This window comes from Subsaxibacter sp. CAU 1640 (assembly GCF_023156585.1).
GTDB lineage: Bacteria > Bacteroidota > Bacteroidia > Flavobacteriales > Flavobacteriaceae > JBPOFM01.
This window is the reverse complement of record NZ_JALNMI010000001.1, coordinates 1-115,343: the sequence shown is the minus strand read 5'-3', so window position 1 is coordinate 115,343 and position 115,343 is coordinate 1. Positions and strand designations below refer to the sequence as shown.

At 37.3% G+C, this 115,343-nt stretch carries 93 protein-coding genes and 1 tRNA gene (1 of these 94 running past the window's edge); 45 read left to right on the top strand and 49 right to left on the bottom strand.

Annotated elements, in window-relative coordinates; genetic code table 11:
* Positions 1–1,395, top strand: the end of a protein-coding gene (locus tag M0G43_RS00475; RefSeq protein ID WP_248022531.1) for a metallophosphoesterase. It extends 2,313 nt beyond the left edge of the window; the window shows 1,395 of its 3,708 coding nt (coding positions 2,314–3,708); its start codon lies off the left edge, out of view; the stop codon is at positions 1,393–1,395.
* A 3-nt stretch (positions 1,396–1,398) separates the two neighbouring features.
* Here M0G43_RS00475 and M0G43_RS00470 read toward each other — a convergent pair whose 3' ends face one another.
* On the bottom strand, positions 1,399–2,202 hold the full coding sequence (locus M0G43_RS00470) for a hypothetical protein (RefSeq protein ID WP_248022530.1): 804 nt from the start codon (positions 2,200–2,202) through the stop codon (positions 1,399–1,401).
* Between the two features lie 120 nt (positions 2,203–2,322).
* On the opposite strand from M0G43_RS00470, the gene M0G43_RS00465 reads away from it, so the two are divergent.
* The 13 genes from M0G43_RS00465 to M0G43_RS00405 all read left to right on the top strand — a co-directional run bounded on the left by M0G43_RS00465 (position 2,323) and on the right by M0G43_RS00405 (position 14,474).
* A complete protein-coding gene (locus tag M0G43_RS00465) occupies positions 2,323–3,183 on the top strand; it encodes an acyl-CoA thioesterase (protein WP_248022529.1) in 861 nt (286 codons plus the stop codon).
* Positions 3,184–3,585: 402 nt separating this feature from the next.
* Positions 3,586–4,263 carry a glycerophosphodiester phosphodiesterase gene (locus M0G43_RS00460; protein ID WP_248022528.1) on the top strand — a complete coding sequence of 226 codons (678 nt, stop codon included), beginning with the start codon at positions 3,586–3,588 and terminating at the stop codon, positions 4,261–4,263.
* Positions 4,260–5,471 carry an NAD(P)/FAD-dependent oxidoreductase gene (locus M0G43_RS00455; RefSeq protein ID WP_248022527.1) on the top strand — a complete coding sequence of 404 codons (1,212 nt, stop codon included), beginning with the start codon at positions 4,260–4,262 and terminating at the stop codon, positions 5,469–5,471. Before M0G43_RS00460 ends, M0G43_RS00455 begins: the two co-directional genes overlap by 4 nt.
* A complete protein-coding gene (locus M0G43_RS00450) occupies positions 5,464–5,997 on the top strand; it encodes a DUF1697 domain-containing protein (protein WP_248022526.1) in 534 nt (177 codons plus the stop codon). The genes M0G43_RS00455 and M0G43_RS00450 overlap by 8 nt, the downstream gene beginning before the upstream one ends.
* Before the next feature lie 4 nt (positions 5,998–6,001).
* Positions 6,002–7,084, top strand: a complete 1,083-nt coding sequence (gene mvaD, locus M0G43_RS00445) for a diphosphomevalonate decarboxylase (protein ID WP_248022525.1) — start codon at positions 6,002–6,004, stop codon at positions 7,082–7,084.
* Positions 7,085–7,121: 37 nt separating this feature from the next.
* Entirely contained in the window at positions 7,122–8,051 is a 930-nt protein-coding gene (locus tag M0G43_RS00440; protein WP_248022524.1) for a mevalonate kinase, read from the top strand.
* Positions 8,052–8,061: 10 nt separating this feature from the next.
* Entirely contained in the window at positions 8,062–8,964 is a 903-nt protein-coding gene (locus M0G43_RS00435; protein ID WP_248022523.1) for a geranylgeranylglycerol-phosphate geranylgeranyltransferase, read from the top strand.
* Between the two features lie 66 nt (positions 8,965–9,030).
* Complete coding sequence (locus M0G43_RS00430; protein WP_248022522.1) at positions 9,031–9,939, top strand: pseudouridine synthase; 909 nt, start codon at positions 9,031–9,033, stop codon at positions 9,937–9,939.
* 310 nt (positions 9,940–10,249) lie between these two features.
* On the top strand, positions 10,250–11,647 hold the full coding sequence (locus tag M0G43_RS00425) for an arginine decarboxylase (RefSeq protein ID WP_248022521.1): 1,398 nt from the start codon (positions 10,250–10,252) through the stop codon (positions 11,645–11,647).
* Complete coding sequence (gene speB / locus M0G43_RS00420) at positions 11,640–12,581, top strand: agmatinase (protein WP_248022520.1); 942 nt, start codon at positions 11,640–11,642, stop codon at positions 12,579–12,581. Before M0G43_RS00425 ends, speB begins: the two co-directional genes overlap by 8 nt.
* The gene (locus tag M0G43_RS00415) at positions 12,568–13,545 is read left to right on the top strand and encodes a deoxyhypusine synthase family protein (RefSeq protein ID WP_248022519.1); all 978 of its coding nucleotides are present in this window, start codon (positions 12,568–12,570) and stop codon (positions 13,543–13,545) included. The genes speB and M0G43_RS00415 overlap by 14 nt, the downstream gene beginning before the upstream one ends.
* 2 nt (positions 13,546–13,547) lie before the next feature.
* A complete protein-coding gene (locus M0G43_RS00410; protein WP_248022518.1) occupies positions 13,548–13,886 on the top strand; it encodes a hypothetical protein in 339 nt (112 codons plus the stop codon).
* Positions 13,887–14,060: 174 nt separating this feature from the next.
* On the top strand, positions 14,061–14,474 hold the full coding sequence (locus M0G43_RS00405; protein WP_248022517.1) for a VOC family protein: 414 nt from the start codon (positions 14,061–14,063) through the stop codon (positions 14,472–14,474).
* Here M0G43_RS00405 and M0G43_RS00400 read toward each other — a convergent pair.
* The 5 genes from M0G43_RS00400 to M0G43_RS00380 all read right to left on the bottom strand — a co-directional run bounded on the left by M0G43_RS00400 (position 14,443) and on the right by M0G43_RS00380 (position 21,092).
* Complete coding sequence (locus M0G43_RS00400; RefSeq protein WP_248022516.1) at positions 14,443–15,828, bottom strand: mannosyltransferase; 1,386 nt, start codon at positions 15,826–15,828, stop codon at positions 14,443–14,445. The two genes, M0G43_RS00405 and M0G43_RS00400, sit on opposite strands and share 32 nt — an antisense overlap.
* 116 nt (positions 15,829–15,944) lie before the next feature.
* Complete coding sequence (locus M0G43_RS00395; RefSeq protein ID WP_248022515.1) at positions 15,945–17,435, bottom strand: cellulose synthase family protein; 1,491 nt, start codon at positions 17,433–17,435, stop codon at positions 15,945–15,947.
* The gene (locus tag M0G43_RS00390; protein WP_248022514.1) at positions 17,432–18,124 is read right to left on the bottom strand and encodes a glycosyltransferase family 2 protein; all 693 of its coding nucleotides are present in this window, start codon (positions 18,122–18,124) and stop codon (positions 17,432–17,434) included. The genes M0G43_RS00395 and M0G43_RS00390 overlap by 4 nt, the downstream gene beginning before the upstream one ends.
* A gap of 68 nt (positions 18,125–18,192) precedes the next feature.
* Positions 18,193–19,791 (bottom strand): 4Fe-4S binding protein, encoded by a 1,599-nt coding sequence (locus M0G43_RS00385; RefSeq protein WP_248022513.1) that lies wholly within the window; start codon positions 19,789–19,791, stop codon positions 18,193–18,195.
* Complete coding sequence (locus M0G43_RS00380) at positions 19,788–21,092, bottom strand: NAD(P)/FAD-dependent oxidoreductase (RefSeq protein ID WP_248022512.1); 1,305 nt, start codon at positions 21,090–21,092, stop codon at positions 19,788–19,790. Before M0G43_RS00380 ends, M0G43_RS00385 begins: the two co-directional genes overlap by 4 nt.
* 95 nt (positions 21,093–21,187) lie before the next feature.
* Between M0G43_RS00380 and M0G43_RS00375 the strand changes: the two genes are divergently transcribed.
* Genes M0G43_RS00375 through M0G43_RS00365 form a run of 3 tightly spaced genes read left to right on the top strand, consistent with a single transcriptional unit; the run spans position 21,188 to position 23,494 of the window.
* Positions 21,188–22,198 carry a glycoside hydrolase family 113 gene (locus M0G43_RS00375; RefSeq protein ID WP_248022511.1) on the top strand — a complete coding sequence of 337 codons (1,011 nt, stop codon included), beginning with the start codon at positions 21,188–21,190 and terminating at the stop codon, positions 22,196–22,198.
* Between the two features lies 1 nt (position 22,199).
* Positions 22,200–22,733 (top strand): O-acetyl-ADP-ribose deacetylase, encoded by a 534-nt coding sequence (locus M0G43_RS00370; RefSeq protein ID WP_248022510.1) that lies wholly within the window; start codon positions 22,200–22,202, stop codon positions 22,731–22,733.
* Entirely contained in the window at positions 22,733–23,494 is a 762-nt protein-coding gene (locus M0G43_RS00365) for a metallophosphoesterase (protein ID WP_248022509.1), read from the top strand. Before M0G43_RS00370 ends, M0G43_RS00365 begins: the two co-directional genes overlap by 1 nt.
* Here the strand turns inward: M0G43_RS00365 and M0G43_RS00360 are convergent.
* From M0G43_RS00360 to M0G43_RS00305, 12 genes are all read right to left on the bottom strand, one after another.
* Positions 23,491–24,177, bottom strand: coding sequence for a TIGR04283 family arsenosugar biosynthesis glycosyltransferase (locus tag M0G43_RS00360; protein ID WP_248022508.1), 687 nt, complete (start codon positions 24,175–24,177; stop codon positions 23,491–23,493). The two genes, M0G43_RS00365 and M0G43_RS00360, sit on opposite strands and share 4 nt — an antisense overlap.
* Positions 24,178–24,181: 4 nt before the next feature.
* A complete protein-coding gene (locus M0G43_RS00355) occupies positions 24,182–24,979 on the bottom strand; it encodes a DUF547 domain-containing protein (protein ID WP_248022507.1) in 798 nt (265 codons plus the stop codon).
* A gap of 42 nt (positions 24,980–25,021) precedes the next feature.
* The gene (locus M0G43_RS00350) at positions 25,022–25,909 is read right to left on the bottom strand and encodes a sterol desaturase family protein (RefSeq protein WP_248022506.1); all 888 of its coding nucleotides are present in this window, start codon (positions 25,907–25,909) and stop codon (positions 25,022–25,024) included.
* 45 nt (positions 25,910–25,954) lie between these two features.
* Positions 25,955–26,923, bottom strand: coding sequence for an arsenosugar biosynthesis arsenite methyltransferase ArsM (arsM, locus tag M0G43_RS00345; protein WP_248022505.1), 969 nt, complete (start codon positions 26,921–26,923; stop codon positions 25,955–25,957).
* Between the two features lie 4 nt (positions 26,924–26,927).
* Complete coding sequence (locus M0G43_RS00340; protein WP_248022504.1) at positions 26,928–27,740, bottom strand: purine-nucleoside phosphorylase; 813 nt, start codon at positions 27,738–27,740, stop codon at positions 26,928–26,930.
* Positions 27,733–28,413 carry a TIGR04282 family arsenosugar biosynthesis glycosyltransferase gene (locus tag M0G43_RS00335; RefSeq protein ID WP_248022503.1) on the bottom strand — a complete coding sequence of 227 codons (681 nt, stop codon included), beginning with the start codon at positions 28,411–28,413 and terminating at the stop codon, positions 27,733–27,735. Before M0G43_RS00335 ends, M0G43_RS00340 begins: the two co-directional genes overlap by 8 nt.
* Before the next feature lie 4 nt (positions 28,414–28,417).
* Positions 28,418–28,912, bottom strand: coding sequence for a rhodanese-like domain-containing protein (locus M0G43_RS00330; protein WP_248022502.1), 495 nt, complete (start codon positions 28,910–28,912; stop codon positions 28,418–28,420).
* Positions 28,913–28,927: 15 nt separating this feature from the next.
* Positions 28,928–29,980 carry an arsenosugar biosynthesis radical SAM (seleno)protein ArsS gene (gene arsS / locus M0G43_RS00325; protein ID WP_248022501.1) on the bottom strand — a complete coding sequence of 351 codons (1,053 nt, stop codon included), beginning with the start codon at positions 29,978–29,980 and terminating at the stop codon, positions 28,928–28,930.
* A 72-nt stretch (positions 29,981–30,052) separates the two neighbouring features.
* Positions 30,053–30,388: an arsenosugar biosynthesis-associated peroxidase-like protein gene (locus M0G43_RS00320; protein ID WP_248022500.1), complete on the bottom strand. Its 336-nt coding sequence runs from the start codon at positions 30,386–30,388 to the stop codon at positions 30,053–30,055.
* 92 nt (positions 30,389–30,480) lie between these two features.
* Positions 30,481–30,951 carry a nucleoside deaminase gene (locus tag M0G43_RS00315; protein WP_248022499.1) on the bottom strand — a complete coding sequence of 157 codons (471 nt, stop codon included), beginning with the start codon at positions 30,949–30,951 and terminating at the stop codon, positions 30,481–30,483.
* Between the two features lie 27 nt (positions 30,952–30,978).
* Positions 30,979–33,234, bottom strand: a complete 2,256-nt coding sequence (locus M0G43_RS00310; protein WP_248023777.1) for a BamA/TamA family outer membrane protein — start codon at positions 33,232–33,234, stop codon at positions 30,979–30,981.
* Positions 33,235–33,277: 43 nt separating this feature from the next.
* Positions 33,278–38,254: a translocation/assembly module TamB domain-containing protein gene (locus M0G43_RS00305; RefSeq protein WP_317231402.1), complete on the bottom strand. Its 4,977-nt coding sequence runs from the start codon at positions 38,252–38,254 to the stop codon at positions 33,278–33,280.
* Positions 38,255–38,569: 315 nt separating this feature from the next.
* Between M0G43_RS00305 and M0G43_RS00300 the strand changes: the two genes are divergently transcribed.
* Positions 38,570–39,220 (top strand): fasciclin domain-containing protein, encoded by a 651-nt coding sequence (locus M0G43_RS00300; protein WP_248022498.1) that lies wholly within the window; start codon positions 38,570–38,572, stop codon positions 39,218–39,220.
* A gap of 102 nt (positions 39,221–39,322) precedes the next feature.
* On the opposite strand, the gene M0G43_RS00295 is transcribed toward M0G43_RS00300, so the two are convergent.
* Positions 39,323–39,395 (bottom strand) — tRNA-Phe (locus M0G43_RS00295).
* A 102-nt stretch (positions 39,396–39,497) separates the two neighbouring features.
* On the opposite strand from M0G43_RS00295, the gene M0G43_RS00290 reads away from it, so the two are divergent.
* The 7 genes from M0G43_RS00290 to M0G43_RS00255 all read left to right on the top strand — a co-directional run bounded on the left by M0G43_RS00290 (position 39,498) and on the right by M0G43_RS00255 (position 47,872).
* Complete coding sequence (locus tag M0G43_RS00290; protein ID WP_248022497.1) at positions 39,498–40,226, top strand: type III pantothenate kinase; 729 nt, start codon at positions 39,498–39,500, stop codon at positions 40,224–40,226.
* Positions 40,226–41,533 carry a hypothetical protein gene (locus M0G43_RS00285; RefSeq protein WP_248022496.1) on the top strand — a complete coding sequence of 436 codons (1,308 nt, stop codon included), beginning with the start codon at positions 40,226–40,228 and terminating at the stop codon, positions 41,531–41,533. Before M0G43_RS00290 ends, M0G43_RS00285 begins: the two co-directional genes overlap by 1 nt.
* A 19-nt stretch (positions 41,534–41,552) precedes the next feature.
* A complete protein-coding gene (locus M0G43_RS00280) occupies positions 41,553–42,935 on the top strand; it encodes a tetratricopeptide repeat protein (RefSeq protein ID WP_248022495.1) in 1,383 nt (460 codons plus the stop codon).
* A complete protein-coding gene (gene lptC, locus M0G43_RS00275) occupies positions 42,936–43,487 on the top strand; it encodes an LPS export ABC transporter periplasmic protein LptC (RefSeq protein ID WP_262917126.1) in 552 nt (183 codons plus the stop codon).
* Between the two features lie 228 nt (positions 43,488–43,715).
* On the top strand, positions 43,716–45,005 hold the full coding sequence (locus M0G43_RS00265; RefSeq protein ID WP_248022492.1) for a hemolysin family protein: 1,290 nt from the start codon (positions 43,716–43,718) through the stop codon (positions 45,003–45,005).
* A gap of 154 nt (positions 45,006–45,159) precedes the next feature.
* Positions 45,160–47,307: a SurA N-terminal domain-containing protein gene (locus M0G43_RS00260; protein WP_248022491.1), complete on the top strand. Its 2,148-nt coding sequence runs from the start codon at positions 45,160–45,162 to the stop codon at positions 47,305–47,307.
* Between the two features lie 190 nt (positions 47,308–47,497).
* Positions 47,498–47,872: a hypothetical protein gene (locus tag M0G43_RS00255; protein ID WP_248022490.1), complete on the top strand. Its 375-nt coding sequence runs from the start codon at positions 47,498–47,500 to the stop codon at positions 47,870–47,872.
* A 60-nt stretch (positions 47,873–47,932) separates the two neighbouring features.
* On the opposite strand, the gene M0G43_RS00250 is transcribed toward M0G43_RS00255, so the two are convergent.
* From M0G43_RS00250 to M0G43_RS00240, 3 genes are all read right to left on the bottom strand, one after another.
* Positions 47,933–48,460 carry a DUF4136 domain-containing protein gene (locus M0G43_RS00250; RefSeq protein WP_411039844.1) on the bottom strand — a complete coding sequence of 176 codons (528 nt, stop codon included), beginning with the start codon at positions 48,458–48,460 and terminating at the stop codon, positions 47,933–47,935.
* An 84-nt stretch (positions 48,461–48,544) separates the two neighbouring features.
* Positions 48,545–50,554 (bottom strand): urocanate hydratase, encoded by a 2,010-nt coding sequence (locus tag M0G43_RS00245; RefSeq protein WP_248022489.1) that lies wholly within the window; start codon positions 50,552–50,554, stop codon positions 48,545–48,547.
* Positions 50,554–50,715, bottom strand: coding sequence for a DUF5522 domain-containing protein (locus M0G43_RS00240; protein WP_248022488.1), 162 nt, complete (start codon positions 50,713–50,715; stop codon positions 50,554–50,556). The genes M0G43_RS00245 and M0G43_RS00240 overlap by 1 nt, the downstream gene beginning before the upstream one ends.
* A 50-nt stretch (positions 50,716–50,765) precedes the next feature.
* Between M0G43_RS00240 and M0G43_RS00235 the strand changes: the two genes are divergently transcribed.
* Complete coding sequence (locus M0G43_RS00235) at positions 50,766–51,089, top strand: hypothetical protein (protein WP_248022487.1); 324 nt, start codon at positions 50,766–50,768, stop codon at positions 51,087–51,089.
* A 190-nt stretch (positions 51,090–51,279) separates the two neighbouring features.
* On the opposite strand, the gene M0G43_RS00230 is transcribed toward M0G43_RS00235, so the two are convergent.
* The 3 genes from M0G43_RS00230 to M0G43_RS00220 form a co-directional block, all read right to left on the bottom strand.
* Positions 51,280–56,589: a GEVED domain-containing protein gene (locus M0G43_RS00230; RefSeq protein ID WP_248022486.1), complete on the bottom strand. Its 5,310-nt coding sequence runs from the start codon at positions 56,587–56,589 to the stop codon at positions 51,280–51,282.
* A gap of 235 nt (positions 56,590–56,824) precedes the next feature.
* The gene (locus M0G43_RS00225; RefSeq protein ID WP_248022485.1) at positions 56,825–61,144 is read right to left on the bottom strand and encodes a hypothetical protein; all 4,320 of its coding nucleotides are present in this window, start codon (positions 61,142–61,144) and stop codon (positions 56,825–56,827) included.
* Between the two features lie 443 nt (positions 61,145–61,587).
* The gene (locus M0G43_RS00220; RefSeq protein ID WP_248022484.1) at positions 61,588–66,894 is read right to left on the bottom strand and encodes a GEVED domain-containing protein; all 5,307 of its coding nucleotides are present in this window, start codon (positions 66,892–66,894) and stop codon (positions 61,588–61,590) included.
* A 197-nt stretch (positions 66,895–67,091) separates the two neighbouring features.
* Between M0G43_RS00220 and M0G43_RS00215 the strand changes: the two genes are divergently transcribed.
* Genes M0G43_RS00215 through hemL form a run of 3 tightly spaced genes read left to right on the top strand, consistent with a single transcriptional unit; the run spans position 67,092 to position 70,142 of the window.
* Positions 67,092–68,009 carry a 1-aminocyclopropane-1-carboxylate deaminase/D-cysteine desulfhydrase gene (locus M0G43_RS00215; RefSeq protein WP_248022483.1) on the top strand — a complete coding sequence of 306 codons (918 nt, stop codon included), beginning with the start codon at positions 67,092–67,094 and terminating at the stop codon, positions 68,007–68,009.
* Between the two features lie 6 nt (positions 68,010–68,015).
* Entirely contained in the window at positions 68,016–68,852 is an 837-nt protein-coding gene (locus M0G43_RS00210) for a glucosaminidase domain-containing protein (protein WP_248022482.1), read from the top strand.
* A gap of 3 nt (positions 68,853–68,855) precedes the next feature.
* Positions 68,856–70,142: a glutamate-1-semialdehyde 2,1-aminomutase gene (hemL, locus tag M0G43_RS00205; RefSeq protein ID WP_248022481.1), complete on the top strand. Its 1,287-nt coding sequence runs from the start codon at positions 68,856–68,858 to the stop codon at positions 70,140–70,142.
* A gap of 69 nt (positions 70,143–70,211) precedes the next feature.
* Here hemL and M0G43_RS00200 read toward each other — a convergent pair whose 3' ends face one another.
* The 3 genes from M0G43_RS00200 to M0G43_RS00190 all read right to left on the bottom strand — a co-directional run bounded on the left by M0G43_RS00200 (position 70,212) and on the right by M0G43_RS00190 (position 72,730).
* The gene (locus tag M0G43_RS00200) at positions 70,212–70,556 is read right to left on the bottom strand and encodes a hypothetical protein (RefSeq protein ID WP_248022480.1); all 345 of its coding nucleotides are present in this window, start codon (positions 70,554–70,556) and stop codon (positions 70,212–70,214) included.
* 129 nt (positions 70,557–70,685) lie between these two features.
* On the bottom strand, positions 70,686–71,144 hold the full coding sequence (locus M0G43_RS00195) for a hypothetical protein (RefSeq protein ID WP_248022479.1): 459 nt from the start codon (positions 71,142–71,144) through the stop codon (positions 70,686–70,688).
* 77 nt (positions 71,145–71,221) lie between these two features.
* Complete coding sequence (locus M0G43_RS00190; RefSeq protein WP_248022478.1) at positions 71,222–72,730, bottom strand: hypothetical protein; 1,509 nt, start codon at positions 72,728–72,730, stop codon at positions 71,222–71,224.
* A 151-nt stretch (positions 72,731–72,881) separates the two neighbouring features.
* On the opposite strand from M0G43_RS00190, the gene M0G43_RS00185 reads away from it, so the two are divergent.
* From M0G43_RS00185 to M0G43_RS00160, 6 genes are all read left to right on the top strand, one after another.
* Positions 72,882–73,028, top strand: a complete 147-nt coding sequence (locus tag M0G43_RS00185; RefSeq protein ID WP_248022477.1) for a hypothetical protein — start codon at positions 72,882–72,884, stop codon at positions 73,026–73,028.
* Between the two features lie 6 nt (positions 73,029–73,034).
* Positions 73,035–73,502: a hypothetical protein gene (locus tag M0G43_RS00180; protein ID WP_248022476.1), complete on the top strand. Its 468-nt coding sequence runs from the start codon at positions 73,035–73,037 to the stop codon at positions 73,500–73,502.
* Between the two features lie 36 nt (positions 73,503–73,538).
* On the top strand, positions 73,539–74,021 hold the full coding sequence (locus M0G43_RS00175; protein ID WP_248022475.1) for a hypothetical protein: 483 nt from the start codon (positions 73,539–73,541) through the stop codon (positions 74,019–74,021).
* Positions 74,022–74,121: 100 nt separating this feature from the next.
* A complete protein-coding gene (locus tag M0G43_RS00170; protein ID WP_248022474.1) occupies positions 74,122–75,414 on the top strand; it encodes a DUF2157 domain-containing protein in 1,293 nt (430 codons plus the stop codon).
* Complete coding sequence (locus M0G43_RS00165) at positions 75,411–75,962, top strand: GDYXXLXY domain-containing protein (RefSeq protein ID WP_248022473.1); 552 nt, start codon at positions 75,411–75,413, stop codon at positions 75,960–75,962. The genes M0G43_RS00170 and M0G43_RS00165 overlap by 4 nt, the downstream gene beginning before the upstream one ends.
* Positions 75,963–76,008: 46 nt before the next feature.
* On the top strand, positions 76,009–77,649 hold the full coding sequence (locus M0G43_RS00160; RefSeq protein ID WP_248022472.1) for a dipeptidyl-peptidase 3 family protein: 1,641 nt from the start codon (positions 76,009–76,011) through the stop codon (positions 77,647–77,649).
* Between the two features lie 71 nt (positions 77,650–77,720).
* Here the strand turns inward: M0G43_RS00160 and M0G43_RS00155 are convergent, their stop codons facing one another.
* The 10 genes from M0G43_RS00155 to M0G43_RS00110 form a co-directional block, all read right to left on the bottom strand.
* Complete coding sequence (locus tag M0G43_RS00155; RefSeq protein WP_248023774.1) at positions 77,721–80,174, bottom strand: zinc-dependent metalloprotease; 2,454 nt, start codon at positions 80,172–80,174, stop codon at positions 77,721–77,723.
* A 201-nt stretch (positions 80,175–80,375) separates the two neighbouring features.
* Positions 80,376–81,638, bottom strand: a complete 1,263-nt coding sequence (locus M0G43_RS00150) for a hypothetical protein (RefSeq protein WP_248022471.1) — start codon at positions 81,636–81,638, stop codon at positions 80,376–80,378.
* Positions 81,639–81,739: 101 nt separating this feature from the next.
* Positions 81,740–82,222, bottom strand: a complete 483-nt coding sequence (locus M0G43_RS00145) for a hypothetical protein (protein WP_248022470.1) — start codon at positions 82,220–82,222, stop codon at positions 81,740–81,742.
* Between the two features lie 115 nt (positions 82,223–82,337).
* Positions 82,338–82,784, bottom strand: a complete 447-nt coding sequence (locus M0G43_RS00140; RefSeq protein ID WP_248022469.1) for a hypothetical protein — start codon at positions 82,782–82,784, stop codon at positions 82,338–82,340.
* 312 nt (positions 82,785–83,096) lie between these two features.
* Positions 83,097–83,999, bottom strand: a complete 903-nt coding sequence (locus M0G43_RS00135; RefSeq protein WP_248022468.1) for an endonuclease/exonuclease/phosphatase family protein — start codon at positions 83,997–83,999, stop codon at positions 83,097–83,099.
* A 12-nt stretch (positions 84,000–84,011) separates the two neighbouring features.
* The gene (locus M0G43_RS00130; protein ID WP_248022467.1) at positions 84,012–84,872 is read right to left on the bottom strand and encodes a hypothetical protein; all 861 of its coding nucleotides are present in this window, start codon (positions 84,870–84,872) and stop codon (positions 84,012–84,014) included.
* Positions 84,869–85,249 (bottom strand): hypothetical protein, encoded by a 381-nt coding sequence (locus M0G43_RS00125; protein ID WP_248022466.1) that lies wholly within the window; start codon positions 85,247–85,249, stop codon positions 84,869–84,871. The genes M0G43_RS00130 and M0G43_RS00125 overlap by 4 nt, the downstream gene beginning before the upstream one ends.
* A gap of 119 nt (positions 85,250–85,368) precedes the next feature.
* Positions 85,369–87,057: a lysine--tRNA ligase gene (gene lysS / locus M0G43_RS00120; protein ID WP_248022465.1), complete on the bottom strand. Its 1,689-nt coding sequence runs from the start codon at positions 87,055–87,057 to the stop codon at positions 85,369–85,371.
* A gap of 119 nt (positions 87,058–87,176) precedes the next feature.
* A complete protein-coding gene (locus tag M0G43_RS00115) occupies positions 87,177–87,611 on the bottom strand; it encodes a DUF1573 domain-containing protein (protein ID WP_248022464.1) in 435 nt (144 codons plus the stop codon).
* Between the two features lie 107 nt (positions 87,612–87,718).
* Positions 87,719–88,774: a helix-turn-helix domain-containing protein gene (locus tag M0G43_RS00110; protein ID WP_248022463.1), complete on the bottom strand. Its 1,056-nt coding sequence runs from the start codon at positions 88,772–88,774 to the stop codon at positions 87,719–87,721.
* Positions 88,775–88,892: 118 nt separating this feature from the next.
* On the opposite strand from M0G43_RS00110, the gene M0G43_RS00105 reads away from it, so the two are divergent.
* The 3 genes from M0G43_RS00105 to lipB all read left to right on the top strand — a co-directional run bounded on the left by M0G43_RS00105 (position 88,893) and on the right by lipB (position 90,788).
* Positions 88,893–89,051 (top strand): YqaE/Pmp3 family membrane protein, encoded by a 159-nt coding sequence (locus M0G43_RS00105; RefSeq protein WP_248023773.1) that lies wholly within the window; start codon positions 88,893–88,895, stop codon positions 89,049–89,051.
* 108 nt (positions 89,052–89,159) lie between these two features.
* Entirely contained in the window at positions 89,160–90,077 is a 918-nt protein-coding gene (locus M0G43_RS00100) for a hypothetical protein (protein WP_248022462.1), read from the top strand.
* On the top strand, positions 90,078–90,788 hold the full coding sequence (gene lipB / locus M0G43_RS00095; protein ID WP_248022461.1) for a lipoyl(octanoyl) transferase LipB: 711 nt from the start codon (positions 90,078–90,080) through the stop codon (positions 90,786–90,788).
* Between the two features lie 8 nt (positions 90,789–90,796).
* Here the strand turns inward: lipB and M0G43_RS00090 are convergent, their stop codons facing one another.
* Positions 90,797–91,291 (bottom strand): VOC family protein, encoded by a 495-nt coding sequence (locus M0G43_RS00090; protein ID WP_248022460.1) that lies wholly within the window; start codon positions 91,289–91,291, stop codon positions 90,797–90,799.
* Between the two features lie 181 nt (positions 91,292–91,472).
* Here M0G43_RS00090 and M0G43_RS00085 point away from each other — a divergent pair, with 181 nt between their 5' ends.
* Together M0G43_RS00085 and M0G43_RS00080 are read left to right on the top strand one after the other, a co-directional pair.
* A complete protein-coding gene (locus M0G43_RS00085) occupies positions 91,473–92,009 on the top strand; it encodes a DUF2975 domain-containing protein (RefSeq protein WP_248022459.1) in 537 nt (178 codons plus the stop codon).
* A gap of 3 nt (positions 92,010–92,012) precedes the next feature.
* Positions 92,013–92,222 (top strand): helix-turn-helix domain-containing protein, encoded by a 210-nt coding sequence (locus M0G43_RS00080; protein WP_248022458.1) that lies wholly within the window; start codon positions 92,013–92,015, stop codon positions 92,220–92,222.
* Between the two features lie 394 nt (positions 92,223–92,616).
* Here M0G43_RS00080 and M0G43_RS00075 read toward each other — a convergent pair whose 3' ends face one another.
* The 10 genes from M0G43_RS00075 to M0G43_RS00030 all read right to left on the bottom strand — a co-directional run bounded on the left by M0G43_RS00075 (position 92,617) and on the right by M0G43_RS00030 (position 106,848).
* Complete coding sequence (locus tag M0G43_RS00075; protein WP_248022457.1) at positions 92,617–94,371, bottom strand: SLC13 family permease; 1,755 nt, start codon at positions 94,369–94,371, stop codon at positions 92,617–92,619.
* Between the two features lie 193 nt (positions 94,372–94,564).
* Positions 94,565–95,269: a hypothetical protein gene (locus M0G43_RS00070; protein WP_248022456.1), complete on the bottom strand. Its 705-nt coding sequence runs from the start codon at positions 95,267–95,269 to the stop codon at positions 94,565–94,567.
* A 22-nt stretch (positions 95,270–95,291) separates the two neighbouring features.
* Complete coding sequence (locus tag M0G43_RS00065) at positions 95,292–96,341, bottom strand: nucleoid-associated protein (protein ID WP_248022455.1); 1,050 nt, start codon at positions 96,339–96,341, stop codon at positions 95,292–95,294.
* A 127-nt stretch (positions 96,342–96,468) separates the two neighbouring features.
* A complete protein-coding gene (locus tag M0G43_RS00060) occupies positions 96,469–97,230 on the bottom strand; it encodes a hypothetical protein (RefSeq protein WP_248022454.1) in 762 nt (253 codons plus the stop codon).
* 25 nt (positions 97,231–97,255) lie between these two features.
* Positions 97,256–98,479 carry a hypothetical protein gene (locus M0G43_RS00055; protein WP_248022453.1) on the bottom strand — a complete coding sequence of 408 codons (1,224 nt, stop codon included), beginning with the start codon at positions 98,477–98,479 and terminating at the stop codon, positions 97,256–97,258.
* 11 nt (positions 98,480–98,490) lie between these two features.
* On the bottom strand, positions 98,491–99,246 hold the full coding sequence (locus M0G43_RS00050; RefSeq protein ID WP_248022452.1) for a hypothetical protein: 756 nt from the start codon (positions 99,244–99,246) through the stop codon (positions 98,491–98,493).
* Between the two features lie 19 nt (positions 99,247–99,265).
* Positions 99,266–100,558, bottom strand: coding sequence for an OmpA family protein (locus tag M0G43_RS00045; RefSeq protein WP_248022451.1), 1,293 nt, complete (start codon positions 100,556–100,558; stop codon positions 99,266–99,268).
* 283 nt (positions 100,559–100,841) lie between these two features.
* Positions 100,842–103,547, bottom strand: coding sequence for a response regulator (locus M0G43_RS00040; RefSeq protein ID WP_248022450.1), 2,706 nt, complete (start codon positions 103,545–103,547; stop codon positions 100,842–100,844).
* 237 nt (positions 103,548–103,784) lie between these two features.
* On the bottom strand, positions 103,785–106,214 hold the full coding sequence (locus tag M0G43_RS00035) for a ribonuclease HII (RefSeq protein WP_248022449.1): 2,430 nt from the start codon (positions 106,212–106,214) through the stop codon (positions 103,785–103,787).
* 28 nt (positions 106,215–106,242) lie between these two features.
* On the bottom strand, positions 106,243–106,848 hold the full coding sequence (locus M0G43_RS00030; protein ID WP_248023771.1) for a ribonuclease HII: 606 nt from the start codon (positions 106,846–106,848) through the stop codon (positions 106,243–106,245).
* Positions 106,849–107,047: 199 nt separating this feature from the next.
* On the opposite strand from M0G43_RS00030, the gene M0G43_RS00025 reads away from it, so the two are divergent.
* The 5 genes from M0G43_RS00025 (at position 107,048) to M0G43_RS00005 (ending at position 115,123) form a co-directional block, all read left to right on the top strand.
* On the top strand, positions 107,048–109,984 hold the full coding sequence (locus tag M0G43_RS00025) for a SusC/RagA family TonB-linked outer membrane protein (RefSeq protein WP_248022448.1): 2,937 nt from the start codon (positions 107,048–107,050) through the stop codon (positions 109,982–109,984).
* Positions 109,985–109,994: 10 nt separating this feature from the next.
* Entirely contained in the window at positions 109,995–111,398 is a 1,404-nt protein-coding gene (locus M0G43_RS00020; RefSeq protein WP_248022447.1) for a RagB/SusD family nutrient uptake outer membrane protein, read from the top strand.
* 10 nt (positions 111,399–111,408) lie between these two features.
* Positions 111,409–112,227 (top strand): hypothetical protein, encoded by an 819-nt coding sequence (locus tag M0G43_RS00015; RefSeq protein ID WP_248022446.1) that lies wholly within the window; start codon positions 111,409–111,411, stop codon positions 112,225–112,227.
* Positions 112,228–112,234: 7 nt separating this feature from the next.
* The gene (locus M0G43_RS00010; RefSeq protein ID WP_248022445.1) at positions 112,235–113,026 is read left to right on the top strand and encodes a hypothetical protein; all 792 of its coding nucleotides are present in this window, start codon (positions 112,235–112,237) and stop codon (positions 113,024–113,026) included.
* 135 nt (positions 113,027–113,161) lie between these two features.
* The gene (locus M0G43_RS00005; protein WP_248022444.1) at positions 113,162–115,123 is read left to right on the top strand and encodes a putative porin; all 1,962 of its coding nucleotides are present in this window, start codon (positions 113,162–113,164) and stop codon (positions 115,121–115,123) included.
* The last annotated feature ends 220 nt before the right edge of the window (positions 115,124–115,343 follow it).

Here is a 115,343-nt window from a genome sequence, read left to right as displayed (position 1 = left end):
AGAAGCGGCGATAAAGAGACACATGTTAAAATTTCAAGAATAAAGGATGGTGAGAAGGGAGAGGTCATTTTAGACAAGGTTTACAATAGAGATATTGTTAAGGAAATGTGGGTTTATGGATTGGATGATAAAGATGTTTTTGAAGTTAAAGGAAAGGCCAACAATCCAATCTTTATTAGGATTATTGGAGGTCAAGAAAATGATACATATATCATTGAAAACGGCAGAAGAGTTAAAGTATACGATCATAAAACTAAAAACAATACTATCGAGAAGAATAAAGGTGCTCGAATCAAATTTTCAGACAACTATAACCTAAATTTATTCGATTTTCAAAAGAACATCACTTCATCTTCCACTATTACTCCAAGTTTTGGATATAATCCTGATAATGGTTTTCTATTGGGAATTTCATATGTGTCAACCAAAAAAGGATTTCAAAGAAACCCGTTTTCTCAACAACATCATTTTAGGGGAGGCTATTTTTTTGCAACTAATGGTTTCGATATTAACTATGATGGTGAGTTTGCAAATATCTCCGATGATTGGAATTTACACATAGGTGGTAGATTTACAAGCGAAAATTTTGCAAACAACTTCTTTGGCTATGGTAATGAAACAGTCAATAATGATGATGATTTGGGTCTTGATTACAATAGGGTCAGGACTAGTATCTATGCGGCCAAATTGGGAGTTGTGAAAAAAGGTAGCTTTGGTGGTGACTATGGCTTTAGAGCTGTATTAGAGGGTGTTGAATTGGGGAATAATGACGGACGCTTTATAACCGATTTAGTATCGCCAGACAATCATCCTTTTTATGATAGACGATTTTTTGGGGCATTGGAGGCAGAGTATCAATACGAAAGTTTTGACAATAGACTCAATCCTGCTAAAGGAATGACTTTCTCTTTATTGGTTGGTGGCAAAACCGAATTTAAAGAAACCAAAAATACTTTTGGTTATATAAATTCTGATCTTGGCTTTTACAACGCATTATCCAAAGACAGAAAATTTGTCTTAAAAACTGATTTGCGAACACAGATAAGAATTGGGGAAGATCTCATATTTTATCAAGCTTCAAATTTGGGAGGTGCTAATGGTTTAAGAGGTTATAGAAATGAACGTTTTACAGGTAGAAACTCGCTAGTTGGTAGTGCTGATGTTAGGTATGGGTTTCCATCATTTAAAACGAGAATACTTCCGCTTCAGTTTGGAATATTTGTTGGAGGTGACATTGGACGTGTTTGGTTGAAAAATGATTTTTCAGATAAATGGCACAACGATTATGGTGGAGGTTTTTGGCTCACGGCTGCCGAGACTGTCTCAGGAACATTCAACCTGTTTAATGGTGAAGACGGCTTGAGGATGTCATTTGGCTTCGGACTAAATTTTTAAAAACTAATCAATATCAAAAAGATAAAGGTTGCCTCCATCACCACCATTTCTTTCATCTGTGAGATAAACGGTTGTCGAGTTTTTAAAGCAGACACCTTCTTTTTGAGAATTATGTTCAAAGCTTAAAGCCTCAACATCACCTTTAAAAAATTGATCGCCTTCAAAATTGTTCAAAACCCAAAGTTTGTCGTGGTTAAGTAGCACAACTGTTTTTCCGTCAGCACTAATATCGGCAGAAGTAATTCTATTGTGTTTTCCATCAAGTTCAAATGTGGTCAATACTACCGCAATATGACTGCCCTCTTGGTTTGGAACCTTTATCAAAATTCCTTCTTTGTTTTCCTTACTGAAAATATAAAAGTTGTCATCCTTCACAAAAAAAGCCTCAAAATCCCTATCCTTTGTGCCTTTTGGAAGTTTAAAGTCGATATGTTCTGCAGTCACTTTGTCGTCGGCTTTTTCAGGGTTAGTAATCTTAAAAATGCTATAGTTGTGACGCTTTCTTGAGTTGTTTCCAAAATCACCTATATAAATATTCCCGTTATCATCCGCAGTCAAATCTTCCCAATCCTCATTTTCGCCATTAAGGATTGTCAAATCTTTCGCAACCTTGCCATTTTTGTCCAATGCATACAAATGATTGTCGTTCCCAGCGTCCTCAATGACCCAAATCAAATTAGAATTTGGTGCAACTTCAGCAGCAGAAACCTCTTTTAAATGGTTGGGAATATCTGCAACCAAGGTAAGCTTCCCAGTGTCGCAAGACCAAAACAATAATGCCGTAATGAATAGTTGATATACTGTCATAGGTTAAAATTACAGGGATATGACACCAATCAAAAACTTATTGTCTTAAACTATTTATAAAATTTCTAGCAATACAAACCACATTTTAATAGTTTTGATGGTATCAAATGTGTTTTTAAAATGAATTCAGTTAAGGACCTTCTCAATCTTCTAGATTTAAAACAAATCAACGACACAGAGTTTAGCGGAATCAGCAAAACAGTAGGTAGTCCCAACGTTTTCGGAGGCCAAGTATTGGCGCAGGCCATCAACGCGGCTTCAAGAACCATTCATAACGGTCGAGTGCTTCACAGTATGCACTCGTATTTTCTGGAGCCTGGCAATTTGGAGCTTCCTATAACTTACAATGTAAGCATCGTTAGAGATGGAGGAAGCTTTTCAGTGCGAAGAGTGACAGCTCATCAAAAAGAAACTACTATTTTCATTCTATCCGCATCGTTTCATAAAAAGGAAGAAGGCTATAACCATCAAATCACAATACCTTCTGGTATCAAACAGCCAGACGAACTTTTAAGCTGGACAGATATGCTTCACAAATTTGGCGAAGCCATTCCACCACGCACCAAAGGTTTTATGGAAATTCCACGTCCAGTGGAATTTAAACCTGTTGAGATTGCAAATCCTTTAAATAAACAAGATTTACCGCCTGTTACAAATGTGTGGTTCAAGCTTAAGGGCGACGTGCCAGCGCTCACACTTTCCGAAAAGCAACAAATCCTCACCTATATTTCAGATTATAATATCTTGGCAGCTGCTATGAATCGTCACGCCAGCAAAGCACATTGGGGAAACACACAAACAGCCAGCCTAGACCATTCTATGTGGTATTTCCGTGATGTCGATTTTACCGATTGGCTACTCTACGCCATCGAGTCGCCCAATACGTCTAACGCACGTGGTTTCGCAAAAGGAAATATCTTTTCAAGAGATGGCAAACTCATCGCTTCGGTAGCGCAAGAAGGATTGATGCGTCCTATGTAGTTTGATGAGGTATATAAATTTGATAGTGAAATAAGTAATGATGATATTTTTTGAATGGAGTTTGATTTTTAACAGAATAATGATGTAAATTCAATTCTAGATATGAAAGATATCCTATTCCATACATATAGTCTCAAGTCTGAACGCGATACTTTTTATGTTGAATGGAGGGCAAACAATGTTGAATGAAGAGCAAACAATGTTGAATGAGGAGCAAACAATGTTGAATAGACACCTGCACATATTGAAAACGTACCTGCAAATGTTGAATGGACACCTACACATCTTGAAAACTTACCTGCAAATGTTGAATAGACAGTTTTACATCTTGAACAAGCTACTTACAATGCTAAACATCATAAAACAACAACAAATAACCTTAAACCAAACCACAAACCCACTATGTTAAAAATTGGTCATAGAGGTGCAGCAGGCTATGTAGCCGAAAACACCCTCGAATCCATCGATAAGGCGCTCGAATTGGGCGTAGATGGTGTCGAAATAGACGTTCATCTCTGCGCATCGGGAGAACTCGTTGTGCACCACGACCTCACACTCGACAGAATGACTAACGGCTCTGGCGAAATCGCAACTTGGACACTTAAAGAGCTTAAATATTTGCTTGTTGGTGATAGATACCGCATCCCAACACTCGTTGAGGTGTTAGACCATCTCAATGCAAGATGCTTATTGAACATCGAATTAAAAGGTGAGGACACCGCAAAGCCTACAGTGGAGCTTTTACAGCAGTACATTAAAGATGAAAAGTACCAATACGAAAATATTTTGCTCTCAAGCTTTCATTTCAAAGAATTGGAAATCGTTTCAGACCTCGATCCGAACTTTCAGTTGGCTGTTCTTACTATAAAAAGCATCGATGAGGCCATTCTCATTGCCGAAAAGGTCAATGCAAAATATTTACACCCGCATACGTCCGTCACATCTAAAGTTGGTGTTAAGGCAGCACACTATTACGGTTACAAAGTCAACGCTTGGACTGCAAATATGAAAGATACAATCAAAAAGATGAAGCTCTACCGCGTAGATGGCCTCATTTCAGACAAACCAGACCGTTTATGAATTACGTAGATGTCCTTATTGTTGGCGGAGGCGCTGCTGGCTTTTTCGCAGCTATCAATATTGCGGACAAACGCCCCGATCTTAAGGTCGCAATCATCGAACGCAACAAAGAAGGGCTGCAAAAGGTAAAGATATCTGGCGGTGGAAGATGCAACGTCACGCACGCCGAGTTTATTCCTTCTGAATTAATAGAAAATTATCCTCGTGGCAAAAAGGAATTGCTTGGTCCGTTTCATCAATTTATGACGTTTGATACCATAGAATGGTTTGAAAAACGTGGAATTCCTCTAAAGACTGAAGAAGATGGTAGAATGTTTCCCATAACAGACGCATCACAAACCATCATTGACTGTTTTCTTAACGAAGCCAAGCGTCTTAACATTCAAGTTTTTTATAATCATACGCTAAAATCCATTTCAAAGGAAAAACATTGGATTGCCACAACCTCACAAACTACCTTTTCTGCGAAACATTTAGTGTTGACAACAGGAAGCAGCAAAAAGATGTGGGAAATGCTGCAATCTTTTGGGCATACCATCGTGTCGCCTGTTCCATCGCTCTTCACATTTAATATAAAAGACGATCGCATTGCTGATATTCCTGGTGTGGTGGCGCAAAATGTCGAGATAAAAGTTCTAGAAACCGATTTGTATAGTGAAGGACCGCTTCTCATAACGCACGTAGGGATGAGCGCGCCCGCAATCCTTAAACTATCGGCATATGGAGCCATTGAGTTGGCCGAAAAGGATTATAATTTTTCAATTGAAATCAATTTCATTCGCAAATCAATAGATGATGCGTTCGATGATTTAAAAGAATTGAAACAACAGCTCGCCAAAAAAACGGTAATGAAGTTTCCACAATACGAATTGCCCAAACGATTGTGGCAAAAGCTCGTCTATGCGGCAAATATGGATAGTGAAATTCGCTGGGCCGACCTTACAAAACAGCAATTGGAAGATTTGGCGTCGCAATTAACGCAAGCAGTTTTCAAAGTGAATGGTAAAAGTACGTTTAAGGAAGAATTTGTCACCGCAGGAGGCATCGATTTAAAAGAAATCAATTTTAAGACTTTTGAAAGCAAGCTTCATAAAAAAATGTATTTTGCTGGTGAAATCATAAATGTCGATGCCGTCACCGGAGGCTTCAATTTTCAGAACGCGTGGACAGGTGCATACATCATAGCAAACGCCATCACAAATGAATAACTACATTGCATTATTGAAAGGCATCAATGTCGGTGGACATAAGAAAGTCCCAATGGCAGACCTTCGAGCCTTGCTTACAAAAAGTGGGTTTGAAAACGTTCAAACCTACATCCAGAGTGGCAATGTCATCCTTCAATCTTTTGAAAATAAATCGAAAATTCAAAAGCAATTGGAAGAAAGTATCAAAGACCATTTCGGTTTTGAAGTTTCCGTAATTGTCAAGACGAATAAGCACCTTCAAAAAGTATTGGATGATTGTCCGTTTGAAAAAGGAGCGAAGGAAAAAAGTTATTTTGTTATGTTCAACAAAAAACCTTCGGATGAATTGGTAAAGGAAGCAAAATCCATTTCGTATGATGAAGGTGAAGAAATCATCATCAAGAACGATTGTCTTTATTTTTACAGTGCCAATGGGTATGGCCAGTCAAAATTCAATATGAATACATTCGAAAGAAAATTGAAGGTCATCGGCACATCAAGAAACTACAATACAATGCTAAAACTCCTATCTTTGTCGGCAGAGTAACACTATGACAGAACAACTATTCATTCCAGAACCGTATGCGTTCAATCTAGAAAACGGAAAAGTCACTTGGGAATCTCCAAGTAACATCGCACTTATAAAATATTGGGGAAAGAAGAAACATCAAATCCCTAAAAATCCCTCAATAAGTTTTACGTTGGATAAATGCAAGACCATCACTTCGGTAACCTTCACAAAGAAAGAAGAAACCGATGATTTTTCGTTTGAAGTGTTCTTGGATGGAGAAAAAAAGGACGATTTCAAACCGAAAATAAACACCTTTTTCACCAGAATAGAAGCCTACGTTCCCTTTTTGAAGCACTATCATTTCAAAATTGAGACAAAAAATACCTTTCCGCACAGTTCAGGTATTGCATCATCAGCCTCCGGAATGAGTGCCTTGGCCTTATGTTTGATATCCATCGAAAAACAAATGCAACCGTCACTGTCAGATGATCAATTCAACCGTAAGGCATCATTTTTGGCACGTCTCGGTTCAGGATCAGCCTGTCGCAGTATCGAAGGAGATCTTATCGTTTGGGGACAAACCGATGAAATAGAACAAAGTTCAGACCTCTTCGGAATAAAATATCCATACAAAGTTCACGACAACTTCAAGAATTTTCAAGACACCATTTTATTGGTCGATGAAGGCGAGAAGCAAGTCAGTAGTACCGTTGGGCATAATCTAATGAACAATCATCCCTTTGCAGAAGAGCGTTTTCAACAAGCACATCATAACATCAAACTTCTAAAACCCATTCTGGAGTCTGGAGACATCAATTCGTTTATCAAACTCATCGAAAGCGAAGCGCTAACACTTCACGCTATGATGATGACAAGTATGCCATATTTTATATTGATGAAGCCAAATACGCTACAAATCATCAATAAAATCTGGGAGTTTAGAAACAACACAGAATTGCATCTTGGATTTACATTAGATGCTGGTGCCAATGTTCATTTGCTCTATCCGCAAAATGAATCCGATAAAATACTGGAATTTATTAAAAGTGAGTTAGTTGGATATTGTCAAAATGGACATTATATTTGCGACCAAATAGGCCTAGGCGCCAACCGAATTGAATAAAATTACGTATATTTGATAAGGAAATTGCTCTAAATAAATGAAAGGACCGCTTTTTTACTCAAAAATCTTACTCTTCGGAGAATACGGAATCATTAAGGATTCCAAAGGATTGTCAATCCCCTACAATTTTTACAATGGAGCATTAAAAACGGATGGTCTTCAATCTGAAGTAGCCTTAAAGTCTAACGCCAACCTCAAAAAGTTTGTAGAATATTTGAAGTCTATTGACGCAGAGTTGGTGACTTTCGATATGGAATCCCTTGAAAAAGATGTTGAAGCAGGAATGTACTTTGATTCCTCTATTCCACAAGGTTATGGTGTAGGTAGTAGTGGTGCACTTGTAGCAGCAATTTATGATAAGTATGCTCAAAATAAAATCACCGTTTTAGAGAATTTGACACGTGAGAAATTATTGACCTTAAAGTCTATTTTCTCCCAAATGGAATCGTTCTTTCACGGCAAATCATCTGGTTTGGACCCTTTGAATAGTTATTTGAGTATTCCAATCTTGATTAATTCCAAAGACAATATCGAAGCAACAGGCATTCCTTCGCAAAAAACGGATGGGAAAGGTGCTGTATTTTTATTGGATAGCGGCATCATTGGTGAAACTGCTCCAATGGTGAGCATTTTTATGGAAAATATGAAACAAGAAGGTTTCCGTAAAATGCTGAAAAACCAATTCATCAAACATACAGATGCCTGCGTTGACGATTTCTTGAAAGGTGACGTAAAATCTTTGTTCAGCAACACCAAAAAACTTTCAAAAGTTGTATTGAATCATTTCAAACCGATGATTCCTCAAGAATTCCACGAACTTTGGAAGCGAGGTATCGAAACCAATGATTACTATTTGAAGCTTTGTGGCTCTGGTGGTGGTGGTTACATTCTTGGTTTCACGGAAGATATAGATAAAGCTAAAGCCTCATTGGCAAATTACAAGTTAGAAGTGGTTTACAACTTCTAAACTTCTTAATATGTTATCCAGAAGACAAAAACATTTACTACTAAAGTTTTTTAGTATGTTTTCTGTGGTTAGAGGTTATAACATTCTCATAATTGTCATTGCACAATATTTAACGTCTATTTACATCTTGGCTCACGACAAGCCATTGCGACAAGTAGTTTTGGACTTAAACTTGTTTATGCTTGTATTGGCTTCTGCATCAACGATTGCAGCTGGTTACATCATCAATAATTTTTATGATTCAGAGAAAGATTTGATCAATCGACCCAACAAGTCGATGCTCGATAGATTGGTCAGTCAGAACACAAAATTGTCATTCTATTTTGTGTTGAATTTTTTGGCTGTAATATTTTCCAGTTATGTATCTTTCAATGCCGTCATATTCTTTTCGGCTTACATATTTGGTATTTGGTTTTACTCCCATAAGCTTAAAAAGATGCCATTTATTGGGAATCTTACTTCAGCAATATTGACGATAACACCATTTTTCGCCATTTTTATATATTATCAGAATTTTGAACGTGTGATTTTTGTGCACGCAATGTTTCTATTTTTGATAGTTTCAATGAGAGAACTGACGAAAGATTTGGAAAACATCAAAGGCGATTTGGTCCAGAACTATCATACGATACCTATTTTATATGGTGAAAAAGTTTCCAAACAGATGTTGACTATTTTGGTTGTTTTGACCTTGATTCCAACGGTGTTATTGGTGAGCTATTTTAATGTAGGCTACATGAATTATTTTTTCTATTTAAGTGCATTTCTTTTGTTTATATTTCTTTTGTTTCTATGGAAATCGAGAACGAAGATTCATTATCTTATTTTGCACAATATTCTTAAATTTATCATTGTAGCAGGTGTTTTCAGCATTGTTCTGATTGACGTCAATGTTGTTCTCAATCGTATTTGAAAATCATTATCCTAAAAATCTTAAATAGTAATTTAAAAAGTATCTTTGCAACTTAAAGCAAGCATTATGAGCAGACATCAAGGAAGTAGCGGGAAAGGGAAATCTTCGGGAAGAGGACAATTGGCAAAAGGTAATAAATCTTTTAGTCGAAGTGGTGATGGCTCAAAAGGAAGCTACGCAAGAGGCAATGCGCCAATGAAAAAGAGGCAATCTTCTCCAGAGAAGCCTCAAACGGATAACAAATCTTCAGAAAAGAAATCAAATCCAGATGAAATCCGATTGAACAAATACATCGCCAATTCTGGTCTATGTTCACGTCGCGATGCAGATATGCATATTGCAACTGGTAGCGTTACTGTCAACGGAAAAATAATTACAGAAATGGGTTATAAGGTCAAATTGACTGATGAGGTTAAATTTGATGGTGCCAAAATAGCTCCCGAAAAAAAGGCATATGTATTGCTAAATAAACCCAAAGGATTTGCCACAACCACAAGTGAAGGTAAGGGTAGAACTGTGATGGATTTAGTTGCGAATGCTACTACTGCTCGTATAAAACCTATCGGTCGACTGGGAAGAAACTCTTTGGGTTTGATATTGTTTACTAACGACGATGATTTGGTTAAAAAGTTCACCAATTCAAAAAATGGTGTACCAAGACTTTTTCAAATTGAATTGGACAAAAACCTGAAGCTTGAAGATTTCAAACAAATCCAAGCTGGTTTGAATATTGAAGGTAAGACCGTGAGCGTGGTTGAAATCAGTTATATTGATGGCGAACCAAAAAATAAGATAGGCTTAAAAATCAAAAACACTGGTAATACAGTTATTAGATCTATATTCGACCATTTGAAATATGAGATTGTAAAATTGGATTGTGTCTCAATTGCTGGACTTACCAAAAAGGACATTCCAAGAGGTCATTGGAAACACTTAACACAGCAAGAGGTCAATACCTTGAAAATGCTTCCTTAATTTTTACCTAAAAAAAATTAAAAACCTCATTGATTTTAAAATTTTTATACTTCTTTTGTAATTCATAAAGTTGAATAATTTAATGATATTTTCACAACTTGGCTCGTGGACGTGATGACAATATGTTCTAGAGCAATTTACACGACTAGTAAGCGATTCTCAAAGCTAAAATCTGATTTGAAATTGTATTCAATCAGACACTTACAGCTTGTGTTTTATCCAAAATATAAGCAAATCCAAATATGATTTTTTCGCCATTTATTGCGCCAATTAATTTTTTTTTCAGAATTTTAAATTTCAATAAAAAATAATGAATACAAAATATATTGATCTTATAAATCAAACCTTTTATTTTCCTCAAGAAGAATTCAAGCTTGAAGATAGACACCTGCAATTTCATGATATCGATTTGATGCAATTGGTTGAAGACTATGGGACGCCTTTAAAATTTACATATTTACCTCAAATATCAAATAACATCAATCGTGCTAAAGATTGGTTTGCCAAAGCGAGAAAAAAACACAAATATAAAGGTAAGTATCATTATTGTTATTGCACCAAAAGCTCACATTTCAAGCATGTTCTGAACGAAGCATTGAAAAATGATATTCATATAGAAACATCTTCTGCCTTTGATATAGATATTGTAGAAAAGCTAAAGAAGGAAGGTAAAATTTCAGATAAAACTTATGTGTTGTGCAATGGGTTTAAGCGAGAACAGTATGTTGCCAATATTGCAAGACTTGTAAATAACGGGCATAAAAACTGCATTCCAATTATAGACAATTATGAAGAAATCGATTTATTGTCACAAGAAATAAATGGCAAATTCAATATTGGTGTAAGAATAGCTTCTGAAGAAGAACCCAAATTTGAATTCTATACTTCACGTTTAGGAATTGGTTATAAAAACATTCTTCCGTTTTATAGAAGTCAGATAAGGGAAAATAAGAAGGTAAAACTAAAAATGCTACACTTTTTTATAAACACAGGTATTCGTGACAATGCTTATTATTGGAACGAGTTGTCTAAATGTTTGAAAGTTTATACAAGTTTAAAACATATTTGTCCTTCGTTAGACAGTTTGAACATTGGAGGTGGATTTCCTATTAAAAATTCGTTGGCATTTGATTATGACTATGAATATATGGTTGATGAAATTATCAATCAGGTAAAAATGTTCTGTGAGCAAGAGGAAGTAGATGTCCCAAATATCTTCACCGAATTCGGAAGTTTTACTGTAGGTGAAAGTGGCGGAGCCATTTATGAAGTTTTGTATCAGAAACAACAAAATGATAGAGAAAAGTGGAATATGATCAACTCATCATTTATAACCACATTACCAGATACTTGGGCCATCAACAAGCGATTCATTATGCTGCCTATCAATCGTTGGTATGACAGTTATGAAAGAGTACTTTTAGGAGGATTAACATGTGATAGTGATGATTACTATAACAGTGAACAGCATATGAATGCTATTTACCTGCCAAAGTACAATAAAGAAAAACCTTTGTATCTTGGGTTTTTCAATACAGGAGCTTATCAAGAAACCATTGGCGGATTTGGAGGATTGCAACATTGTTTGATACCTTCGCCAAAGCATATTTTAATCGATAGAGATGAAAATGGTCAAATAACGACCGAATTATTTAGTGAACAACAAAAAAGTGAAGACTTACTTAAAATTTTAGGTTACAATGAGTAATATAACGTATGCAGGAATAGACGAAGAATATTCCAAACTTGAAACGGCTAAAATCGTTTTGATTCCAGTGCCATATGATGGTACAAGTACTTGGCAAAAAGGTGCGGACAAAGGGCCAAAAGCATTCTTGGATGCTTCAGAAAACATGGAGCTTTATGATATAGAGACAGGCACTGAAGTATATAAGCAAGGTGTGTATCTTGCTGATGCCGTTACCGAGAATTCTTCACCAGAAAAAATGGTGGATGAAGTACATCAAACAGTCAAAAAATACATCAAGCGCAACAAATTTGTCACCATCTTTGGCGGCGAACATTCTATTTCTATTGGAACCATCAGGGCTTTTAACGAATGCTTTGACAATCTTACCGTATTGCAGATAGATGCGCATGCCGATTTGAGAAAGGAATACCAAGGTAGCAAGTGCAATCATGCATGTGCAGTTTACGAGGCTAGTCAAACGACTAATCTAATTCAGGTTGGTATTCGTAGTATGGACGTTATTGAAACGACTGTTATGGATGAGGAAAAAACGTATTTCGCTCATGATATGGTTAATGACGAGTTCTGGATGGACAATGCTATTGACCAAATGACAGATAATGTGTTTATTACTATCGATTTGGATGCTTTTGATCCATCTATTATGCCATCAACAGGAACTCCAGAGCCAGGAGGATTGTTGTGGTATGAGACCTTGGATTTTTTAAGAAGGATATTTGAAGAGAAAAACGTCGTTGGTTTTGACATTGTTGAATTGTGCCCAGATCCAAGTGAAAAATCTTCCGATTTCTTGGCTGCCAAATTGTACTACAAAATGTTAAGCTATAAATTTTTGGATGACAATGTAGAGGACGGTTACGAAAGTAACTTTAAGGAATCTGGTTCATCCACCAGTAAATTTTCAAAATTTGATAATGATGACGAAGACTAAAGGACCGATTACTAATTTTATTGAAAACTATTACCTTCATTTCAATGCAGCAGCTTTAGTAGATGCTGCAAAGGGTTATGAAGCACAACTTGAAAAAGGCTCAAAAATGCTAGTTTCTTTGGCTGGAGCAATGAGTACTGCCGAGTTGGGAAAAATATTTGCAGAAGTCATCCGACAAGATAAAGTTCAAATTATATCGTGTACAGGTGCCAATCTTGAGGAAGATATTATGAATTTGGTGGCACATTCCCATTACAAAAGAGTTCCAAATTATAGAGATTTGACACCTCAAGAAGAATGGGATTTGCTGGAGCAAGGTCTGAATCGTGTGACCGACACTTGTATTCCCGAAGAAGAAGCTTTTAGACGTTTACAAAAACATATTTTTAAGATTTGGAAAGATGCTGAACTCAATGGTGAGCGTTATTTCCCACACGAATTTATGTATAAGATGTTGTTGAGCGGAGTGCTTGAAGAATACTATGAAATCGACATAAAAAATTCTTGGATGTATGCTGCGGCAGAGAAAAATTTACCTATAATTGTACCAGGTTGGGAAGATAGTACCATGGGTAATATTTTCGCCAGCTACGTTCTTAAAGGAGAATTGAAGGCAAGTACTATGAAGTCAGGAATCGAATATATGACGTTTCTAGCAGATTGGTATACAGATAATTCAGAAAACGGTATTGGGTTTTTCCAAATAGGAGGTGGTATCGCAGGTGATTTTCCTATCTGCGTCGTTCCTATGTTGTATCAAGATATGGAACGCACCGACACACCGTTCTGGAGTTATTTCTGCCAAATCAGTGACTCCACCACAAGTTATGGATCTTATTCTGGAGCAGTTCCAAATGAAAAAATTACTTGGGGAAAATTAGATATTGACACACCAAAATTTATAATAGAAAGTGATGCCACTATTGTTGCACCACTTATTTTTGCCTACCTATTAGATATGTAATTATGAGTAACAAAAGAGATAATCTTAAACGCGTTATTGTTGACTTTAAAAAGCTGACACCAGAAATTTTAGCTTTGTTGGTTGAAAAATATCCTGACGGTTATGATGATGAGAATATCATTACGTTTAGGAATGCCAACAACGAAATTATTGAGGCAGTAGAAGTGACTACTGATGATACCAAATATTTGGTAAAAGTAAGCACCAAGCTTCAGGTGACTATGGAAAATTATGACGAAGACGATTATGAAGATTTTGATTCAGACGATCCAGAAGCAGTTCAAGATCCGGAAATGGGCGAAGATGACCCAGAGATGGACGATGAAGGAGATGTGGACTAATTTTTGAATCAAGTCTATAAATTTAAATAAAAACTTCATATTTTGAAGACTGCAAAAGTCGCCTCGTTTTGGCGACTTTTTTATTTTGGTAATACTAACATTTAAGAATAAGTATTTTAGATATTTAATGATTTTGAGTGGAAAAAATTAGTAACTTTATGAAAACTAACTTCTATGACAACTCAATTTCATCTTGCTTTACCGTGCGTCAATGTCAATAAAACTCGTGAGTTTTATTCGGATATTCTAGGAGCTAAAATAGGTCGTTCAGCTGTAAAATGGGCTGATGTCAATTTGTATGGCAATCAAATAACATTCACTGAATGTGGACCTTTTAAGTTTGAATGCAAAAGCTATAATTTTAATGGAGATATACTTCCTTCTTTCCATTTTGGGATCATCTTGAACAAATCAGATTGGCAAGAAGTGTTGGATCGATTGAAATCCAAAAAGTATGACATTGTTTCAGAAGTAAAATTCCTTGAAAACAAGGTTGGTGAACACCATTCATTCTTCGTAAAAGACCCAAATGACTATACAGTAGAATTTAAGTGCTTTACGAATTCACAAGAAATTTTTGAGAGTTAGGTTTTTTAAAAAATACTTCCCAAACAAAAACTGCATACACCAAAAGGTATTCGAGACCAATAACCCACAGATTTTCGGAATAATTACTATTGGCATAGGTGAAATAGCTTAAGACGATTACAAACGACCAAATCAAAGGGAATTTATAATTTGTAAAGATAGATAGTGCCAAAATTGTTGTTAAATACCAAGGATGGATGGTCGTGGATACGAAATAGTACACCGCTATCAACAAGACCATTGAGCAAATTAAATTGGGCATTGTACGGCTATTTCTAATAAATGTGAATGCTATCGAAAACAGAATAACGATCACGGGAATAAATTTACCTATGACCGCAATTTGATTGTAACCTGTAAGCACGTATCCAATTTCCCTAGCCACATAGTAGATACTGGCATTAAACTCAAAATCAGTGAACCATAAACCTACGGTTTTTGAGTAATTGCTGATGAATTCCGAGGAGAAAAATGGTGCAAATAAAAGAATGATGACAATAGCTACAATACTGTAGTAACTTATCAGTTTATAGAATCCCAATGGTTTAAAATCATTAGATTGTCTTTTTGTGAACCATTGAAAAAATAAGGGCAATAGTAGCAAAGGAATCAATTTGGTTGAAACGGAAAGCCCAAAAATGGCTGCTGCCAACTTCCATTTACCAACATACAACAGATATAAGCTCCAAACAAGAAAGAACACCATAACACCTTCAAAATGTAGACTGCCCGTGAGCTCAATAATTATAAACGGATTGAGTATGTACCAAAAGATTTTGTTGACGGGAATATTGAGTTTCTCAAGTAATTTTTTTCCGAAGTAAAGCGTTCCAAAATCTGCAGTAATAATAAACACGCGAAAAACTATAGCAGAACCTATGATGCTTTTTCCGCTGATGAATGCTGCAACTGTAAAAATACATTGTTTAATAGGTGGATAATTGGTAAAATGGCTTCCATTCAAAGTTCCCATTCCCTGATAAAGTTCTTGGGCTTGAGCTATCGGAAATTGATTATTTTGAATGAATGATTCTGGTTTGTAAAGATAAGGGTTGAGGCCTTCTATCAATAGTCGTCCATCCCAGATAAAGCGATAAAAATCCTGTGATAGATTAGGAATCGCAAAAAGAAACATTATTCGAAAGATTGCAGCAAAAATCAAGAGTAGATTAAAATTGACCTTGTGATTTTGCATCAACTTATAAAATAGAAGAAACAAGCCAGAATAGAGCAGAAGAAGCTTGCTAAAATCTGTTCTGACAAGATCATATGCAAAAATCCAGTATAGCAAGATGCTCAAAAGTGCATAAAGAACGGGTGTCTTATAAATTTTGAAATTCGCAGTGTTGAGCATCTGGTTGAAAATTGAAGACCTCGCAAGTTAAGAAAACTAGCGAGGTCCATTTAGTCTTTTTATTTGAGAAGACCTTTCAATATGTATAAAAGAATAGGTCTTATAACTTCAATTAATTAAGCTTTTGAGGTCAATGATTTGAAAAATACATAACCAAAACCAATGCAAAGCATTAAGTGAAATGGAAACAATCCAAAGTCACCTCCTTGGTCACCTACAATAAAGGCACTGTACAATCCGAATGCAAAATAGAGCATCAATGCACCTTCGATGATCACATTCATTGAGATGTTCTTGGCCAAATATTTGTTGCCCTTCCAACTATCCTTCAAACTGCTGATGTTGAATTTCGGTGTTCTTACGAATTCACTTCTTTTGCCAATATGACCTTCCAAAACTGCAATAGAATTATGTAATGAAAAGCCCATTGCTATAGAGAAAAACGTAAAGAATGTTCGAACATAAGTGAAAAAGTTCTTAAACCCATTCCCATAAATACTTTTGTACATCATCCAATAACATACAAAGAAAATCATTGTACTCATCACGAAGAAACTCATAAAATAGAAGTAATAACGCAAGTGAGCATATTCGTTTTTGATATACAACATTGGAATACTCAAAATTGCAACAATAAACACATTTAGGAACATTGTGCTATTCAACAAATGTAGTATACCGTGGAATTTGGTTTTTGGTGAAATATTCTTCGACTTTAAAACTCTCCACATCATCTTACGGAAGTTTTCGGCTCCACCTTTGTTCCAACGGAATTGTTGTGAACGTGCGGCACTGATAACTACAGGCAATTCGGCAGGTGTTTCAACATCTTCCAAATACTTGAATTTCCAATTTTTCAATTGGGCTCTGTAACTCAAGTCCAAATCTTCTGTCAATGTATCACCTTCCCAGTTCCCAGCATCTAAAATGCAGGTTTTACGCCATATGCCAGCGGTTCCATTGAAGTTGATAAAGTGTCCTTTGCTGTTGCGTCCTACTTGTTCCAATGTAAAATGAGCATCTAGGGCAAAGGCTTGGATTTTTGTCAACAGCGAATAGTTTCTGTTGATGTGTCCCCAACGTGTTTGCACCACGCCAATTTGCTCATCCTTAAAATAAGGTATGGTCTTTTTCAGCCAGTTTGGTTCTGGTAAGAAATCCGCATCAAAAATAGCAACAAATTCACCCTTTGCAATTTTCAAACCTTCTTTTAAGGCACCAGCTTTGAATCCACTTCTGTCTGTTCGACAAATATGTGTAATATCAAGACCAGTTTGTCTTAATTTTTCAACGTGCTCAAAAGTTGATTTTACTGTTTCGTCAGTAGAATCGTCCAACACTTGGATTTCCAATTTGTCTTTTGGGTAGTCGATAAGTGCAATGTTGTCTAAAAGACGATCCATAACATACATTTCGTTGAAGACCGGTAATTGGATGGTCACGAAAGGTACTTCGTCAGGATTTGAGAGATCAAAAATATCTGAATTATCTTCAGTATTTTTAGAGGTCAGGTAATTGAACAATAAGTTCAATTGGGCTAGTGCATACATAAAAATCAGCACGATAGCCACAGTGTAAATTACAATAATAAGTGATTCAATAATCATTTTTTAAAGCTATATTTAAAAATCCAACTTAAGATTTTTGCGCCTGCAAATATAGTACCTTTTATGGTTCCTGATACTTTTGACACACCAATTCTTTTTTTGTAGTGTACAGGCACCTCAATATACGATAAACACTGGCGTTTGGACTTCAATTGCATCTCCACAGTCCACCCATAAGTAGGGTCTTGCATCTTCAAATCGAGCAACTTTTGATATTTTATAGCGCGAAAAGGACCCAAATCGGTAAATTTTGCACCAAAAAATAAACGCATTAAACTAGTCGCTAGCCAATTGCCAAAAATTTGTTGCGGCATCATGGAGCCATCTTCCCTAAACGCTTTCACTCTAGCACCAATGACCAAATCGATATCATCCTCAATAATTGGCTGCACAATTTTGGTCAATTCTTCTGGATAATCGCTATAGTCGCCATCCAAAAATACAATAATTTCTGGTTTTACCTCTTGATTAGCAATATATTCCAGTCCTTTTAGACAGGCATTACCATAACCCATAATATGCTGTTTCAGAACAGTTGCACCTGCTTCTTGCGCCACTTCGAAAGTTTTGTCCGACGAATTATTATCTACAACAATGATTTCATTAACGATGGATGGAATTTCTTTAATGACCAGTCCAATGGATTGCTCTTCGTTATAGGCAGGAATAATTACTTTAATGTTGGTCATTTGGTTTTGAAAGTAGTTGCAAAAGTAGCATAGTTTTTCAATCCGAAAACTGCGAGTATGACTGAAAACTATTTCTGATTGACCAAGTCCATTAAATCGACATCGTTACCCAATAGAATATCATTAGAGTTGATGCGACCTTTCATCGTGTCATTTTCAAGTTTCAAAACTCCTCTAGGGCAAACTGCTGAACAAATGCCGCAACCGACACAACTGCTGCGAACAATGTTTTCACCTTTTTGGGCATAGGCTCTCACATCAATTCCCATTTCGCAATAAGTAGAACAATTACCGCAGGATATACATTGGCCCCCATTGGTTGTGATTCTAAATCTTGAGAACAATCGTTGTTGAAACCCTAATATGGCAGCCATTGGGCATCCAAATCGACACCAAACACGACTTCCAAAAATAGGGTAGAAACCTACGCCAATAACACCAGAGAATACAGCACCAATCAAAAATCCATAGGTTTTTTTCAATGAGGTTGCATCAAACCAAAATACGTGTTTCGTATCACTGAAAAAATGCATTCCAATCAATGTGATGATAATGACGAAATAGCCTATGGCGCCAAGTTTTGCGTCTTTTGCCAATTGTTCTCTTTTAAAAATAATCGCCCATAAAAAAACCACAGTCAATAAGATGGTAACTCCAATTAAAAACACATCTTTCGTCAGCCAGTATTTGCTGGAATCAGTTCCTAAATAGGAATAAATAACCGCTGTGGTCATCAATGTTACGAACACTACAACGCTGTGCACGACCCAACGCTCGACACGCCAAGCAAACATACTTTTATCACTTAAATGTCTAAATGGGTCTCCAGCGGTTTCTGCCAAGCCACCACAACCACAAACCCAAGAGCAGTACCAGCGTTTCCCGTATTTGTAAGTAAGTATAGGTGTAATGACAAATATGGAAAGAACTCCAAATAGCAACAGCGCAATCCCAATATCTCCAGCGCTGATAAACTCATCAACACGATATTTTTCAAAATTGTAATAATTAAGAGGCCAAATATTTTTCAAATCATAGTATGGCAACTTAAAACTATCCGAATTTAATCTTGCCATAAATTCAGGAATCAAAAAGGCAAAAGCCAATTGAAAGAACATCACCGAAAAGGTTCGAAGACGTTCGTACTTATTATGGCGATATTTCAGAATAAACTTGTATCCAAAAATCAGAATCGCAACGGTGTATAAGGTTCCGTAAACAAACCATTGACTTGCTGGACCACCATTCAGTAAATAGCTCAATGGGTCAAAAAGTGCGACGAGTCCAGTGTTGGCCTTGCCATCTTCACCAAGCCCAAACCAAGCCGCCTTAAAATACAAAACGATGTAAAACAAGGTCAAGGCAATACCTGTAACCCAAGCCCAAAGTCCTCGCGATGTAATGGATTTAAACCAAACTCCATCATTCTTGATGCCTTCGTGTTTGGTCAAATAAGCATCGTTTGCGAACAAGACAGTTCCGATGGTCATTAAAACTAATGATGCTGTCAAGAATAGGGCTCTATTTGGAAAATCTATGTTGAAATATGCCAAAATCAAAATGAATAACCCAAGCATTCCAACGCCAACTGAAATTTTTTGTTTGGTGCTCAAGCTTTTGGAATCTGGACTTGCCAAAGACATACTATTGTTTGTTTTATAGCTCATACAGATAGTTTTTTAAATTGTTTAGAGTATTCAATAGTGATGTCTCTTTCAAATGACTTATAAAATTCTGGGTCAAAATTGGCTTCTTTCAAATGTTCAATGACATAATCCATCGATTTTTCTTCTGTGAGCCATCGGTCGAAGACCTCGTGTTTCATCCGAATTCCGAAAGTGTTAACTCCTAAAAATCGATTGGTAGCGACTTCAAATTCTATTGTGATACATTTTGTTCCATCTTCGTGTTTCCAATGAAAATGTGCATTCCCTTCTTTCGGTTTTGAAAATACCCAACCATAAGTTTGATATTCGATGTCAAAAAACTTGGCAGAATTGAACCAATGTCCAGGCTTGTAGGCCATCTTATTTCCACAAATGGTCTGCGCCACCACTTCGCCCATCATTCGTCCGGTGTACCAAACAGCTTCAACAGGTTTTCTATTCCCAATGGCTTCTCGTTGCTGTGCGCAATCTCCAATGGCATAAACATTTTGAACATTTGTTTCAAGATAACGATTGACCAAAATACCTTTGTCGGTTTCAATATTCGATTGTTTTACGATGTCAATATTTGGAGACACTCCAGGAGTCAAACCAACAACATTGCAAGGGATTTCTTCACCAGTTTCTTCGATTATAACTGATTTGACGTTTCCATTTTCATCTGAAACAATTTCCTTCAGATTGCGAGATAAGCGTAAATCGATATGATGATTTTTCAAATGGTTATTGATGAGTTGAGCGTCGCCATTTGGCAATACATTTCCCCAAAAATTGGATTCGCGAACCAAGAGTGTTACGGGAATATTTCTTGTATGAAGCATTTCGGCCAATTCCACACCTATCAATCCTCCGCCAACAATTACTGCACGTTTGCAAACTTCTTTGTTCGGAGCCAAACGTTCCAATAAATCCAAATCCTGTTTACTGTACAAGCCCAAAACACCATTCAAATCTTCACCTGGCCATCCAAATTTATTCGACTTGCTTCCTGTGGCCAAAATGAGTTTGTCATACAGCATTTCACTTCCATCATAAAACTTCAGAACTTGTGCTTCTGTATCAATCGAATTCACAAAACCGAATTTTAAATCAATGCGATTTTTCTTCCAAAACCAATCTTCATAAGGTTTCGTGTGCTCATACTTCATATGTCCCATATAAATGTACATCAAGGCCGTACGCGAAAAAAAATGCTCTGTTTCAGCAGAAATGATGGTGATTTTTTTGTCAGATAATTTCCGAATGTGTCTGGCAGCAGTGACGCCCGAAATGCCGTTGCCGATGATGGCGATGTGTTCCATTTGATTGTGTTAAGTTGAAAGTTTTGTCGAACGTTTGTACAAAACCTTAATCCGTTTCAAAGCGATTGTTTAAATTTAAGGAATATATGTTTGTTATGAAGCAAATTTTGATTTTTACGCTTTTGATTATTACGTGTTCCTGCGCGATGAAATCGTCGAAGCCTGAAAAGGTGAATGGCGTGAGTTTCGTGGCTTCCAGAGATACCATTGGTGAACAACATATCAAGCCAATTGTAAGTTTGAATGCTAATTACGCTTCGTTGATGCCCTTCGGATTTATTCGAGAATTATCGCATCCTGAAATTCGATTCAATACCGAAAGACAATGGTTTGGCGAACGCGAAGATGGTATCAAACAGTATGCGAAAGAGTTGAAGAAAAATGGCATTAACATAATGCTGAAACCACAAATTTGGGTTTGGAATGGCGAGTTTACCGGATTCATAAAAATGGCGCACGAAGAAGATTGGATAGCACTTGAAAATTCATATTCTAAATTTATTTTAAAGTTTGCGCAGGTTGCTGAAGAGGCTGATATTGACGTGTTTTGTATTGGAACAGAACTTGAGGGTTTTGTGGATGAGCGTCCAGACTTTTGGCATCAATTAGTAAAGGATGTTCGCAACATATACAAAGGGAAACTCACCTATGCTGCCAACTGGAATGAATACGAGCGCACGCCTTTTTGGAGCGAATTGGATTATATAGGAGTGGATGCTTACTTCCCTGTCAGCGACGAACAAACGCCCACGCTGGAAGTTTGCAAGAAAGGTTGGCAGGCACATAAAAATCTATTGAAATCACATTTTGAAACTCATCAAAAACCAATTTTGTTTACAGAATATGGTTACAGAAGTATTGATTATGCTGGCAAACAGCCGTGGCGAGTCGATATGGAAGAAGGTCAGGTGAATATGGAGGCGCAAGCAATCTTAACCCAAGCGTTGTTTGATGAATTTTGGAATGAAGATTGGTTTGCAGGCGGTTTTGTATGGAAATGGTTCCATCAACATTCGGAAGTAGGAGCATCTGAAAACAATCGGTTTACACCACAGAACAAGCCTGCGGAAGAGGTGATAAGAGAACATTACTCAAAATACAAGTAGAATGAATAATGTAAAAATTAATTTGATAAAAGGTGACATCACTAAAGTTGACGCAGATGCAATTGTAAACGCAGCTAATTCGTCCCTATTAGGTGGAGGAGGTGTCGATGGAGCTATTCACAGAGCTGGTGGACCCGAAATTCTTGAAGATTGTCAAAAAATACGTAATCGACAAGGTAAATGTAAAACAGGAGAGGCCGTCATAACTACTGCTGGAAATTTACCGGCAAAAAAAGTAATTCATACTGTTGGACCAGTTTATAATGGAGGTAGTAAACTTGAAAATGAAAAGGAGCAATTAACCAATTGCTACATCAATAGCCTTCTATTAGCTGAAAAGAACAATTTGAAGAGCATTGCTTTTCCTAATATTAGTACAGGTATTTATCGATTTCCGAAACAATTGGCCGCTGAAGTTGCCGTGGGCGCAGTAAAGAACTACTATTTCAATATTATTTCCGAAGTGCTTTTCGTGTGTTTTGATGATGAAAATTATGCGATATATGAGAAGCTATTAAATCCAAATAAAATTTAATGAAAACATTCGCAATAGGTGACATTCACGGTGGTTTAAGAGGTTTGGAGGAGCTGATTAAACTTTTAAAACTTGGAGATAACGATAGGTTGATTTTTCTCGGTGATTATGTTGACGGCTGGAGTGAATCGGCGCAAGTGATTGATTATCTGATGCAACTGTCAAAGAGGTATGATTGCATTTTTATCAAAGGAAATCACGATGCTTGGTGTGAAGATTGGCTGCGAACGGCTAGAGCAGAACCAGTTTGGTTGAATCACGGAGGAAAAAGAACGATTGAAAGTTATTCTGGCTTTTCAGAAGATGAAAAAAAGGAACATCTTGAATTTTTTGAGCGAATGAAAATGTATCATTTGGATAATGAAAATAGATTGTTTCTCCACGCTGGATTTACATCAATGCACGGAATAACTCAAGAAGTCTCCAAAAGCACATTTTATTACGACCGAACGCTTTGGGAGATGGCGCTGACGATGGACAAACGCATCGAAAAAAACTCCGAATTGTATCCAAAACGGCTAATGCATTATGACGAGATTTTTATTGGTCACACACCAACATTAAATTTTAATTCGACAGAGCCAATGAACGCCATCAATGTTTGGAATGTTGATACTGGAGCTGCATTCTTTGGGAAATTGTCAGGTATCAATATTGATTCAAAAGAAGTGTTTCAAACGCAAACTTTGATGGAATTGTATCCTAATGAACGTGGTAGAAATCAATTGTCGCTAAAGGAGATTTTAGCTGAAAAACCTTAACACAAATGTTTTTTGTAATAGGCAAATAACTCATCAGAATTTGCACCTTGCCACCTTTTAAAATATATCATTCCGAAATGATATTGCAACTTCCAAACGCCGTGTTTTTTGTATAGTCTTGCAGAGGTTTGAATGGTTTCTGGAATGACCACAAATTGCTTCCGATTGTACAATTCATTGATGAGAATATTGTCTTCATAAATCACATAATTCTCATCATAGCCACCAATCTCCTCAAACAATTCCTTGGTAATAAATTGGCTTTGGTCACCGCCTCTGCAAGCGCGCCAATTGAAACGCGTCAGCCAACCCACACTGCACAACCACCAATGTTTACTGTCAAATTTCATCTTAAAACAGCCAGCATTGTTACCTTTATTCACTTCATTGATGATTAAGGCATCAAAATTTTTAGGAGGAAAAGAATCAGCGTGCAAAAAATAAAGAATTGTTCCAGTGGAATGTTTTGCACCAAGGTTCATCTGCTTGGCACGACCTTTTTCCGAGATCAAAAGTTTGACATTTTCAAAACTTTCTACAATTTCTTTGGAATTATCCGTACTTCCGCCGTCCACCACAATAATTTCTGAAATGTTTTTTCTAGAAGAATTATCCGTTAAATGCGTTAGCAATTTTGCAATGCCTTCAGATTCATTCAATATGGGTACGATAATGCTTATCATTACATTATTGCTCGTTCAAACTCCAATCGTACTCGAGGAAAGTGTATTTGGTATTCGGATTGATTTTGGTATTACTATATTTATTGATATAAGCTATCAAATTCTTTTTTCCATTCACCTTAAAATCACCAGTATAAAAATCAAAAATCTTTGACAGTTTTGGATTGTTTTCTGAAATCTCATTCTTATCACTATTGATAAATTCTTTTGCGGCAACATCTAGTTGTTCATTGATTTTTGCTGCCGTGTAGGCATCCCTTCTCAACTTCGGACAGGAAAAAGAAGCGCAGTTGATGGCAAAATGAATTCTCGGTTCGTCCATTTTCCTCAAAACACCATTTTCAATACCTCCAAGTGATAACTTTCGGTCACCAACTTTCACAAACGATTTGGTCCAAGGAGATTTAATGTCTTTGATACTTTTTGTGGGATACTTTTCAATAATCAATTGGATGGTCGCCGCGTTGTAAAGATTGATGTAATAAGCAAGCAATTCTTGAACGCTCCAATCATCATTTGGTTCGTTTTTGGACAACATAGTCAAATAATCTTTCAGTTTTGCTTCATCGGTTTTGAAACCTTCATAGTCCACAAAACCTTTGTCGTTGACATATTTCTTTAGAAGGTTGTCCCAAGCAGAATGGTCAATATTTACAGCACTGTTTGCGGTGGTTGAGGTCAATTTGCCATCAACTTCCTTTGTCGGCTGTCCTTGGCTTGTGATGCCTGCGGCTGTAAACAAGGTGCAACTTGTAAAAGCAAAAAGGAGCAAAATGCCGTAAAATTTTATGAATGATTTCATAAGTGTGTGTTTTATAGAGTTCAAAACTATGTACGAGAAAAATCAGCGTTCAGTTTTGATTGGATAAATCGTCTGTCCGATGAAATTTTTAGGGAATTTGTCATCATTCTCAAAGCCCAATTCAATATCTCGTCCATCGTGAGGAATGTAATTCGTCTTAAAAATATAATCCCAAATGCTCAATGTCAATCCATAATTGACGCCGTATTTTGCGTGTTTGGGCAAATTTTTGGCGTGATGCCAAATGTGCATTTTTGGATTGTTCAACACATACTTCAACGGTCCATAATTCCAGCCTAAATTCGCGTGATTCAAATGACCGATAGCGATGGCGAAAAAATAAATAATGGCAACATCTTTGGCATCAAAACCACCAATAATGGCAATTGGAATGTACAGTAAGGAGTTGTAAACAACTGGTTCCATCCAATTATAACGCAAATGTGCAGCAAACCCCATTTCCTTTACAGAATGATGTACTTTATGAAAGTTCCAAAGAAATGGCACGCGATGCAATAATCTATGTGTGTTCCATTGCACAAAATCACGAAGAACAAAGAATATAAAAAGTCCGAGTGCTTTTGGCATATCGTCTACATCAAATAATTGCAAATCTGAAAGTTGCAACCCGACAACCGAAAGCACATCATTAAACACCTCGGCAGCAGTATTGGAAAGCGCAATCAAGACAATTAAGTTCAACAAAAAGAAATTGAAGAACATATAAAACGTGTCGAGCCAAAAATCCTTTCTGAAAATCGATTGGTTTTTTCGCCAAGGAAAAAGAATTTCCAACACCCAAACCACTATAGAAATGATAATCAACCCATAAAAAAAGTTGTCCCAATTATTGACCTCGAAAATTTGGTGTTTCAAGTAGTTCCAATAATTGTGATACGATTTTGATATAACCTCAATATATTTTTCCATATTTTTTTGCGCGAAAGCGGAAATCTAGTCAATTTATTGTGATTCTTAACAACAGCCTCCACCATCATAATGAAAGGTAGATTGACTGATAAAAATGTCTTTTCGATTTAAAGCGGCCAATGCATTTGCTGTTTTGTCACAAACAGCCAAAGGCTGGTTTTGCAACAAAATGTGACCCTTTTTGTCATCAAAATAATCATCGGAGCCGAAGTAAATAGCAGCCTTTCCTGTAAAAATACACGGACCATCTTCTGGCATTGGGTCTTTGATGGCTGCCACTTCGATAGATTCTATATAGATTAATTCATCAGTTGGATAATGCATAGGGTCTAAAATACGATATGGTTTTCTCGCGCGAATTTCAATCGTCCCAAAACCAGCATCTGTAAGCATTTTGACGTAATCTTCAATTGGCAAACTTCCACTCAAACATAAAGCGCGCAGTCTTTCATCATTTTGCAACGCATCATTCATCGGTTGCTCGCAGGTTGGGTCGCTCATCACCAATCGTCCGTGAGGTTTCAATACACGATACATTTCGGCAATGGCCTTTTTTAAATCATCAGCCTTGAAAATATTGAAAAGACAATTTTGTGCAGCAACATCAATGCTATTATCAGCAACAGGAAGATTCAAGGCATCGCCTTTTTTCAAATCGACAAATTCACTTTTGAACCAAGAATTTTGCTCCTCGGCAAGGTTAAAATTGTTTCTTGAAGCCTCGAGCATTTCATCCACCACATCCACACCGATAACACCAGCTTTTTGGCGACTGAAATAAGCAAACTGCAAAAGTTCCATTCCTCCACCTACACCAACATACAGAATTTTAGGATTATTGGTCAAATCCCTGGCGTGCACAGTGCTGCCACAACCATAATTCATTTCCTGCATGATGCGCGGAATTTTAAGTCCTGGCAACTCCCAAATAGGATTTGTGGTGCAGCATAAACCAACATCTGGCGTCAGAGCTGCTTGTTTGTATACATCGTGAGTGGTTTCTAAATATCCCATTTTTTTAAAGTGTTTTAATTAATTCCCTAAAAAGCGTTACCATATTTGGTTCTGCTTTTGCAGCCATCGCTAAAATTTCAGCGATGTCTACAGGCTTTAGATTATCTGGGTCGCATTCATCTGTCAAAACTGACACAGCTGAAACTTTTAAATTGAGATGATTGGCAACAATAATTTCAGGAACCGTACTCATCCCAACAGCATCTGCACCTATTATTTGTAACATTCTGTATTCTGCACGTGTTTCTAATTGAGGTCCAACCATTGATGCATACACACCTTTGTGAAGCTTAATATTTTTTTCTCTTGCGATATCTTCAAATTTTGAATTGATTTCTGCATCGTAAGGTTGACTCATATCTGCAAAACGCTCGCCAAGGTGCTCCACGCCTTTGAAAGCCAACGGGGAACCTCCTTGAAGATTGATGTGGTCATCAATCAGCATCAATTCGCCTTTTTTGAAGTTCAGATTGACAGCTCCGGAGGCATTCGATACCAAAAGTGTATGGATGCCCAGTTTTTCCATAATACGTACAGGGTAGGTGACATCTTGTGGCGTGTAACCTTCATAAATGTGAAAACGGCCTTGCATCACGATGACTTTTTTGCCTTCGAGAATGCCATAAATCAATTTGCCTTTGTGGAATTCAACGGTTGCCGTTGGAAAATTTGGAATGTGATTATAACTGACTTCGTGAAGTATCTCAACATCGTTAATCAACTGGCCCAATCCTGTGCCAAGAATGATGCCTATTTCTGGATTTTCAAAGCCTTTTGCCTGTAAATATTCGGTGGTTTCGTTTATAAATTTAATCATTGTCAGGAATATAAAATTGTTTTAATTGTGGATAGTGTTGCATATCCTCAAAGGTATCGATATCATTTAATTCTTTCAATAAATGTACATCGTAATTCTGAAGGTCTTGCAAAGTTTCGGAAAGCACGGAATCAGTTCCCCATTTTTTATCGATGAAAACTTTTGGAAGCAATTCATCCATTGCAAACAGATAATAACCACCATCTTTTGCTAGGCCTATCACAGCATCATTGTTTTCAAGTTGGTCAAAGGCTTCGTTGATAAGGCCGCTTTGGAGGTCGAGCAAATCACTGCCGATGATGCATACTTTTTTATAGCCCATTCCGAACAGTGTTTCAAACGCATTGTTCATACGTTCGCCCAAATCAGTACCTTTCTGCAACTTTTTGTGGAAATATTCGGCATCCCAAATATCATTTTTCAGGATGTTTTCAGAATAAAAAACGAATCGGTCGCACTGTGTTTTTTTTGAAATTTCACAGGTATGATTCAATAGGAATTTATAAACTTTCAATGCAGCTTCGTCACCAATAGTTGCTGCCAAACGAGTCTTACATTTTCCCAATTCAGGATTTCTGGTGAAAATTATTAGTGCTTTATCTGATGTAGGAAGATGAAAATCAAAATCAGCGTCATCGTCGCTAGCGGAATCTTTTTTGCTTAACAAACCCATTTATTCAATTGTAAATTTTTATCCCACGATGAAGCCATTGTGCCCAATGTTTGGAAAATGCATGGATGCTGTCGGTTTCTTTCGATTGATTGTCAAAAACTGGAAAATTACTGTTTTTCCATTCAAAAATGCCGCCGTAGAGATTATAAACATTTTTGTAGCCAGCTTTTTTAAGCTTATCAGCTACGGTTTCTGAACGAATTCCCAAGGAACAATACACCACAATTTTTTCCTTCTTGTTGGGAATTTTGGAGAAAATTGCTTCTAAATTAAAATCATTATAGCCAACAAAAATAGCATCCTTCAAATGACTGACGTCATATTCATTTTGTTCCCTTGCATCCAAAATGATGGCTTTTGTTTTCGGCATTGCCAATTCTTGAACTGAAATGTAAGGAACCTCATTGGAATTGTGTACTTTCAGTAATTCCTCCAATGATTTTTGTGCACTCATTTGAAGTGAGAAAAATGATGTTACTATGAATAGGGAAAGCTTCACTCAATAAAAAATCATTTAGGCCACACTTCCTTGGCAACTGCTTCCAGCGCCAGCGGTACAACCGTAACAATGTTGTGAAATCATAATTTTTCGACCTTCCAATAACTCTTCGTTAAATTCTGAAATATGCTTCGATTTGCTGTTCACGGGAAGATTCAACATCTGGTTAAAATCACAATCATAAAGGTAACCATCCCAACTTACTGATATGGTATTGGTACACATCACATTCCTCACAGCAGCAGGATTGAAGGCTTCAACAAGATTGTACATATAATCTTCGTAGTTTTCAGAAGCTATCAAATAATCCAAAAAGCGACTGATAGGAAGATTGGTCAAGGCAAACAAATTATGAAATTGAATGCCGAAATCGTCCATCAAAGCCTTTTTAAAATCCTTTTCAAGACTGGCTTGGTTTCCAGGCAAGAATGCGCCTGAAGGATTATACACCAAATCCAATCGCAAATCACTGTCAGGGATTCCGTAACCAATCGCATTCAAATCCTTTAGGGCTTGAATGGATTTGTCAAATACACCATCACCTCGTTGTTTGTCCGTTTTTCCTTTGGTCCAATGCGGCATGGAAGACACCACGTGAACATTATGAGATTTGAAAAACTTCGGTAAGTCGTGATACTTTTTATTGGCTCTAATAATGGTCAAATTAGAACGCACGATAAAGTCTTTTATTCCTGCTTTTGACGCCTCATCGACAAACCAGCGAAAATCTGGATTCATTTCTGGAGCGCCACCTGTCAAATCCAAGGTATGAGCTCCTGTATTACGAATCACTTCAAGACACTGCTTCATCGTTTCGCGAGTCATAATTTCCTTGCGGTCTGGACCTGCATCCACGTGGCAATGCTCACAAACTTGGTTGCACATGTAGCCAACATTGATTTGAAGTATTTCGAGTTTTCTCGCCTTCAGGGGAAATTGGTCACTTTCAGAAATCTTTTCCTTGAATGTTGGCAGTTCTCCTTGTTGGAAAATGCCATTTGAAAGGATTTCGAGTTGACGTTTGCTATCGGCAAGTTCGCTTTCGCGTTTATGTAGGGACTTTATCATTTATTATTTTTATGTGTCACCTCGAGCGGAGTCGAGAGGTCATTTAGGTCCCGACTCCGCTCGACCTGACATTTACATTTCAAGTTTATTGACCTTATTCATCATCTGTACACCGTGTACCAATGATGCGCCACCACGAATGGCAGCTGCGACGTGTAATGCTTCCATCATTTCTTCCTTGGTAATGCCACGCTGTAAACCATCACCTGTATAAGCATCGATACAATAAGGACACTGAATGGTGTGTGCGACGGCCAAGGCAATCAATGATTTTTCTCGTTCGGAAAGTGCACCTTCTTCAAAGACTTTTCCGTAATATTCAAAGAATTTGCCTCCAAGTTCTTCGTTCCATTCAGAGATTTTACCAAATTTCTTAAGGTCTGCTGGGTCGTAATAAGTTTTTTGCATAGTTGTGTAGTTTAAAATATCTACGGAATCTATCCGTATGTGGTTTTAAGTCGTTTTAAAGTTGATTAATTACAGAAAAAAATGGGTTTCTGTCAATAAAGGGTTTTGTCTTCCTTATCGCTCCATTTTTGAAAGGGTTCCAACGCAATCTCTCGTGCTAATTGTTCAAAAGGAATACTTCGTTTTTCGTAAGGTAACGGAATCTCTTTATAGATGAATTCATCATCAAAACCAATGGCTGCAGCATCTTGTTGATTACTGCCATAATAGACCTTATCTGGTCGAGCCCAATAGATAGCTCCAAGACACATAGGGCAAGGTTCGCAAGAGGTGTAGATTTCGCAGCCGTCCAATTGAAAAGAACCAAGGTTGTTACAGGCATCACGAATGGCAGTCACTTCAGCGTGAGCTGTTGGGTCGTTTGTGGAAGTCACTCTGTTATTACCACGTCCCACAATCTTTCCATCCTTGACAATAACACAGCCAAAAGGTCCACCTTCATTATTGTCCATACCTTTTAGGGCAGCACTGACTGCCTCTTGCATAAATTTTTCTTTTTCCATAAAATGTGATAGTTAGATAGTGATTATTTAAAAAGGATACCCTATTGCAAAATTAAGAATCGGTTTTGCAACATCAAATTTAAAGCGTTCGCCTTCGCGTTTTGAAGGGTCGTGAAATGGTGCGGCCAAATCAAAACGAATGACAAAGCTTTGGATGTCTACGCGAAGTCCAAAGCCTGCTCCCATTCCCAATTCATTGATAAAATTTGAGGTGAACTTATCTTTCCCATCAAAGGTTGGATTCTCTTCGGAATTCCAAATATTTCCAGCATCAGCAAAAATGGCACCTTTCAAATAGGAAACAATCGGGAAACGATATTCAATATTTGCTTCCAACCGAATGTTTCCGGTTTTGTCAAAGAAATTTCCAGTATTGTCTTCATCTTCATCAGCATTATAGGTTCCAGGGCCCAAAGACCGAATCCTAAAAGCCCGAACACTGTATGGACCACCAGCAAAATATTGCTTCACGAAAGGAACGACATCCGAATTTCCATAAGGCAATCCATAACCAGCAAATAGTCTTGCGGCAATGGTTTGCTTGTTTCGGCGGCGTCCAAAATTAAAATGATAATGAATATCAACATCAGCCTTGGCATATTGCGCATATTCCAATCCTAAAAAGGTTTTTGGCGCACCAGGTGTTTCTTCTTTATCCATCAAGCTTATGGTGTTCCCTGCGACATCAAGTGTGAAATTCAAATACTTTTGATGCGCGCGGTCAGCATCGACCATTCCATTATATGTGAAACCATAAGTCAAACCAGAAATGAATTGTTGCTCAAAACTTCTCCTTAAAAACGGATTGTCATTCAAAATTTGCTCAAATTCAGGGGTTGTATTTGTGAGTTCGGTATAGTTGATGGACAACGGATTGATTTCGTGAGTCACATATCTATTGGCATCCCAAACATATCCGAATAGTGCTGTGCCAGAAAGCAAGGTATAGAGTTTGGTGCGATTCAGGTAATCAAGACTGATGGATGTTTTTGTTTTAGGTATAGAATATTCGAAAAACTCGTTTTCAATTTTAATAGGAAACAAAACACGTGGGAAAATCAATTCATTTTTTACACCAATTTCCAGGCTTGTTTTACCAGCATTTTGTCCGCCTCCAAGTTGTGCTTCATAACCTAATTTGGTCGTAATGTTATAGGTTTCACCACCACCGAAAACATTCCTGTTGCTATACGTAAGGGCCAAACCTGGACCTGAAAAGTTGTTCGATTTGGTCACCACCTGCAACTCTGCACGAAAGGCACGTTTTGTCAATGGCGACAAATAAATATTGGCTTCCAAAAGTCCTAAACTGTCAGTAGCCAAGGTGTCGATTTCCTTATATTGAATGTTTACATATTTGTAGGCACCAATAGTTGAAAGCCGTCTGGCGGTGTTTCTGGAATTGTCAGGACTGTAAAACTCACCTTCTTCAATTTTGATAAATGGGTCTAAATATTTTGGTTTAAAATAAACCTCTTTTTGAATGTAATTCTTTTCATTGTAGCGTTCTGAAGTGGTTTGGATGGAATCAGCAACCTCATAACTCGGATAAATGTTGATTTTTGAAATCTTATAAGGAATGAAACTCTTTTTTGGGACACCGTTTTTCAATTTCAGATAGAGGTCAAAACGTTTATTGTCATATCGATTGGTGTCGGCTTCAAAAATGAGAAAACTGTCATCAAAATTGTAATATCCTTTATTTTTTAAGTTGAAATCGATGCGCTCGCGTTCACGTTCCATAAAACTCAAATCGAATCGGATACCTTTTCTAAAGCGCGATTTATCAACCAATGCTTTAATGTCGTCGTGAATGGGTGCAGGCATCGAATCCATTTGATAGGTTTCCATACGATAAGGTGTTGGAACCTTCAATGTGTAATTGATGGATGCTTTTTGTTCTGACTCTTCAAAGTCTGACGTGGCCGAACTGTAGAAAAACCCTCTGTTTTCAAGGCGATTCAGAAGTAAATCCTTGATTTGATTGGCTTCAACGTCGGATTGATAAACAGGCTCTTCTCCAAATTTGTCATTGAGCCAACGATTGATGAATCCAGGTTTTTCCTTTTGATTTTTATAATGATAGTAGAGCCCAAGATACATTCCCAAAAATTTGCTATTAGGTTCCGGACTTACAACACCTTGTAATTCTTCCTTGAGATATTCTTCGCCTCTAATCACCGAATCTGATTGTATTTCGATGGTAGCTCCTGTGTACAATCGTTCATTCTCTGGAATGTATTTTCGGATGCTGCACGAGTAAAATGCAACACCGAGTAACATCCCTATTATAATATGTTTAAAATACGTTTTCAATCGTTGTGTTTTAATCTTTTTTCTCTTCCATACTTTGCTCTGTGGCTTCTTCTTTTGCTTTTTGCGCCTCTTCAGCAGCTTTCAATTTAGCCTCTTCTTCTTCCTCTTTTTTGGTTTGCGAACGGAACATTGCATCCCAAAGTTCATTGAATTTATTGAACTCTTGTGTAAAAATCAAGGCGATACCACTCACAATGGTTTGGCCATCGATGACGTTTTCAAATTCATTTCGCCTAAAACCTCTGATGCGATAACGTCCATTTTCCGTTAGAATATATTCAATACTGACATTGCCAATGACTGGTGTTTGCTCACCTGGAGCATTTGTTCCCTGTACATTCACTTCGCTACCAACACTCACAATCAAACGGTCGTTAAACAATTTTTTCTGTGCAGCAATATCCAATTGGGTACGTTCTTGCGGCGCAGCACCTTGATAATCTGTATAACTATCCAAACCAAAATTGAGGTCAAAACCAGTATTTCCCAAAAGTTTATCAGAGAACACATTGAGTTGGTCAGAAACGGCGTCATTTAAATTATCTCTTGCTATAGATGCCACACCACCAGTACTGCCATCACTTCCTGGGTCGGGATAAAAACGATTCAACACCAATAGAGAAAACACCTGACGGTTCAATTCATCTTCTTGCTGATTAAGTTGCTGTACACGACCGTAAACTTGTCCGCCAATGGCACCTTGTTCGTCTTCAGGCATATCGAGACTGAAATTTATTTTTGGTTCCATCAGCTGTCCATCAATATTCAAATACACATAAAATGGCAATACCTGACGGAATCTTCCTCGCACAGAAGGGTCGTCACTTGAAAACACTGGAGCCATCAGTGAAGAGGCGGATGTTTCAACCTCATACATTGCTTTAACATCCAACTTCGCATCAAAAGGGTCGCCTGACCAAACAACGCGACTTCCGGAAACGATACTGAATTTTCGATTGACCAATCCGTAGAGATTCAATTCATAATGACCACTATCCACTTCATAAACACCAGCCAAATTCATATTTCCGTTTGGATTCATTTTGAAATTCAAATCGCCTTCGCCTGCCACAAAAAAATTGTCTCCCGTTTGTTTGTCAATCACGATGGTAACTTTCGCTTGCTTGCCTATTTTCAAAAGTGCAGACACATCGAAACCTTTGATGGTAGATGTTTTTTCAGCGGTTCTTGTCAAAATAGCATCAGGATTATCTCTGTTTACAAAAATAACCACACCATCGCGTTCTTCGATATTTGCAGTTGCGGTTGGCATCACATAGGTGACATCGGTATCCGAACCAACTGTCATATTCATATCGATTTTTGGAATCGCCAAATCGCCAGTAATCTTGGCTTCACCAGCAAAACTTGCTTTTCCGTAGAGGAAATCATTATCATCCTTGCTGGCATTCAGCACCTGAAAATTATTTGCTTTGACATTTAAATCGAATGTAGGATTGATGAAGGATTCTGTACCGATAGTTCCCGAAGCCACAAAACTGTTTTGATTTTCATCAAGAATCGTGAAATTGTTCATCGAAAGCCCTTCATTATCGACACTCAAAGTTTCATTTTTTAATGCAAAACCAGCATTGAACATTGCCACTTTAAACTTTGCATCGTTAAAGGTGAGATTGCCTTCATATCTTGGGTCTGTTGTCGTGCCATTTACGTTAAAGCTACCCGAAAAACTACCATTCGCCTCTGTGATTTGACCTTGCGTAAACCCGTTTAAGGCAGTCATATTGAAACGGTTGAGATTTAGGTTAAGGTCGAGGTTAGCACCAGAAGTATTGGCCACATAATCACCTTTTAAATCAAAATCAACTTCGCCGCCTTTCATTGCAGCATTGAAATCATAACTGTTGCCACCCAGAGATTTGGCATCCAATGATAAGGTTCCCAAATCGACTTGCATAATGTTCAACTTTGTGATGTCCAAATCGGCAACGAGACCAGTACTCGTAAAAGGTTCTTCAACAATAAATTGACCATTGAGATTGCCCGTGGCAAATTGCTCGTCAGGATTTAGATAACTCAAGAATTCACTCAATTTGAAATCATTGAAATCGATGGCGATATGGTCTTTTGAAATGGTCGAAAGTTTATCAGTAATTTCAATGGATTGATTGTCTCTGGTGAATCGGAAATCGTTGAATGCCAATTTATTTTCGGAAATCAGAATTTCGTTTGTGGCTGGAGTGTTCCAAGGCGATTTGTTCAAAATCAAATCGGTTGGCAATACGTGAAATCGCAGTAGTTCACGATTTCCGGTGATTTTGCTTGCAATTTGAATTAACTTTTCTTCATCGTCATAAGCGAGAAAGTTCAATGACAATTCGTTGTTGGCTTGATTCCCTTCAATTTTAGTTTTCTTGATGTTGAACGGACCAGCCTTAATATTATTGAAACCTAAATCGAAAATAAATTTCTCCTTATCGGTATCCATTATAAAGGCCAAACTGTCCAACTCGTAACCACTGTAATTGATGTGTGGCGCTGTAATGTTCGCTTTGAGTTGTCGCTCTTTTTCGTGAAAATCAACATCGATTTTAATCGTGTCCAAATCTTCCACATTCACCAGAAATACTTCATTTAAAATTGGAGCTTGAATGATCTTGCCCTGTAATTTGAGATTCACTGGATTGGTGATGCTGTCTGGAACTTCTTCATCCCGATAAAAATAACTCTTGATATGCCGTTGCAACGCTTTGCTGAACGTTTGAGGCTCTGCGTTAGATTGCAATAGCAAATCGACCACTTTATTTTTTACTGAAACAGATGTAGTGTCCTGTCTGACGTGCGCCAAAGCATTCAGGTCGCCAACCAAATAGGTTTTGTTGTCATAAACCACTACGCCATCATCCACAATGGCAGCCACATCATAACTTTCGCCATTACCTTTGAAATCGGCAAACACTTTCATTCCTGTTTTAACCTCACGCTGCATCAATCCCAAAGCTTTTAAATCGGCACCTCTGATGTCCAATTCCGCATTGGCTTCAGGCGCAATTGAATCAAGTTGCACTGTGGCGTACAAACTCATATCCAGATTGTAATCTTTATAATCAGAAGTGATATTTCCACGTCCATCCTTTATATCGCCTTGAAGTTTTAAATCTTTGACTTCATAAGAATTATAAGTAAAATCGGAAACATTGGCTTCCACTTGAGCGTCCAAATTATTAATGGTTTTACCACTTCCATTTGCTTTCAAAGTCATACTTAAATTTCCCAACGGTTCATTCTGTAGCAATTGCCCTAAATCATAATTATTGATGGCAATATCAGTGTCAAATTGAATGTTAGAACCGTTTTTCAAACGTCCATTCAAAACGACCTCACCTTGTGAGCTGGTAAGGGTTGTGTTGGTCGTAATATCTTCAAGATTTCCTTTTGCATTTCCAGTCAATTGGATGCTTTCCGGAAGTTGAACGCTCAATTCATTTTCATCAACAAACTGTGTTACATCAATCCGATTGGTTTTAGCAGAAAACCTTGGGATATTTAATTGTAAATTTTCAGGAATTGTCGCATTTTGGATGTTTCCATTTGCAGAAATTGAAGTAGATTTTCCCCAATTGACGTTCATTTTCGAAATGTTGATATTTGAAAGGTAGCCATCAGCCTTTGTAGTGCCAGTCAACATTTTTTTGCTTAAAGTGTTGAGGTATGCATTCTTTTTCAGTTCTGGTTGAATGAGGAAGGCATCATTCAATGAAACTTGGAAATTTTGAATATTGACTGCAACTTTGGATTGTTCAGGTGTTTCTATCAACTTTGAAAGCGCAGGATAATCCAATCGTACTTCGCCTTGTAAACGATTGTTATTCAAAGCTGTTTTTAAATTATCGACGGTCAAAACATTGTCGGTTGCTTTGAATACCAATTGCAATTCCTTCAAATCGAATCCGGAAATTTCCTTGAACGTGGAGTTTTCAATATTTAGGGTGGCTGTTTTGTCCTTAATTGAAACGTCATTGGCTTGAAAATTTAATTCTGATAATACAATTGCGTTTGGATTAAATTGCCCTTTAAGAGCTTGTTCATTGCCGACGTAGTAGCTAAAATTATTGTTTTGAAAATCTGCAGAACCAAGGGTGAACCGAATTTCTGGCCATTCAAAAGTTTGAATATCTTTTTTGATATCTTGAGTGACTTCCACGACCTTTTGAGTAATTGCGTTACTTTCCGTTTCGGTATTGAGCACAATCGTCGAGTTATGGAGTTTGAAGGTTTCAATCTCAAAATCTTGTTCTTGAAGATTTACTTTCGGTATCTGCGTTTCCAGTTGTCCGATATCTAATTTAGCTGCAATTCTATCGCCATAAGACGCATAATCCACTTTAACATTGTTCAATTTTACATTTTCAACAGAGAAAAAAGGCAAAGGCGCTTCCTCTTCAGACGACGGAACAGGAGATTGGACAAACTTGATATTTGAATTTGACAGTTCGACATCGTCAACCTCAAAAACCATCTGTTCCAAATCAGTGTTGTTCATTTTGGCATAGAGCGCTCCGATTTTGAATCGACTGTCTATACCTGTGACGGCATCATTATAAACCACATCGATATTGCTCAAATTGAATTTTCCCAAGACAATATCCATAGGTTTCACTGGTGTGGTAGTAGCGACCGTATCTCTCGCTGCAAATGCATCTATCAAAAATTGAAAGTTATAGCCAGAAGTGGAATCTTTTCTAATGATATTTGCTCTTGCACCTTCCCATTTAAGCTCATCAACGCCAATGCCTTTTCCAGTGATGATGGGCCAAATTGGCATATTGGCTTCAAGGGATTTGGAATAAATCAACGTATCACCTGCTTTGTCTTCAAGATAAAGTCCATCCAATTGAATGTCGCCATCAAAGGTGATGAACAGTTTTTCTATCTCGACTTTGGTGTTGGTCTTTTTTGAAACATAATTGACCACTTTGTCAACAATGATACCTTGTCCCCAAGGACTTCTTAAAAAAAATACCAATAAGACAAAGAGCAGAATGAGGCAAAGAATAACCTTGCCCATAAAACGAAGCCAACGGAACTTTCTCTTTCTTGGGGTCTGATTGTTTTTTATTTCAGTGTTATCTTCCAAGTAAAATCAATCGCTAAAACAAATGTATCATAATAATTGGTGTAATGGTAAGCCGTTATGATTTAATTAGTACCTCATTCCATATAAAAATGAGGTGTATTTGTGCTTATATGTCTGTTAATTTTTTATTAAACCAATAGCTCAATCAAACCATTAAAATTTTAGGATCGTATATAAATTAATAACCATTTAAAATCTAATATCATGAAAATTAAAGATTTGAAAATTGTCACAATATTTCTGCTTACAATTTTTCTCACTTTCACGTCATGTAAGGATGAACAGAAAGAAGCAGATAAAGCACGTGTTGAAGCCGAAAGAGTAGAAATGGAATCAGCTAAAAAAGCTGAACAGGAGCGACTGGAGAGAGAAGCTAAAGAAAATGCAGCAAAAGAAGAAGCTAGAGCAAATAGCATTACTGGAAAAGCAATGAAAAATGAAGATTTGACTACATTGGTCACAGCTCTTCAATCCGCTGATTTGACAAATATGTTATCTGAACCAGGTAATTATACAGTGTTTGCGCCATCCAATCATGCTTTTGAAAAGTTGCCAGAGAAGAAACGTGAGGAGCTGATGAAACCAGAAAACAAACAAATGCTGAAAGAGGTTCTACAATACCATGTGTTACCAGGCAAAATAAGTCCTGAACAATTGGCAGACGCTATCAAAAATAATAAAGGTAGTTACAAAGTAAAGACCGTTAAGGGAGATGAATTAACCTTGATGATGGATGGCGACCAATATGTCATTAAGGACGCCACTGGGAAAAAAGCTCAAGTCGTACTTGGTAATCAACCTGCATCAAACGGTGTTGTATATGTAATCGATACGGTTTTGATGTCGAAAAAATAAATGCTTGAATTTGCAATAAAAAAGCCCAGCTAATGGGCTTTTTTGGTTTCATAACTTTCATGAAATAAAAAACCGCAACTATTAAAGTTGCGGTTCTTAAGGTGGTACCTCCAGGAATCGAACCAGGGACACAAGGATTTTCAGTCCTTTGCTCTACCAACTGAGCTAAGGTACCAGTTGCTTAAATGCGGATGCAAATATATACTCAATTTTATAATTCACAAAACGAAAATATATAAAAATTCCTTTTTGTAAATTTACAGCTTTCATTTTACTCATGAACCTTATAATAGATGTTGGTAATACTTTTGTGAAATTTGCTATTTTTCAAAAGAATAGAATATTAAAAAAAGAAGATACAAGGCATGAAAATGTGCTTGAAACATTTGATGCTATTCTCCAAGAAAACATATCGATAGAGAAAGGAATTATTTGTTCCGTAGGAAAATTGGATGATACCATATTTAAGATAATGGCTTCAAAATTGGAAATGCTCGTGTTAAACCACGAGGTCCATATTCCATTTAAAAATTTATATGCTACACCGAGAACACTTGGTGTTGATAGAATCGCCTTGGTAAGTGCATCTGTGCAACAATTTCCGAGTTCCAATGTCTTGATTATTGATGCGGGAACTTGCATTACTTATGATTTTGTGACACAAAACAATGACTATTTAGGCGGTGCAATTTCTCCTGGGATTAGGATGCGCTATACAGCTTTAAATAATCTAACGGCAAATTTACCGTTATTAGATATCGAAATGCCAAATCAATTGATTGGCAACAGTACAATGAGCTCGATTCATTCTGGTGTTGTGTTTGGTGTTTTGAAAGAAATTGACGGTATGATTGATGAATATCGCGAAGAATATGAAGATTTAACAGTTATTTTAACAGGCGGTGACGCCAATTTCTTGTCAAAACAATTAAAAAATAGCATATTTGCCAACTCAAATTTTCTTTTGGAAGGTTTGAATTTTATTCTAGAATTTAATTCTCACTAATGATAAAAAGACTTCTGGTAGTTTTCATAGCTGTTCTTGCATTTCAATCGCATGCTCAAGAAGGTGTAGCGTCTCCTTATTCGTTCTACGGAATAGGTAGTCTAAAGTTTAAAGGTACAGTTGAAAATAGAAGTATGGGAGGCTTAAGCATCTTTACCGATAGTATCCATGTCAACTTAAGAAATCCTGCAAGCTATGTTGGGCCTAATCTAAAATTATATAATGACGAAAGCAGACCGGTGAAGTTTGCAATAGGTGGAAGTTATAGCTCGATAGGTCTAAAGAGTAATTCTGGTAGCGATAGAGCCAATACCACAACGTTTGATTATTTCGCTTTAAATATTCCTTTAGGTGATTTTGGTTTAGGTTTTGGTTTGCTGCCATACACTTCTGTAGGATATAAGTTGGAAGCAAGTAATTCTGACGGTAAAATATCAAATCGATATAGAGGAGAAGGGGGCGTCAATAAGGCTTTTATAGGTTTTGGTTATAAGATCAACGATGATTTGAGTCTAGGTGTTGACGCTAGCTATAATTTTGGAAATATTCAAAATAGCGCGATTGCCTTTGTTTATGGTGGAGACGGTGAGTTGGTTCAATATCAATCAAGAGAAGATAATAGGTCTGATTTAAGCGGGTTGAATATCAATTTTGGTGTGAGCTATAAAACTATGCTCAATGAGAAGCTGCAACTGTCATCGGGTTTTACATATGCTCCAAAGAGTACGCTTTCATCAAATAACACTCGATCTTTTTCCACAATTGTAATCAACTCCCTAACAGGACAAGAATTTGTTATCAATACGGTTGATGCGGATCTTGAAGGTGATGGTTTAAAATCAACTGATCTAACGTTGCCGTCGAGAGTATCATTTGGTGCAGGTGTTGGCCAGCCAAAGAAATGGTTTATAGGAACAGAATTTACATTTCAAAATACCAGTAAATTCTCAAACCCAATTTTTAGTGTTACCAATGCAAAATTTGTAAATGCATCAACGATGGCTATTGGTGGTTTTTATATTCCTGATTATGATTCATTTTCAAAATACTGGAAGAGAGTAACTTATAGAGCTGGATTACATTTTGACCATACCGGTTTAGAGATTAATAATGAAGCTATAAAAGAGTTTGGCATGTCTTTTGGATTAGGATTACCAATAGGAGGATTTTTTTCAAATGGAAACATTGGTCTAGAGTTTGGAAAGCGTGGAACCACTAACCAAAATTTAATTCAAGAGAATTTTATAAACCTTCAATTTAGTTTATCTTTAAATGATAGATGGTTCCAAAAGAGAAAGTACGATTAATTATATAATGAATAACACGATGAAAACAAGAATTATTTTAGTAGTTGCAGCCTTTTTGTTTGGTTTTGGCCAAAGTTTTGCTCAGCAAGATGAAGAGTGCATGACTAACTTAACAATCTTTACCGATTACTACAAGAGTCAAAAATTTAACGAGGCTTATGGACCATGGATGAAAGTAAGAAGTAAATGTCCAAAGTTCAATAGAGCTATTTATGCTTATGGCGAGAAAATCCTAAAGCATAAAATTGAAAACTCTACTGGTACGGAAAAGGTAGGTTACTTGAATGACCTTATGAAGCTTTGGGATGAAGCTGTGGTCAATTTTCCGTCTCACTATACAAAAGGTGGTGTTTTGAGTGACAAAGGTGAATTGATGTACGATTATAGACAAGACCTGAAAGCAACCAACAAACAAATTTATGACATGTTGGACAGAGCTTACAATGAAGATTTAGAAAACTTTAAAAGTCCGAGAGCACTTTACATTTATTTTTCTACAGTAGTGGATATGCATGACGCTAAAGAAGTTGAAGTACAAGCTGTGTTTGATAAATATGATGATGTAAGTGATAAAATAAGTAAAGAGACTGATAATTATACTTTGTTGATGAATCCACTTGTGGAGAAAGAAGAAGCTGGAACAGCCTTAACTTCTAAAGAACAACAATACAAAACTTCTTATGAGAGCTACTTGGAAAACTATAATAATATTTCCACAAGTATGGATACTAAATTGGGACAACTTGCCAACTGTGAGGTGTTGATTCCACTTTATAAAAGAGATTTTGAGGCTAATAAGACTGATTCTGAATGGTTGCAAAGAGCTGTAAGTCGAATGTACAACAAAGAATGTACAGAAGATCCATTATACACCACATTGGTAAAGGCTTACGATGCCGCTGCTCCATCTGCTGACACGAAATATTTTGTGGCGAACTTATTGTTCTCTCAAGGTAAAACATCAGAAGGTAATAAATATTTGGATGAAGCTTATGAGTTAGAAACAGATCCTTTGAAAAAAGCTAAAAGAGCTTACGATATTGGAAAAAGCTTAAGAAAGAAAGGTCAATATGGTTCTGCCAGAAGTTACTTCCAAAAAGCCTTGAGTTTGAGTCCTTCAATGGGTAGAGCTTATTTGGAAATTGCACAAATGTATGCTGCAAGTGCTAACGACTGTGGAGATACAGTATTTAACAAAAGAGCGGTATATTGGTTAGCTGCTGCGGAAGCTCGTAAGGCTGCAAAAGTTGATGGGAGCATCTCTTCATATGCAAATCAATTGGCAGCAAGTTATGAAGGTAAAGCGCCATCTAGACAAGATATATTTGGATGTTCTTGTGAAGGAACAACCATCAGAATTGGATGCTGGATTGGTATGAGCGTTACAGTTCCTAAACTATAAATGATAGTTAAAAATTCACATATAATTAAAAGCATAGTCACAGCCATCGTTGTGACTATGTTTTTTTCATGTAAAGACAATTTTAAGGAAATTCAGCAAATAGGAGTTTTACAAAATGAGCCGATAGGTATTGCAGAGCATATCAATTTAAAATACACAGATTCCGGTAAGGTTAAGGCCAATCTTTTGAGCCCGAAAATGAAGGATTTTTCAAACCGTCAATTTGCCTTCACAGAGTTTCCCGAAGGCATCAAACTGATGCTTTATGACAAAGGCCGCCAGAGCACAATTCTTTCAGACTATGCTATCTCTTACGACCAGAATGATCTGATTGATTTACAGGATAATGTCATTATAATCACACAGCAAGGAGATAGTATTTTTGCAAATCAGCTCTACTACGATCAAAAGAATGAGCAGATTTTCACAAACGAAGCTTTCAAGATGGTATCACCCACCAAAATCATTACTGGCAATGGTTTTAATTCCGACAAAGATTTTAAGCATTTTGAAGCTTTGGAAGTAACTGGGATAATCTATTTGGATGAATAATTGGTTATATTTGCCCAATTATAAATTTTCAACATGAAACTTCAAAAATTTTTCCAATATGCTTATTTATTCATTGCTGTTTTCTTTCTTTATGAAACTTACAGAAACTGGAATATAGATAGAAATAGGGCATATATGCTGATGTTTTTTGCTGTTCTTGCAGTTTTTATGTACTTTTTCAAAAAGAACTTCATGAAGCGGTTCGAAGATAGAAACAAGAAATAGATCATGGATGTCTATTTGTTAATCATTATTTTATCATTAATTCTATCGGCCTTTTTTTCAGGTATGGAAATTGCCTATGTGTCTTCAAATAAGATTCATATAGAGATTGAGAAGAAGCAAAGTGGTGTTCTTTCTGCCGTACTATCCAAAATTACCGAAAAGCCTTCCAAATTTATTGCAACCATGCTCATCGGCAACAATATTGCATTGGTTGTTTACGGTTTTTTGATGGGAGATAAGCTGGTTGCTTGGTTCAAATCTATGCTGCCAACCAACTATGATTTTTTGAATTACTTATTGAATGATTTGAGTTTGTTGACACAAACCATCATTTCAACACTCATTATTCTTATTACTGCGGAATTCTTGCCAAAAGTATTTTTTCAAATATATGCCAACACTTTATTAAAACTATTGGCGATACCAGCATACATTTTTTATCTTATGTTTTGGTACATTTCAGATTTTGTCATTTGGATTTCAAACATTGTTATAAAATACTTATTTAAAGGTCACGATGACGACGTGCAATTGGCAATGACAAAAGTAGAGCTTGGCAATTACATCAGCGAACAAATGGAATCTGTTGAAGAACATGATGAAATAGACAGCGAAATACAGATTTTTCAAAATGCGCTTGAATTTTCTGAAGTCAAGTCGCGAGAAGTCATGATTCCTCGTACCGAAATTGTAGCTGTTGATATAGAGGATTCTATCAAAGATTTGAGCGCCTTGTTCACTTCAACAGGAATGTCAAAAATTGTGGTTTACAAAGACTCAATCGATGATATTTTAGGTTATGTGCACTCTTTTGAATTGTTTAAAAAGCCAAAATCCATCAAGTCGATTGTGATGCCAGTTGAGTTTGTGCCAGAGACAATGCTTGTCAAGGATGTACTGAATTTGCTCACAAAAAAGCGAAAAAGTATTTCCATTGTTATTGATGAATACGGTGGAACTTCGGGGATTATTACAGTGGAAGATATAGTTGAGGAATTGGTAGGTGAAATTGAAGATGAACATGATACTGTAGAATTGATTGAGGAAAAAATTGATGAAAGCAACTATAAATTTTCAGCAAGGTTGGAAGTTGACTACATCAATGAAACTTATAAATTGGATCTCCCAGAAAGTGATACCTATGAAACACTGGGCGGATTGATTGTCGATGAAACTGAAGAAATTCCTCAAGTGAATGACCAAGTACTAATAGAAAAATTTCTATTTACCATTCTGGAAGTAACGACTACAAAAATAGATTTAGTTTCTCTTAAAATCCTAGATGAGGACTAGTCTTTCTATATAAAATGTGGCAGGTTTTATTCAACTCATCAACAAAGTTCTACACATCACCTGTCCTGTTTCAAAAAATATAGCTTCTACTTTCATTATTTGATAGAAAATGGTATTTTCGCGCACTTATATTTTATAAATACATAATAACAAAATGGCAGTTTTAAATAAAATTAGACAACGTTCAGTTTTCCTTATAGCTATTATTGCTTTGGCATTGTTTGCATTTGTTCTTTCCGACTTGTTCAGAAATTCAACTGCATTTTCAGGCTCGCAAGATGTTATAGCCACTATTGAAGGAGAAGATATACACCGTGAAAGCTTTATGAGTCAAGTGGAAATGGTGCAGCGTCAAATGGGGCCGAACGGTACTTCAACCCAAGCAATGAACCGTGTTTGGGATCAAGAAGTACGTAAAGTTGTTTTGCAAAAACAATTTGAAGAACTTGGATTGAGTGTTGAGAAGGACCAAATGAGAGAATTGTTGAAGCAAAATCTTGCTAGTATTCCAGATTTCAGTAACGAAGCAGGTGTGTTTGACGAAAACAAACTTAATGAGTTTATTGCCAATTTGAAGGCCATCAGTCCTGAAAGAGCGCCTCTAGGAAATTCTATGATAAATTACAGTGATTGGGTTGAGAGTGAAAACTCAATTGCAGTAAGCGGTCAGCAACAGACATACTTTAACATGATTAAGGCTGGTATTTCTAGCACTTTAGGAGAAGCCCAAGTGGAATATAACTTGGAAAATGAAACAGTAGATTTACAGTATGTACAGGTGCCTTACTCTACAATTTCAGACAGTCTTGTCAATATTTCAAAATCTGAAATTTCAGATTATATAGATAAGCACAAGAAGAAATTTGAAGTTGAAGCATCAAGAGATATCAATTTTGTCGAATTTAAGGAAGTAGCGTCATTAGAAGATGAAGATGAAATTAATAAAAATGTTGTTTCGATGATGAATGACAGAGTTGAATATAACGATGTTTCAAAATTGAATGATACTGTGTTAGGTTTCAAGAACGCCAAGGATATAGAGACATTTATTAACACTTATTCAGATGTAAAATACAACGATGCTTTTGTGAAGAAGGAAAGCTTTCCCACAACCATTCAGGATAGTTTATTTAAATTAGGTGTTGGTGAATATTATGGTCCATATAAAGATGGAGGCATGTATAAGATGACGAAAATTGTTGCGGAAAAAAATCTTCCTGATTCAGTTAAAGCAAGACATATTCTTATTCCATTTTTAGGATCTCGATCTGCGACTGAAGAAACTATTCAAACAGAAGAACAAGCTAAAGCAACTGCAGACAGTTTGTTGAAAGTTATCAAAGCTGATCGAAAAAAGTTTGTCAGCCTATTGGATTTTTCTGCTGATAAGGTAAGCAACGAAAAAGAAGGAGTACTGGATTGGTACGCTTATAATGCCATGGTGCCTGCATTTAGAGACTATACGTTCGAGAACAAAACAGGAGATTTGGGAGTCGTGAAATCTGATTTTGGTTTTCACGTTATTGAAATTTTAGGACAAAAAGGCGAAAGCAAGTTGATCAAAGTTGCAACTTTAGGTCAAAAAATTGAAGCTTCTGAAAGAACAATTGATGCTGCTTTCAATAATGTATCCAATTTCGAAATTGCTATACAGGATAAAGATTTCCAAGAAGTAGCAAAGGAAAAGGATTTAGCTGTAAAACCTGTCAATGGAATGAAAGAGTTAGATGAAAACATTCCAGGATTGGGAAGTCAAAGACCTATTGTGCGTTGGGCATTTGAAGATGGCACTAAAGTAGGCGATACTAAACGGTTTTCTATTCCAGGAGGTGGTTATGTAGTGGTTCAACTATCAGGAATTAACAAAAAAGGATTGATGAGTGTAGAGGCTGCTTCGGCAACTGTAATTCCTGAAATCAGAAAAGAGAAGAAAGCGAAAATGATCAGAGAGAAAATAAAAGGAACAACCGTTGAGGAAATCGCCAAGAACCAAAATGTTGCAACTACAAATGCTTCCGCTGTGAATATGAAAAACCCCACTTTATCTGGAGCTGGCCTTGAGCCAAAAGTTGTGGGAGCAGCCTTCGGATTGAAAGTTGGTGAATCTACAGGTCTAATAGATGGAGATAAAGGAGTCTACAAGGTAAAGGTTACCAATAAAACAGAAGCACCTAAATTGGATAACTACCAAGCTGTTGCCAATAGACTAACAACTGCTAGAGTTAATGAAGCTCAAACCAAAGTGTATAATGCTTTAAAAGAAGCGGCGGACATTGAAGATCATAGAGCGAAGTTCTATTAATATTTTATGACATTTTAAATGATTGAGGCTTTACTTTTCTAAAGCCTCTTTTTTTATATTGTTTTATTAATTTGTTTAGCACTTAATTAGCTTATTTGTAGGTCATCACATTATAAATGTTGATAATTATATATCAATTAAGTTTAAAATTTGTATATTCAATTCTTGAATCATTTAATTTATAATGCCAATGAAGACTATAATAATTATATGCTTTTTATTTGCCTCAGGCCTTCCAAAAGCTTTGGCTCAAAACACAGTAGCAGAAGATAGGATAGCTGAAACTTCAAATTCAACCCACGAGGCAGATGCCCGGGCAGAATGCAACGAGCTAAAGGAAATGTTGCAATTGTCTGAAAAGCAAGAATATTTGGTAATGGAAGTTTTGAGAATTTCTAAACCTAAAAAAGCTTATTTGGAATCCATTATGAATATTACAGGTGGAGATAACGAAGAAAAGTTGCAAGCAAAGAAAGATTTGGAGTTTGTTAAAGATTATGAACGCGAAAAGTTCAGAAAAATTTTTAATGAAAAGCAAATGAAATTATATCTTTCCCGAGGTTAATTCGACGGATTTTGATCAAAAAAAAAGCCCTGTATTTTGTACAGGCCTTTTTTGAAGTTTTTAGTTTGATTTTGGAGGATACTTTTCCATAATCTTTGCAACAAATTCTTTGATTCGTTCTTCTTTCTTGTCCATTTTTTGAGAAAGATAACCAGTTCCCATTCCTTGCCAAATCAATTCTTTCTTATTCGCATCTATAAGGTCTAGATACAGAGTTCCTTCAGTAGAGGTTGAAATTGAAGTGTTGTAGTTGTTCCAATACCAAGGGCTCCAACCCCAGCCATATCCATAAGGTCCCCAACCATTGTTATATACATTCACACGCTCTCTTGATTTTGTGAAAATGCTTACTAACAAATCCGGGTTTTCCGATTTTGTAAAACCTTTGGCCAACAATTCGGCTTCTATAGCTCTTAAGATTCTTCTTTTATCCAAATCGCTTATTTCTGCTTTGTCGATACCTGGCTTGTAGAAAGCAAAGGTCTTATAGGTGTCAAAATTAGCATTTTTATCATAGTCTGAAGCAACTCTTACTGAGCTGCAGGATGATGTCAATATAAGCAGCACCACAAGATGAGCTATCTTCATTGTTTTTCTTTTACTCTCACCAATCATATTCATAATATAATTGTATGCCTTTTTTAATTCTTTCATTGCTTTTTTTATTTTGGGTTATAACGAGTTCAAAATATCACTGTCAACGCTATTAGGTAAGGTTACTGTAAGATTTGGTTCAATCTCCATTGCGCGTTTAATTGCGAAAATGGCTCCTTCATTTCTGGCCCAACTTCTTCTTGAAATGCCGTTATTGACGTCCCAAAATAACATTGATTTTAAGCGCCTTTCAGCGTCTTTAGAACCATCAAGAACCATACCAAATCCTCCATTGATGACTTCGCCCCAGCCAACACCACCACCATTATGTATACTAACCCAAGTGGCACCTCTAAAACTATCACCAATCACATTATGGATGGCCATGTCTGCAGTAAAGCGAGAGCCATCATAAATATTGCTAGTTTCTCTGTATGGAGAATCAGTGCCCGACACATCATGATGATCTCTACCAAGCACTATATAGCCTATCTCACCTTTTTTGATTGCATCATTAAATGCTTTTGCGATTTTCATCCTACCTTCAGCGTCAGCATATAATATACGTGCCTGTGAACCTACTACCAACTTGTTTTGTTGAGCTCCTTTGATCCATTGTATATTGTCAGCCATTTGTTGTTGGATTTCTTTTGGAGAATTGGTCATGTTTTTTTCCAAGACCTCACAGGCAATTTTGTCTGTCTTGGCTAAATCTTCCACTTTACCCGATGTACATACCCAACGGAATGGGCCAAATCCATAATCGAAACACATCGGTCCCATAATGTCCTGTACGTAGCTTGGATATTTAAACTCTCGTCCCAAAGTTGGATTAGAAGACATCACATCTGCTCCAGCACGCGATGCTTCCAAAAGAAATGCATTGCCATAATCAAAAAAATAGGTGCCCTTGGCTGTATGCTTGTTGATTGCCTTAGCATGACGACGTAGCGACTCTTGAACTTTTTCTTTGAAGATTTCAGGTTGTTCTGCCATCATTGCATTTGATTCTTCATAGGAAATACCTGCAGGGTAATAACCACCAGCCCAAGGGTTATGTAGCGAAGTTTGGTCACTACCTAAATCTATCTTGACATTTTCCCTATCAAAAGCTTCCCAGACATCTACAATATTGCCTAAATAGGCTATAGATACAGTTTCGTTAGTTGTTTTGGCTTGTCGTACTCTTGCAACCAATTCATCCAAATCTGTGATTTTTTCATCAATCCATCCTTGATTCAAACGTAATTGGGTGATTTTTGGATTCACTTCCGCACAAACGGTTATACAACCGGCAATATTACCAGCTTTTGGCTGTGCCCCACTCATACCACCCAATCCTGATGTTACAAATAGATGTCCTTTGGGAGTTTTTTTTATCTTTCTGAAACCATTCAAGACTGTAATGGTAGTCCCATGAACAATGCCTTGTGGTCCGATGTACATGTAACTTCCTGCTGTCATCTGTCCATATTGGGTTACTCCCAACGCATTGAATTTCTCCCAATCATCTGGTTTTGAATAATTAGGAATCATCATTCCATTGGTTACCACAACTCTTGGAGCATCTTTATGCGACGGAAATAATCCCATAGGATGTCCTGAATACATCACCAAGGTTTGTTCATCATTCATTTCAGACAGGTATTTCATGGTCAGACGATATTGCGCCCAGTTTGAAAATACTCCTCCATTTCCACCGTAAGTAATTAGTTCATGTGGATGTTGCGCCACTGCATAATCCAAATTATTCTGAATCATGAGCATAATAGCTGCAGCCTGTTTGCTTTTTGCAGGGTATTCGTCGATTGGTCTGGCATACATTTTATAATCAGGACGAAATCGATACATGTAAATACGTCCATATGTTTCTAGCTCTTTTTTGAATTCGAGAGCCAATTCTTCATGATGTTTTTGATCAAAATATCGTAAAGCATTTATCAATGCCAATTTTTTCTCTTCACGAGTTAAGATATCTTTTCTTTTCGGAGCATGATTGATTAAAGGATCAAATTCCTTGAAAGGAGGAAGCTGAGCTGGTATTCCTTCTTTAATTTGATCTTGAAATGATGTAAGGGTTGATTGCATTACTTTTTTTTTAAAGCATTTTTATCGAAGCCGTAAGGGCAATGTCGGCATCCACTTTCGCAACAATAACCTCGTTTAAGGAGATATTGTTCTGTGAAGCAACGATAACCTTCTGGAGTAAGATAGTAATCGCCTTCTTCAAGTGGGACAATTTTTTTCATAGTATTACAAAGATAATGTAATTTGGACAGATTTTTGGAGTGTACATTTTATGATTTTAGTTTCCAGATATTTGGTTCCGAAGGGGTTTACAGGAATCGCTATTTTTCCTTTTGTGCTGTTAAGGTATGAGAGCCTGAAGTATAACGCCACATTTATCAACCATGAACGCATACACTTAAGGCAGCAGTTAGAGTTGTTATTGCTACCTTTTTTTGTTTGGTATATTCTCGAGTTCCTGGTGCGTTTTTTAAAGCATCGTCAGTGGGCTGTGGCGTATCGATCTATTTCTTTTGAACGGGAAGCATACTCTCACGAATCTAATGAGGGGTTTTTGAAAAGCAGACGTTTGTGGAACTTTCTTAAGTTTTTATAAGTATTTAAATATGACGCTTCGAATATGGGTTTTGCTGGACCTTAAGTTTACCTTAACTAGACCTTAAGGAGACCTTAAGAAGACTTTAGGGAGACCCTCTTGTGGTTTTAGTTGTAAATTATGGTTGCCAATAAAAAAGCCTTGACGAAATGTCAAGGCTTTTTTATTTTATTAATTTCAAACATTATTTTTAATAAACAACTTTCTTGATTTTCTGCTGACCGTTATCTAATGTTGCCTTAACGATTAAAGTGCCTTTACTTTGGTTTAACAAGTCAATCTTAAATTCGCGACTGTTGATATTTTTATAATCTGCCAGAATTCTTCCAAGTATATCATAAACAACAACAGTATTAATGGAAGTGCCACTAGACGTTACTTTGATGTAATCTTTAAGACCAATTATATTGAAGCCTGCATCAGTAATTTCTTCTGGCGTACCCAAAGTTGCATCGGTATATCTCAAAATGAACCTGTCATTATGGATACCTGAATTTGATATGAATTCGTAAGGTGTAGAACGCAAGTCGTGAATTATATTTAGATAGGTGTCCTCTAAATAAATTTTTTGAGCTGGGTCTGAAAATAAACCATCCAATGTGTTGATAGCTACCTTATAATTTCCATTTTCAGGTACTTCAAAACCTAAAGGAATTGTGTCTTCAGGATTGAAAGGCAATGTTCTACCCTGAATGGTCATTTCGCCATCATCTAGCAACGAGTAAAATCGAAGTGATGCGCTACTCAAATCATGTCCATCGAATAGTACATCTTTGTCGTTAGTGGCGTCTTCAATATAGCCAACTAAAGTTGAGCTAGCTTCATTAGATGCATCTACAAGATCTAACCAAATTCTATGGCGTTCAAAGGTCCTTAAGAAATTATTATTGCTAGGAGATCCTAATCGCATGCTATTGTTGAACGTAACTGTTGATGTTACACCAGCTGCGTCTAGCATCTGTACAAAAAATGATTGACCAGCCGCAATATTATCGTAAAAAATTGGCGGATTTGCTCCCATGCTATTATATGCTACATAATCAGAGCCTAGATAGTTGTAAACGTAGTCTCCATAAAAAGGGTCGGTTTCAACAGCGCTTGGAGTGCCCGAATGGCTCCATAAATAAATTGTACCATCAATTGTAGGAGAGCCACTGGCTGCGTTTAAAGCTAAAAATGCTGGAGCGGAAATTGCCGAAGGATACGGATTACCCACGAGGTTCCAATTGTCATCAATGTTTGTAGCTTGAGTATCGCCGCCCCCTACAGCTAAATAAGGTCCACCATTGTAAGTGCCTCGAGTGATAGGTGTTGTGATTATACCGTTACTTGGTCGACCTAAAAATTGAGCTGAATTTGCTGGTATAGGTGCTGGTGGTGTTGTAAGACCTCTTACAATATATCCTTTACCGACAGTCATTGGCCCAGATGCACTAACCCAAGTACCATTATGAATACCATCTATGGTAGGATCCCATTCAAATCTCAATTCAGATGCAGCTGTGTTAATGTTATCTACATTGAAGCCTTCTACTGGAGAAGACCAATACACATAATTGTTATTTGCTACACCTCCTGGCACTGTACGTTGCATGCGAATATTGCCAGTGTTATTGTTAGTATTAGGAGCTCCTTCATTGACTTGTACCAGACTTCCTGAATCTCTGATCAATACGTCAGCAGTGCCTTGTACATTTAACCAATCTGAAATAACCAAAAAGGTATCCGAATTGATAGTCAAAGAAGCATTGTTGGCCACCGTTACACTTCTAGCAAAACCTGTTACCGATGGAGGGGTTGGAATAGTGCCTGCTGCCACTATAGCATCAGCGACTGGATAATTGGTAAGTGGAGATACATCAGGGATGACCACACAATCTGTAGCAGTTGGTACGCCAACCGGTGTCCAATTGGTTTCTAAATACCAATTGTTGTCTACGGAGCCATTCCATTGTTTTCTTCCGTCAGTGACCACAATTTCATCAGTTAAAGTGGTATTCACACCGCACAAATTATTGTAGGTCACTTCGGCGAAATATGTACCTCCTAAATTGACCGTTAAACTGTTATCAGGGTTTGATGCCACAACGTTACCCGGAGCTATAGAACCTTCATACCACGTCACCGATGTAGGATTAATTACGGCACCATTAGGAGTAAATCGCCATGCTTCATTAGTGGTTTCCCAATTAGTATCCAACGCATTTCTACAAGGTGCTACAATCCATTGATTGTTTGGTGCCAAAGGTGTTATGTCGCCTTGCAGTCCTACAATGGCATTTCCTCCATTCCATGGATTGACGTTGCCATTTTCAATTCGTTTTTCTTTTATAAAGACTTCGATGATGTTTGTTGTTTCGTGCAATACAATCATGCCTGTGTATAATCTGGTTGAATCTCCAAACATCGGGATGTCATTCCAAGATACTTGAAATTGTCTGCAACCGGCTGTTCCTACAACACGGCTCTTAATGGGTGTGCCAACGATACCTCTAGGGTCGATGTCATGATAGACACCATAAATTGTTTGTTCAAACAAGGCATTGGCTAAACTAGGTAAGTCATTTGAAAAGGCATATCCTGCGCCAGATCCTGGAGTGATACCTGGATTGAAGGTAAGCATACCGTTGGCGCCAACTAATGCTTGCGTATAAGTGTTGCCATAAAAGCAAAAATTAAACCCTATGTTTGTTCGGGAATCTGCCCAAACATCATCATCTGTAATTGCTTGTGCGGTGCCCCCCAACAGAGGGAAATTATAGTTAGGTGCTGGACTAGGATAGGTTATTTGTTCTACAATGTAACTTGTAGTCTCCCTAAGATTTGAATTTGCTACCAACGTTACACTTGCGGTTGTACAACCAAAGGACGCCGTTGGATCGGCAACAAAAGGGTTAGCAGTAAATGGATTATTACCTTGCTCATCAATTATGATTGGGCAAACTGTAGGCGTGTTGACGATAGAAGTACATCCTGTAGTAAAGGTAGTGGTTATCCAAACCCCTTGATCTGTGGCGTTACAATAACCCCTTACGAATACATAATAAGTTGTCCCAACAGCTAGTCCAGTAAGACTTAAACTTGTACCTGCCGTGATTCCTGTAATATCACCTGCTGGAGTAGATGTTGAGTTATCCGTTGATATGATATACTGATATCCACCCGCTGGTGGTGGAGACGGCGCTGTCCAACTTACCGTAGCTGTAGTAGGGGATGTTGCCGCAGCCATCAAGCTTAAAGGATTTGCTGTACAATTAAGAGTTGATACCACTAATGTGTAATCATGGGTCTCACTTCTATCATCAAAACCACAGGAACTAACGGTAGTGTTAGACCAGTCAGATCTGACTCTCATTCTATAATTTCCGGGCGCAGCTGCGGCCAAAACATTAAAACTACCATTTGTAGGATTGCTATAGCCTCCAGAGTTATATACCAATTCATTCGCATCCAAAAAGTCCAGGTCATTATTCCAATCGACCCAAATTCGGGTAGCAAAGGTACCTCCAACAAAAGTCATAGTGAAATTTATAGTATTTCCGGGGTATTGCGAAACACTTTGAGCTGTAAAATTGCCATAGCCGCCTGGGGAGAAGCCGGAGTTTACATGGTTGATATTTGTAACGCCTCCACTTGTACTAAAATTGTTGATATAATCGGAAGTAGAAGTTGAAGATGGTATACAATAAGATGGCGCCACTGTAGAGGCTGAACCATTTAAAGGCGAACTGTAGACAGGGCCACCTGTACAGTTGAGATTGTTCATTGAGAATATATAGAAAAAATAGGTGGTAGTCTGCGTTAAGCCTGTGGCCGTAAAGTTGGTGTTGGTGTCCGTATCCACTACGGTATAAGCTCCAAATGTTTGCCCAGTAGTATAGGTGGTACCATTGGTAAGCGTAGGTGGTGTTGCACTTGTACTTCTTATAACGATATAATTGTCCGGTGCAGGTGTTGCTGCGGGGAAAGACCCGTTAATGGTCACATCTGTGATGGTACCAAAGGTGATAGGTCCTGGTGATGGATTGGGTGTTGGGCATACAGGTTCCGTACCAATGCATAAATCGAAAGTTGTATTTTGATTAGGGTTTGAGGTCCATGTATAAACCTGTACGTAATAGGTGTTGCCAGGCGTAAGGCCAGTCACTACGCTGTTATTGGGGTCAGAACATGAGCCTGCTACTAGGGCGGGAGAAGCACATGAGCCACTATAAACAGCATGAAATAAATCGATATCACTGCCTGATATATTGAGCAAGGAAATACGATGTGATGTTGCAGTCGCTACAAAGCTAAACCATACATCATCATCTGGTGTACCCGTAACACAGGATAAATATCCCGAGTTGGTGGCAAATTCCACCGTGCCAGGCGTTACTGCTCCACAAAGCAAATCTGCATTAACGGTTGCAGGTGTTGCACTGCATATATTGTCATTTGGTGGCGGTGTTACCGTGGTACAACTTCTAGAAATAGTAAAAGCACCAGTAACAGCACTAGAACCCCAATAAGATACATATATATAATAAGTTGTGCCATTCGTGGTGATAAATGTATAAGATTCTGTGCCAGCAGTTCCTGCCGAATCTCTACAAGCCAAATTTACCAAAGCCCCGCAGCTACCTCGGGCAATACTTAAAGCATGATCGAATCCGGCTGCTGCTGTAGAAGATATAGTTGTTTGATTGCCGTCGCCCACAAAGGTGTACCAAACCCCGTAATTACTGTAAGAACAGCCTGTTCCTGAAGCTTGATTGGTGGTGCCTACCGTTGTCCCTGCAAGATTGGTTGTACTGCAAGTTAAGGTCGTGGCATTCGCACAAAGATTGTTAGGAGGTGCGGTATTAACAGTATATGTAATGACTAAACGGCCATTTCCACCATTTCCCCCCGTATGATTTGTGTTGTCTGGAATGAAAGCGCCGCTTCCTCCCCCACCTGGTTGTGCTCCAGGTGCTCCATTGGCTTCAGATGTTCTTTGTGCTCCACCGTTTCCTCCACCGTTTCCTCCATTACCTCCGGCACCACCAACAGTCGTTGTTCCATTACCACCATTGCCTCCGGCAATTAAAGTAGTACCAATACTAGCAGCCGTAGATCCCAAACCTCCTGCTACAGTTCCACCATTTGGTGCAGTACCACCAGCGCCACCTTGGGCATACAATGTCCCTACAGAGTTAAACCATGTGGCCTCTCCGTCGGCACCATCTCCGCTGCCACCTGCTCCGCCAGCCCCAACAAAATAATTAATGTTTTGACCTGGAGTTACTGCCAATGTCAATCCAGCATAAGTTCCTCCGGCTCCTCCACCGCCACCTCTAGCATTATTGCTATTTGTCCCACCTCCAGCACCGCCGCCACCCCAGGCTTGTAGGTTCAAAGAAGTAACACCAGCTGGTACGGTAAATGAGCCAGCACCGGTTGTATTGACAGTAACGGTTTGTGCAAAACCGATACATGATAATAATAGAGTAAATAGGGAGAGTATTTTTTTTGTCATTGTAAAAATAATTAATCAATTATGTGAATATCATCAAAACATAAGAGATTTGGGAGATCTATTGACAAATGTTTAACGGATGATTTTAATAGATAAAAATATTACAATTTTACATAAAATTAACATTCCAATTTAGCTAATCGATAAAGTGCAAATAATGTAGTTAAACTGCAGATTTCTTACTTCAAAATACGAATAATCCTATGCTAGCCAGTTAGTTATTGGTAAGTATAATTCAATGCACTGCTTTTTTGGTTTTTTGACGTCCATCAGCCACTATCGCTTTGATGATCAAAGTGCCATTGCTAATGTCACTTAAAGGAATGCTATGCTCTAAAGAATTGATATCAGTAGAGTTGATTAATATTCTGCCGGTAATATCGTATATCAAGATAGCATGAATGAGTTGAGAGCCCGATGTAACGGTTACTTTTTCATTTGCCACCAATATGTTTAAATCAGTCAAAGCAACAGTACTGATATTCAAAGTTTCATCGGTGTATCGCAAAATGAATCGGTCTTCAAAGGTGCCAACGGAAGTCGTAAACTGGTACGGAGACTGTCTTAAATTATGTATTACAGCGTCATAGGTGTCTTCTATAAAAATCGGTTGTTCTGTATCTAGGAAAAGCCCATCTACCGCATTGATCGCAATTGTGTAAACGCCGCTAGATGGAAATACGACTCCAAGAGGTACCGTATCGCTCTCCTCGAAAGGCAATGCTTTGCCTTGAATTACCATTTTTTCATTTTCAACCATTGAATAAAAGCGGGTATTTCCATCATTTAAATCATGACCATCAAATAGCCGATCGACAGCATTTGTTGCACCTTCTACATAACCTACCAAAATTGAGTTAGCATATTGGTTAGGAGCTATCAAATCGAGCCATATCCTATGTCGCTCTATTTCCGTTTGAGTTTCTTCCTGTGTGCGGTAAAATTGGTCATTTCGATAGGTGTCTCTTCTCATAGTATTATTAAATACCACATTTGAAGTCGTTGACGGTGTGTTGGGGTCCATCAACACAAAAAAGCCTTGGCCAGCGGCAATTCTTCCTGAAAAGCCGGCCGGGGATGATCCAGTAGAGTTGTATTTAATATAATCATTAGGGTTGTAATTGTAGCCAAAGTCACCATAAAATGGATCGTTGTAGGCGTTGCTAGGAGCGGTGATATGTCTCCATAAATAAACTGTTCCTGAAATGGCTGGTGAGACATCATCTATGAGTTCAGAAGCATTCAGATTGATAAAGGCATTTGCCAAAATAGCAGAAGGATATGGGTTTCCAATTAGATTCCAATTATCATCTAACTGTGTGGCAATAGTGGAGCCTGCACCTGGGTAGTTGGCACCGGAATACGTTCCTCTTTGAATTGGTACCGTAATAATTCCGTTGTTTGGTTTACCGTTAAATTGTGCGGTGTTTGATGGCGCTGGAGCCAAAGGTGTCGTACCCGACAATCCTCTGACAATATATCCTTTACCACGCTGCATGATAGATGAAGGATGTTGCCATTCTCCATAGTTTCCAACCCCATTACCGTTAACTGTTGGTACCCAATGCCATATATTGTTGACATTAGTACCTGGAGAAATATTCGACACGTTGAAATTTTCAACCGGCGAGGACCAATAAACATAGTCTTGATTAGATACCCCATTTACGGTTCTTTGCATCATGATATTGCCTGAATTTGCATTCGAAGTCACGTCAGTGACTTGAATCAAACTGGCATCATCTCTAATGATAAATGTGGCGTTATTAGCTACGGTGACCCAATCTTGAACTGTTAAATACGTATTTTGAGCCAGTTCTAAAGTGCTGTTGCTAGCAAGGTTTAGGGTTTTGGCATACCCAGGGTTTGGAGGTGTTGGCGGTCCTGGGTAATCAATGATAGGTAAATTTGCTTGATTAGTGATATTCACACAATCATCGCTTGTTGGCTTTCCTGCAGGTACCCAGTTGTTGTGTTCATTCCAATCAGTGTTTACCTGTCCTTTCCAGTTTTTGCCAATTATGTAATCGGCTTGGTAGCGTGGACCTGTACTTGCTGGACAATTGGCCCAAAATGTATAAATGCCTGGGTTGCTAGTGTTTGTTAATCCAGATCCTGGTGCTCCAATGGGATTGAATGTAATACCTGTGGCTATTGGAGACCCTCCGGTTTGAGCTGTAAACCATTCCATTTCGGCTTGGGGACCAGTCACAGTCCATCGGTAAGGACCAATATGGGTGGTATTCGTAAACGAAAATTTAGTAGTAATTAGCTTATATGGAACACCTGCAGTAAGAGTGGCTGTAATTTGTGGATTTAAAGAAGGACCATCATCATCATCACCAGCTATGTAAGTTCCAGAAGCACACGAACCCGGAATAAAATTCCCATTATTCACTACTATGTAACCCATGGCATCGAAATAAGGGGAAGGCGTTTCAAGATTAAACCTGTAAGAACCTGTAGTATTTACGGTAAAATTTATTGAAGAATAATTTGATGTCACCGAAGGATCGAACTGGCATGGGTCATTACTAGAGATAAATATGATAGGTTGCAACGCTCGTGGATCTGACCCTTGTAAAATTCCAGATAATGTATTACCTAAATTAGTGGTTCCGCTACAAAAAATAGTTGATACCAAGGGTTGGCTTGTGTCGCCAGGACATCTTAAAGCAACATCCACAATACCTGGAGGTGAAGGAGAGGTGGCGCAAATACCAAATGTGCCGTTATTGTCATTTCCGTTTTCCCAAACACGTATATAAATGATTTGACCTGGTGTAAGTCCCAATAAGGTAATTGAAGGCATTAATCCGTTTGCACTATCGTTATCATCACATTCAAGTAATGTTAGAGAGTTGCAGTTTCCGGTATAAAGTGCCATTCCTCCATCGGTCATTGCCATTGCTTGTGTATCTATTGTAATTTCACCAGTTGAGTCGGCAATCACATAAAACCACACGTCTCCACCTATATAATTTGCGCATCCTGGTGCTGGCACTCCAGTACTGGCGGTGGCGCCAGCGTTTGTATATGTTGAGTAAGAGCAATTGGGGGTTAAAGGCAAGAAAATAGCATTCCTGCACCTATTATTTGGTGGTGGTGGTGGAGGAGTACTAATGCATATATTAAAATTTGCTTGAGCTGTAGCAGCACCAGCCGCATAACCATAAACTCGAACATAATATGTTACACCTATAGAAAGACCTGTTACGTTGAATGTTTCTGGGTTACTATCGTCAACATAAGCCAATGTAGAACAGTTACCAGATGAGCTGCTATATACACCTATGGCTAAATCACCAGTAGAGCCAACCAATGGAACAATGTCCAAAAGTGATATTTGATGATTGGTGTTTGTTGCAACGAAACTGAACCAAACATCATTATTTGGAGTTCCAATGACGTCGTCTGGTTGAGGAGAAGCAGTTGCATAGGCTGTTGAGCCGGCCGTAATTGCCGTACAAGATAAAGACGGATTAACTGTTAGTGCAACAGCATCAACACATTCGTCGTTTGTGGGCGGTGGAGGGGGTGGGGTGATACAAATACCAAAAGTACCATTATTGTCGTTGCCATTTTCCCACATTCTAATATATAAGGTTTGGCCTGGAGTTAAGCCTGATCGTAAAATTGCTGGCATGAGGCCGTTGGAGCTGTCATTATCGTCACATTCTATTAAAGTCAATGAACCACAAGTTCCGGAATAAAGTGCCATACCTCCATCTGTCATTTGACCAGATTGTGTATCTATGACAAAACTCCCAGATGCGGGAACTGTAAATTGAAACCAAACATCGCCACCTATAAAATTCCCACACCCAGGATTTGGAACTGAAACCGAGTTAGTGGCACCATAATTTGAATAAATATTATAATTGCAGGTTGGATTTATTGATAAGTTTATTGCATTACATGGTTCGTCGTTTGAAGGAGGAGGAGGCGTTGAGGACACCAAATGGATGTCATCAATTCCCGCTGGAGGGTCCACACCCAAAGTTGCATTGTTTTTCCACTCAATAACAAGTCTAAAAGTGGTGCCAGCATACACAGGAGGTATTACCAGTGTTGGTGTCGGATTCCAAGTACTACTGCCACTAAAGTTACCTCCAATTTGAATATTGCCATTAGGTGCTGATCCTGTTGCTGTGATTTCTGTACCATATGTTGGCGCATAAGTTATAGGAACCAACCAAATTCTCATTCGGTCATTGTCTCCTTCACCTTGTGCAATCCATATAAAGTCAAGGGTTATGTCTGATTCGTTCGCAGGTATTGTAATATCTTTGAAAATATGAGTCGCCCTGTTCGCATTAATTGTGTACTTGTGTGGTGGTGACGTTGCATTGGCATTGTTAGAGACATAGGCAGCTTTCCTATCTGTAAAACCTGGAATCGCACCATTACCGCACACCCATTGATTTCTATTTGGATTTGAGCTGTTTGTTACTCGCCAACTGTTTTCAGAGAAGGTGTCTCCATTCTCAAAACCTCCATCTAAATCACGATGTATGTGCACCGTCTGTCCTAATGCCGTATATGAAAACAACATTATCCAAATAAATAAAAAGCAAATGATCCAAATTGATGATTTAGAAGAGCGTACATCAAATTTAATCGTTTGGATTAAATGAAATTTAATTAAAGACATAAGGGACATACTAACTTTCATTAAGAATCATTGTTAATACTTAATGAAATTTTATAATTATCGTTATTAATCGTAAAAAAAATTGTTAAGGCATAAAAATATTATAATTTTAATTTGTTGAAGTGTATCTTATTTTTTATTCGTTCAAATGATTGAATTTATAGACCAATGCAATATTGTCTTTGACAATTAGTTGTAGATTAAGAGTATATCCTCAAAAATCATCTTAAAATGTTATTAATTATATGATTCTACATTTTAACAAATAGCTTTAGTGACACTCATAAAAAACCCCGACAAAAAAGTCGGGGTTTTTTATGAGTGTCAATCTAAATTATATCTGTTTAGTTTATTATCTTTTTGGTTTTTATAGAGTTATTTTGAAGTATTGCTTTTACAACAATTGCGCCTTGACTTATTTTGTCTAAACTTATATTAAATATGGTAGCATTAATCGAACCATATTTCATTATAAGTTTTCCTGCCATGTCATAAATTTCTATTTCTTTTATTGGCGAAGTATGAGAAGTGACTTTTATATAAGACTGCAGCTTGATAATACTGACGTCTGAAGTATCTGTGAAATCTGGTGTGTATAGGGTGCTATTCTCCTCATAACGTAGCACAAATCTATTATCAAATCTTCCTGATTCTGAATTGAAAATATAGGGTGCCGCTTTTAGATCATGTAAATTACCTGTCTGAAGATCTTCCAAGAATATGTTTTGTTCATTTGTGGAGAACAAACCATCTGCGCTATTAATGGCAATAGTGTACATGCCTGGTTGTGGTATCAAAACACCCAGGTGTACTCGGTCGCTATTGTTTAATGGGTAAGGTCGCCCTTGTATGATCATTGCATCTTCACCAATTTTGGTATATATGTTTTGTGTACTGTTATCAATAATTGGAGTGTCGAATAATCTATCAAAGGTGATAGTGGCCTCTGGTGTGTAGCCAATCAAGGTTGAACTGGTTTTTCCATTAGGAAGTATCATGTCTAACCAGATTCTGTGACGTTCTAACTCAAGATCTATATTGCTTTCATCAGAACTTCTCAAAAATTCGCTATTATGTCCGCTCACTCGCATTGAATTTGAGAAATATAGATTTTCAGTTGTACTACCGGCATCTGTCATCAGTACAAAAAAGGATTGGCCAGCAGCCACATAGCCATCAAAGGTGTTAGGTGGTACCGAGCCCATTGAATTATAGGTAATGTAGTCGTTACTATTATAGTTGTATACAAAATTTTGATAGAAAGGATCTGGGTTGGCTGCAGAGATAACTCCCCCATGAGGCCATAGATAGATGCTTCCCAAGATATTTGAATTGGCAGGATTTGTCAAGAATACATTGGCTGAAATCGCAGATGGGTATGGGTTGCCTATCAAGTTATAGTTATCATCATCTTTGGTTACGAGACGACCTTGGTAAGTTGTATTTGGACCCACATAATTGCCACGCGTAATTGGCACTATAATATTTCCGTTTCTTGGTGTACCAGTGAAAGTAGCGGTCAAAGGTTGAGGTGTGTTCCAATTGCTAGGTCCTCTTACGATATATCCAGTTCCCAGACCCATCGTTTCTGCTCCAGGATTAAACCAATTGCCATACACGAAACCGCCGCCTGCATTAGTGGTAGGTAACCATTTGAATTTTACTGACATTGGTGTTAATGGCGAAAGATTTGACAATGAATAACCGTCTACGGGAGAGGAATAATATACATAATCAGTTTTTTTGACGCTTGCAGTACGATCCATTCTTAATTCACCAGCATTAGCAACATTGTCAATTTGAATGAGACTTGCATTGTTTCGTATAATGAAATTATTAGTCCCCTCATTTCTCACCCACTCTTTGATGTTCAGATTGTTTCCAGACTGTATCTCAAGATTTCCAGAATTCTTTATAGTAACATTTCGTGCGAAGGCATCAGGAACATTCAAGATTTTTGTGGTTGATGGTATCACCACGCAATTGTCAATTGTAGGAACCCCAAAAGGTAACCAGTTGTTAGGATCGTTCCAGTCTTGAGAAATATTTCCTTTCCAGATTCTTGATTTGTTTGTAATGGTAATAGGTTGACTAGTATTGCAGCCATTACTCAACGTCGCAGTAGCGGTAAAATTAAATGTTCCCAATTCCAATTGAGCTAGAGTAGGTTTGATGTAAACCGTGGTGGCAGGAGATCCTTGGACATAAGGTATGGTCGCGGCAGCATCCGTAAAAGCTGCCACTGGAGGTGTACCGACCCAAGTAAACGAAGGTGCTAGCGGTCTCTCCCCATAAAGTTTGATGTCGTCTATAGCTACACCGTCTCCCCATCCACTGCTGTACCTGAATCGTATTCTTAAATTAGGCTGATTTAGATATGCCGATGGTACATTCAGGGTTATTTCACTGAAGCGGGTACCGATGCCAATTGTTGAATTATATGTTACTGCATTTGTCCAATTAGTTCCCCCATTTGTAGAGACTTCAATCGATACATTGTCACCTGCAACTGACGCATAATAATCAGAATAATACATTCTAAAGCTCAACGTGAGATTTAAAAACCCTACGGTGCTGACCACCGGCGATCTTAATGCATTGTCATATGAGCCAGCACCAACATCTGATGTTGCCATGGCGAACTTATTAGGCCCAAATCCAGATGAAATTGCTGGAAACCAAACTTGCTGTGCTGGGATAAAAGTACTTTGTCTACGTCTCCAATTGGCCTGTGCATTGTTGGTGCCGAGCGTTTGACCGGTAAATGTTCCTAATCCACTTAATCCAGCATCCTCAAAGCGCTCATCTATAAGCGTTACAATTTCATTATCGCCAGTTGCAGTCAGCGTCACTATGGAATCCTCTCCACACGATTCTGGGTTGGTGGGCGTATAGGTGATATTTGCCACAGGTTTAACCGTAGCCACAATAGCCGTTCTAACCAAAGACTCGCAACTGCCATTAAATGCTGTTACGTAATATGTACTTGTCGCGGACAATGAAGGAGACCAATAGGCAGTGGTGCCACTTGAAACTGCTGTGGTTTGTACAATTGACCCACCGGTAAGTGCATTGTACCATCTTATCTCTGTAGTGCCTGCTGAACCTGTTGCAGATAAATTTACGACGACATTGCCACCAGAAGGATCTCCACAGTTTTCACCATCTGCGAGTGAAGTGATGATTGCGGCGCAACTGGGTATGACTTCGAATATATAATCCTCGGTTTCGCCATAATAAGCAATATTTTGGCAAGCATCGAAGGTGGAACTGCCTCCAGTTTCATTAATTCTAATTCTGATTCTATACAAGCCTGGAGTTTGAGTTAAAGGAACTTGAAAACCAAACGTTGTTGAAAATATACCCGTTGTACCGCTAGAGTACACTTGCTCACCTGCCGCAAAGTTTCCATCCTGGTTCCAGTCGACCCATGCTTTCATATAGGACACGTAGTTGGCAATATTTGCAAATACATTAATACCTTCACCTTGGGCTTGTCTACTAATGTTTGTTAAACCTGTAAAGTCTTGATAGCCTCTAGGGTTATTGGAGTAGGTGGAGTTGTTAGTAACGTCATTTAAAGTTCCGATAAATGAAACAGTGTTGATATAAGTACTTGTTTGATAGAAATTTGATACTGAAGGTGTACAATAACAAGGCGCACTCGCTGTCGTAAAGCTCCATACCATGGGTGTGCCGCTTGTATTTCCACAGTTATTTTTTGGAACAATAGACCAATAATACGTCGTATTGGCTAAAAGTGTTCCTGTAGTGTAATTTGTGACAGTTCTATTAGCGACGAACGAAGGTGTTGCACTTGTACCAAAATAGACATCATAGCTTGTGGCGTTCGTTACCGCATTCCAATTTAATGAACTCACTGCTCCATTGCCTGCATAGCAAACTCCAATAGTTGCATCGGCAGGCACGGGATTTGTCGCAATTGTAGTTACTGGCTCAATGACTGTTCTTGTAATTGAACGTTCATTGCTCCAGCAACCAGTTGCATTATTTTGAGCTCTTAAATAGATAGTGTATGCACCTGCACTGTTTAAGGTATATGTTGGGTTACTGTTTGCTGTAGACGTTCCATTGGAAACTGTCTGCCAATACCAAGTGACACCTGCTGGGGGCGTTCCTGCAGCTGAAATAATAACAGGACTGCAATAAGGTGCGGGAGTCGAAGATAACCCACCTGGCATTGAAGGGCTCGTGTTAAAAACCATATTTGTAGAACTAACTGCAGTGCCTCCTGAAGTGGTTACAGATACAGGGCCTGTGGTGCCTGCACCTAGGGTTACTGTAACCGAAGTTGCATTGTTTGCAGTGATTGTAGCAGCAGTTCCACCGATTGTTACTGAAGTTGTTCCTAGTAGATTAGTACCCACTATGGTTATGGCACTTCCTGGGCATACGGGTGTAGGAAATGAAGATATAGTTGGGGGTTGTGGAGCAGATACATTCACGACATAATCTTCAGCCTGTCCGTATCCTGAACCAGTTTGACATGGGTTTGTTGAATACCCCGCAAATCTTTTCATGACTCTCATAGCTGTCGTACCAATCAATGCAGTTGATGGAACAGCTATATTCCCGTTCAATACTACTGCATCTACGCCTGTTGAATTTGTAATTGTTCCTATATCATACACCTCATTGGCAACATTTCCAAAAGTTCCATTTCGGTCCCAGTCTATATATACTCGTATATAGTTTGTGAAGTTTCCATCCGTATTACCTTTAATTGAGATAGGATAGGTGGTATTTTGCTGAACGATAGCGGTATCACAAAAAGCTTCCAGAGCTGTAGACCCATTGACCGTGTTAGAAGTTGTTCTATTGATTCCTGCGAAAATTACATTTGTTATTGGTTCGATAGCGGATGTAAATGTTGGAATACAGTAATTCATTTGACTAGAGGTATATGAAATTCTAATTTGCCCATCCCCTCCATTTCCACCAGTTCTGTTTGTAGTATTATTTACAAAAGCACCAGCACCTCCGCCTCCTGGAGCTAATCCGTTATTGCCATTACCACCTGTTGTTCTTTGATTGCCTCCATTTCCACCCCCATTGGCACCATTGCCACCTGCACCACCAACAGTTGGGGTTCCATTAGCACCATTGGTTCCAGCCGCCACAGTGTTACCTATGCTCAATGTGCTGGACCCGATTCCTCCGGTCGCTGTAGCGCCATTGGGAGCAGCACCTCCCGCTCCGCCCTGTGCGAATAAAGTGGCAGTTGTGCCGAACCAAGTGGCTCCTCCAGACACTCCAGAAGTTGTATTGCCCGTAGCTCCAGCCCCAACATTATAATTTATTGATTGTCCCGGAGTAACATTTAATGATGACGAAGCATAAGCACCGCCGGCACCACCGGCACCACCACCTGTATTGTCTAATGTTGTGCCTCCTCCGGCACCACCGCCACCCCATACTTCCACAGTTATAGATGTTACATCACAGGGAACATTAAAGGTTCCTGATCCTGCTATAGATATAGTTACGGTTTGTGCTTGAATACGAACATGATATAATATCGAAACAATAAAAAATATTCCTATAGTTAGTTTAGAATAGTGAGTTTTCTTCAAATCAGGGTAAGAAAACTTTGAGCGTCTAGACGCTCCTGAAGCATATAAAAGGTACATAAGGATATACTTTGGAATTTATGAACCAAATGTATGTAGGGTTTGTACATTTTGATTCTAGGCGTCGCCAAAACTCGATTAAATGACGTCAAATTGCTAAATTATAATCATTTAGACACACTTTTGTAAGTAATTGCCTTCTAATATACCAATTTCAATATTTACTGATTCTATCATAATTACGTATTTTTACAAGCATGTTAGACACAAATATTTTTTGCCCTATCCAAAATAAGAAGCTTTTCAAAAGTAATTTTAAAGATTTGGATCTGTGCCTAAAACCTGATTATTTAATACACCCAACTATTTCAGGCAATAAATACAGAAAGCTGAAGTACAATCTTGAAGAAATAAAAAACAGGAATCATAATACTGTCTTAACTTTTGGAGGAGCTTTTTCGAACCATATCTCGGCTGTAGCCGCTGTAGGGAGAGATTTTGGATTGAATACCATTGGTGTGATTCGAGGTGAAGAACTTGAAAAGAATCATCATGATAATGCTACATTAACCTTTGCCAAAGCGTGCGGCATGACCTTAAAGTTTATCTCAAGAGAGGCTTATCGAGATAAAGAATCCAGAGAATATTTAGATTCTTTGAAACACGAATTTGGAGATTATTACATGTTGCCTGAAGGAGGCACGAACTCTTTAGCTATTAAAGGTTGTGAAGAAATTTTAAATTCAGAAGACACTATGTTTGATTACATCTGCTGCTCTGTGGGTACTGGAGGCACCATTTCTGGATTGATAAATAGTAGTTTTCCACATCAAAAAATTATCGGATTTCCTGCCTTAAAAGGTGGGTTTTTAAACAAGGAAATCCATAAATTTGCCACAAAAGATAACTGGACCCTTATTGAAGATTATCATTTTGGTGGTTATGCCAAAATAAATAATGATTTAATCGGTTTTATAAATACTTTCAAGTCTCATTATGACATTCCGTTAGATCCTATTTATACAGGGAAAATGATGTATGGGATTTTTGATTTGATGAAAAAAGGGTATTTTCCAGAAAGTTCAAAAATTCTTGCCATTCATACTGGTGGACTTCAAGGAATTGAAGGTATGAATTTAAAATTAAAACAAAAGCAATTACCGCTAATAAGGTAAACAACTATGAAGCAATTTTTTCTCATTTTGATAATTAGTATAACGATTGTAGGCTGTGGGTCGAAAAAACGCATTGTTACCAAGAAGAAAAACTCTCCACCACGAACTGAACGTGTTATAGTAAAATCTAAAACTGATGAGCCTAAAACTGAAGCCGAAACACCTTCTGAAATAGTGGTGAACCCAACAGAGCGCAAGACTTTTGCCAATAGCACGGAAGAATATATTTATAATTACAGTGAGATAGCGAAAGAAGAAATGAGGCGATACAAGATACCTGCAAGCATCACTTTGGCGCAGGGTATTTTGGAATCAGCTTCAGGGCAAGGCCGTTTGGCGCTTGAGGCCAATAACCACTTCGGCATCAAATGTCATGATTGGACAGGTGAGAAAATTTACCATGACGATGACCGCAATCAAGAATGCTTTAGAAAATATAAACATGCCAAAGAATCTTTTGAAGACCACTCTATATTTTTAGCACATCGAAATAGATACGCTGGTTTGTTTAAGTATGACCAAGACGATTATGAAAGTTGGGCGAGGGGTTTAAGAGCTGCAGGTTATGCCACAGATCGGAAATATCCTGAAAAGTTAATCAGTTTGATTGAACGTTTTCAACTCTATAAGTTTGATGAGGAGGTTTTGGGCCATACACCCAAAGTGCGAACTAAACGCGTCGAAACCGTAGAAGCTCCAAAAACACATGAAGTTGTAAAAGGTGATACCATGTACTCACTGTCTAAACGATACAATATGACCATCGAAGAATTGCAACGCCTGAATGGTATGCGAAACAACGACTTAAAACTTGGTCAAATTTTAATTATCAAATCCAATTAATCCATGCTTTATCAACGAAGCAGCGCACTTTTTAAAAAAGCTGAACAATCTATTCCTGGCGGTGTCAATTCACCTGTAAGAGCGTTTAAGGCCGTGGGAGGCACGCCATTGTTTGCCAAATCAGCAAAAGGCGCCTATGTCTATGACGAAGATGATCATCGATTTATAGATTATATTAATTCTTGGGGACCGATGATTTTAGGACATGCCTTTAAACCAGTAGTTAATGCTGTCATTGAGAAGGCTAAATTGGGCACCTCCTTCGGAATGCCGACTTCTATTGAGACTGAAATAGCCGAATTGGCAGTGTCAATGGTGCCAAATATTGATAAAATTAGATTTGTAAATTCAGGAACCGAAGCCTGCATGAGCGCTGTAAGATTGGCGCGAGGTTTCACCAAAAAAGATAAAATCATCAAGTTTGCAGGTTGCTATCACGGACACAGCGATTCATTTTTGATTGCTGCAGGTAGTGGTGCCATAACGTTTGGCTCTCCCAACAGCCCTGGCGTGACCGCAGGCACTGCAAAAGACACCTTGTTGGCACGCTATAATGACCTTGAACATGTAGCCTCGTTAATTGATACCAATAAAGATGACATCGCTTGCATCATATTAGAACCAGTAGCAGGTAATATGGGCTGTGTGCCTCCAAAAGATGGATTTTTGCAAGGTTTGCGTGAATTGTGTGACACGCACAATATTTTGCTCATTTTTGATGAGGTAATGACAGGATTTCGCTTGGCCAAAGGAGGAGCACAGGAGCTTTATGGTGTCAATGCTGACATTGTTTGCTTTGGAAAAGTGATAGGAGGCGGTTTGCCTGTTGGCGCTTTTGCAGCACGCAATGAGATCATGGATTATTTAACGCCTTTAGGACCTGTCTATCAAGCCGGAACTTTGAGCGGAAATCCGTTAGCGATGGCTGCAGGATTAGCGATGTTGACACATTTAAATGATAATTCTTCCATTTTTGAAAGTTTGTCTAAAAAAACTGAATATTTACATAAGGGTTGTGAAGAAGTGTTGAGCAAGCACGGTATTGTGCACACTATTAACCGTGTAGGTTCAATGATATCCATTCATTTTGATGAACGACCAGTCACTGATTTTGAAAGCGCTGCCAATGCCAACAATGAACGGTTCAAAACTTTTTTCCATGGCATGCTCAAAGAAGGTATTTATATAGCACCAAGTGCATTTGAAACTTGGTTTTTGTGCGATGCTCTGACATACAGCGATTTAGATGTCACAATAATGGCTGTTGAAAAAGTTGCAGCCACACTATAATTGCAAAAAGTAATAAACAAAAAAAGCCATCAAGATTCTTGATAGCTTTTTTGTTCATCGAAAATAAATTTATTTTCGCGAGTCTTCAAAGTCTTGGAAGCGCTGAAATTCTTCGGCTGTAAAAATAGCTCTAAATTTTTCAGTCAACATTTTTTCGACTTTCTCTTTTTCTTCAGCAGTAACTGTTCCACCATTGGCAGCCACTTTTTCAAATGACATTTGTTTTTTAACATATGTTTGATAGGTTTCATAAACCGCCTCTTCAGTTTCCGTGTTAAATTTTACAGCCTTCTTGAGTTCTTGCGTTTTTTTTGCAGCTAGAGAATTGACTTCAACCATAGATTGAGCATTGATGCTTTGGGTTCCCAAAACCATTGCAAAAGCAAAAAGACAAAGTGTAATAATTTTTTTCATTGGATATAATTTTATTAAATACAGCGTACTAAAATAAGCATTTTTAAAAGAAAAACACAAATAAAAAAGACATTGATTGTAAAACCAATGTCTTTTTTTCCAACTAACCAACCAAATGTTTATAAAAAACTATTCTTTCTTTTTTCTCATACCATCTTTGCCACCTTTTCTTGAATGACGCTTCTCCAAGGTTTGTTCAAATTTGGCATACTGATCAGCATTCAGTATTTCTTTCATTTTCTTTTTCATTTCAATTTGATTGTCCAAACGCTCATTTTGCATTTTTACACGGTCATCCTTTGAGAATTCTTCGCCAGCCTCTTTTTTAGCTTTGAAAGCTTCCATTTTTGCTTTGCGTTCTTTTGCTTCTGCCAACAATACTTTTTCAACTTCAGCTTGTTGTTTCTCGGTCAAATCTAAATGCAAAGTCATCTTTTTTGTTTGCAATTGGGCAGTCTCTTCAGGAGTCATATTCTGTCTTACTTCCATTCGCTCTTTGACTTCTGCCTTACGATCTCCTTTTTTTCTTTCTTGCGCAGTGGCATTTAGGGTCATAAATGCAAGCGCTATCATCAATAGGTTTTTCATTTTGTTTAATTTTAATGTTTATACTGCTTTGACTCAAAGAGGATTAAATAGTTTAATTAATCTGAAAATTTTAACGCCTAATTAACAGCTTGTGCTCTTTTCACCAATTCCAACGTAGTGGTGAATAGTGGCTGTTGTTCCATTTTACTTTTTAGCCAGGCATAAAAGCTCATCACAAATATATCTTCTTGTTTTGCTTCCAGCCATTCGAACGAGTTCTCAACTTTATCCTTGAATTTTTGACTGGTAATCTGTTCGGGGTTTTTATGATAGAATTCTACCAAGTTCAGATAGGTGAGGACACGTTCCTGTTTGATGTGTTTTAGGTAAGATGCATAAGTTCTACGAAAACTTTTTAAACGCGATTCTACCAAATCAATTTGTTCCAGCTCCACATTCAATATTATCTCGATGAGATTCTTTTTGATGGTCCATTCCTTTCCGGCTTTTTGAATGTACCAATTATCAGTATGGTAAAATTCAGCAAACAACTGCTTCGCTTTTCTGTAATTCTCGTTTTGGATGTAGAACATTCCGAGGCTCAAATAAATATCCAAAAGCGATTCCATATCCGGATGTTTATTGATTTTAAATTGTTCCAACAACTCGATAGCATCTTCTTGCTGGTCAGCATAATTCAAGTTGAGTCCCAGAAGCAAGTTGTATTTCAGTTTGAATGTATTGTAATGTTTTTTCTGGTTCATCAACATATGCTGGTGCATCAAATGGAGATAGTGCATAGACTCGTGAAACTTTTTGTTTCGGAAAAAGGTGTTTGCAATCAGGTAGAGCACCTCAATGTGATAAAATAGCTGTTTTGTTTTGTCTTTATGATTCTGAATGTTTTTATAGGTTTCCAATAGGAATTCTTCAGTTTTAAGATAATCATTGGTGACAAATGCTGAAATACTGACCACTTTCATCAATTGATACAACGACTTGAAGGACATCGTTTCGTTGAGGTCGATATTGTATTCTGAAAGTATGTCGTTAAACATAGTTTTAAAGTTAACAACCTTACCTTTGTAGGTGACATTGTTGAGGGTTTGTCGCATTTTTGCATACACAATATTCAATTGGTCTTCTGTAAAGAGTTGCTTTTGATTTGATTTAAAAGATTGAATCAGTTCTTCGAAATTGACATCGTCGTTGGCATAAGCATATTGAATTTTTGTATGATAAATTTCATTCAATATGGAGAAGAGATAATGCTCTTTTGCCAATGATTCCGCCTTGTCAAGGATTTTGTAAGCAACTTTAAATTGATCGTGTAGCAGGAAATGCCTAGCTGCCAAAATATATTTGATGAGCTGCACATCTACCGAGTTTTCCTCTTCCATTTTGGAATTGGCGATGAAGTCAATTAATGATTGATATAAACGTTTGCGCAAGGCGTGATAGGCTGCTTTTTCTTCAGATTTATAGATTTTGAAACTGATATCTTCTGTTTCATCTTGTTTGGACAACAGTTGAAACAATAAGATGTTTTTGGTGTCGCTGCGCTTGTTCTTTTTGTCAAGATACGTGATAAACCGTTGCTGTTCATCACTGGAAAAGGTCGCAATAATGGCTTTTAGATCGGTCATTTAATCGTCAGTAATATTTACTTGGTATGATTAAATATAGTATATAAATGATTTATATTAAAAAATATATCGTCAGTTTTTTATAAAAATTGAATTTTAGTTTTGAGGTATCTGCTGCAACTTTGTCTCGTCATCATAAAAACAAAAACTTATGAAACCAATCATCAAAACCGTTCTTTTTGCAACTATAATGTTGACAATTGCCATCAATTCAGGAAGAATTTCCAAAGTCTGCATCAAGAACTACGAAACGATTGTCAGCTGTATATCACAAAATGTATATGTGCCAATAGGTTAGAGAATTATGCAGCTCAAAAATCTAAATACAGCTTTCATAATCACTGTAGGCGTTTCGGTAGTAGTGTTTATATATCTCGTGTTCTTGGGATATGACGAAATCAAGACCTTAAAGGATGTCATCAAAATCATTGCCTCCATCTTGTTTCCGATTCCGATGCTGTTTTTTGTCAGATTTATTCTGATTGAGCATTTTTTGCCTCAAAACACGGATGAGTATAAACTCAAAAACCAACGACCAGCCACATTTTTATTTATTGTATCCATTGCGATAGGTATTAGTGTGATGCAGTTGGTAGAATTTATAACTGGACAAACCCTTGAAGATCAATTGATATTTGCCCATTTGATTAATTCTACGACCATCAGTAGCTATGTGCTCAACTATATTTTATACAACAACCTTAAGGCAAATGGCATTTTGAGCGGTGTTTTACTATCACTGGCCATTCACGTGTTCTTTTTGTCTGTCTAATCAAAACAAACGTTTAATCATCAAAAACCAAAAATTATGAATCCAATTATCAGTAATCTCAACCCAAAAACCAATTCTAACAAACGCGAACTGTTGTTTACGTTTCAATCCATCATTGTTACTGGGCTTTTGGCCTTTACCGCCATTGCGTTTTTCGCTTATAATGATTTGTCCATTATGAAAGGTATCAAGGTTATTTTTGCGCCATTTTTATCCGTAGTTCCTTTGCTATTTGTACTATCTATTTTGCGCGATTTGAAGAAGGGTTTTATTGAAGGCAATTATTCCAAACAGGAAATCATCAAGTTTTGCATCATTACTGTTTTAATCACTGCGGCTTTTACAGGGATAACCGCTTTACTTGAAAAGATCAATGCGCTGGAAATTTTATTGGCAGCAATTATGGCCATTTTATGTATCATTTTCTTTCTGAAAAGTAAAATCAAGGACATTCTTGGTATGAGTATCATTACAGGAATTGCTGAAGGTATCATCGTGTATATGATTTTTTTGTTTTGATGATTGGTTGGTTTTCTGACCCTAAACCTCACAATGGTACCATTGTGAGGTTTTAAAATCAAACAACAATAGTTTACATTTAACCTGAAAACTGCAAATTATGAATTCAAAATTTATGAATGAATTGCCCGAATTGGTGAAACACAATGTCATTTCACAACAGACGGCTTCAAAAATTGAGGATTATTATCAAGCCAAAGAGCAAAACTCACCAAACAGGTTGTTTACTGTTTTTGGTGTTTTGGGCTCGCTGCTTGTAGGCCTAGGAATTATACTCATACTCGCCCATAATTGGGATGACTTTTCAAGATTTACCAAGAGTATACTCGCATTTGTGCCTTTGGTTTTAGGCCAACTCATCGTTGGATACATCATTTTTAAAAACAGGAGTACTACTTGGAAAGAGTCTTCTGGCACGTTTCTCTTTTTTGCCGTTGGCTCCAGCATTGCTTTGATCAGCCAGATTTATAACATACCTGGAGACATCAGTTCTTTCCTATTGACCTGGATATTGCTTTGTGTCCCGTTGGTATATCTATTAAAATCAAATACACTGGCAATGCTTCATATTGCATTTGCAACGTATTACGCCTGCAATTATGGCTACGGCTATTTAAATATGGGTAAAACACCTTGGCTGTATTTAGTTTTGCTGGCTTTGGTATTGCCTCACTATTTGCAGCTATTAAAAGAACGACCGAAATCTAACATTACCTCTATTTTCAACTGGATTTTACCATTGAGTTTCATCATCACTCTCGGTTCGTTTGTCAATGGATTTGATGAAATAGGTTTTGTGATGTATATGTCGCTATTTGGATTGTTTTACAATATCGGGAAGACACCATTTTTTAGTGATGGCAAATTAAGACGGAATGGCTATTTGATTTTTGGTTCGCTTGGCACTGTATTTCTGTTTCTTTGGGCGAGCTTCAAATGGTTCTGGGAAGAGAATTACCATCCTCTCAAATTAACGCAAGAGTTAATGATATCCTTGTTTTTGATTGTACTAACAACTGTTATTTTGGTGTATTCCTATTCAAAACGTTGGGTGAAGGGCTTTAATTTGATTCAATCTGCCTATCTGATATTTGCGGTTATGTTCTTTTTGAATTCTGGAAATCATATAGTTCCGACTGTTTTGGTCAATCTTGTCATCTTGGCATTAGGTTTAGTCACCGTTAAAATTGGAACCGATAAATTTCATTTTGGCATTCTCAATTATGGATTGTTGATTATAACTGCGCTCGTGGTCTGTCGATTTTTTGATACCGATATGAGTTACGTAGTCCGAGGATTGCTGTTTGTGAGCGTTGGAATAGGGTTCTTTGTGACCAATTACATAATGCTTCAAAAAAAGAAAAAATTAATCAATCAAAATCAAAAGTTATGAAACCATTACATCTATTTTCGATATTCGTTTTAGTTGCCATAGCGCAACTATTCATTCCATCACAAATGATTTTAGGTCAAAAAAAGATACTTTCTGATGGTACGCCATACAAGTTCATAACCCAGCCGATTGATCCTTCAGATCCTTTTAAAGGGAAATACATTCGTCTGGATTTTGAGATAAGTTCGCTCGCCACCAATGATTCAACCTGGAATCGACAAGAAGATGTTTTTGTGGTCATTGAAAATGATGATTATGGCTTTGCTCGTGTGAAAGAAGTGACGCGGCAGAAACCAGAAGGAAAAGACTTTCTTGAAGCAAAAGTTTCTTGGTACAATGCGTATGATAAAGAACTCAACCTGTCATTTCCGTTTGATGAATTTTATATGAATGAAAACAAAGCCTATGACGCTGAAATGGCACATAGAGATGCGCAGCGAGACTCCATCAAAAATAATACTTATGCATTGGTGTTCATAAAAGATGGTGAGGCTGTATTGGATAATGTTTTTATTAATGAAATTCCGATCGCAGACTTTGTGGAATGACATTTTGAAATTGACTAACTTTGAAGCACAACATAAACACTGTAAAATGAAAAAAATAATTTTATGCTCATTGGTCGCCTTGCTTGCTGCTTCTTGTAAGGATGACAAAAAAGAAGAACCAATAACCGAAGAGCCTGCAACTACTGAAATGCAGAACAAATTGAACAAGTATGTTACTGTAAAGCTTACTGCAGACGTCAGTAAATTGACAGAAAAGGAGCGTCAAATGATTCCGTTGCTCATAAAAGCTGCAGACAAAATGAATGAGTTGTTTTGGTACGAAGCTTATGGCGAGAAGGATTCTCTTCTTAATTCAATCACAGATGCAGATACAAAGAAATTTGTAGAAATTAATTATGGTCCTTGGGACCGATTGGATGGCAACAGTCCGTTTGTGGAAGGTGTTGGGCCAAAGCCAGCAGGAGCCAATTTTTATCCAAAAGATATGACCAAGGAAGAATTTGAGGCTGCGCAAATCGAAAATAAATCGAGTATTTACAATTTTGTGCGTCGCGATTCTGTGGGGAAATTGTATTCCATCCCTTATCATAAACAATTCGCAACACAAGTCAAGGAAGTATCGGATTTATTGTTGGAAGCATCCAAATTGGCAGAAGATGCAGGTTTGAAAAAGTATTTAGAGTTGAGAGCCCAAGCGTTATTGGATGATAACTATCAACCTAGTGATTTGGCTTGGATGGATATGAAAACCAATAAACTGGATATCGTTATCGGACCGATTGAAACCTATGAGGATCAATTGTTTGGCAACAAAGCCGCGCATGAAGGTTACGTCTTAATCAAAGATATGGAATGGAGTGATCGATTGGCTCGTTTCAGTGCTTATTTGCCAGAACTTCAAAAAGGGTTGCCAGTTAAAGATGATTATAAAAAAGAAACTCCAGGTACAGATAGCGATTTAAATGCTTATGACGTGGTTTACTATGCTGGAGATTGTAATTCCGGAAGTAAAACCATTGCCATCAATCTTCCGAATGATGAAGAAGTACAGTTGAAAAAGGGTACTCGAAGATTACAGCTTAAAAATGCAATGCGAGCAAAATTTGATAAAATTATGGTGCCTATCAATGATGTTTTGATTGATCCATCGCAACGTCAATACGTCACTTTTGATGCGTTCTTTGAGAACACCATGTTTCACGAGGTGGCTCACGGTCTTGGTATCAAGAACACCATCAATGGCAAAGGAACTGTAAGAACCGCTTTAAAAGAGCACTCAAGTGCTTTGGAAGAAGGAAAGGCAGATATTTTAGGGCTTTACATGGTGCAGCAATTGAATGCCAAAGGTGAATTGACCCAGGACATCAAAAATAATATGGTCACCTTTATGGCTGGGATTTTCCGTTCCGTGCGTTTTGGAGCTTCAAGTGCTCATGGAAAAGCGAATATGATACGTTTTAATTTCTTCAAGGAAAAAGGAGCATTCACAAGAGGTGAAGACGGTACTTATAAAGTTGATTTTGATAAGATGCAGGAAGCGATGAAAGAATTGTCCAACATAATTCTGACACTTCAAGGTAATGGCGATTATGATGGAGTTGCCAAATTGGTGAACGAAAAAGGAATGATTTCAGCAGAACTTCAAGCAGATTTAGATCGCTTGAGTGATGCCAATATTCCTGTGGATGTGATTTATGAGCAAGGTACAGATGTTTTAGGTTTGTAATTTCTTCCTCAATACATAAAAAAGAGGTCGTCTTGTAATTGCAGACGACCTCTTTTATTTTAAATGTATGTTTAACCTTTTGGATTCAAAATGGCATCAATTCGCTCCAGTGCATCCTGAAGATGAATTCTACTCATCGTATCACTTGTACGACCAAGTCCTGATCGTATTGAACTTTCCAGAGATTTCAATTCAGCTCGCGTGACCGCTCTTATATCAGACTGATTCACATCTACATTCGTACGTGAAATGAAACGTCTAAATTGTGAAGGTACAGGCTCCTGATCTTTTGTCATTAAATATTCCATACGCTCAATGTACGCACGTTGCAAATTACGTCTGTATGGGTCAATGGCTTTTCCGCTATTCAATTCGCTAAAAATACCTTTTCTCAAATCTTGCATCATTTCCAAAAGACCATAGGCTTTTTTGCCGTTAATAGTTTCATTTTCGCTCATACGAGCCATACTTCCAAAATCAAGGATGTTGTTAAGAGTGCGTGTTTGCATGTTTCTGATACGCTCAATGTTGCCAGCACTTTCAATCTTGTTGAAGATATTGTTGTCTATCATCCATTCTGGAGTTTCAAACAGTTGTTTCTGAAGGAAGTCCATTGCTTCTTTTTGCTTGGCTTTGTCAACATGCGTATATACAGCGCCTTCTTGGTCATAGGTTTTGTAATATTCGTACACACCCCCAATGTTAGCTGCTACATGACCCATATATCTATTAAATTGTCCTAACAACTGCTCATACATGGTTTCCAAATCATCATAATCCTTTCCGTCTTCGGCAGTCCATTTAATCAGATTGGGCATGATGCGTTTCATATTTTCAATACCATACATACTGGCTTTCATGGCATCATCTCCCAAATCTTCCGTTTGACTACTTGGGTCAATGACACCTCCACTTTGTTGACGCCCGAAACGATACATTGGATCTCCTGCATGCTCTAAAATCCAACTATCCAATGTTTTCTTTTCGTCATCAGCTGTTTTGGCATTCAGAATAGGTCTATAACCCCAATTGATGGCATACTTGTCATATACTCCAATATTTGGCATCAATGCAACTCCTTTGTCTTCTGGCTGTGCGACATAATTGAAACGTGCATAGTCCATAATAGATGGTGCGGTTCCATATTTTTGGGTAAAGGCGGCGCTTCTTAAGCTGTCAACAGGATAGGCGACGCTGCTTCCCATATTATGAGGCAAACCAAGTGTATGCCCGACTTCGTGCGCAGATACAAACCGAATCAATCGACCCATTATTTCATCCTTGAATTTGACACCTTGCGCATCAGGATTGATAGCTGCTGTTTGAACGAAATACCAGTTACGTAACAAAGTCATGACGTTATGATACCAATTGATATCACTTTCCAAAATCTCACCACTTCTAGGATCGCTTACGTGAGGTCCATTCGCGTTTGGAATAGGTGACGCCAAGTAGCGCACCACAGAGAAACGTACATCTTCTGGACTCCAATCTGGATCTTCCTCTTTTGTTGGAGGATCTTTTGCAATGATGGCATTTTTGAAGCCTGCAGCTTCAAACGCTACTTGCCAATCTTCAATGCCCTGTTTGATATATTTTCTCCATTTGTCTGGTGTGGCTCTGTCTATATAATAAACAATCTGTTTTTTAGGCTCTACCAATTCACCTCTTTTGAACTTCTCAATGTCTTCATCTTTCACTTCTAATCGCCATCTGTCGAGGTAACGAACTGTTTTACTTTCCTGTACATCCAGACCATAATCAGTCTGTGCACTTGTGAACCAACCAACGCGTTGGTCGAACATACGACGCTTCATTGGAACTTTAGGCAATAATACCATTGAATTGCTCATTTCCAAAGTGATAGTCCCAGTTTCAGAATTGGAAGGTGGTTCGCCTGCGTTGTAAGTTTTTACATGACGTGATTCGATATTCAGTGGATAGCTTTTGATGCTTTCAATGTAAGATAGATCACTTTCCAAGCGGCTTACTTTGTAGTTTTTTCTACTTCTTTCAGGAAATCCTAGTAATTTCACATCTTTAGAGAACAAATCGGTCACCTCAATTACGGTGTTTAATGAATCTTTACTAAATGCTTTGATCGGAAATGTAAACAAAATTGGCTCTAAATTCGAGTTAACTACTGCTTCATGTATTGGTAGTGAATCTGATGCTACAACATTATGAGAAACCACACGCAATAAGACTTTTTTGTCTTTCTTTTGCCAACGTAAAACAGATTCATCCTGTTTTCCGCCACCAAAGCCTAAACCGCTGGCAGTTTTGGCAATACGTGTTACCATTAGCATTTCTCTTTCAAAAAGAGAATCTGGAATTTCATAGAAGTAGCTATCATCAATCTTATGAACTTTAAACAGACCATCGTCGGTTTTTGCTTCCTTGGTAATGACTTTTTCATAAGGTTGGATGTCGTCTTTGCCAGGTTTTTTGGCTGGTTTTGCATCTGCTGATGCATTGGCATCACTTTTTGATTTTCCTGCTTTCTTTGCTGTTGAACATGACATTACTACGAATATCGATAGCAGTAGCAGAATTTTAGAAGTAAGATTTTTCAAAACAGTTAATTTTAAATTTAATCCTGTAAAATAAGTAATCTTATAATGAGATGAGCAGGCAGAATTTATTTTAAGATATTTTTAACTAATCCCCGCAAATACAAAATAAAAAAACCGCCAATTGGCGGTTCATATAATATCTCAATGAATTTAATCTTCCAATGACTCCAAATATGGAACAATAACATCCAAAGCTTCTTGATGCGGAGTAGTTACTCCGATGTAAGGCATGCTATAATCTTCAATAGAAGTCTGAATTCTTGATAGAATGCTCAAACGTTTTTCAAGGATGTGAGAATTATCAAATGAGGTCTCGTATGCAACATTCAGCGCATCGTAATAGTTGAATGTGTGAAAGCCCCCAAAAGAATGACAATGGGCACAGTTCATATCCAAATATGCTCTAACACGTGTCTCATCGGACAGATTAGTGTCTTCCCAATCTGGAAGTGATCTTAAACTAGATAAATCAGAGATTCCCGTAAGTTCACCATCGTTAATTAACTTTTGCAACTGGTTCATGCCATTGATGTCAAAATTCATACTTCTTAATTTAGGACCAATAGGCGTTGAAACATTGTAAGATTGATGGCAAGTAAAACAATTTTCTGCTGAAGGTATTTTATAATTAACATTATGGGACATACCATCAACGTCAATCCAGGTGATTGGGGTTGTGGACCCAACATTATCCAAAACTGCATCAGTCTGATCTTCATTCCACACATAATTTCCAAATTCCCAATTTCCATTAATCTTAATCATAACACGAGTTTCAATAAGCTTTCTTCCAAGATCTAAATCTCTATCGTCAATATTGTAGTAAAAAGTTTTTGCTATCACAGTATTGTCTGGAAAGTCGGGCAAACCATCACCATTGCTCACCATTGAAGTTCCCAATGGAAGTGCAATGATTCTTTGCTTGAGTGCATAGTCAGTATATAATCTTGTATTTAAATCATAGACGAAAGCGTATGGGCTAGGTGTCAAATTGTTTAAAGCACCTCTGAATAAACGCATTTGAGAAAGATTTGGTCTAAATTCAGTCACGACAGGAGCCATTCGAGTGGTAAACCTTCTAATATGGACTGATCTATTGGCATTTGTAGAATTTTCTATATATACCGGTCTCACATAGTAATCGTAAGTTGTATCAGGAATTAGATTAGTAAGTTCAATTGAAGGTTTATCAGTTACCGCGACCATGCCTTCACCAAAAGTAAAATCTTTTATACCGTATTCGACTCTGTATGATGAAACGTTGGCATCTTCCCATTCCAAAAACACAGTGGTATCGGTTATATTCTGATCAATAATTGTTTGCGCTTCATTCACAGGAATAAGTGCATCCTCATCTTTTTGGCAAGAAACAACTAGTAGCAGTATCACTGCCAACAGATTAAATTTTTTCATTTGGGTGTCATTCAAAATTGTCACGAGGTGTGAAAGTACTAAAAAACTTGAAATTGCAAAGAATAATTCGTTGTATTAGCAAAATTTTTCTGTTAAAGTTCTTAAAATGAATTTTCTAGACGTTGTATTTGCGATTGATAGTCATATTGCAAATCTTCATGCAGTGTCGAGACGATTTTTTTTATTGTAACCAATTGTCTTTTATATAAATTCTTCAAAGTCATATTATGTGCTATGGACGGTTTCAACTCTGTCAATTTAACACAAAAGAAAATCAGCAACTCAACTTCAGTTTCTTTCTTGGAAGAATAACTGCTGTATTTTTTGATCAAACGTAGCACTTTGCGAACACTTTTTTTGATATAATAAAAATTGGATGTGTTGATGGAATCGAAGTGCAATTTTATCTCTGCTTTCACACTTTCTATATATCCAATTTCGTTTGAAGATTCGAACAGAAGGTAAGTAAGAAGCTCCTTATTTTCTTTTTTGAATTTAGATAACCTCAAACATAAATCAATCAATTCAGATTGAGATTTGAATGAGAGCTCTGCCTTGATTTGATTGATGGATGCAGCTTTCATATTCGAAAATTAATTATTTTAATTTGAATCTCAAATCCTGTTACCATAATTAACTTCAACGAAAAAAAGTTGATTAATTCTAAAACAATGTTTCCTATTTCATATGATTTACTTGTTAATCTCTTGATGTGATGTTCGTTTCAGTTTTTATCAGCTCCATATCTTTAGCATAAAAGACCTTTGATTCATAAAACTTAAGGGATGGTTTCACCAAATTGAAATTTGGGTTTCTAGGAGATAACGATATGTACCTTGCTCTGTTATTGTCTATCCAAACAGCAAGTTTTGAGTCCTGATTTAAATTTTTATCAGCACTTAAAATCAAGAGGTGCCCTTCCAATTGCCAAGTTCCAAATGCATGTGTGGTTTTTTCGGTCTGCCCTTCTAAATAACTCCTGGCTGACAGAAATTGAAAAGTTCCATCTTCATTTAATTGAAGTGTATAGGCCAGTGCTTCACCAGTTGACGACTCCCACTTGTTATAATATATTCCCTCGATTGATTGTGCCATTCCGGAAAAGAGCGCAGTGTTTATAAAGAAAAAGAGTATAATAGTTTTCATATTGTCTGTTTTTAATTGTGAAACAAAGACACTATTTTAATTAACGAGTCAATAAGTGGTAATTAAGTACTATTTAGTTACGAGATATTTAACGTTGTGGTTTTATGACTAAATAAATTTTAAGATGTTAATGCAGGTTGTCGCATTCATTCATCTTCAAATTTGAAGAGATGTTAATTATTTTAAATTGTAGGGAATAAATCAATTAGATGCACATCTTTTAGCCTCTAATGATTTTAAATAATTGTGAAATTATAAGTTAGCAAGTGTTAATTTACGAAATTCAGTGGACAAATAAAATATAAAACATAATTATTTTGTTCTCTCATAGCTGGCAATCAGTAATTTGTGGTCGGACACATCGTAAGTGTGCTTTTCCATTTTTAAGAGCTTAAACTTATTGCAAATCCAAACTTGGTCAATTTCAATTAGGGGTACAGGAACTGGCCAAGTAGCCGTCATTCCAAGACTACAGTCATGAAAACTTACATATTTTTCTTTAATATTGTTGAAGAAAACACTTTCATATGGAGTATTGAAATCTCCTACTAAAACATCTACCTTATACTTGTCCATAGCTTTAGAGATATAATCAAGAGGTATTTCTTTATTCAATAAAGGACTGGCATATACATCTGCCAACATTACTGAAGTTTGTTCATTATCAATTTCTATATTTAGATGATTGAATTTATAGACATCACTCAAAGACTCATATACATACGAGCTAATAGCTCCCTTAACCAAAACAAGCATTTCTCCATCCAGTATTTGAACAGTATAATCAGGTAAGGAGGATTTTAAAACCTTGATGTCATCATCCGAAACCTCGCGAGCTTCAACCAAAGCAACAATAAAGGGATTGCTCGCGTTGATATGTTCTACCAGTATTTTTACTGGCAAGGGTTTTTGTTTGGCGACGTTCCAAAAAAGCACATTTGTTATTGTTGATTCGGGTGCGGCTTCCTGTTTGGAACCAAAATAGTGAATGGAAAAATAAATATTAAGTGCAATCAAAGACAGTAATATGCCGTAGAAGAGATTCTTTTGTTTGCGCCAAAAGATGGCCACCAATATCCCGAACAAGATAATCAAAGGTAATGGCGAAGCATAAAAAAGTACGCTTATGTATGGAAACCTATCTTTTATTACAAAATGAATAAGTAGCAATAGAAAATAAGCGATTATGAAAAGATATCTAAAACGTTGGAGCATTGGTTATTAAATTTAATGAAAACCAATTTCTGTAATCACGAAAGCCATGGATATAATTGCCAAGAACAAATAAACTGCTGTTATTTTATGGTTTTCAGATAGCCATATGCCACATATGGCGAGGAGTGTGAGGAATCCATTCTCAAGACGTGTAAAAAAGATTCCAACAACCAACATGATGAACAATAAATGTGTCATAACACTTTTAGGCTTCCAAACAATTGCTATGCCTACAATTAGTTCGATAATAATGGTAAACCATGCAAAGGCTCGACTAATAATGTCGAGGTTTGGAATCACGTTCTGCAAGGTAATTGTGGTTGAATTAATAGGATCCTCTTTACCGAGTTCAGATATTAAATTTTTATTGTTGAGAACGATATCATTCATTTCATGATTAAAATATAAGATAGGTTTAAAAAAGCTTCCTGTATTAATCATATAGTAATAAAAATCTCCTGATATGAATTGCGGAGAAATCAATTTGTGAATACCAGAAAAGAAAAGTATGATTGCCGTAACCAACTGAATATTTCTTAAGAAATCTACGGTTTTTGAATTACTAAGAAAAATAATCACGGAAATTGTCATATAAACCATTAAAAAGTGATGGTTAGCCCTCACAAGATAATCACATATCAAATCATTGATAAGTATTATCAAAAACAAAAACCATAAGATAGGTTGCTTGATGTTTTTGACGACCAACAATGCAATGGTCAACACAAGACAGAATAGGAATAGTTTAATCTTTCTATGATCAACACCAGTAGTTATTACATAGGTTAATGAAAAAAGGAAAAAAAGAGTTAGTCCCAACATGTTTTTGTCGGATAAGGATGCTCTGGCAGATTTCCAATAGAATATCTTCATGGTTTTACAAATTGATATTCGATCAGCAACTCCCTAGTATAGGAAGATGTTTCTGCATTAACTGATGGTTTCCAAATTTGAATGGTTATGCTATCTCTCTTTGCATATTGAGATACCAATTCTGCCATATGCTTTAGATTGTTCTTGTTTGGTGTTCGTTTGACATCCATTACAAAACTCGCAACCTGTCTATCTTGCTTTATTATGGAATCAAAAGGCTTCTTTAGATCATTGATGATTAAATCGTTATAGTAGTAATGAATTTGGGAATACATACCAAATCCGCCTCCTTTCCATGGGTTCAATTTATAATGTTTGATAAGCAAAAACTGGATACCAATAACAAGTAATGCTGAAATGGGGACTATGTAAGACACTATAAACTTTTTGGTATTCATTTGATCCTATCAAGAAGTAACTAAATTAACAAAATATATAAAACAAAAAGAACCACTTTTAGAATGGTTCTTTTTCAGTTTCATTGAATTTATTTTGATTAAGCCAATTCCACAAAAAGACCGTCGTCAGTTTTGTTCACTTTGGCCAATTTATTCTTCGTCAAGCCCTTGATGGAAATATCCCATTTTTTATTGCTTAAACCAGACTGCTCTTTCAAAGCGTTCAGGTCAATAGGTGAGCTAGCTTTCAGAAGATTGAACACCAGTTTTTCTTCATCAGTCATCGCTACGGCTTTCTTCTCTGGCTTCATTTGAGGAAAGAACAACACTTCCTGAATCGATTGGTTATTGGTCAAAAACATAATTAAACGATCCATCCCTATACCCATTCCAGAAGTTGGAGGCATTCCGTATTCCAAAGCTCTTAAAAAGTCATAATCAATGACACCTGTTGCTTCGTCATCACCTTTTTGCGCCAATTCCATCTGATGCTCAAAACGCTCGCGTTGGTCAATTGGGTCATTCAATTCTGAATAGGCATTCGCAATTTCCTTACCGCACACCATCAACTCAAAACGTTCGGTCAATTCTGGATTGTCTCTATGCTCTTTGCACAACGGACTCATTTCTTTCGGATAGTCGGTGATAAAGGTTGGCTGGATGTAGTTGCCTTCGCATTTTTCTCCAAAGATCTCATCAATCAATTTTCCTTTACCCATCGTGTCATCAACGGCAATGCCCATACCTTTTGCAGCCGCTCGGATTTCTTCTTCACTCTTTCCAGTGATGTCAAAACCAGTAAATTCCTTAATTGAATCTGCCATTGTCACACGTGCATAAGGTGCTTTAAAATCGATATGATGCTCACCAAAAGTCGCTTTGGTTGTACCGTTTACGGCAATCGCGCAGTGTTCCAACAATCGTTCACAAAAATCCATCATCCAGTTGTAATCTTTGTAGGCCACATAGATTTCCATCGCTGTAAACTCTGGATTGTGTGTACGATCCATACCTTCGTTACGGAAGTTTTTGGAAAATTCGTAGACACCGTCAAAACCACCGACAATCAGTCGTTTTAGGTACAACTCATTTGCAATTCGCATATACAATGGGATGTCCAAACTGTTATGATGCGTCACAAATGGACGTGCAGCAGCGCCACCAGCAATAGGTTGCAACACAGGAGTCTCCACTTCAAAATAACCAGCGTCATTGAAAAACTGACGCATCGCATTAAAAAGCTTGGTACGTTTGATAAACACTTGTTTGACGTGCGCATTCACCACCAAATCGGCATAACGTTGTCTGTAGCGTTGTTCTGGGTCTGTAAAAGCATCGTGCACGATGCCATCTTTTTCTTTCGGAAGTGGTAATGGTTTTAAAGACTTGCTTAAGAGTTTGAAGTCTTTGACTTTTACTGTTTTTTCTCCTACTTGAGTTGTGAACAATTCACCTTCAATACCTACAAAATCACCAAAGTCCAACAGTTTTTTAAATACTTCGTTGTACATGGTTTTGTCCTCGCCAGGACAAATTTCGTCTCTATTGAAATATGCTTGTATTTTTCCTTCTGAATCCTGCAACTGTGCAAAACTTGCCTTCCCTTGCACGCGCATCGACATCAATCGACCTGCGATGATGACTTTTTTGCCTTCTTCGAACTGTTCTTTAACCTGTTTGGAAGTATGGTTTACGGGATATAAATCGGCTGGGTATGGATTGATGCCCAACTCGCGCAGTTTGTCTAATTTTTCCCTTCGTATGAGTTCTTGTTCAGAAAGTTGCATGCTAATTAATTTTGAAATTCGTCGTTTTCGACAATAGTGAGCAAAATTACACTATTTTCAAAATATTAGCATACAACTTGTGAGTAGATTTTGGGTAGAGAGTAAATCTATTTGATAGTTTACTTTCCGCTTTTTTCAGGATTTAAAACCTCACCTTTGATTCTCAAAGTCTTTGTAGCTTCAGAAGCATTGGAAGTCAAAGTGACCGTCTTTGTGAATGCACCAAGTCTATTGGTATCATATTTTACGCTGATTTCGCCAGTTTCTCCTGGTTTGATTACGTTTTTGCTGTACGTTGGTACAGTACATCCGCAAGAGCCTTTGGCGTTTGTAATCACAATAGGTGCATCGCCTGTGTTGGTAAATTTGAAAACACGCGTACCGTCAGCGTTTTGCTCAATCTTTCCGTAGTCGATTTCTTCTGATACAAATGAAAACTTACCTACTTTATCAGAAGTAGTTGCTTTCTCTTGTGAGAATCCGAAAGTAGAAATCAATGCAAAAAATAAAAGGCTTGCATATACCTTGCTCAATTTGTTTAATGATAAATTCATGCTGTTTGTGTTTTGATTAATATTGAAGCAAACATCACAAAAAGATGTCAAAAACGGTAAAAATAGGAGGTTGAAATGAGTACTAGTACCTAGGTTGAATTTTTTAATCAGCTGTTGAACAGTGATTTGACTTCGTCTCTTGATTGCACATTTAATTTCTTGTAGATGTTGTTGACGTGCGTTTTTACCGTACTTAAACTCACAAAAAGCGCATCGGCAATCTCTTTGTTCGACTTTTCTTCTAGAAGAAGTTCCAAAATATTCTGTTCTTGTTTGGTCAGTTGTTCCTTGGCATTGGTAAGATTGACGCTTTGCTGTTTGCGCTTTTGGATAAAGAACCAAATATTACCTAAAATTGACAGCGCCAAGAGCATATACAAGGGATAATTCCAATTAAAACCTGGCTCGCTAATGGCATTGATGATGTATTCATCTGATTTTAATTCAGACTTATATTGCTTGGTGTAAGATGAGTTTGGATAACGTTCTTCCAATCGTGCCAATAGGTCTTCGTAATAATCATTCGTCTTTAAATCTTCTATGTAGTGCTCGTGCAAGTCGTTGCCTCTGTTAGATAAAAATGAGTAAATATAAAGTTCGGCAAGGGGTTCGTCCAGGCTTTTGCCATAATCTTGCAAGCTCTTGAACCATTTTTTGTTGTTGAGCTTTCGGTTGGCTTCGCTGCGGTATTCCGCAAAAGCATAGCGCATATCATCTCTTAAAGAGTCAATTTTTACAAACACCATTGATTTTTCATTGGACGAATTGATATCACAGAACATTTGTTTGTCAAACGAAAAAGGAAATACAATGGTGTCTCTATTTTTTGCAATAAAGATGACTTCATCACTATCATCACAATGCCCATCAAAATGATTTTGGTTTTGTTCAGCATCGAAGCAATTATCAACATGCAGACGGTAAATACGATTCACGTTTTCCAATTGGTTGCCAGTGAACTCAAAGTAGCCCAAACTATCTGTTTTGGCGCGCGCAATGATTTGTTCGGAATAAACACCAGAGATTTTACGGTAGTCTTCAATGATGGACAGGTAAACATTATCGTGCCACTTGTTTGTGTCGATGTGCCCACTGAATTTATACTGTGCCTTGGCAGCCAAAGAGCCCATGACGACCAATATCCAAACTACCATTGTTCTCATGCTACGAATCTACATTATTTTATTCGAAAATGAAATATATGCTGCTATCGTTGATACCTGTAACAAACTGATCATTATGGCGTCCTATCTGTACATCAATCATCAAAATTACATCATCATGAGTATCTGGAGGGTTATCCTTTCTATCATCTGCCCACCTCTAGCTGTTATCGATAAAGGTTGTGGCTCTATCCTAATCGTCTTTATTTTATGGATTTGCGGCTGGGTTCCAGGCGTGATTGCGGCATTGGTCATTGTCAATAACCCAAATCGATAGACCATTCGGATTTCAATGCAAGCGTTAAAGGCTTATCGACTATCTGAATGCATTCATTTTTCGCTAAAAAAACGTAATTTTACAGTCTCAATTTAAACATCAAACTGTATGAAACTCTATACGCTTTTTAGTGGTGTCTGCTTGGCAATCCTAGTGATGAGCTGTAATGTCACCGAATCTATTGTTTTCAATAACGATATGAGTGGTATGTATAAAACTACTTATGATTTGGGGCCTATGATGACCTATGCCAATGAAAACAGACCTGAAAGCATCGAGCGGGAGCCAAAAGCGAAATTGGACACCATCGTCAATATCGATGACATGATAGCGCAGTATAAAGACAGCGTTGCCATGATGTCGCCCAAAGATAAGGCAGAACTTGATAAATTGAGAGGAATGGTCTTTGAAGTGCATCAGGACGAGGCCAATGGCATCTCAACCTACACCATTGGGAAGAAATTCACAAACTTTGAGGACTTGAAGTCTGTCGGTAAGAACATCGACAATGCTACCAATATGATTTTTGATTACGGTGGCACAAAAGACATGAACAATGCGGGAATGGATGATTATAAGCAAGAAACCAAAGTAAAGTACAGCTTCAGCAACAATGTTTTTGAGCGTCTCAATTACAAAGACACATCGCTGGAAGATATAGATGAGGAGATTGTGGAAGTAGAAGAAGTTGAGGTGGGCGATGAGGAAATTATTGAGGAAACCGTGATTGAAGACTATCCCATTGAGAGCGATAATATGGGTTATGACAACGAAGAGGAAATGATTGTCGAAACTCAAAATAGCAGTAATGATATGTCAAAACAGATAGAAGCACAGTTTGAAGAATTGTTTAAAACGGCTTACTATACCATTGAATATACCTTTCCTAGACGTATCAAGTCGGTGTCGAATGAGAAGGCAGTCATTTCTAAAGATGGTAAATCCTTGACCTTGAAGATCGATTGGGACACCATCCATGATGATGACAGCATACTGAATATGAAAGTAGAGCTAGAAAACCAATAGATGAACAAAACCATAGACATACAAGATTTAGGACACAAGGACTATAAAGACACTTGGGACTACCAAGAAGCGCTCTTTAAAGCCATTGTAGACACCAAAATCAAGAACAGACGAGAAGGTACCGAGATTGCCACAGATAACCATTTTCTGTTTGTGGAACATCCGCATGTGTACACTTTGGGGAAAAGCGGCGACCTGTCGAATTTATTGTTGAACGAAGCCCAACTTGAGAGCAAAGGCGCCACTTTTTATAAAATCAATAGAGGCGGCGATATTACCTATCATGGCCCTGGGCAAATAGTGGGTTATCCCATTCTCGATCTCGAAAACTTCTTTACCGATATCCATAAATACCTGCGTTTGCTTGAGGAAATGATTATTTTGACCTTGGCGGAATATGGACTCAAAGCTGAACGAAGCGAAGGCGAAACAGGCGTGTGGCTCGATGTTGGTACGCCCTTTGCCCGCAAGATCTGTGCTATGGGTGTGCGTGCCAGCCGTTGGGTGACCATGCATGGTTTTGCCCTAAATGTCAATGCCGATTTGGGTTATTTCGACAATATCATTCCGTGTGGTATCCGTGGAAAGGCTGTGACGTCGCTGAATGTGGAGTTGGGCATGCAAACGGTAGATGAAGAGGAGGTCAAAGCAAAACTCTTGAAGCATTTCGCGACACTATTTGAAGCCGAGCTCAAAGGCGTGGAGGTATAGACGCTTTCTTAAGGATTCAATTCATTCAATAAATCGACCAAATCTAGTGGTCTGGTGTACATTTCCAGACTGCCATCAGGTTTTTGTGGCCAAGCGTCTTTAGGGCGATCCCAATAGAGCTCTACACCATTCCCATCTGGATCATCAAGGTATAAAGCTTCCGATACGCCATGATCAGACGCACCTGTAAGATGATAATTGGCATCTCTCAAGCGCTTCAAAATAGTGGCCAAATCTTTTCTGGTAGGATAGAGGATGGCCGTATGGAACAAGCCTGGTGCATGCCTAGGCGCAGGTGGAGCGTTCTTGCTCAACCATACATTAAGCCCAATATGGTGGTGATAACCTCCTGCTGAAATAAACGCCGCTTCCTCCCCATAAAGTGTGGTGACTTCAAAACCCAGCAAATCACAATAAAAAGCCATAGCGCGTTTTAGGTCGCTTACTTTGAGATGAATGTGCCCAATACGCACACCAGCTGGAATTTTATAGGGTTCAGACATGTTTGAATAAGAGGTTGATTATCGTAAAGCTAATTTAGTGAAAAATGGCGTCAACTTTATTGAAAAACCTAAAATGAAGTAGGAGTTAGTAATTTGTTATTTTCCTAAAAAAGAAAAATAATTATTGTTTATCAATAAATATTTATTATAATTGCATTAAAATTATTTAATATCAAACAACATGTCAAAAACAAATAACATCGTATTTTGGGCCTTATACATTGTGGCTTGGCTCATATTTATCGGCTTGTCCGTTGAAGCGGGCGGCTTGATAGTCAATTTCTTCTATAGCTTGTATAGACCAGAATTTGTTCCAAACCTTTATCAGAAGTTGGACTTAACTAAAATATACAGCGACAGCAAAATGGCGTTTTTTGGTATCTATAGTTTTATTTTAATTGTTTCAATATTAAAAGCATACCTCTTTTATGTGGTTATCAGACTCATGCACAAAATGGATCTGTCTAAACCCTTTAGCCCCTTTGTTTCCAAACAGATTTTACAAATGAGCTATTTTACCTTATCCATCGGATTGTTGAGTTATATAGGCAGACAACAAGCTAAAAATTTGATGCATTACGGATATGTTACCGACCACTTAAACCAGTTTTGGGCAGATAGCCAGGCTTTTATTTTAATGGGCGCAGTGATTTACATCATTGGCACGATCTTCAAAAAGGGTGTGGACCTTCAAAATGAAAATGATTTAACTGTTTAAGATATGCCCATTATAGTAAATTTAGACGTGATGATGGCCAAGCGAAAAATGTCATTAAATGAACTGTCTGATAGAGTAGGGCTTACACTCTCTAATCTGTCGATTTTGAAGACAGGTAAGGCAAAGGCAGTGCGTTTTAGTACCCTTGAGACCATTTGTGACGTGCTGGAGTGTCAACCAGGTGATATTTTGGAATATGTGAAGGAGTCGTAGCAAGGTATTGACTGTATGATATAAGATTTATGATGAATTAATATAGACATCAACGCTCGCTTGAAACGAGCGTTTCTTTTGTCTATAACTCTACTTGATGTTAAACGCGCAAATAAAGTGTGTTTTTAGGCCATATTTATACCTTGTTTCGGGCTTTCTTCGGATTTAACTCCATCCCAACCATATACACCCAACCTTCACCCGAACAACACCCGAACAAAACTGCAACAAAACCCCTGAAAAATCGCTCAAAAGGGACAATTAGGGACGATTAGGGACAAAAGGTGACAAAAGGTGACAATTAGGGACAATATGTGAAATTGTAAGAGCAATAACAATGTTATTTGAGCGTATCAAATAACAAGTACTTAATAGTTATTTAGATAGTTACAATTTATAAAGGCCAAAATACAGGCACAAGAAGCATCAATAGTACAAAAAGAATAATCGTAAGCGGTAGACCTACTTTTATAAAATCCTTGAACTTATATTTTCCTGGCGCGAATACCAAGATGCAAGACGGTTCAAAAGGCGCTATCAGCGATACCGAGGCACCAAGCATGATGGCAATGGCAAAGGTGCGTGGGTTGGCACCGAGAATTTCTGCTGTTTGTATCGCTACAGGTAACAATACCAATGCGGCCGCAGCATTGCTCATGGGCTGTGTAAGCAAAATGACCAAAATAACAAAACCCGCCATGACGTAATACGGACCAAAATCGCCCAGCAGCTGTACAATCAGTTCTGCAAGATATTGTGACGCACCAGAGTTCTCCATAGCAGTACCAAAAGCAGTCATACCACCTATGAGTATCAATAGTTTCCAGTTGATGAGTTGGTACACCCGTTCAATATTGATAGCACCTGACAATACTGTCATCAAGGCGGCTGCCATAAAGGTGATAGAGAGTGGTGCAAGCTCTAAAGTGCCTGCAATAATGGCAACCAAAAAGATGATTGCGGTAAATATGCCTTTTCTCTCTTTGAACATATTCACCTTAAAATCACCCACTATGGAGAAATCATTAGAATTTCGGTTGGTATCAATATCTTCCTGCGTACCTTGTACCAAAAGCGTATCGCCAATTTTCAGTTTTAGACCGCCAATTTTCTGCGAAACCGTGCCACCAAAGCGCTGCATGGCAAGGGCAACAAGGTTATAATTTTGCCTGAAGCGCGCCTCTTTCAATGACCGATTGATAAGACCTGAGCCAGGAGTGATGAGGAGTTCGGCCATCACAATGTTCTCATGCGCTATTTCGGTGCCTTTGATGGTGTCTGAAAACACATGTAGTTCAGGCGTTTCCTTGATGCGTATCAGCTCATCGACACTGCATTCGACCAGTAAGATGTCTTTAGCCTGAAATGTGGTTAAAGAATTTGGTATAAAATCTTCTTTTTTTCGGATGATTTTTAGGATACGCACATCGCGTTTTGCCAAATCACTTTGAAATACCACTTGGCCTACCAATGGCGATTTTTCAGAGATGACAATTTCAGATAGGTATTGTGCAATGTCGTAGCGTTCATTGTAGCCGCCTTCACTGTAATCTGGCAAGAGTTTTTTGTAAAACAGTAGAATAAAGATGATACCAGTTGCCAAGAAAACCATTCCAATAAGAAAAATTTCAAAAAAGTGAAGCGCCTCCATGCCTTGTTCGGCAATGTAGCCACTTACGGCGACGTTAGTAGAGGTTCCAATCAGTGTGCAAGTACCACCCAAAATAGAAGCAAAGGCCACGGGAATCAATACTTTGGAAGGGCTTAAGGAAAGCTTTCGGCACATCCCAATCACTGGTCCGGTCACCAACGCCGTTACTGTAGTATTGTTCATAAATGCTGAAAGAAAGCCGGTGATAAACATCGTGTAGCCTACAAAAAGCGTTTTGCTTTTCACTACTTTGATGAGTTGGGAGCCCACCTTGTCCAGCAAGCCTGTTTCCGACAGTGCACCCGAAATCACAAAAATAGAGGCAAGGATGATGATAAAATCGCTGCTGAAGCCCGCAAATGCTTCTTGAGGTGTTATGGTGCCAGCGAGCGTTAAAACGAGCAGTAAACCAATGGTAACGACATCTACAGAGTATTTTTCTGTAGCAAACAGAATGATGGCAATAATGAGTAAGCCGATAACCAGTGCGATTTCCATACCTTCAAATATCAAAGTTCAATCTACCGTGTATGAATGGGGGTAATCATCACCGAGATGTTGTACTAAAGGTATGAAATTTCCGATTTGGCAAATAGGGTGGTGTGAAAATATTTTATAGAATAGAAATCGTCTGAAATATAGAGATTTGTGTTTTTGGGTGTGGGCAGGAATGTTCTAATTTCAACCAACTCTAATTTGTATTTATTTTAATCGGTTCTAAAACGTGTTCGCATTCTTTTGGGATTTCCAGCTGAATATCGACATGTTTGTAATTGATGCGTTTAAGTTTCATAATAACCTTGCCATCAATATTTCTTTGATAAAGCTCCTGAATCATTCCATTGGGTAATGATTGATTAGACTTCCACTCTTCGTAAGCGGTTGGGAATTCTAAAATGGGTAAATGAAAGCTGGTTTCAGTATCAATGATATAATAGTTTGTTGCTAATTTTTTTCTTTTCTCCCTTTTTGGATTGTTCGATTTAAATTGATAGTGTTTGTAGTTTTTTCCATCCAAAAGTGTATCCTTCAATATTGTAAAGTCATATTGTTTTGTTCTGAATTTATAAGGATTAGGAGATCTATAGATCAATTCGCAGTTCAACAAAATAGTTTGTGCTTTTTCTAATTGTGATGTTCGAAACGATTCTTTAGAATAAACCTTATCCATATGCCTGAATAAAACAGTAGAATTTAGGCTATCTGTTTTAGAATATGAAACTAAATAGCTGTTATCTTTTGAATTTGTTAGAACCGAAATTTGCTTTTTTGTTACTGTAGAATCTTTGTACAAGTAAAAGTTATATTCAGTTAAATAATCAAACGAGTATATTTTTTGTGAAATGCATAACATTGGTGTTAATAGGGCGATTGTATATAATAAATATTTTTTCATAAATATGGTTTACAGTCTCAATTTACGACTCTTCATTAAAATACACTTTGTAATAGTGCATCCTTTTGGCTTCGTCATAACCTCGTTCCAGATATTCTGCGGAAGCATCTGGCGCATCAACGTCTAATTTGATTTGGATGTTGGTGTCGAGTTTTATCTCGGTTTTGATTTTCTGTTTCTGCTTTTTCAGGACGCTTTCAGATACGTCAAATTGGTTACGGATAACCACGGCTCTATCGCTTTCAAAGCCTTTTTTATAATCATCAAATAAATCCTTGAACTTATCATCCTCAAACACATCCTCTTTAAAGTTTTCTACATTGATGACCTCATTTTCCTTAAAGAAGTCTATGGTTTTTGCCAGGAAACTGCTTTTCTCTTGGACGCCATAAGACGGTTTCAAGATATCTTCTGAAAATTCACGGCACATTTCAATGTAATTCTTGGTGTGTTGATTGGCATCATCAGGATATTTTACGTTGAGGAAATGCTTGGTCCAATATTGCGTGTCATAGCTGTTATTGTCAACGCTCAACACGATGTTGCCTTCTGTGTCGGCTGTATTCAAAATAAGTACGCCTTTGTCCACTTTTTTGGTTGGAATACCGCGTTGTGTAATGATGTCGTAACTTCCATTTTCAAGATAGGTCTGGAAAAATTCACTTTTGTTTTCAATCTTAAAAATCCCTACGGCATTCACAAAAATGTCTTCATACTGAATATCATTAAAAAGGCACACTAATACATCACCTGTCTTTATTTGTGCCGAATTGCTCTGTTCAAACAAATGCGTCACAATGTGCTTTGAAACATCTATAAAGTCGCTGTCGTCTTGAAGCAATTGCAAAGCATAGCTATTGATTTCGTTGAGGTTGATGTTGCTATGATGATTGAATCGGTAACTCTCTACTACACTCCCAAAAGGACGTAATAGATAGCCCAACATTAGGTCATAGCTCACTTCGTCAAAGTCAATTACATTTTCTGAAAAGGCATTTTTGGTACTATTGAACTTATTTCCAACCTTATGAAGGATGCATTTGTGAAACGAGGCTTTGTTCCTTTTAATCATGATTTGCTATGCATTTTGATGATTGCAATACTACACAATTTAGCATCGAGATAAAAGAAAAAAACGCCAAAGAAAACTCTTTGGCGTTTTAAAAAAGGACTAATAGCAAATAATAATCAATAATAGCTTACCGAAGTTCGTAAGTAATGGTTGACGTAGATTGGATATCAAATGTGGTGGCGTCGATTAATTTGACCATTTCAATCTCATTGTTTTGGTTTCTTGTGGATTCAACATTGACATTGTTGCCAAAAAATGTAATGCCCGTCAATTGCTTTGTGGAGAACAGCAAGGTGTTGAATATGTTTGATGATGATGAGCCCAGTGAGATGACAAGCATCAAAGGAAAGTTATCTGGAATGTTCTTAAATACACCTTCACTGCTACTATAGCTGAACAGAAAGTTTCCTGTAGTTGCACTGATATCAACAATGTTGCCAGAGGCGTCGTATTTAAACAACAAATCACCTAATCCTGATGGCACACTATAAGTATTCGCAAATTCATTATATACCACCGTTAATGGGATAGAACTAGATGAATTAATCAATGTGACTTGTGACACTTTTCCGTTGGAATACTCAAATGCGTATTCTAAAGTAGATGTGTCAGGTCTGGTATTGATGATGGAAGAAATAATGCCATCAGCGGTATAAGTTATGTCATAACTGTTGGTTTGTGAGCCATTGACAAAACTGAATTGAGAGATCCTGTTGCTTGAGTTGTATTCGATGTTCATATCAGTGACGTTTGTTGACCCTGTTTGGACTGTAGAAATCTGGGTTGGAACATATAGTTGTGTATTGCCTGATGACCCATCGTCATCATTGCTGCAAGACAGCGAAATTATCAACAAGCAAATGGTCAAAAGTTTTTTAAGGATTTTCATAGTATGTGTATTTGGTTTAAAATGATTATTTACAATTGGTCGATTTGGTCTGCATTCGCTTCTGAATCTCACGATATTCAGGAGTCATTATCAACGGTGGGTCATTGGGGCCTGAATAGCGTTGCTTTAGAGCTGTAAGCTCGTTTGCTGCTTGATGTATTCTGGCTTTTTCTTCCATATAGCACGCTTTCTTTTGATGGTCAGAGTCTGTTTTGACTCGTATTTGTTCCCACTTGCAGAGTTTGAGTTCCACTGACAGTTCATCAATTTCCAAAAGCTCTACAGGGTCGCCATACATACCCTTCATAGCGCTTCTTACGTTGGCATCTGTGACCGCGTTGCCTCTCGACATCTCCTCGATATTCTTCTTCTCCTTCTTTTTTTGTTCAATTTTAAGTTGATTGATACGGCTTTCTATGTCAGAACAATTCCCAGAAAAGGTTTTGTTTTCAAGTTTCGCGGTTTGTGATGCATTATTGGCTGCCATATCTGAATACATCTCACCTTCGATATGCTTGAAATCGGACAAAGTGATTTTGTGGCGCTCGTTTTTCCATTTATTGGCCGTGAATGTGCCTTTGCTCGACTTCACTTTGACGACCATAAAGATGCCTTCATCAGTTTTGATATAGCCTATGCCACTGTAACCGATAAAGCGTTTAAACAGTAGTTTGTTAGGCTTTGTTTTGGGTTTTCCGCCACATAAGATGAATGTAGGAGCGCTGCTGCCGGATGCTTTAAAGGAATGGGCCGGAAAATTCTGCGGCAACGGATTGATGCCGTCACCAGTACGATATACCGTTGTTCTTTCAATTGGGATGCCGCCAGAATAGGCTACAATTTCCGTGTTCATCGAGCTCATATACCGAACGATGCTGCCGTTTTTTTTACGAATAAAAAAGTTGTAAACCCTTCCGTGCGGATTATAATAGGTCAATCTGAAATCTGGGTCGTCGATATCAAAGCTTCCGTCATCAGCATTGCCAACCTTTCCTGTAATGGTGGCGATGTCACCGTTGGACGTATTGATGTACAACTGAATTTTTGTTTCTACTCCATCAGGATTTACTGCGGTTATCATTACCAATTTATCAAAATTCAATACCGTTCCCGAAGTACTTCCATCTATTGGTGGGTCGTTTTCAGGAATTAGTGCGGGCACGTTGGTAAGCCTTTCCAGTTCTGATGTTTGTGCGAAGGAAATTGTACAAATCAGAAGCGTTACGGTTATGAGAAGTTTTGCTTTCATAGCCATCAAATTTATCGTTTGATGTATTCATAGGTGACCATGCTACCAGTGTTTGATGTGCGTTTGGTTGGATAGCCATCATCATTATATTCATAGGTAAATGTGCTGACACTTGGAGCGCTGCCAGTAGCGGTTACGGTAACAGTCCCATAATTATTGATGGGTCGGACAAAATCTTCATCAGGCAATGAGGCTGAAGCTATTTTTTTGTCATCATAATTAGAATTTTCTGTGGTAACGATTAACAATCCCGAAGCACTATATGAAAGTTGGCTTTCGACATTTCCATTGGCATCCAAATAATACTCGGTATTAAGATAAGGTGTACCTGTGCCTGCCATAGTATATCTAAAAACACTTACTTTGCCGGGTGTGCTATAATCTGCTTCATATTTTGAGACTGGAGAGGATAAACTACCAGAAACATAAGAGGTTTCAATTCTAGAAATTTGGTTATTGTTGTTATAAGAATAAACAACTTTTGTGTCTTCTATTGAATTAGCTGGATTGTAAATCACTTCTGCCAGTTGTCCTGAACTGTGGTAATTATAGGTGACTATGAAGTTGTTTTCTGGACTAATATTTTCTGTGCTGTACCCTGTCGCTCGATTATTGTTATCATAGGTATAGCTTATAGTCTCTGTACTGGTAATTCTTTTTGATAGCAAGGTTTGTAAAGGCTGATTACCGCCATCGTCGTCTTTACTACAAGATGTCAATAGTACGAGCCAACTGGCTACAATAAGGATATATTTTAAAGTTTTCATAATAATTTGATTTTTAAGTTTATAATTTGATGAATTCTACTCGACGGTTTTTGGCTTTGCCATCTGCAGAAGTGTTTTGGGCAACAGGTTGCGATTCGCCTTTGCCTTCTGTTTGTATTCTGGAACCTACCACAGCATAATTTTCAGTAATATAGTTCTTTACAGCAGCAGCACGTTTTTTGGAAAGCTCCATATTGTCAGCGTCCGAACCATCACTGTCTGTGTGTCCGACAATCTTGATTTTCAAGCTTTGATTTTGCACCAAAGCATCTCCAAATTGTTTGATAACCGCAAATGATTCTTTCTTTAAAATGTCACTGTTCACATCAAAAAGAATGTCTGACGTTGAGGTTTTTCCGTTGTCCATCAATTCCTTAATGAGTAAACTTCTTGCATCTACATCTGCTGAAGCGATACGCACATTGCTAATGAACATTGGAATTTCTGAAGCGGGAATTAGGTAGTTGTTGTTTAAAAAAAAGTTATTGAGCATATCTGTAGTCAAAGCCCTTGGCAAATCGATGACTTTGTTGTCATCCAGATACAACCGGATTCGGGTTTTGTTGATGGCGATGGCGACGTGCAATACTTTATTGGCATATTTGGTCAAAGGAAAATCACTTTTATTGCCAATCACGTCGTTTTTTAAACCGTATTCCAAAGTTTGTCCGTCTTTTTCAGAATAGCGATGCAGGTTGATAAAGAAACGGTTTCTGTAGAACATATCTTCCTTTAGAATGTCGCGTACTGGCGTCAATCCAAATTGGATGAACGGCGTGGATTGCTGATTGTTTGCTTGCAAGTATAAGTCAAATTCAATCGTCGAGTTTTCTGGGAGCGCCTTGTCCATAACCGGATTGATGATAGAGTTGTGCATCACGCTCAACCATTTACCATTCAAACCGTCAATGGTCACGACTTCACCGCTACCGTTAGTGTTCCACTGTGCTGGGAAATCTCCAATGGCGTCCTGTGAAAAATCATCAGAGAAAATTACGGTTCCGCCAGGCACAAAATCACTGTTTGACTTTACAGTTTTGGCACTGCTATTTCCGGTATTGTCAATGATAGGCTTGTCTTCTTTTGATTTTTTAGACTTTTCTTTCTTGCTTTTCTTTTTGTCTTTTTTGTTCGGATTCAAAACGCTGTCCATCGCTTTTCCGGTTTCTTTTTCGCTTTTTTCTTCTACCTTCCGTTCTACGGTTCGCTCTACTCCTCTTTGTGCTGCGTCACCCACTTTTTTAAGTAGCTGTGCATTGGCTTGTATGCCTAGGAAGGCAACCACAATAAATGTGATAAGTTTTGTTTTCATAATTTTATTTTTTAAAGGTTGTTTTCTTAATTAATTTGTTCTTAAGGACAATGTGCAATTCATAGTTTCCTTTTTCCAAGTAATTCACATTTAGATAAACTTTGGTTGAGGGAAACTGCTCCAATTCACCTTTGTAATTATGTTTTTTTTTAGGCATATAAGAGCTGCATCCATTTGTTTGAAGTAAAATTAGTGGAGCGAGTTTTCAAATGGTAAGAGCTATGTAACAGACTATAAGAGTCATGTAACATAGTTGTAAATCACGGATAATCAGTTGTTATTTTTAAGAATTTGGATGGTAATTGGAAGGTGTTACACCATAAATATCCTTAAAGCATTTGGCGAAGTAGGACATATCAGTAAATCCAACAGCATAACCGATTTCGGAAATATTAATGCCGCCTTTTTCAATCAGAATTGCGGCTGCTTTGATACGTTCATTACGTATAAATTCGGTAGCAGAAACCCCAAATAAAGATTTCAATTTTCGGTGCAGTTGCATACGACTCATGCCAACAGCTTTGGCAAAATCGTCAATGGTATATTCAGAATTGGATAGCTCTTTTTCCAAAACTTGCTCCAAACGTTGTATGAATTTTTCATCAGCAGGTGTGATGGTGATATCAACAGGTTTGAGAACGAGTTCTTTGCTATATCGTTCTTGAAGTTTGCGCCGTACCTCAATCAATTGCTGAACTTTTGTCTTGAGAATGTCGTGATTGAATGGTTTTGTGATGTAATCATCCGCTTCAATCTGCAAACCCTTTAATTTGGATTCATCTGATGTTTTGGCTGTTAGCAAAATTATTGGTATGAAGGATGTAGCTTCATTTTTCTTCAATTTGTCAGTCAACTCAAAACCATCCATATTAGGCATCATGATGTCACTGAGGATAATGTTTGGAATGCTTTCAATGGCAAGTTTTAACCCGGTTTCACCTTCGGATGCTTCCAAAATATGATAATCAGGCTTAAAAATTTCCTTTAGGACAGCACGAATGTCATTATTGTCATCTACAATGAGCATGATTGGAAGTTCTTCTAAATTTTCGCTTTCCTTCAGAATTTCATCGTTTTTTGTTTCTTCCAAAATAACGCTTACATCCTTCAAAAGTTCTTTATTCAGCGGCAAGGAAACAGAAAACTTCAAGATATCATTTTGAGTTGATGCATCGATAGAGCCTTTGTACAATGTTACCAATTCCTGCACTAAAGCCAAACCAATTCCAACGCCATCACTTGCATTATTGTCTTTATAAAAGCGTTCAAACAATTTTGATACATCTCTATTTGGAAGTGTTGTTGCATTAGAAATGTTAAGATGAAACGTATCGTTTTTAATTGATGACTCAATCCAAATCAATCCATTTTCAGAAGTGTATTTAAGTGTATTCGAAAGTAGATTAGTGGTAATTTTTTCGATGATATCCTTGTCAAACCAGTGTGAATCTTGAGATTTTTCAATATTTTTTTTAAACTTAAAACCAGCTTCTTCTGCATTGATTTTAAACGGTTCCGTTAAGATTTCCAAAAAGGTTGAAAGATTACTTTTTTGTAGAATGAGTTTAAGATTTCCGGAATCGATTTTAGATAGTTGCAATAATTGGTCTACTAATGACAGCATCCTATCGGAATGCTGTTCTATCATACTCAATTGTTTTATTTTGGACGCATCGGTTTCTCCATTTTTAAGAAGTTGTAATGGGCTTTTGATCAAAGTCAAAGGTGTTCGGAATTCATGAGAAATATTGGCAAAGAATTTTGATTTCAAACCATCCAATTCTTTTAGTTTTTGGGCCGTTTTGAGCTTGTTTCTGTAAGCATATAATAGAAAACCACCAATAATTAAGCCTATTGTAAGCATACCGATAAACAGTTGTGTTTGGCTTTTTTGTCGTTGCTCGGCCAGTTCGTTTTGGGATTTTAAAAGTGTAATCTCTTGTTCCTTCTGCTTTGTTTGGAATTTGGTTTCAAGATTGTAGATTTCCTCATCTTTGTTGATGCTGTCTATTTTATTTCTAGTGGCAATGTAGTTTTTGTAAGCATCGTTCAGTTTTACAGCATTTTTTTGTTTTGAATAGATTCCAATCAGCCCATTGTACATTTCTTCCTTCATACTCAAATAATTTGTTTCATCCGACAGGTTGATGCCATCATTATAATAACTTACGGCTCTGTCATAGTTTCCGGCTTGAGAATGGAAATACCCAAAATAAGATAGTGCTCTTAATTGCTTGGCTATATTTTTTTCCTTGAATGCAATGTCATAATAAAGCTGGTAATCTTTTTCTGCTTCATTGAATTCTTTCATCTTCACTAATAAATATCCTCTGCATATGGCCGCGTAGCTCAAAGAATTTTCCGGTCCGTTGACTGTATGGTATTCAATAGCTTTATTAAACAGATCTAAAGCTTTTGAATATTCATTTTTAGAAATATATAATTGAGCCAAACCAATATTCACTTCTTGTACACCAGGCTCATAGCCTAAAGTTTCATACATAGTTTTAGCTTTTTGATAATATTCTCCAGCCTTATCATAATCATGTGTCAGTCTTACAGAATATCCGATATAATTATAGGCTTGGGCTCTTAATATAGATACTTTTAAATCTTTATGAAGATTGCAAATGGAATCAACTTTTGAATAATTTTTAAAAGCATTGGTGTAGTCATAATGATAGAGATTAAAATTTCCCAACATGATGTAGCCTCTACCTTGTAATTTGGGTATTTTACTATGTTGTGACAAGTTGATACCTTTATTTGTGTAGAACACTGCTGAATCTTTAATGGCATTCTTATGGAAAATGGAGCCGATGGAGTAGAGGTTTTGAATTTTTATGGAATCTATTGTTGCAGTTCTTACCACATTTTTAAGGGAGTCAATCTCGAAATATAGACTTTCAGTTTCACTTTTCCCTTTTTCTTGTGAATGAACAAATGTGATACCTAGAAGAAACACAATGAAAAAAAACAACTTCCTCATTCAAAACTATTTATTAATACCTAAATTAGTGAAAAAACAAAAACGCCAAAGAATTTTCTTTGGCGCCTTCATCGAGATTAGGGCGTCGATTTGGTTATCGTAATGATGTTATGATAACAACCCAATATGATCATTTTTATAAACGACAGACTAACTTTTTAAATATAAAGCAATAGTGTCACAAAACAGGTGTTATATGTATAGATGGCTCTGATTTCTGTATAAATGGAAATCAAATTAGTTCATATTATAAATCAATATCGAATTGCTGTCGCCTTTGGTCACAAACTCCAATCCACGACCATTGTCAATATTGTCAAGTTCCATCGCAGAATTGCCATATACAGGGAAATTACTGATTTCTTTGCCAAGACTGTCAAACAAATAGATTTTTTTGGTTTGAAGATCTGTTACCGAAATATAAATCTTATCATTGAGATAGAAAATTTTCGGGGCTGTATAAACACCGTAATCCAGTTCTACGCGATGCGTCTTGATATTTAGGATATTATCAGACATGGTGACTAAGGTTTTACTGGTGGCGGTCATGCTATGTTTTTCACCAAGATTGAGGTTCATGCTGCTCATCTTACCGTTTTCATCAATTTGAATCAAATCGCCGCTCATAGTGGTCGCAGTAAACTTGTTGTTATAAACATAGATTTCATTGTCTGAAAATGAGATGTTGTTCTTTACGTTGATTCGCGTTTTTCCTACACGGTCTAGAATCTCCAATTCCTGACCTTGTACAAACACAATGTAATCCTTTCTTCCAATTCTGAAATGTTTTGGTTGAGTCTTGATGGTGCTTTCAGCTTTTTTATAGGTAAAACCGGTTACGATTTTGCCTTGTGCATCATACATCAATACCGATTTCCCCTGCGTTACCATCAATCGATAATCGCGCTTACTGTCATAATCAAAAACAGATAGTGGTTTTGTAATCTCATCGTTAAATTTCAAAGGAAAGGGAGAAACATCTTTGCCATTTCTATCGAGAACATAAACTCTATTGGCTGTTGCAAATACCAATTGCAGTCTGCCATTTTTGTACATGTCTATTTGTTCAATCTCACCCAGCACTTTTCCTTCGAGCTGTTTCTTCCACAGCACTTTTCCGTCATTAGAAATCAAATAGAGATTGTTTTTGATGTCTTGGACCACAATTTCTTTTTGGTTGTTGGTATGGTTGTCCACAAACTGTGGATTAGTCAACAAATCATTGTCTAGGGTAACACTGATATCTTCAGAAACAGAATTGGCAACCGCTTTTCCTTTATGCTTTTTAATGATGGCATTGATGTGTGCAAAATCAGAATCCTGAATAAACTGAATGGCCGAAGCCCTGAAACCATCGAGTGACAACGATTTTTCTTCAGAAAAGTTAGAATTGAGCAGTTGGTTTAAATTTGAAGCATTGGAATAAAGAAATAAAGAAGATTCATCACTCATACTCTCCATAATGTTTTTAAAGGCAGGTGTTTCTGCTAGAGTAGAACTGTTTTGATAGCTTGAAATAATATCTTTCATCAAACTATCGCTACCAGTAAAAATGAAGTAGTCATCAATATTAGCATATCTTGAAGCACTTCCATAAGTTATGAAAGGGGCAAAATAGCTTGAAAACAAATCAGTTTGATCATAAGGATAAATAGCCACCTCTCTATATGTTTCAAGTGCGTTTTGGGTCAATAATAAATCGTTCATAGCAGAGGCATCCAGCGAATTAATGATAATGGCCTGGTCATTGCCTCTATATATTACTCCTATTTCTGAAGCCGTATCAAAAAGAGATGTCGGTTCAGAATTACTTTTAGTAAACTTTTGTAGGTTGTCATGAAAGGTCTTGTAATTGCTGAATGTAAAGCTCAAAATGACATCGGTATTAGTTGGGGCAACGTGTGCCATTTTGTTTTCTTGCGGTACTGTATTTTTAAATACGTTGATTAAACTTTTGGAGGAATCGATAGCTTTTGTGATACCGTTAAAAATCAATTGGTCTTGACCCAAATCAGCATCCACCATGATGTAATTAGACAATTGAACTTTGTTAAGGACATCTGTTGCAAAAAATGCTGGCTTAAAGTCACCATTGGTCTTGATGAGAATTGAAGCCGATTTATCAATATTTGCCGTTTCAAAAATGCTCTTTATAGTAGGATCTACCTGTTTTTTATTTTTAAATGCGGATTCTGTCAAGGATTTGTCATTCGAAATAAAAAAAATACTGTCCTTTACTGCACTAAAGAGCGTTAGGTTGTCGATGGTGGTTTTTGCAATAGTTAAACCTTCTATCATATAAGATTCAACAGTTCTGTTTGGAACAGAATCTAGACTAAACAGGTCTTTATGATTTTTGGTAATAAGCGCAATTTGCAGACTGTCTTTGGAATCTTTACCGAAACTAAATATAACATTGTCAATTGGTTTTAGGTATTTCAGATAATGTAATTTATGCTCAATGTTATCAACTGTTTTGTAATCAGATAGATTATTGAGTAAATCATTATTCTTGAATACGCTTTTGAGTCCTTCGATCGATTTGGTTTTGATGATGATTGATGCATTTTCAGGAACAAATGTTATGAGCTCAGAGTTTTGATTTGCATCATTTTCACAGTTATAAAAAATCAGAAAAAAAAGAATTAGGAACCAAAGGTTTTTCATGTGAAGGTTTTTTTGCAAATATAAAAAGTTAGAAATCTAATTTTAATTGTTCATCCAATAATCTAAACGATTTTCGATGGTATTTGGTGATTCCATATTTTTTGATTGCTTCCCGATGTTCTTTGGTTGGGTAACCTTTATTCTGCTTCCAATTATACACAGGGAATTCTTCATGAATTTTACACATATAGGCATCTCGATATGTTTTGGCAATAATTGATGCAGCAGCAATGTTGAGATATTTACCATCTCCCTTTATAATGGTTTGGAAAGGTATATCATTATAAGGTTTGAATTTGTTGCCATCCACACTAATAAATTCTGGAGAAATATTCAGGTTATCAATGGCGCGATGCATAGCAAGAATAGAGGCGTTTAAAATATTTATTTCGTCAATATCCTCTGGAAACACATGGCAAAAAGAATATGAGACCGAATGAGATTCAATAACCGCTTTTAAGGCATTACGTTTGGAATAAGAAAGTTGTTTAGAGTCTGTTAAAATATCATTAGAAAAATTCAAAGGTAAAATTACCGCTCCAGCCGTTACTGGTCCTGCTAAACAGCCACGGCCAGCTTCATCTGTTCCACATTCAAATTCACAATTCGTTAACTTTTGTAATAGTTTCAAAATGTTAAAGTTTGAACAAAGTTAAAATTTTAACGCAACCTTTTTATTCAATGTGTATCTAATAGTTATGTAAACAAGGATATATAGGGCTTTTACTCGCGATTTTCCAACGCAGAGTCGTTAACATTTTTTATAGTTAAATTCTTGCTTATTTAATATATTATTAAGATGTTTGCGCTAGACTAACTCAAATAATTGTTTTATGAAATTAAAGTTAACATGTTTAATGACGCTTTTTATGGCGTTTATGATTCAAATTTCTTTTGCTCAAGAGAAATCTGTTTCAGGAACAATTACTGCTGCTTCAGATGGTTCACCGTTGCCAGGGGTAAATGTAATTGTAAAAGGTACTACTAGAGGAGTACAATCTGATTTTGATGGTAATTATACTATCAAAGCGAATGCAAATGAAACCCTAGTCTTTTCTTTTGTTGGGATGAAAACCGTTGAAAGAACTGTGGGCAGTAATGTAACACTCAATGTTCAACTGGCGGAAGATGCTGCTGCATTAGAAGAGGTTGTGGTTGTTGCCTACGGTACATCTAAAAAATCTTCGGTTTTAGGTTCTGTGTCAACAGTAAATGCTGAAAAGATTGAACAGGTGCCTGTCGCATCATTCGAGCAAATCTTAAAGGGGCAATCTCCAGGTTTACACGTTATTTCTGGATCGGGGCAACCTGGTACTGCTGCAAAAGTAAGAATTAGAGGTACTCACTCTATTAATGGTGGGTCTACACCTTTATATATTTTGGATGGTGTGCCAATTAACAGCAATGACTTCGCAACATTAAACCCTAATGATTTTGAAAGCGTATCTGTACTTAAAGATGCAGCCTCTACATCAATTTACGGTTCAAGAGGTAGTAGTGGAGTTATCCTTATCACAACTAAAAATGGTAAGTTTGGTGAAAAATCTACAGTGAGATATACCACTCAATACGGTGTTTCTGAAATTGGTCAGTTGAGATTTGAAATGATGAATGCTCAAGAGAAAATGATTTTCGAAAACTGGCAAAATCCTGGTACTTGGAGTGATTTTGATATTGCAAATGCTGTCACTACAGATTGGTCTGATTATTTCTTCAGACAAGGTCAGACTGTAACACATGATTTTTCAGTTTCGGGTGGAACTGAAAAAACAAGATTTTATACTTCTTTGTCATATTATGATCAAGAGGGTATCGGGTTAAGATCTAATCTTCAGAGATTTAATGTAAGGTTAAATCTTGACCATAAAGTGTCTGATAGATTTAGTGTTGGTATGAATTCTTCAGTTGGATATTCAAAATCAAACTTTATCAGTTCTGAAAATGGAATTAACTTAAACAACCCTTTTGCTGCTGTTTACTTGGCACAGCCTTATGATTCTCCATATAATGAGGATGGAAGTTACAACACAGGTCCAGGTTTAGTTGGTGGAAATGCATTGGAGAACTTGAATTCAAATGTCAATAAGCAAAACGACTTGAAACTTATTGTTAATGGATATGGTGAATTGGAGTTTATGAGAAACGTTACTGCAAGAGTAAATCTAGGTGTAGATTACATCAATAGAGTTATTGAAACTGCGGCTGATCCGAATACATACTTTGGTCAAAACGCGGGTTTCACTGGAGATAGAGGAGGGTATTCTTTCAATAATCAATATGTAGCGAATATCAATGCCTTGACAAGTTTGTCTTATGGTAATACTTATAATGGGGTTCATAATGTGGATGTATCTGCATTTTTGGAGTATTATAAATTCCATGCTCAAGGAGGAAACTTTCAAGGGTTTGGTATTGATCCAAAATTAGTTGGATATGCAACAGGTATCACTCAAGGAACAGATTCAAATGGATTCATTCCTACAGTTGGTGGTTTTGTGACTCAAAGAGGTTTGCTTGGTGTTTTTGGTAATGCGAAGTATAACTATGATGAGAAATACTTTTTTGAAGGAACTATTCGTAGAGATGCTTCTTCTCGCTTTTCTGAAGCTAATAAATGGGGTACATTCTATGCGTTGGCAGCAGGATGGGCAATCCATAAGGAAGATTTCTTAACTGCATCTTGGATCAATAATTTGAAATTGAGAGCCAGCTACGGAACAACCGGTAATCAAGCGGGTATTGGAGATTTCCAAACAGAAGGTACTTATGGACAAAACAGTTATAATGGTATTACAGGTACTGTTGCTGCAAGTATTGGAAACAATGTCTTGAAATGGGAAGAATCTGAAAAGTTCAACGTGGGTGTTGACTATGGATTCTTGAACAATAGAATCAATGGTAGTGTAGATTATTATGTTGAGAATATTTCTGATTTGTTTATTAACCAACAGCTATCAGCTACATCTGGTTTTGCTTCTATAGATGCTAACGTAGGTCAAATGCAGAACAAAGGATTTGATGGTATTATTGAAGGTGTTGTATTACGTAATCAGGATTTTTCTTGGAGTTTGAACTTTAACTTCAACTACAATAAGAATGAAATTACTGATTTGGGACAAGAGTCGGAATACGTTTTAGGAACATCAATTGTTAGAGAAGGATTGCCATTTGGAAGCCACTACGCCGTAGGTTGGGCTGGTGTTAACCCTGCCAATGGAGAGCCTTTATATCTAGATGCTGATGGAAATGTGACTAATGTCTTTAACGCAGATAATAGCTTGGCTCAATTTGGAAGCTATGAGCCTGTATTGACAGGTGGTTTTGGAACTAATATCAAATATAAAGGTTTCAGTTTATCAGCGGCATTTACTTTTGCAAATGATTATTTTAGATATAACAACCAATCTTTCTTCCAAGAAAATCCTAATTTTAGCCAATACAACTTGTCAACTGCAATGTTGTCCATATGGAGAACCCCTGGTCAAGTGACAAATATCCCTGGCTTTGGTTACAATAGAGAGTTTAGCTCAAGAGATATTGAGAACGCATCCTATACAAGATTGACTAACGTTACTTTGGCATATTCTTTACCTGCTAAATATCTAGAAAAGATCAATTTTATTAATGGTGTAAGAGTTTATTTGCAAGGTCAAAACCTATATACTTGGACCAACTTTGAAGGATTTGATCCAGAGGATAGTAACAACATAGCAGGTTATGAGTATCCTACCCCTAGAACTATCACATTTGGAGTTGATTTAAACTTTTAAATAAAAAACTATGTTAAGAATAAATAAAAAAATAAAAAATAATATTAGAGTGGTTGCTACTGCTCTAGTGATTGGAGTGGCATTTTCGTCTTGTAACGATGCTATAGATGTTGGTCCTGATGACGAGATTGTTGAGTCAAACGCCATCACTACTGTGAATGATGTAGAAACTGCAACAATTGGAGTATATGGAACCTTGGCAGCTAATAATGCCATCTATTGGAATTCCTTATTCACCGATGAATTAAAGTTACCATCTTCAAATAATGGTCAAGGTATCCAAGTGCATACATGGTCGATAAACACTTCAGACGGTACGGCAGCTGGTATTTTTGGTAATTATTTTTTAAGTATCAATAGAGCTAATAGGGTATTACAGGCAATCGAAAATATTCAACCTTCTACAGAGGAAGGTGTGGCTCGCTTAAACCGCTATAAGGGAGAACTTTTGGCCATTAGAGGTTGGGCTCATTTTAAATTATTGACCTTTTTCAGTACCTCTTACACAGATGGTAGTGCGTTAGCAGTGCCATATTTGGATTATGTGGTGGTACTTGAGAAACCAGCAAGAAATACTGTAAATGAGGTTTATGCTGGAATAGCTAGTGATTTAACAGCTGCTAGAGAACTGATTCCTGCATCTTTTACAGATAATATTTTCTTTACTAGGGACGCAATTACGGCTTTAGAGGCAAGAATTGCTCTTTACAAGAAAGATTATTCTACTGCAATAGCTAAATCGTCTCAATTGATTTCCGCATACCCATTAGCAACCATGTCGAACTATCCGTTAATTTGGCAAGATGCAAATGATACCGAGAATATTTTTAAGTTGGCTAGAGTTGTTGGTGATGGAGCAGTAGGTCAGTTGTATAATCCTAACCAAACTTTAATTTACTGGTTGGCGTCTGATAAACTAACTTCGTCTTATGAGGCAAATGATATTCGTTTCAATACTTTCATCCAAGCATCAAACCAAAAGATACTTAAATACCCAGGTGATGCTTCTACCGTTGGTTTGAATGACATCAAATTGTTTAGAGTTTCAGAACAATATTTTATCAGAGCAGAGGCATATGCCAATACATCGCAAATTGCATTAGCAGCAGCGGATATTAATACGTTAAGATCAAATAGGATTGCAGGAGCAACGCCTGTAACTTTTAATGGTCAGACTGATGCAATTGATAAGATTTTGGAGGAACGATTTAGAGAACTCCCATTTGAGGGTCACCGCTTTTTTGATTTGAAGCGAAATGGAAAACCGGTAGATAGACTAGATTCAGATTGTAGTATTTTGCAAGCTGATGCTTGTGATTTAGCCAATTCAAGCTATTTATTTACACTTCCAATACCTCAGGGTGAGATTTTTACTAATCCGAATATGCAACAAAACCCTGGATATAATAATTAAAAAAAAAATTATGAAAAGAATTTATTTAATGTTATCAATTATGGTCTTGGCTTTTTCTTGCGAAGACATTGAAAATCCAGCCTTGGGTTCTGACTCACAGTGGATTCAGTTTGAAAAAAGCGAGGATAATGTTTCTGAAGCCACACCTGAACCTAAACAGGTAGCAGTGTTATATGCTGCTGATAGCAACCCTAATGGGATTGATATTAACTTCTCTTACACAGCAAGTACACCTGATGGCTATACAGTTGAGCCAGCCAATGGTGTAGTAACAATACCTGCTGGAGAGTTTGTGGGATATATCACTGTAACCCCAGTTAATGATTTGGTTGCGGGTGAAGATATTGTATTGAATTTTACTATTGAAAACACAAATCTACCAGTAGGCATTGCTGGGCAAGGTATTTACAACGTTAGTACAGAATTGACAATAATTGAAGATGATTGTCCTATTGATTCAGCTAATTGGGTAGGAACTTACAGCGTTAATGAGGTGTTTACTTCAGGAGTAAATGAGGGACTTACCTTGGCTGGAGCTTTTGGGGAATCTTATCTTGTGCAGCTAGCACAGGTAGCTGGAGATCCTACAGGAACTCAATTCACAGTAAGTAACGTTCCTGGTTTTAACGTATATTTTGATGCTGGTACTACCATAACTTTCTTAACTTGTACTAAACAAGTTCAGTTTAATCCTGCTGCTCCTCGTTTGGCTGAATTTGCTGTGTTTACGAATCAAACTTCAAACTATATAGATGATACGTTTACAATTAAATGCAATGGGCCTTTAGGGAATTATGGACCTTACGAATTTGTACTAACTAAACAATAGATTTATTATGAAAAAAAATATATATAAATTAATTGGATCCATGTTGGCTTTGTCGGTTATTGTTACGTCTTGTAATAGCGATGATAACTTTACCTACGATTTGCCTGAACAAGCTGATGTGACTCAAGTTACTATGTCGGCTGTACAGTCTTCCTCGTCACAGTGTACTGCGGAGCTTACAGTTACAAGTACTGATGCGTCAAGTATTTATTATTGGATCTTACCTTCGAATGCTGAAGCACCAAATTCAGTGGAGGTTTTCGATAATGGAGATGAATTAAATTTTGATTCTGCAACCAGTATGACCGTAACTACGGGTGATTTGGCCTCTGGAACAGGCTACACAGTTTATGCCGTTTCGGTTAATAAAGATGGTTTAAGGTCAGAACAAGTTTTTACGGCATCTTATACCCAACCTACATATCAGATCATGGTTGATAGTACATACACTTCAACTGTAACAGCGTTAGGTTCTCAAACACCTTCTCATACAGCAACATTAACACCTGTTCCTGGTACTACTAATCAATATAGTATTGACAGTGCCTGGGGACCAAATTTTGTTGCTACATTAACGGGTAATCCTACGTATCAAGGACAATTTCTTTATGCGGGAACATTAACTATAAATAGTGATTTTTCTGTTACAATTGTGGGTGTACCAACTTCGACTTGGGCAACTGGAGGAACAGGAACTTATGATCCTTGTACTAATTTGATATCATACACCTTAACGCAAACGTTGTTTACAGGTAATGCCTTTACCACTTCTGTAGTTTTAACTCCAGATAATTTGTAAAGAGATATCGATTTTAATATCAGAAAAACCGTCAAAAGTTATCTTTTGATGGTTTTTTTATTTTGACAGTATTCAATATAATTTATACATAACTATACCGTTTTAATTTTTAATTTTGCTGAATATTTGGTAGCTATGAACAAGTTAATTTGGGTTTTAATCTTTATAATCAGCTTTTCGAAAGTATTTGCACAAAAACTTGTACCCAAAGAGAAAAGTTTGAACAAAAGTACGGTCAATGATACAACCCAAGTGTCTAGAAATAGTACATCAAACGAAGGATTAAAGGACGAAAATGCCACAATAGATCTTTATAAGATCATTTCTTATTCTCGAGATACAACCTTTGTGGATACCACACTATCTATAAAAAAAGAATATAAATATAATTACTTAAGGAAGGACAATTTCGGATTGATACCTTTCTCTAACATTGGGCAAAGTTATAATAGTTTAACTTACGATTTTTTAAATACGAATAGTTTACCATTATTTGCTGCTAGGGCAAGACATTTCAATTATATGGAGATTGAAGACGTAAACTATTATCAAGTCCCCACTCCATTAACGGAACTTATGTATAAGACAGCATTTGAACAGGGACAACTGATGGATGCCTTTTTTACAACCAATATTTCCAAGCAGTTCAATTTCTCTATTGCTTATAAAGGATTAAGGTCTCTAGGGAAATACCAGCATATATTAACAAGTACCGGCAATTTTAAGTTTACGACCAATTATATAACTAAAAACGGCAGATATCAAGCTAGGGCACATATCTTTATGCAAGATATATTGAACCAAGAGAATGGTGGATTAACCGAGGAAGGCGTGGCAAATTTTGAAACCGGAAATGAAGAATTTTTAGATCGATCAGTGTTTGAACCTAACTTTGAAAATGCAGAGAATATTTTGAGAGGTAAAAGATTCCATCTCGAGCATCAATACAATATTATTCAAAGAAACGATTCTATCAAGAATAATGTATTGGCCGTTGGAAATATGGTGTCTTTAGAAGATAAATTCTATCGCTATGATCAAACTGCTCGTTCAGATTTTTTCGGAGAAGCCTTTCGGCAGACTGCATTAAGAGATAGAGTTACCCTCGAGAATTTTTATAATCGCTTCTTTGTTAATTACAAGAATAATGTAGTTGGGGATGTTTCCTTTAATATTGACTATGATAATTACAATTATGGCTATAACTCCCTTGTCATTTTAAATGGGCAGACCATATCAAACAGATTAAAAGGCAGTATAGTAAACCTGGGCGGATCCTATATAAACCAAATAGGCAGATTTAAAGTCCAAGGAGAATTAGGTATAAATATCTCTGGTGAATTCGAAGGAAATTATCTAAAAGCCCAAGCCTCCTTAAAACTTACTGAAGACATTTTAGCGTTGGGAACATTTAACACCAGCTCAAAAGCACCAAACTACAACTGGCTTCTGTATCAGAGCGACTATGTCGATTATAATTGGGACAACAGCAATGGTTTCAATAATATAAGTACACAGCAATTGGCCTTTGAGCTACAATCCCAAAAGCTGGCGAACATTTCATTCGATTATTCAACAATTACCAATTATGCCTATTTTTCAAAAGATGATTTGGGCAATGTAAAACCTTTTCAGACAGATGCCACAATAAATTACCTCCGTTTAAAAGCAAGTAAGGAGTTAAAGTATGGTAAATTTGCGCTGGATAATACAATTATGTACCAGCAAGTCTTGAATGGCGACAATATCCTCAATGTTCCAGAACTTATCACCAGAAACACCTTGTACTTCTCAAGCCATCTGTTTAAAAAAGCAATGTTTCTTCAAACAGGTATAGTATTCAATTACTTTACAGAGTATCGTATGAATGGATATGACCCACTTTTGGCAGAATTTTATGTCCAAAACGATACCGAATTGGGAGGATTCCCTAGATTAGACTTCTTTGTAAACGCCAAAATAAGACAGACAAGGATATTTTTAAAGGCAGAACATTTCAATTCATCCTTTACCGGCTACAACTATTATTCAGCCCCAAACTATCCATTTAGAGATTTTACCGTACGTTTTGGTCTTGTTTGGAACTTCTTTTTATAAATAAGGCGTTCCCTCGTCAAACACGAGGTCGGGCTTTCGGCAGTCGCTTCCAGATTAATTTTTCTAATCTGGAGAGCTCCAACAATGCCTCAATCCCTAACGCAAAGTCTTCAGGGATAGGGTTGTAAAAAAAACTTCAAAAAAAGGTTGAAAAAGTTTTGCTGGTAAGGGGAAAAGGGTTGTATATTTGCACCCTCGCAAAACGGGACGGTCCTTATGG

Bases quoted from the DNA above. Each gene is read 5' to 3' on its own strand.
- M0G43_RS00470 (WP_248022530.1), bottom strand. From the start codon at position 2,202: ATGACAGTATATCAACTATTCATTACGGCATTATTGTTTTGGTCTTGC.
- M0G43_RS00465 (WP_248022529.1), top strand. From the start codon at position 2,323: ATGAATTCAGTTAAGGACCTTCTCAATCTTCTAGATTTAAAACAAATC.
- M0G43_RS00460 (WP_248022528.1), top strand. From the start codon at position 3,586: ATGTTAAAAATTGGTCATAGAGGTGCAGCAGGCTATGTAGCCGAAAAC.
- M0G43_RS00455 (WP_248022527.1), top strand. From the start codon at position 4,260: ATGAATTACGTAGATGTCCTTATTGTTGGCGGAGGCGCTGCTGGCTTT.
- M0G43_RS00450 (WP_248022526.1), top strand. From the start codon at position 5,464: ATGAATAACTACATTGCATTATTGAAAGGCATCAATGTCGGTGGACAT.
- mvaD (WP_248022525.1), top strand. From the start codon at position 6,002: ATGACAGAACAACTATTCATTCCAGAACCGTATGCGTTCAATCTAGAA.
- M0G43_RS00440 (WP_248022524.1), top strand. From the start codon at position 7,122: ATGAAAGGACCGCTTTTTTACTCAAAAATCTTACTCTTCGGAGAATAC.
- M0G43_RS00435 (WP_248022523.1), top strand. From the start codon at position 8,062: ATGTTATCCAGAAGACAAAAACATTTACTACTAAAGTTTTTTAGTATG.
- M0G43_RS00430 (WP_248022522.1), top strand. From the start codon at position 9,031: ATGAGCAGACATCAAGGAAGTAGCGGGAAAGGGAAATCTTCGGGAAGA.
- M0G43_RS00425 (WP_248022521.1), top strand. From the start codon at position 10,250: ATGAATACAAAATATATTGATCTTATAAATCAAACCTTTTATTTTCCT.
- speB (WP_248022520.1), top strand. From the start codon at position 11,640: ATGAGTAATATAACGTATGCAGGAATAGACGAAGAATATTCCAAACTT.
- M0G43_RS00415 (WP_248022519.1), top strand. From the start codon at position 12,568: ATGACGAAGACTAAAGGACCGATTACTAATTTTATTGAAAACTATTAC.
- M0G43_RS00410 (WP_248022518.1), top strand. From the start codon at position 13,548: ATGAGTAACAAAAGAGATAATCTTAAACGCGTTATTGTTGACTTTAAA.
- M0G43_RS00405 (WP_248022517.1), top strand. From the start codon at position 14,061: ATGACAACTCAATTTCATCTTGCTTTACCGTGCGTCAATGTCAATAAA.
- M0G43_RS00400 (WP_248022516.1), bottom strand. From the start codon at position 15,828: ATGCTCAACACTGCGAATTTCAAAATTTATAAGACACCCGTTCTTTAT.
- M0G43_RS00395 (WP_248022515.1), bottom strand. From the start codon at position 17,435: ATGATTATTGAATCACTTATTATTGTAATTTACACTGTGGCTATCGTG.
- M0G43_RS00390 (WP_248022514.1), bottom strand. From the start codon at position 18,124: ATGACCAACATTAAAGTAATTATTCCTGCCTATAACGAAGAGCAATCC.
- M0G43_RS00385 (WP_248022513.1), bottom strand. From the start codon at position 19,791: ATGAGCTATAAAACAAACAATAGTATGTCTTTGGCAAGTCCAGATTCC.
- M0G43_RS00380 (WP_248022512.1), bottom strand. From the start codon at position 21,092: ATGGAACACATCGCCATCATCGGCAACGGCATTTCGGGCGTCACTGCT.
- M0G43_RS00375 (WP_248022511.1), top strand. From the start codon at position 21,188: ATGAAGCAAATTTTGATTTTTACGCTTTTGATTATTACGTGTTCCTGC.
- M0G43_RS00370 (WP_248022510.1), top strand. From the start codon at position 22,200: ATGAATAATGTAAAAATTAATTTGATAAAAGGTGACATCACTAAAGTT.
- M0G43_RS00365 (WP_248022509.1), top strand. From the start codon at position 22,733: ATGAAAACATTCGCAATAGGTGACATTCACGGTGGTTTAAGAGGTTTG.
- M0G43_RS00360 (WP_248022508.1), bottom strand. From the start codon at position 24,177: ATGATAAGCATTATCGTACCCATATTGAATGAATCTGAAGGCATTGCA.
- M0G43_RS00355 (WP_248022507.1), bottom strand. From the start codon at position 24,979: ATGAAATCATTCATAAAATTTTACGGCATTTTGCTCCTTTTTGCTTTT.
- M0G43_RS00350 (WP_248022506.1), bottom strand. From the start codon at position 25,909: ATGGAAAAATATATTGAGGTTATATCAAAATCGTATCACAATTATTGG.
- arsM (WP_248022505.1), bottom strand. From the start codon at position 26,923: ATGGGATATTTAGAAACCACTCACGATGTATACAAACAAGCAGCTCTG.
- M0G43_RS00340 (WP_248022504.1), bottom strand. From the start codon at position 27,740: ATGATTAAATTTATAAACGAAACCACCGAATATTTACAGGCAAAAGGC.
- M0G43_RS00335 (WP_248022503.1), bottom strand. From the start codon at position 28,413: ATGGGTTTGTTAAGCAAAAAAGATTCCGCTAGCGACGATGACGCTGAT.
- arsS (WP_248022501.1), bottom strand. From the start codon at position 29,980: ATGATAAAGTCCCTACATAAACGCGAAAGCGAACTTGCCGATAGCAAA.
- M0G43_RS00320 (WP_248022500.1), bottom strand. From the start codon at position 30,388: ATGCAAAAAACTTATTACGACCCAGCAGACCTTAAGAAATTTGGTAAA.
- M0G43_RS00315 (WP_248022499.1), bottom strand. From the start codon at position 30,951: ATGGAAAAAGAAAAATTTATGCAAGAGGCAGTCAGTGCTGCCCTAAAA.
- M0G43_RS00310 (WP_248023777.1), bottom strand. From the start codon at position 33,234: ATGTTACTCGGTGTTGCATTTTACTCGTGCAGCATCCGAAAATACATT.
- M0G43_RS00300 (WP_248022498.1), top strand. From the start codon at position 38,570: ATGAAAATTAAAGATTTGAAAATTGTCACAATATTTCTGCTTACAATT.
- M0G43_RS00290 (WP_248022497.1), top strand. From the start codon at position 39,498: ATGAACCTTATAATAGATGTTGGTAATACTTTTGTGAAATTTGCTATT.
- M0G43_RS00285 (WP_248022496.1), top strand. From the start codon at position 40,226: ATGATAAAAAGACTTCTGGTAGTTTTCATAGCTGTTCTTGCATTTCAA.
- M0G43_RS00280 (WP_248022495.1), top strand. From the start codon at position 41,553: ATGAAAACAAGAATTATTTTAGTAGTTGCAGCCTTTTTGTTTGGTTTT.
- lptC (WP_262917126.1), top strand. From the start codon at position 42,936: ATGATAGTTAAAAATTCACATATAATTAAAAGCATAGTCACAGCCATC.
- M0G43_RS00265 (WP_248022492.1), top strand. From the start codon at position 43,716: ATGGATGTCTATTTGTTAATCATTATTTTATCATTAATTCTATCGGCC.
- M0G43_RS00260 (WP_248022491.1), top strand. From the start codon at position 45,160: ATGGCAGTTTTAAATAAAATTAGACAACGTTCAGTTTTCCTTATAGCT.
- M0G43_RS00255 (WP_248022490.1), top strand. From the start codon at position 47,498: ATGAAGACTATAATAATTATATGCTTTTTATTTGCCTCAGGCCTTCCA.
- M0G43_RS00250 (WP_411039844.1), bottom strand. From the start codon at position 48,460: ATGAAGATAGCTCATCTTGTGGTGCTGCTTATATTGACATCATCCTGC.
- M0G43_RS00245 (WP_248022489.1), bottom strand. From the start codon at position 50,554: ATGCAATCAACCCTTACATCATTTCAAGATCAAATTAAAGAAGGAATA.
- M0G43_RS00240 (WP_248022488.1), bottom strand. From the start codon at position 50,715: ATGAAAAAAATTGTCCCACTTGAAGAAGGCGATTACTATCTTACTCCA.
- M0G43_RS00235 (WP_248022487.1), top strand. From the start codon at position 50,766: ATGATTTTAGTTTCCAGATATTTGGTTCCGAAGGGGTTTACAGGAATC.
- M0G43_RS00230 (WP_248022486.1), bottom strand. From the start codon at position 56,589: ATGACAAAAAAAATACTCTCCCTATTTACTCTATTATTATCATGTATC.
- M0G43_RS00225 (WP_248022485.1), bottom strand. From the start codon at position 61,144: ATGTTGTTTTCATATACGGCATTAGGACAGACGGTGCACATACATCGT.
- M0G43_RS00220 (WP_248022484.1), bottom strand. From the start codon at position 66,894: ATGTACCTTTTATATGCTTCAGGAGCGTCTAGACGCTCAAAGTTTTCT.
- M0G43_RS00215 (WP_248022483.1), top strand. From the start codon at position 67,092: ATGTTAGACACAAATATTTTTTGCCCTATCCAAAATAAGAAGCTTTTC.
- M0G43_RS00210 (WP_248022482.1), top strand. From the start codon at position 68,016: ATGAAGCAATTTTTTCTCATTTTGATAATTAGTATAACGATTGTAGGC.
- hemL (WP_248022481.1), top strand. From the start codon at position 68,856: ATGCTTTATCAACGAAGCAGCGCACTTTTTAAAAAAGCTGAACAATCT.
- M0G43_RS00200 (WP_248022480.1), bottom strand. From the start codon at position 70,556: ATGAAAAAAATTATTACACTTTGTCTTTTTGCTTTTGCAATGGTTTTG.
- M0G43_RS00195 (WP_248022479.1), bottom strand. From the start codon at position 71,144: ATGAAAAACCTATTGATGATAGCGCTTGCATTTATGACCCTAAATGCC.
- M0G43_RS00190 (WP_248022478.1), bottom strand. From the start codon at position 72,730: ATGACCGATCTAAAAGCCATTATTGCGACCTTTTCCAGTGATGAACAG.
- M0G43_RS00185 (WP_248022477.1), top strand. From the start codon at position 72,882: ATGAAACCAATCATCAAAACCGTTCTTTTTGCAACTATAATGTTGACA.
- M0G43_RS00180 (WP_248022476.1), top strand. From the start codon at position 73,035: ATGCAGCTCAAAAATCTAAATACAGCTTTCATAATCACTGTAGGCGTT.
- M0G43_RS00175 (WP_248022475.1), top strand. From the start codon at position 73,539: ATGAATCCAATTATCAGTAATCTCAACCCAAAAACCAATTCTAACAAA.
- M0G43_RS00170 (WP_248022474.1), top strand. From the start codon at position 74,122: ATGAATTCAAAATTTATGAATGAATTGCCCGAATTGGTGAAACACAAT.
- M0G43_RS00165 (WP_248022473.1), top strand. From the start codon at position 75,411: ATGAAACCATTACATCTATTTTCGATATTCGTTTTAGTTGCCATAGCG.
- M0G43_RS00160 (WP_248022472.1), top strand. From the start codon at position 76,009: ATGAAAAAAATAATTTTATGCTCATTGGTCGCCTTGCTTGCTGCTTCT.
- M0G43_RS00155 (WP_248023774.1), bottom strand. From the start codon at position 80,174: ATGTCATGTTCAACAGCAAAGAAAGCAGGAAAATCAAAAAGTGATGCC.
- M0G43_RS00150 (WP_248022471.1), bottom strand. From the start codon at position 81,638: ATGAAAAAATTTAATCTGTTGGCAGTGATACTGCTACTAGTTGTTTCT.
- M0G43_RS00145 (WP_248022470.1), bottom strand. From the start codon at position 82,222: ATGAAAGCTGCATCCATCAATCAAATCAAGGCAGAGCTCTCATTCAAA.
- M0G43_RS00140 (WP_248022469.1), bottom strand. From the start codon at position 82,784: ATGAAAACTATTATACTCTTTTTCTTTATAAACACTGCGCTCTTTTCC.
- M0G43_RS00135 (WP_248022468.1), bottom strand. From the start codon at position 83,999: ATGCTCCAACGTTTTAGATATCTTTTCATAATCGCTTATTTTCTATTG.
- M0G43_RS00130 (WP_248022467.1), bottom strand. From the start codon at position 84,872: ATGAAGATATTCTATTGGAAATCTGCCAGAGCATCCTTATCCGACAAA.
- lysS (WP_248022465.1), bottom strand. From the start codon at position 87,057: ATGCAACTTTCTGAACAAGAACTCATACGAAGGGAAAAATTAGACAAA.
- M0G43_RS00115 (WP_248022464.1), bottom strand. From the start codon at position 87,611: ATGAATTTATCATTAAACAAATTGAGCAAGGTATATGCAAGCCTTTTA.
- M0G43_RS00110 (WP_248022463.1), bottom strand. From the start codon at position 88,774: ATGAGAACAATGGTAGTTTGGATATTGGTCGTCATGGGCTCTTTGGCT.
- M0G43_RS00105 (WP_248023773.1), top strand. From the start codon at position 88,893: ATGAGTATCTGGAGGGTTATCCTTTCTATCATCTGCCCACCTCTAGCT.
- M0G43_RS00100 (WP_248022462.1), top strand. From the start codon at position 89,160: ATGAAACTCTATACGCTTTTTAGTGGTGTCTGCTTGGCAATCCTAGTG.
- lipB (WP_248022461.1), top strand. From the start codon at position 90,078: ATGAACAAAACCATAGACATACAAGATTTAGGACACAAGGACTATAAA.
- M0G43_RS00090 (WP_248022460.1), bottom strand. From the start codon at position 91,291: ATGTCTGAACCCTATAAAATTCCAGCTGGTGTGCGTATTGGGCACATT.
- M0G43_RS00085 (WP_248022459.1), top strand. From the start codon at position 91,473: ATGTCAAAAACAAATAACATCGTATTTTGGGCCTTATACATTGTGGCT.
- M0G43_RS00080 (WP_248022458.1), top strand. From the start codon at position 92,013: ATGCCCATTATAGTAAATTTAGACGTGATGATGGCCAAGCGAAAAATG.
- M0G43_RS00075 (WP_248022457.1), bottom strand. From the start codon at position 94,371: ATGGAAATCGCACTGGTTATCGGCTTACTCATTATTGCCATCATTCTG.
- M0G43_RS00070 (WP_248022456.1), bottom strand. From the start codon at position 95,269: ATGAAAAAATATTTATTATATACAATCGCCCTATTAACACCAATGTTA.
- M0G43_RS00065 (WP_248022455.1), bottom strand. From the start codon at position 96,341: ATGATTAAAAGGAACAAAGCCTCGTTTCACAAATGCATCCTTCATAAG.
- M0G43_RS00060 (WP_248022454.1), bottom strand. From the start codon at position 97,230: ATGAAAATCCTTAAAAAACTTTTGACCATTTGCTTGTTGATAATTTCG.
- M0G43_RS00055 (WP_248022453.1), bottom strand. From the start codon at position 98,479: ATGAAAGCAAAACTTCTCATAACCGTAACGCTTCTGATTTGTACAATT.
- M0G43_RS00050 (WP_248022452.1), bottom strand. From the start codon at position 99,246: ATGAAAACTTTAAAATATATCCTTATTGTAGCCAGTTGGCTCGTACTA.
- M0G43_RS00045 (WP_248022451.1), bottom strand. From the start codon at position 100,558: ATGAAAACAAAACTTATCACATTTATTGTGGTTGCCTTCCTAGGCATA.
- M0G43_RS00040 (WP_248022450.1), bottom strand. From the start codon at position 103,547: ATGAGGAAGTTGTTTTTTTTCATTGTGTTTCTTCTAGGTATCACATTT.
- M0G43_RS00035 (WP_248022449.1), bottom strand. From the start codon at position 106,214: ATGAAAAACCTTTGGTTCCTAATTCTTTTTTTTCTGATTTTTTATAAC.
- M0G43_RS00025 (WP_248022448.1), top strand. From the start codon at position 107,048: ATGAAATTAAAGTTAACATGTTTAATGACGCTTTTTATGGCGTTTATG.
- M0G43_RS00020 (WP_248022447.1), top strand. From the start codon at position 109,995: ATGTTAAGAATAAATAAAAAAATAAAAAATAATATTAGAGTGGTTGCT.
- M0G43_RS00015 (WP_248022446.1), top strand. From the start codon at position 111,409: ATGAAAAGAATTTATTTAATGTTATCAATTATGGTCTTGGCTTTTTCT.
- M0G43_RS00010 (WP_248022445.1), top strand. From the start codon at position 112,235: ATGAAAAAAAATATATATAAATTAATTGGATCCATGTTGGCTTTGTCG.
- M0G43_RS00005 (WP_248022444.1), top strand. From the start codon at position 113,162: ATGAACAAGTTAATTTGGGTTTTAATCTTTATAATCAGCTTTTCGAAA.